The sequence below is a fragment of the Terrimicrobium sacchariphilum genome, assembly GCF_001613545.1.
GTDB lineage: Bacteria > Verrucomicrobiota > Verrucomicrobiia > Chthoniobacterales > Terrimicrobiaceae > Terrimicrobium > Terrimicrobium sacchariphilum.
In genome coordinates this window covers 169,660-281,405 of the sequence record NZ_BDCO01000003.1, presented here as the reverse complement: position 1 = coordinate 281,405, position 111,746 = coordinate 169,660, and the positions used below count along the sequence as shown (strand labels likewise).

At 59.9% G+C, this 111,746-nt stretch carries 112 protein-coding genes, 3 tRNA genes and 1 pseudogene (2 of these 116 only partly in view); 54 read left to right on the top strand and 62 right to left on the bottom strand.

The genetic code is table 11. From position 1 onward, the window contains the following. Together TSACC_RS19020 and TSACC_RS19015 are read left to right on the top strand one after the other, a co-directional pair. Positions 1 to 341, top strand: partial view of an SGNH/GDSL hydrolase family protein gene (locus tag TSACC_RS19020; RefSeq protein WP_075081043.1) — the 3' end only. 343 nt of this gene lie to the left of the window's left edge; 341 of the gene's 684 nt are visible here — the last part of the coding sequence; the start codon falls outside the window, past its left edge; it ends in the stop codon at positions 339 to 341. A 9-nt stretch (positions 342 to 350) separates the two neighbouring features. Next, on the top strand, positions 351 to 1,235 hold the full coding sequence (locus TSACC_RS19015) for an alpha/beta hydrolase (RefSeq protein ID WP_084400671.1): 885 nt from the start codon (positions 351 to 353) through the stop codon (positions 1,233 to 1,235). 100 nt (positions 1,236 to 1,335) lie between these two features. Here TSACC_RS19015 and ald read toward each other — a convergent pair whose 3' ends face one another. Together ald and TSACC_RS19005 are read right to left on the bottom strand one after the other, a co-directional pair. After that, complete coding sequence (ald, locus tag TSACC_RS19010; protein ID WP_075081042.1) at positions 1,336 to 2,454, bottom strand: alanine dehydrogenase; 1,119 nt, start codon at positions 2,452 to 2,454, stop codon at positions 1,336 to 1,338. After that, the gene (locus tag TSACC_RS19005) at positions 2,451 to 3,293 is read right to left on the bottom strand and encodes a M55 family metallopeptidase (protein ID WP_075081041.1); all 843 of its coding nucleotides are present in this window, start codon (positions 3,291 to 3,293) and stop codon (positions 2,451 to 2,453) included. Before TSACC_RS19005 ends, ald begins: the two co-directional genes overlap by 4 nt. A gap of 143 nt (positions 3,294 to 3,436) precedes the next feature. On the opposite strand from TSACC_RS19005, the gene TSACC_RS19000 reads away from it, so the two are divergent. The 9 genes from TSACC_RS19000 to TSACC_RS18960 are packed head-to-tail and all read left to right on the top strand — an operon-like array spanning position 3,437 to position 10,644. Next, positions 3,437 to 4,261 carry an SDR family NAD(P)-dependent oxidoreductase gene (locus tag TSACC_RS19000; RefSeq protein WP_075081040.1) on the top strand — a complete coding sequence of 275 codons (825 nt, stop codon included), beginning with the start codon at positions 3,437 to 3,439 and terminating at the stop codon, positions 4,259 to 4,261. Next, positions 4,258 to 5,274 (top strand): Gfo/Idh/MocA family protein, encoded by a 1,017-nt coding sequence (locus tag TSACC_RS18995; protein ID WP_075081039.1) that lies wholly within the window; start codon positions 4,258 to 4,260, stop codon positions 5,272 to 5,274. Before TSACC_RS19000 ends, TSACC_RS18995 begins: the two co-directional genes overlap by 4 nt. Beyond that, positions 5,271 to 6,242, top strand: coding sequence for a dihydrodipicolinate synthase family protein (locus TSACC_RS18990; protein WP_075081038.1), 972 nt, complete (start codon positions 5,271 to 5,273; stop codon positions 6,240 to 6,242). Before TSACC_RS18995 ends, TSACC_RS18990 begins: the two co-directional genes overlap by 4 nt. A gap of 12 nt (positions 6,243 to 6,254) precedes the next feature. Next, positions 6,255 to 6,653 carry a RidA family protein gene (locus TSACC_RS18985; RefSeq protein ID WP_075081037.1) on the top strand — a complete coding sequence of 133 codons (399 nt, stop codon included), beginning with the start codon at positions 6,255 to 6,257 and terminating at the stop codon, positions 6,651 to 6,653. After that, the gene (locus tag TSACC_RS18980; RefSeq protein WP_075081036.1) at positions 6,650 to 7,432 is read left to right on the top strand and encodes a creatininase family protein; all 783 of its coding nucleotides are present in this window, start codon (positions 6,650 to 6,652) and stop codon (positions 7,430 to 7,432) included. The genes TSACC_RS18985 and TSACC_RS18980 overlap by 4 nt, the downstream gene beginning before the upstream one ends. Beyond that, on the top strand, positions 7,429 to 8,181 hold the full coding sequence (locus tag TSACC_RS18975; RefSeq protein WP_075081035.1) for an SDR family NAD(P)-dependent oxidoreductase: 753 nt from the start codon (positions 7,429 to 7,431) through the stop codon (positions 8,179 to 8,181). Before TSACC_RS18980 ends, TSACC_RS18975 begins: the two co-directional genes overlap by 4 nt. Before the next feature lie 4 nt (positions 8,182 to 8,185). Then, on the top strand, positions 8,186 to 8,926 hold the full coding sequence (locus TSACC_RS18970) for a glucosamine-6-phosphate deaminase (protein WP_075081034.1): 741 nt from the start codon (positions 8,186 to 8,188) through the stop codon (positions 8,924 to 8,926). A 3-nt stretch (positions 8,927 to 8,929) separates the two neighbouring features. After that, positions 8,930 to 9,841, top strand: coding sequence for an N-acetylglucosamine-6-phosphate deacetylase (locus TSACC_RS18965; RefSeq protein WP_075081033.1), 912 nt, complete (start codon positions 8,930 to 8,932; stop codon positions 9,839 to 9,841). After that, positions 9,838 to 10,644: a fumarylacetoacetate hydrolase family protein gene (locus TSACC_RS18960; RefSeq protein ID WP_075081032.1), complete on the top strand. Its 807-nt coding sequence runs from the start codon at positions 9,838 to 9,840 to the stop codon at positions 10,642 to 10,644. The genes TSACC_RS18965 and TSACC_RS18960 overlap by 4 nt, the downstream gene beginning before the upstream one ends. Positions 10,645 to 10,697: 53 nt before the next feature. Here TSACC_RS18960 and TSACC_RS18955 read toward each other — a convergent pair whose 3' ends face one another. From TSACC_RS18955 to TSACC_RS18930, 7 genes and pseudogenes are all read right to left on the bottom strand, one after another. Then, on the bottom strand, positions 10,698 to 11,204 hold the full coding sequence (locus TSACC_RS18955; RefSeq protein WP_075081031.1) for a hypothetical protein: 507 nt from the start codon (positions 11,202 to 11,204) through the stop codon (positions 10,698 to 10,700). A gap of 5 nt (positions 11,205 to 11,209) precedes the next feature. Beyond that, positions 11,210 to 14,530 (bottom strand): hypothetical protein, encoded by a 3,321-nt coding sequence (locus tag TSACC_RS18950; protein ID WP_075081030.1) that lies wholly within the window; start codon positions 14,528 to 14,530, stop codon positions 11,210 to 11,212. Beyond that, positions 14,530 to 15,444 carry a prepilin-type N-terminal cleavage/methylation domain-containing protein gene (locus TSACC_RS18945; protein ID WP_169809708.1) on the bottom strand — a complete coding sequence of 305 codons (915 nt, stop codon included), beginning with the start codon at positions 15,442 to 15,444 and terminating at the stop codon, positions 14,530 to 14,532. The genes TSACC_RS18950 and TSACC_RS18945 overlap by 1 nt, the downstream gene beginning before the upstream one ends. Beyond that, positions 15,444 to 15,800: a hypothetical protein gene (locus TSACC_RS18940; RefSeq protein WP_237764029.1), complete on the bottom strand. Its 357-nt coding sequence runs from the start codon at positions 15,798 to 15,800 to the stop codon at positions 15,444 to 15,446. The genes TSACC_RS18945 and TSACC_RS18940 overlap by 1 nt, the downstream gene beginning before the upstream one ends. A 3-nt stretch (positions 15,801 to 15,803) precedes the next feature. Continuing rightward, a pseudogene (locus tag TSACC_RS22800) lies at positions 15,804 to 15,941 on the bottom strand (prepilin-type N-terminal cleavage/methylation domain-containing protein); the annotation flags it as partial. Then, entirely contained in the window at positions 15,883 to 16,521 is a 639-nt protein-coding gene (locus TSACC_RS21965; protein WP_153811531.1) for a GspH/FimT family pseudopilin, read from the bottom strand. The pseudogene TSACC_RS22800 and the gene TSACC_RS21965, both read right to left, overlap by 59 nt. A 204-nt stretch (positions 16,522 to 16,725) precedes the next feature. Then, positions 16,726 to 17,844, bottom strand: a complete 1,119-nt coding sequence (locus TSACC_RS18930) for an ABC transporter ATP-binding protein (protein WP_075081026.1) — start codon at positions 17,842 to 17,844, stop codon at positions 16,726 to 16,728. A 540-nt stretch (positions 17,845 to 18,384) separates the two neighbouring features. Here TSACC_RS18930 and TSACC_RS18925 point away from each other — a divergent pair. Next, entirely contained in the window at positions 18,385 to 18,717 is a 333-nt protein-coding gene (locus TSACC_RS18925) for a hypothetical protein (protein WP_075081025.1), read from the top strand. A gap of 180 nt (positions 18,718 to 18,897) precedes the next feature. Here the strand turns inward: TSACC_RS18925 and TSACC_RS18920 are convergent, their stop codons facing one another. From TSACC_RS18920 to TSACC_RS18885, 8 genes are all read right to left on the bottom strand, one after another. Then, positions 18,898 to 20,517 (bottom strand): right-handed parallel beta-helix repeat-containing protein, encoded by a 1,620-nt coding sequence (locus tag TSACC_RS18920; protein WP_153811529.1) that lies wholly within the window; start codon positions 20,515 to 20,517, stop codon positions 18,898 to 18,900. A 224-nt stretch (positions 20,518 to 20,741) separates the two neighbouring features. Further along, on the bottom strand, positions 20,742 to 21,440 hold the full coding sequence (locus tag TSACC_RS18915; protein ID WP_075081023.1) for a type II secretion system protein: 699 nt from the start codon (positions 21,438 to 21,440) through the stop codon (positions 20,742 to 20,744). A 53-nt stretch (positions 21,441 to 21,493) separates the two neighbouring features. Continuing rightward, on the bottom strand, positions 21,494 to 22,021 hold the full coding sequence (locus TSACC_RS18910; RefSeq protein ID WP_075081022.1) for a hypothetical protein: 528 nt from the start codon (positions 22,019 to 22,021) through the stop codon (positions 21,494 to 21,496). A gap of 31 nt (positions 22,022 to 22,052) precedes the next feature. Continuing rightward, positions 22,053 to 22,796, bottom strand: a complete 744-nt coding sequence (locus TSACC_RS18905) for a PEP-CTERM sorting domain-containing protein (RefSeq protein WP_169809706.1) — start codon at positions 22,794 to 22,796, stop codon at positions 22,053 to 22,055. Between the two features lie 147 nt (positions 22,797 to 22,943). Beyond that, positions 22,944 to 25,475, bottom strand: a complete 2,532-nt coding sequence (locus tag TSACC_RS18900; protein ID WP_075081020.1) for an alpha-amylase family protein — start codon at positions 25,473 to 25,475, stop codon at positions 22,944 to 22,946. A gap of 13 nt (positions 25,476 to 25,488) precedes the next feature. After that, positions 25,489 to 26,271: an SDR family NAD(P)-dependent oxidoreductase gene (locus tag TSACC_RS18895; RefSeq protein WP_075081019.1), complete on the bottom strand. Its 783-nt coding sequence runs from the start codon at positions 26,269 to 26,271 to the stop codon at positions 25,489 to 25,491. Continuing rightward, a complete protein-coding gene (locus tag TSACC_RS18890) occupies positions 26,268 to 27,116 on the bottom strand; it encodes an MBL fold metallo-hydrolase (RefSeq protein WP_075081018.1) in 849 nt (282 codons plus the stop codon). The genes TSACC_RS18895 and TSACC_RS18890 overlap by 4 nt, the downstream gene beginning before the upstream one ends. Positions 27,117 to 27,119: 3 nt before the next feature. Then, positions 27,120 to 29,465: a pyruvate dehydrogenase complex E1 component subunit beta gene (locus TSACC_RS18885; protein WP_202816011.1), complete on the bottom strand. Its 2,346-nt coding sequence runs from the start codon at positions 29,463 to 29,465 to the stop codon at positions 27,120 to 27,122. Positions 29,466 to 29,668: 203 nt separating this feature from the next. Here TSACC_RS18885 and TSACC_RS18880 point away from each other — a divergent pair, with 203 nt between their 5' ends. The 5 genes from TSACC_RS18880 to TSACC_RS18860 all read left to right on the top strand — a co-directional run bounded on the left by TSACC_RS18880 (position 29,669) and on the right by TSACC_RS18860 (position 35,348). After that, positions 29,669 to 30,604, top strand: a complete 936-nt coding sequence (locus TSACC_RS18880) for an AraC family transcriptional regulator (RefSeq protein ID WP_075081016.1) — start codon at positions 29,669 to 29,671, stop codon at positions 30,602 to 30,604. A gap of 120 nt (positions 30,605 to 30,724) precedes the next feature. Beyond that, the gene (locus tag TSACC_RS18875) at positions 30,725 to 31,510 is read left to right on the top strand and encodes an SDR family NAD(P)-dependent oxidoreductase (RefSeq protein WP_075081015.1); all 786 of its coding nucleotides are present in this window, start codon (positions 30,725 to 30,727) and stop codon (positions 31,508 to 31,510) included. Beyond that, positions 31,470 to 32,483, top strand: a complete 1,014-nt coding sequence (locus TSACC_RS22795; RefSeq protein ID WP_084400669.1) for a C-terminal binding protein — start codon at positions 31,470 to 31,472, stop codon at positions 32,481 to 32,483. The genes TSACC_RS18875 and TSACC_RS22795 overlap by 41 nt, the downstream gene beginning before the upstream one ends. 25 nt (positions 32,484 to 32,508) lie before the next feature. Beyond that, entirely contained in the window at positions 32,509 to 33,327 is an 819-nt protein-coding gene (locus TSACC_RS18865) for a fumarylacetoacetate hydrolase family protein (protein ID WP_075081013.1), read from the top strand. Between the two features lie 65 nt (positions 33,328 to 33,392). Continuing rightward, positions 33,393 to 35,348, top strand: coding sequence for a sodium:solute symporter family protein (locus TSACC_RS18860; RefSeq protein ID WP_075081012.1), 1,956 nt, complete (start codon positions 33,393 to 33,395; stop codon positions 35,346 to 35,348). An 82-nt stretch (positions 35,349 to 35,430) separates the two neighbouring features. Here TSACC_RS18860 and TSACC_RS18855 read toward each other — a convergent pair whose 3' ends face one another. From TSACC_RS18855 to TSACC_RS18840, 4 genes are all read right to left on the bottom strand, one after another. Then, positions 35,431 to 36,180 carry an HpcH/HpaI aldolase family protein gene (locus TSACC_RS18855; RefSeq protein ID WP_075081011.1) on the bottom strand — a complete coding sequence of 250 codons (750 nt, stop codon included), beginning with the start codon at positions 36,178 to 36,180 and terminating at the stop codon, positions 35,431 to 35,433. After that, the gene (locus TSACC_RS18850; RefSeq protein WP_075081010.1) at positions 36,177 to 37,268 is read right to left on the bottom strand and encodes an aminoglycoside phosphotransferase family protein; all 1,092 of its coding nucleotides are present in this window, start codon (positions 37,266 to 37,268) and stop codon (positions 36,177 to 36,179) included. The genes TSACC_RS18855 and TSACC_RS18850 overlap by 4 nt, the downstream gene beginning before the upstream one ends. Before the next feature lie 299 nt (positions 37,269 to 37,567). Next, positions 37,568 to 38,365, bottom strand: coding sequence for a helix-turn-helix transcriptional regulator (locus tag TSACC_RS18845; protein ID WP_084400668.1), 798 nt, complete (start codon positions 38,363 to 38,365; stop codon positions 37,568 to 37,570). A 194-nt stretch (positions 38,366 to 38,559) separates the two neighbouring features. Beyond that, the gene (locus TSACC_RS18840) at positions 38,560 to 38,793 is read right to left on the bottom strand and encodes a hypothetical protein (RefSeq protein ID WP_075081008.1); all 234 of its coding nucleotides are present in this window, start codon (positions 38,791 to 38,793) and stop codon (positions 38,560 to 38,562) included. 269 nt (positions 38,794 to 39,062) lie between these two features. Here TSACC_RS18840 and TSACC_RS18835 point away from each other — a divergent pair, with 269 nt between their 5' ends. After that, positions 39,063 to 39,389, top strand: coding sequence for a hypothetical protein (locus tag TSACC_RS18835; protein ID WP_075081007.1), 327 nt, complete (start codon positions 39,063 to 39,065; stop codon positions 39,387 to 39,389). Here the strand turns inward: TSACC_RS18835 and TSACC_RS18830 are convergent. The 5 genes from TSACC_RS18830 to TSACC_RS18810 form a co-directional block, all read right to left on the bottom strand. Beyond that, entirely contained in the window at positions 39,386 to 40,309 is a 924-nt protein-coding gene (locus TSACC_RS18830) for a ChuX/HutX family heme-like substrate-binding protein (RefSeq protein ID WP_084400667.1), read from the bottom strand. The genes TSACC_RS18835 and TSACC_RS18830 overlap by 4 nt on opposite strands. An 84-nt stretch (positions 40,310 to 40,393) precedes the next feature. Further along, positions 40,394 to 40,906, bottom strand: coding sequence for a ferritin (locus TSACC_RS18825; protein WP_084400666.1), 513 nt, complete (start codon positions 40,904 to 40,906; stop codon positions 40,394 to 40,396). Positions 40,907 to 40,920: 14 nt separating this feature from the next. Next, positions 40,921 to 41,364: a hypothetical protein gene (locus TSACC_RS18820; RefSeq protein WP_075081005.1), complete on the bottom strand. Its 444-nt coding sequence runs from the start codon at positions 41,362 to 41,364 to the stop codon at positions 40,921 to 40,923. After that, on the bottom strand, positions 41,361 to 41,813 hold the full coding sequence (locus TSACC_RS18815; protein WP_075081004.1) for a flavodoxin domain-containing protein: 453 nt from the start codon (positions 41,811 to 41,813) through the stop codon (positions 41,361 to 41,363). Before TSACC_RS18815 ends, TSACC_RS18820 begins: the two co-directional genes overlap by 4 nt. A gap of 223 nt (positions 41,814 to 42,036) precedes the next feature. Further along, on the bottom strand, positions 42,037 to 43,218 hold the full coding sequence (locus TSACC_RS18810) for a KamA family radical SAM protein (RefSeq protein WP_075081003.1): 1,182 nt from the start codon (positions 43,216 to 43,218) through the stop codon (positions 42,037 to 42,039). A 134-nt stretch (positions 43,219 to 43,352) separates the two neighbouring features. On the opposite strand from TSACC_RS18810, the gene TSACC_RS18805 reads away from it, so the two are divergent. The 4 genes from TSACC_RS18805 to TSACC_RS18790 all read left to right on the top strand — a co-directional run bounded on the left by TSACC_RS18805 (position 43,353) and on the right by TSACC_RS18790 (position 47,821). Next, positions 43,353 to 45,314 carry a phospho-sugar mutase gene (locus tag TSACC_RS18805; protein WP_075081002.1) on the top strand — a complete coding sequence of 654 codons (1,962 nt, stop codon included), beginning with the start codon at positions 43,353 to 43,355 and terminating at the stop codon, positions 45,312 to 45,314. 163 nt (positions 45,315 to 45,477) lie between these two features. Further along, positions 45,478 to 46,482: a DNA-directed RNA polymerase subunit alpha gene (locus TSACC_RS18800; RefSeq protein WP_075081001.1), complete on the top strand. Its 1,005-nt coding sequence runs from the start codon at positions 45,478 to 45,480 to the stop codon at positions 46,480 to 46,482. 6 nt (positions 46,483 to 46,488) lie between these two features. Then, positions 46,489 to 46,992 (top strand): 50S ribosomal protein L17, encoded by a 504-nt coding sequence (gene rplQ / locus TSACC_RS18795; protein ID WP_075081000.1) that lies wholly within the window; start codon positions 46,489 to 46,491, stop codon positions 46,990 to 46,992. 121 nt (positions 46,993 to 47,113) lie between these two features. Continuing rightward, positions 47,114 to 47,821: a TVP38/TMEM64 family protein gene (locus TSACC_RS18790; RefSeq protein ID WP_075080999.1), complete on the top strand. Its 708-nt coding sequence runs from the start codon at positions 47,114 to 47,116 to the stop codon at positions 47,819 to 47,821. Here TSACC_RS18790 and TSACC_RS18785 read toward each other — a convergent pair. Beyond that, positions 47,754 to 48,389 carry a YqgE/AlgH family protein gene (locus TSACC_RS18785; RefSeq protein ID WP_237764027.1) on the bottom strand — a complete coding sequence of 212 codons (636 nt, stop codon included), beginning with the start codon at positions 48,387 to 48,389 and terminating at the stop codon, positions 47,754 to 47,756. The two genes, TSACC_RS18790 and TSACC_RS18785, sit on opposite strands and share 68 nt — an antisense overlap. Positions 48,390 to 48,396: 7 nt before the next feature. On the opposite strand from TSACC_RS18785, the gene TSACC_RS18780 reads away from it, so the two are divergent. Next, entirely contained in the window at positions 48,397 to 48,816 is a 420-nt protein-coding gene (locus tag TSACC_RS18780; RefSeq protein ID WP_075080998.1) for a VOC family protein, read from the top strand. A gap of 51 nt (positions 48,817 to 48,867) precedes the next feature. Here the strand turns inward: TSACC_RS18780 and TSACC_RS18775 are convergent, their stop codons facing one another. The 4 genes from TSACC_RS18775 to TSACC_RS18760 form a co-directional block, all read right to left on the bottom strand. Next, positions 48,868 to 50,139 (bottom strand): Gfo/Idh/MocA family protein, encoded by a 1,272-nt coding sequence (locus TSACC_RS18775; RefSeq protein WP_153811528.1) that lies wholly within the window; start codon positions 50,137 to 50,139, stop codon positions 48,868 to 48,870. A gap of 110 nt (positions 50,140 to 50,249) precedes the next feature. After that, complete coding sequence (locus tag TSACC_RS18770) at positions 50,250 to 50,960, bottom strand: type II secretion system protein (protein WP_075080996.1); 711 nt, start codon at positions 50,958 to 50,960, stop codon at positions 50,250 to 50,252. Between the two features lie 20 nt (positions 50,961 to 50,980). Next, positions 50,981 to 52,876 carry a hypothetical protein gene (locus tag TSACC_RS18765; RefSeq protein WP_153811527.1) on the bottom strand — a complete coding sequence of 632 codons (1,896 nt, stop codon included), beginning with the start codon at positions 52,874 to 52,876 and terminating at the stop codon, positions 50,981 to 50,983. A gap of 38 nt (positions 52,877 to 52,914) precedes the next feature. Continuing rightward, positions 52,915 to 53,787 carry a hypothetical protein gene (locus TSACC_RS18760; RefSeq protein ID WP_153811526.1) on the bottom strand — a complete coding sequence of 291 codons (873 nt, stop codon included), beginning with the start codon at positions 53,785 to 53,787 and terminating at the stop codon, positions 52,915 to 52,917. Between the two features lie 81 nt (positions 53,788 to 53,868). Between TSACC_RS18760 and TSACC_RS18755 the strand changes: the two genes are divergently transcribed. Then, entirely contained in the window at positions 53,869 to 54,918 is a 1,050-nt protein-coding gene (locus TSACC_RS18755; RefSeq protein WP_075080993.1) for a GntR family transcriptional regulator, read from the top strand. 48 nt (positions 54,919 to 54,966) lie between these two features. Here the strand turns inward: TSACC_RS18755 and TSACC_RS18750 are convergent, their stop codons facing one another. The 5 genes from TSACC_RS18750 to TSACC_RS18730 form a co-directional block, all read right to left on the bottom strand. After that, positions 54,967 to 55,203, bottom strand: coding sequence for a hypothetical protein (locus tag TSACC_RS18750; protein ID WP_075080992.1), 237 nt, complete (start codon positions 55,201 to 55,203; stop codon positions 54,967 to 54,969). 82 nt (positions 55,204 to 55,285) lie between these two features. Further along, positions 55,286 to 56,059, bottom strand: a complete 774-nt coding sequence (gene lpxA / locus TSACC_RS18745) for an acyl-ACP--UDP-N-acetylglucosamine O-acyltransferase (protein WP_075080991.1) — start codon at positions 56,057 to 56,059, stop codon at positions 55,286 to 55,288. 7 nt (positions 56,060 to 56,066) lie between these two features. Continuing rightward, on the bottom strand, positions 56,067 to 57,371 hold the full coding sequence (locus TSACC_RS18740; protein WP_075080990.1) for a bifunctional UDP-3-O-[3-hydroxymyristoyl] N-acetylglucosamine deacetylase/3-hydroxyacyl-ACP dehydratase: 1,305 nt from the start codon (positions 57,369 to 57,371) through the stop codon (positions 56,067 to 56,069). A gap of 21 nt (positions 57,372 to 57,392) precedes the next feature. After that, complete coding sequence (locus tag TSACC_RS18735) at positions 57,393 to 57,878, bottom strand: cyclic nucleotide-binding domain-containing protein (protein WP_075080989.1); 486 nt, start codon at positions 57,876 to 57,878, stop codon at positions 57,393 to 57,395. Beyond that, positions 57,862 to 58,524 (bottom strand): ABC transporter ATP-binding protein, encoded by a 663-nt coding sequence (locus TSACC_RS18730; protein WP_075080988.1) that lies wholly within the window; start codon positions 58,522 to 58,524, stop codon positions 57,862 to 57,864. The genes TSACC_RS18735 and TSACC_RS18730 overlap by 17 nt, the downstream gene beginning before the upstream one ends. 28 nt (positions 58,525 to 58,552) lie before the next feature. Between TSACC_RS18730 and TSACC_RS18725 the strand changes: the two genes are divergently transcribed. Then, positions 58,553 to 59,281, top strand: a complete 729-nt coding sequence (locus TSACC_RS18725; RefSeq protein WP_075081445.1) for an RluA family pseudouridine synthase — start codon at positions 58,553 to 58,555, stop codon at positions 59,279 to 59,281. On the opposite strand, the gene TSACC_RS18720 is transcribed toward TSACC_RS18725, so the two are convergent. Then, positions 59,271 to 59,876, bottom strand: coding sequence for an N-acetylmuramoyl-L-alanine amidase family protein (locus TSACC_RS18720; protein WP_075081444.1), 606 nt, complete (start codon positions 59,874 to 59,876; stop codon positions 59,271 to 59,273). The genes TSACC_RS18725 and TSACC_RS18720 overlap by 11 nt on opposite strands. 172 nt (positions 59,877 to 60,048) lie before the next feature. On the opposite strand from TSACC_RS18720, the gene hisF reads away from it, so the two are divergent. Further along, the gene (gene hisF, locus TSACC_RS18715; RefSeq protein WP_075081443.1) at positions 60,049 to 60,807 is read left to right on the top strand and encodes an imidazole glycerol phosphate synthase subunit HisF; all 759 of its coding nucleotides are present in this window, start codon (positions 60,049 to 60,051) and stop codon (positions 60,805 to 60,807) included. A 39-nt stretch (positions 60,808 to 60,846) separates the two neighbouring features. Further along, entirely contained in the window at positions 60,847 to 61,332 is a 486-nt protein-coding gene (locus tag TSACC_RS18710; protein ID WP_075080987.1) for a Fur family transcriptional regulator, read from the top strand. Here TSACC_RS18710 and TSACC_RS18705 read toward each other — a convergent pair. Together TSACC_RS18705 and folP are read right to left on the bottom strand one after the other, a co-directional pair. Continuing rightward, positions 61,286 to 61,759, bottom strand: a complete 474-nt coding sequence (locus TSACC_RS18705) for a MauE/DoxX family redox-associated membrane protein (RefSeq protein ID WP_075080986.1) — start codon at positions 61,757 to 61,759, stop codon at positions 61,286 to 61,288. The genes TSACC_RS18710 and TSACC_RS18705 overlap by 47 nt on opposite strands. Then, positions 61,756 to 62,628, bottom strand: coding sequence for a dihydropteroate synthase (gene folP, locus TSACC_RS18700; RefSeq protein ID WP_075080985.1), 873 nt, complete (start codon positions 62,626 to 62,628; stop codon positions 61,756 to 61,758). Before folP ends, TSACC_RS18705 begins: the two co-directional genes overlap by 4 nt. A gap of 44 nt (positions 62,629 to 62,672) precedes the next feature. Here folP and TSACC_RS18695 point away from each other — a divergent pair, with 44 nt between their 5' ends. From TSACC_RS18695 to shc, 4 genes are read left to right on the top strand one after another with little or no spacing between them, the layout of a single operon-like run. Then, the gene (locus TSACC_RS18695; RefSeq protein ID WP_075080984.1) at positions 62,673 to 63,713 is read left to right on the top strand and encodes a phosphate acyltransferase; all 1,041 of its coding nucleotides are present in this window, start codon (positions 62,673 to 62,675) and stop codon (positions 63,711 to 63,713) included. Then, positions 63,714 to 64,856 (top strand): phosphotransacetylase family protein, encoded by a 1,143-nt coding sequence (locus TSACC_RS18690; protein ID WP_202816009.1) that lies wholly within the window; start codon positions 63,714 to 63,716, stop codon positions 64,854 to 64,856. A gap of 34 nt (positions 64,857 to 64,890) precedes the next feature. Further along, positions 64,891 to 66,180, top strand: coding sequence for an adenosyl-hopene transferase HpnH (gene hpnH, locus TSACC_RS18685; RefSeq protein WP_075080983.1), 1,290 nt, complete (start codon positions 64,891 to 64,893; stop codon positions 66,178 to 66,180). Continuing rightward, entirely contained in the window at positions 66,177 to 68,129 is a 1,953-nt protein-coding gene (shc, locus tag TSACC_RS18680) for a squalene--hopene cyclase (protein ID WP_084400663.1), read from the top strand. The genes hpnH and shc overlap by 4 nt, the downstream gene beginning before the upstream one ends. An 8-nt stretch (positions 68,130 to 68,137) precedes the next feature. On the opposite strand, the gene cls is transcribed toward shc, so the two are convergent. Together cls and TSACC_RS18670 are read right to left on the bottom strand one after the other, a co-directional pair. Continuing rightward, a complete protein-coding gene (cls, locus tag TSACC_RS18675; protein ID WP_169809703.1) occupies positions 68,138 to 69,571 on the bottom strand; it encodes a cardiolipin synthase in 1,434 nt (477 codons plus the stop codon). Continuing rightward, positions 69,559 to 69,921: a YkgJ family cysteine cluster protein gene (locus tag TSACC_RS18670; RefSeq protein ID WP_075080982.1), complete on the bottom strand. Its 363-nt coding sequence runs from the start codon at positions 69,919 to 69,921 to the stop codon at positions 69,559 to 69,561. Before TSACC_RS18670 ends, cls begins: the two co-directional genes overlap by 13 nt. 93 nt (positions 69,922 to 70,014) lie before the next feature. Between TSACC_RS18670 and TSACC_RS18665 the strand changes: the two genes are divergently transcribed. Beyond that, a complete protein-coding gene (locus tag TSACC_RS18665) occupies positions 70,015 to 70,431 on the top strand; it encodes a hypothetical protein (RefSeq protein ID WP_075080981.1) in 417 nt (138 codons plus the stop codon). Positions 70,432 to 70,502: 71 nt separating this feature from the next. Here the strand turns inward: TSACC_RS18665 and fumC are convergent, their stop codons facing one another. Genes fumC through TSACC_RS18635 form a run of 6 tightly spaced genes read right to left on the bottom strand, consistent with a single transcriptional unit; the run spans position 70,503 to position 76,496 of the window. After that, positions 70,503 to 71,918 (bottom strand): class II fumarate hydratase, encoded by a 1,416-nt coding sequence (gene fumC, locus TSACC_RS18660; RefSeq protein ID WP_075080980.1) that lies wholly within the window; start codon positions 71,916 to 71,918, stop codon positions 70,503 to 70,505. 53 nt (positions 71,919 to 71,971) lie between these two features. Beyond that, a complete protein-coding gene (locus tag TSACC_RS18655; protein ID WP_075080979.1) occupies positions 71,972 to 72,625 on the bottom strand; it encodes an HAD family acid phosphatase in 654 nt (217 codons plus the stop codon). 14 nt (positions 72,626 to 72,639) lie between these two features. Then, on the bottom strand, positions 72,640 to 74,040 hold the full coding sequence (locus TSACC_RS18650; protein WP_075080978.1) for a tetratricopeptide repeat protein: 1,401 nt from the start codon (positions 74,038 to 74,040) through the stop codon (positions 72,640 to 72,642). Positions 74,041 to 74,066: 26 nt separating this feature from the next. After that, on the bottom strand, positions 74,067 to 74,267 hold the full coding sequence (locus tag TSACC_RS18645) for a hypothetical protein (protein WP_075080977.1): 201 nt from the start codon (positions 74,265 to 74,267) through the stop codon (positions 74,067 to 74,069). Further along, on the bottom strand, positions 74,264 to 75,184 hold the full coding sequence (locus tag TSACC_RS18640) for an aldose epimerase family protein (RefSeq protein ID WP_075080976.1): 921 nt from the start codon (positions 75,182 to 75,184) through the stop codon (positions 74,264 to 74,266). The genes TSACC_RS18645 and TSACC_RS18640 overlap by 4 nt, the downstream gene beginning before the upstream one ends. A gap of 49 nt (positions 75,185 to 75,233) precedes the next feature. After that, positions 75,234 to 76,496, bottom strand: coding sequence for a valine--pyruvate transaminase (locus TSACC_RS18635; protein ID WP_202816008.1), 1,263 nt, complete (start codon positions 76,494 to 76,496; stop codon positions 75,234 to 75,236). 90 nt (positions 76,497 to 76,586) lie between these two features. Here TSACC_RS18635 and thiH point away from each other — a divergent pair, with 90 nt between their 5' ends. Both thiH and thiS read left to right on the top strand, forming a co-directional pair. Then, complete coding sequence (thiH, locus tag TSACC_RS18630) at positions 76,587 to 77,702, top strand: 2-iminoacetate synthase ThiH (protein ID WP_075081437.1); 1,116 nt, start codon at positions 76,587 to 76,589, stop codon at positions 77,700 to 77,702. After that, on the top strand, positions 77,699 to 77,899 hold the full coding sequence (thiS, locus tag TSACC_RS22175; RefSeq protein ID WP_169809702.1) for a sulfur carrier protein ThiS: 201 nt from the start codon (positions 77,699 to 77,701) through the stop codon (positions 77,897 to 77,899). Before thiH ends, thiS begins: the two co-directional genes overlap by 4 nt. A gap of 7 nt (positions 77,900 to 77,906) precedes the next feature. Here the strand turns inward: thiS and TSACC_RS18620 are convergent, their stop codons facing one another. Together TSACC_RS18620 and TSACC_RS18615 are read right to left on the bottom strand one after the other, a co-directional pair. Next, a complete protein-coding gene (locus tag TSACC_RS18620) occupies positions 77,907 to 80,408 on the bottom strand; it encodes a tetratricopeptide repeat protein (RefSeq protein ID WP_153811523.1) in 2,502 nt (833 codons plus the stop codon). Positions 80,409 to 80,542: 134 nt separating this feature from the next. Continuing rightward, positions 80,543 to 81,727 (bottom strand): 5-(carboxyamino)imidazole ribonucleotide synthase, encoded by a 1,185-nt coding sequence (locus TSACC_RS18615; protein ID WP_075080974.1) that lies wholly within the window; start codon positions 81,725 to 81,727, stop codon positions 80,543 to 80,545. Between TSACC_RS18615 and waaF the strand changes: the two genes are divergently transcribed. Further along, the gene (gene waaF / locus TSACC_RS21370) at positions 81,726 to 83,630 is read left to right on the top strand and encodes a lipopolysaccharide heptosyltransferase II (RefSeq protein ID WP_169809701.1); all 1,905 of its coding nucleotides are present in this window, start codon (positions 81,726 to 81,728) and stop codon (positions 83,628 to 83,630) included. The genes TSACC_RS18615 and waaF overlap by 2 nt on opposite strands. Here waaF and TSACC_RS18600 read toward each other — a convergent pair. The 8 genes from TSACC_RS18600 to TSACC_RS18565 form a co-directional block, all read right to left on the bottom strand. Further along, positions 83,618 to 83,692 (bottom strand) — tRNA-Val (locus TSACC_RS18600). The two genes, waaF and TSACC_RS18600, sit on opposite strands and share 13 nt — an antisense overlap. 128 nt (positions 83,693 to 83,820) lie before the next feature. Continuing rightward, on the bottom strand, positions 83,821 to 84,561 hold the full coding sequence (locus tag TSACC_RS18595) for a hypothetical protein (protein WP_153811522.1): 741 nt from the start codon (positions 84,559 to 84,561) through the stop codon (positions 83,821 to 83,823). A gap of 57 nt (positions 84,562 to 84,618) precedes the next feature. Further along, positions 84,619 to 84,915, bottom strand: coding sequence for a hypothetical protein (locus tag TSACC_RS18590; protein WP_075080972.1), 297 nt, complete (start codon positions 84,913 to 84,915; stop codon positions 84,619 to 84,621). A gap of 219 nt (positions 84,916 to 85,134) precedes the next feature. Further along, positions 85,135 to 85,698, bottom strand: a complete 564-nt coding sequence (gene nusG, locus TSACC_RS18585) for a transcription termination/antitermination protein NusG (protein WP_075080971.1) — start codon at positions 85,696 to 85,698, stop codon at positions 85,135 to 85,137. Between the two features lie 6 nt (positions 85,699 to 85,704). Continuing rightward, the gene (locus TSACC_RS18580) at positions 85,705 to 85,920 is read right to left on the bottom strand and encodes a preprotein translocase subunit SecE (RefSeq protein WP_075080970.1); all 216 of its coding nucleotides are present in this window, start codon (positions 85,918 to 85,920) and stop codon (positions 85,705 to 85,707) included. A 43-nt stretch (positions 85,921 to 85,963) separates the two neighbouring features. After that, positions 85,964 to 86,036 (bottom strand) — tRNA-Trp (locus tag TSACC_RS18575). 21 nt (positions 86,037 to 86,057) lie between these two features. Then, positions 86,058 to 87,242, bottom strand: coding sequence for an elongation factor Tu (gene tuf / locus TSACC_RS18570; RefSeq protein ID WP_075080969.1), 1,185 nt, complete (start codon positions 87,240 to 87,242; stop codon positions 86,058 to 86,060). A 45-nt stretch (positions 87,243 to 87,287) separates the two neighbouring features. Continuing rightward, positions 87,288 to 87,363, bottom strand: a tRNA-Thr gene (locus TSACC_RS18565). A 267-nt stretch (positions 87,364 to 87,630) separates the two neighbouring features. Between TSACC_RS18565 and TSACC_RS18560 the strand changes: the two genes are divergently transcribed. After that, positions 87,631 to 88,956 (top strand): DUF6600 domain-containing protein, encoded by a 1,326-nt coding sequence (locus TSACC_RS18560; RefSeq protein WP_075080968.1) that lies wholly within the window; start codon positions 87,631 to 87,633, stop codon positions 88,954 to 88,956. A gap of 37 nt (positions 88,957 to 88,993) precedes the next feature. Here TSACC_RS18560 and TSACC_RS18555 read toward each other — a convergent pair whose 3' ends face one another. After that, positions 88,994 to 89,719, bottom strand: a complete 726-nt coding sequence (locus TSACC_RS18555; RefSeq protein WP_237764026.1) for a hypothetical protein — start codon at positions 89,717 to 89,719, stop codon at positions 88,994 to 88,996. Positions 89,720 to 90,009: 290 nt separating this feature from the next. Here TSACC_RS18555 and kdpA point away from each other — a divergent pair, with 290 nt between their 5' ends. From kdpA to TSACC_RS18510, 9 genes are all read left to right on the top strand, one after another. Continuing rightward, a complete protein-coding gene (gene kdpA, locus TSACC_RS18550) occupies positions 90,010 to 91,689 on the top strand; it encodes a potassium-transporting ATPase subunit KdpA (RefSeq protein ID WP_075080966.1) in 1,680 nt (559 codons plus the stop codon). A 16-nt stretch (positions 91,690 to 91,705) separates the two neighbouring features. After that, positions 91,706 to 93,787, top strand: coding sequence for a potassium-transporting ATPase subunit KdpB (gene kdpB / locus TSACC_RS18545; protein ID WP_075080965.1), 2,082 nt, complete (start codon positions 91,706 to 91,708; stop codon positions 93,785 to 93,787). A 4-nt stretch (positions 93,788 to 93,791) separates the two neighbouring features. Then, a complete protein-coding gene (kdpC, locus tag TSACC_RS18540) occupies positions 93,792 to 94,343 on the top strand; it encodes a potassium-transporting ATPase subunit KdpC (protein WP_075080964.1) in 552 nt (183 codons plus the stop codon). A gap of 4 nt (positions 94,344 to 94,347) precedes the next feature. Next, a complete protein-coding gene (locus TSACC_RS18535; RefSeq protein ID WP_075080963.1) occupies positions 94,348 to 96,984 on the top strand; it encodes a DUF4118 domain-containing protein in 2,637 nt (878 codons plus the stop codon). Then, a complete protein-coding gene (locus TSACC_RS18530; RefSeq protein ID WP_075080962.1) occupies positions 96,981 to 97,670 on the top strand; it encodes a response regulator in 690 nt (229 codons plus the stop codon). The genes TSACC_RS18535 and TSACC_RS18530 overlap by 4 nt, the downstream gene beginning before the upstream one ends. A 126-nt stretch (positions 97,671 to 97,796) precedes the next feature. After that, the gene (nrdR, locus tag TSACC_RS18525) at positions 97,797 to 98,288 is read left to right on the top strand and encodes a transcriptional regulator NrdR (RefSeq protein WP_075080961.1); all 492 of its coding nucleotides are present in this window, start codon (positions 97,797 to 97,799) and stop codon (positions 98,286 to 98,288) included. Next, entirely contained in the window at positions 98,285 to 98,842 is a 558-nt protein-coding gene (locus TSACC_RS18520) for a hypothetical protein (RefSeq protein ID WP_075080960.1), read from the top strand. Before nrdR ends, TSACC_RS18520 begins: the two co-directional genes overlap by 4 nt. Further along, positions 98,839 to 99,174, top strand: coding sequence for a histidine triad nucleotide-binding protein (locus tag TSACC_RS18515; protein ID WP_075080959.1), 336 nt, complete (start codon positions 98,839 to 98,841; stop codon positions 99,172 to 99,174). Before TSACC_RS18520 ends, TSACC_RS18515 begins: the two co-directional genes overlap by 4 nt. A gap of 45 nt (positions 99,175 to 99,219) precedes the next feature. Next, on the top strand, positions 99,220 to 99,564 hold the full coding sequence (locus tag TSACC_RS18510) for a DMT family protein (protein WP_075080958.1): 345 nt from the start codon (positions 99,220 to 99,222) through the stop codon (positions 99,562 to 99,564). 104 nt (positions 99,565 to 99,668) lie between these two features. Here TSACC_RS18510 and nuoD read toward each other — a convergent pair whose 3' ends face one another. Then, the gene (gene nuoD / locus TSACC_RS18505; protein WP_075080957.1) at positions 99,669 to 100,916 is read right to left on the bottom strand and encodes an NADH dehydrogenase (quinone) subunit D; all 1,248 of its coding nucleotides are present in this window, start codon (positions 100,914 to 100,916) and stop codon (positions 99,669 to 99,671) included. 83 nt (positions 100,917 to 100,999) lie between these two features. Here nuoD and TSACC_RS18500 point away from each other — a divergent pair, with 83 nt between their 5' ends. The 5 genes from TSACC_RS18500 to TSACC_RS18480 all read left to right on the top strand — a co-directional run bounded on the left by TSACC_RS18500 (position 101,000) and on the right by TSACC_RS18480 (position 105,376). Then, positions 101,000 to 102,304 (top strand): NAD(P)/FAD-dependent oxidoreductase, encoded by a 1,305-nt coding sequence (locus TSACC_RS18500; protein WP_075080956.1) that lies wholly within the window; start codon positions 101,000 to 101,002, stop codon positions 102,302 to 102,304. Beyond that, complete coding sequence (locus tag TSACC_RS18495; RefSeq protein ID WP_075080955.1) at positions 102,301 to 103,227, top strand: 2-dehydropantoate 2-reductase; 927 nt, start codon at positions 102,301 to 102,303, stop codon at positions 103,225 to 103,227. The genes TSACC_RS18500 and TSACC_RS18495 overlap by 4 nt, the downstream gene beginning before the upstream one ends. Before the next feature lie 88 nt (positions 103,228 to 103,315). After that, positions 103,316 to 103,918: an RNA polymerase sigma factor gene (locus TSACC_RS18490; protein ID WP_237764025.1), complete on the top strand. Its 603-nt coding sequence runs from the start codon at positions 103,316 to 103,318 to the stop codon at positions 103,916 to 103,918. A gap of 44 nt (positions 103,919 to 103,962) precedes the next feature. Continuing rightward, entirely contained in the window at positions 103,963 to 104,361 is a 399-nt protein-coding gene (locus tag TSACC_RS18485) for a hypothetical protein (RefSeq protein WP_075080953.1), read from the top strand. After that, a complete protein-coding gene (locus tag TSACC_RS18480) occupies positions 104,339 to 105,376 on the top strand; it encodes a S1C family serine protease (RefSeq protein ID WP_075080952.1) in 1,038 nt (345 codons plus the stop codon). Before TSACC_RS18485 ends, TSACC_RS18480 begins: the two co-directional genes overlap by 23 nt. A 188-nt stretch (positions 105,377 to 105,564) precedes the next feature. Here TSACC_RS18480 and dusB read toward each other — a convergent pair whose 3' ends face one another. From dusB to TSACC_RS18465, 3 genes are read right to left on the bottom strand one after another with little or no spacing between them, the layout of a single operon-like run. Then, positions 105,565 to 106,536 carry a tRNA dihydrouridine synthase DusB gene (gene dusB, locus TSACC_RS18475; RefSeq protein WP_075080951.1) on the bottom strand — a complete coding sequence of 324 codons (972 nt, stop codon included), beginning with the start codon at positions 106,534 to 106,536 and terminating at the stop codon, positions 105,565 to 105,567. An 8-nt stretch (positions 106,537 to 106,544) separates the two neighbouring features. Continuing rightward, entirely contained in the window at positions 106,545 to 107,030 is a 486-nt protein-coding gene (locus TSACC_RS18470; protein ID WP_075080950.1) for a hypothetical protein, read from the bottom strand. Continuing rightward, the gene (locus TSACC_RS18465; RefSeq protein WP_075080949.1) at positions 107,031 to 108,161 is read right to left on the bottom strand and encodes an LptF/LptG family permease; all 1,131 of its coding nucleotides are present in this window, start codon (positions 108,159 to 108,161) and stop codon (positions 107,031 to 107,033) included. Positions 108,162 to 108,233: 72 nt separating this feature from the next. Here TSACC_RS18465 and TSACC_RS18460 point away from each other — a divergent pair, with 72 nt between their 5' ends. The 4 genes from TSACC_RS18460 to TSACC_RS18445 all read left to right on the top strand — a co-directional run. Beyond that, positions 108,234 to 110,231 (top strand): ATP-dependent DNA helicase, encoded by a 1,998-nt coding sequence (locus TSACC_RS18460; RefSeq protein WP_084400658.1) that lies wholly within the window; start codon positions 108,234 to 108,236, stop codon positions 110,229 to 110,231. Continuing rightward, complete coding sequence (locus tag TSACC_RS18455) at positions 110,210 to 110,905, top strand: DUF4230 domain-containing protein (protein ID WP_075080948.1); 696 nt, start codon at positions 110,210 to 110,212, stop codon at positions 110,903 to 110,905. Before TSACC_RS18460 ends, TSACC_RS18455 begins: the two co-directional genes overlap by 22 nt. A gap of 123 nt (positions 110,906 to 111,028) precedes the next feature. Beyond that, on the top strand, positions 111,029 to 111,379 hold the full coding sequence (gene rbfA, locus TSACC_RS18450; RefSeq protein WP_075080947.1) for a 30S ribosome-binding factor RbfA: 351 nt from the start codon (positions 111,029 to 111,031) through the stop codon (positions 111,377 to 111,379). Continuing rightward, on the top strand, positions 111,376 to 111,746 hold the start of the coding sequence (locus TSACC_RS18445) for a DHH family phosphoesterase (RefSeq protein WP_075080946.1). It continues 607 nt past the right edge of the window; only the first 371 of its 978 coding nucleotides appear in the window; its start codon is at positions 111,376 to 111,378; its stop codon lies beyond the right edge, outside the window. Before rbfA ends, TSACC_RS18445 begins: the two co-directional genes overlap by 4 nt.

The window sequence follows — 111,746 nt, the reverse complement described above, 5'->3', positions numbered from 1 at the left end:
TTAAGGAAATCCTCTCGTCCGGCTGCGAGGCTCTCATCATCCACACGCCTCCATTGGTCGATACGCAATCGCAGCGCCCCATGGCTCAGAAACGCCTCAACGTGCCTGAGTTTTGCGAGGCCATCCGGCGTCAGGCAACATCCCATGGTGCCATCCTCGTCGACCACCAGGCGTTTTGGAATGAGCGTATGGCGGCCAACGAGAGAGTCGTCCTCTTTTCGCAAAGCGACACCATTCATCCCAACACCTACGGGCATCGAATGATGCTGGAGTGCCTGTGCCGCGAGCTCGGCATCTGGAATCCCAACAGCCCGCTTGGTCGCCTCTTCCAATTTCTCTAGTCCTCCCCCATGCTTCACCGCTACGTGAAATCGTTGCTTCCCGCCTGCCGAACTGCCTGCGCCGCCGTCGTGGCACTACTGGCCCACGGCAGTTCGCTCATCGCCACCGATATCCTTGCTCCAAACTACAAGATGGAATCCTCGATCGTCTACGCTCCCGAGCTGAAGGACACTCCCGGAGGCGAGCGGTGCTCGCTGGATTTCTACCACCCCACGGACGTAAAGGACTTTCCGATCATCGTATATTTCCATGGCGGGGGATTGACCGGCGGCAACCGGTCCATCCCGAAGGAACTGACTAATATGGGCTGGGGCGTGGTAGCCGCCAGCTATCGCCTCAGCCCGACCGTGCAGCACCCTGCCTATATCGAGGATGCTGCTTCCGCCATAGCGTGGACCATTAAGAATGCGAAATCCTATGGCGGCGACCCATCAAAGGTCTTTGTCCTGGGCATCTCCGCCGGCGCCTATCTCGCCGCCATGGCGATCCTCGATAAAAGCTATCTCGCCCGTCACGACATCGACGCCGACAAGGTGGCAGGGTTGATCCTCGTATCGGGCCAGGTCATCACCCACCAGACAGTCCGCAAGGAACAGGGTATCGAACCGAGCAATTTTCGCCCCACCATCGACCGCTTCGCCCCGCTCTATCATATCCGCAAGGACGCGCCACCCACTCTGTGCGCCACAGGGGATTGGGAGACCGACACCCTCATGCGCGCCGAAGAAAACCTCTACTTTGTCTCCATGATGAAGCTGGTCGGCCACACCGACATCCGGCAGACTGTGCTGAAAGGGGCCAATCACACCCGCGCCTGCAAGGAGTCCTGGCCCGAGGTCATCAAGTTCATCAACGAAAAGCTCCAGCCGCCAGCCAGCCCTGCCGGAGCATAGACCGAGAACGGGTTCCGTTCGCCAGTCAGAGTCAATCCCATCGCCAGGAGGCGACGCCCGGGTTTTCCACGGGTCGCCGCCGCCTTTCTGGCAATATCAATTACGCTGCGGCCAGTTCGCCCAGAGCGGGTTGGGCGTACGGCATGTCATGAGCCTCGGCCACGGCCGCCACGGTGACCTGACCGTCCAGGACATTGATTCCGCCATGGAGCGAGGGGTTGAGCCGGCAGGCTTTCTCAAGTCCGTTGTCCGCGATCAGTTCCAGATAGCGGAAGGTCGCGTTGTTCAAAGCCTGTGCCGCCGTCCTTGCGTAAGCCCCGGGCATATTGGCCACGCAATAGTGAATCACGCCTCCTTCTTCATAGACCGGCGCCTTGTGCGTAGTCGGCCGGGAGGTTTCCGCGCATCCCCCCTGGTCGATCGCGATATCCACCAGGACGCTGCCCGGCTTCATCAGCGAAAGCATCTCCCGACTGATCAGCCTGGGCGCACGCGCCCCGGGCACGAGCACCGCCCCGACCAGCAAGTCCGTCTCGGGAAGCAGTTCCAGCAGATTGGCCTCGGTGGAGTACAGCGTGTTCGTGGTCTGCATCGTGATGTCGAGAAAACGCATCCTCTCCAGATCGACTTCCAGGATGGTCACATCGGCGCCGAGCCCCGCCGCCATGCGGGCGGCATTGACTCCCGACGTGCCGCCGCCCAGGACCACCACCTTGCCCGGCAGCACCCCGGGTACTCCGCCCAGCAGCACACCCTTTCCGCCATTGTGCTTCGCCAGATAATAACCACCGACGACCACAGACATCCGGCCCGCGATCTCGCTCATCGGCTCCAGCAGCGGGAGACGCCGGTTTACCTCGATCGTTTCATAGGCGACCGCCGTGCAGCCCGAGCGCTGCAGCGCCTCGGTGAGCCCGCGGCTCGCAGCGAGATGCAGATAGGTGAAAAGGATCTGCCCCCGGCGGAGCAGGCCATACTCCGCAGGCAGCGGCTCCTTGACCTTGACGATCAGGTCGGCCCGCTCGAAGACCGCCTCGTGACTGCCGACAATCTCGGCCCCGGCCGCCGAGTATTCCACGTCGGAATACCCACACCCGGCACCGGCCCCGGTTTCGACCAGCACATGATGCCCGCCACGCCTCAGCTTTTGCACTCCGGCTGGCAACAGCCCGACTCGATGCTCCTGTTCCTTGATTTCTTTTGGGACACCAATGATCATATTTTTACTTGGGATAGAGGTTTCACTCCGGGCATCTCCGGGCGGTGCAGACGCCTCAGAGCATCCAGGAGACTGGGGGACCGATAGCATGTTGTCTTCCCATCGATACGCTCACATCCCGACACCGACTCCGCCTCGTCGGCAGCCTGCGTGGAAAACCAGCGGATGCGTAGCTCATACGGTCCCTCCAGGCCGATCGGCTGGACGGGGTCGCGGCGGTGGCTTTCCAGCGCCTCGCGGACCTTTGTGCGAATGAGTCCCTGCGCAGCCTGGCTGGAGAGACAGATCTCGCTGTTCGCTCCCTGCCCCCATTTGACCGTTGCCGTCACGATGCCGGGGATGTCGGTCTCGGCCTCCTCGCATGCCGCCGCATCTCCGCTCAGGAAAACGACGGGGATGCCCTTCAATCCCGCCCAGGCCGCGAGGTAGTACGTCTCACCGATCTCCCGGCCATTCAATGTCATGCGATCAATCGCCCGGCTGTCGAAAGTGTGATTCTGGTTGCCTTCGGCGACGCCGCTCCGGGCATGCTGGCCGACGACCGCTACCACGTCACAGTCCCAGATCGGCTCCAGCAGCTGTTCTCGCGTGATCGGTCGTCCGTGCAGGAGCAGCGCCTTTTCATGCAGGTGGTCAAAGCTGATCCCGCCCGGCCCGTGGCCATCGGCGACGAGCACCTCCGACGCCCCACCCGCCAGCAGTCCATCCACGGCGGCATTGACTTCTCCGGTCAGACGGCGCTTGGCCTCCTCATGATACTTTCCCTCCGGGTAGGAGTGCAGGGCATGCGACGAAACACCAGCGACACCCTCGATGTCAGTCATGAGAAAAACCTTCATGCCGCGACGTTACGCCCCGCCTTTCCAACGGAGCCATTTCATTCGCGCAGTAAGGAAACCCGACAACCAGGACCTTGTAAACACTACTAACAAGTGCTTTCAGATCGCTCCCATGATGCCTGCTCATCAGAAATGGTGACCGCATGCATGTCACCAACCTCTTCTCCCTGCGGGGCCGCGTGGCGCTAATCACCGGAGCCACGGAACGCCTTGGCTATTACTCGGCCGAAGCCCTCTCCGAAGCAGGAGCCAAAGTCATCATCACCTCCCGGGACAAAACCCGTGCGGAACGCGCCGCCGCCGATCTCTCTGCGGCAACCGGCCAGCCCGTCGAGGGAATCTCCCTGGATGTTGCCAGCGAGGAATCAGTCTCCTCCGCTTTTCGCTCGCTGGCCGAGCGCCATGGACAACTGGACATCCTCATCAACAATGCCAGCGGCCGCGGCACGACCCCTGAGGAATCGGGCTACGCATATCACCATCCCGAGGACCAGCCTCTTGCACATTGGGACTGCACGATCCGCCAGAATCTCACGAGCACTTTTCTCTGTTGCCGCTCAGCCTTGCCGCTAATGAAGCGCCAGCATTCCGGCTCCATCATCAACATGAGCTCGATCTCCTCATTGATCGGTCGCGACCGCTCGGTGTACGCCGACTCTCCCGACCTTGTTCCCAACACAGCAGACTACACCGCGGCCAAGGCTGGCGTGATCGGGCTCACCGTCGACCTTGCCGCACAGGTGGGAAACCACCAGATCCGGGTCAACGCCCTCCTGCCCGGCGGATTCCAGCGCCCGAGCCATCCGCAGGAATTTGTCCGCCGGTACTCGAGCCACACCATGCTCGGCCGCATGGGCGACTTTTCCGCCGACCTGAAGGGCGCGGTGCTTTTCCTCGCCTCCGACGCCTCCCGCTACGTCACCGGCCAGACGCTCGCCGTCGATGGCGGATTCCTTACCTATCGATGAAATCCAAGCGCTTGATCATTGCCGGCATGGGTTCGATCGGCTTGCGCCACGCCCGGCTGTACTCCGCCCTCCCCGGTCTCAATGTTGAGATCTGCGACTCCCGCGAGGCAGGTCTTCACGAAGCCCGGGCACTCCTTCCAAATGCACCGCAGTGGCGCGACTACTCCGCAGCGATCGCCTCACGCCCCGACTACGTCCTTATCGCAACGCCTCATCAGGCGCACGCGGAGATGGCCTGTCTCGCTCTGGAAAACGGGTGCCGAGTGCTCTGCGAAAAACCCATGAGCCATCATCTCGATGAAGCTTCGCAGATGACCTCCTGTGCGCAAGAGACCGGGTCTCCACTGGCCATCGGTTTTCACCTACGATTTCATCCCTCCGTGGTGCGCCTTCGGGCCATGCTCCAAAGCGGTGAGGCGGGCGACCTCATTTTCATCCGCTACCGGGTGGATTCGCTCGTGACGCTGGAAAACTCCCGCTCGCGATACCAGACGCATCTCCCTGGTGCTCTGCTTATGGATTACAGCCACGGACTCGACCTCCTTCATCACCTGCTAGGCAAGCCTCCAGAGAGAATTTTTGCCCAGGGAGTGGCGGGTGAGATCGCGGGCTACTCAGCCAACCCGCTCGTTTTCGATGCTCTCTTTTCCTACCCTTCGCTCCAGGCCGAGTTGCACCTTAGTTATACCGGCAAGCCGGAGGTCCACTGCGTGGAGGTGACCACTAGTAAATTCAACATCCGTCTTGAACTGAACAGCGGAACCTTTGTTCGGCATCAGGTTGCCGACGGAACCTGTGAGGATCTTTCGTTCCCCTTTGAACGTGACGCCCTCTACCTCGCGCAGTGGCAGGCCTTTCAGGACTTCTGCGACGGCCTTCCCAGCCAGATCTGCTCGGCAGAGCAGGCTCTTGAGACCAACCGGATCATGGCCCGGCTGATCGATCTCCTTGAGCGCGATCCTGAACCCGCTTCCTCCTCGATCTTCCCCGCCATCCAACTCTCCTGCTCATGACCGCCATCTCCTGCCCTCCTGCCACCAAGCCCCCCTGCGTCGATCGCCCGCGATTGATTGCGGCCCCCTTCACCCCGCTCCTTCCGGATGGTTCGGTCCATTACGATTCACTCGCAGAGTACGCGGCGAACCTATCCTCCTCCGGCGTCACCGGGGTCTTCATCGGAGGCACCTCAGGTGAAGGCATGTCCCTTACCCGGGAGGAACGCATGCGACTGGCGGAGACCTGGCTGGCTGCCGCAGGCCAGAGACTCAGTGTCATTGTGCACGTCGGCCACACTTGTCTCGAGGAGGCCAAGGGGCTTGCGGCTCATGCCTCCTCAATCGGCGCGCATGGCATCGCCTCCATCGGGTCTGTCTTCTTCGATCCCTCCTCCCCGGAAGCCTGGGTGGAGTGCTGCCAGATAATGGCCGCTGCCGCGCCCTCGACCCCATTCTATTACTATCATATGCCCTCGATGAGCCGCATCCGGGAAAAGGCCAGCCGCCTTCTTCCGCAGATGATCAAGGCGATCCCGTCCTTCGCTGGCATCAAGTTCACCCACGAGGATCTCGGGGACTATTCCGAGTGCCTCCGCCTCGCCGACGGTAGATACGAGATTTTCTTCGGCCGCGATGAACTCCTGCTCACCGGCCTTTCGCTGGGCGCGAAGAGCGCAGTCGGCAGCACCTACAACTTCGCCGCGCCGCTCTATCACAAGACGGCGCGTCTCCATGCCCTCGGTCGCTCCTCCGAGGCCGAAGAGTGGCAGTCCCTCTGCACGAACGCGATATCGATCATGATTCGCCTCGGTGGGCTGAACGTCATTCGCTCCACAATGAAGCTCTGCGGCTTCGATTGCGGCCCGATGCGTCTCCCCCTTCGAGCGCCCGACGAGTGTGTGACCGACGCCCTCCGTGACGAGCTTCAGGGCATCGCGTTTTTCGAACGACTCGAACAGGCCCGAGCCGAACTTTTGCAACCCTAAGCCCCGAATCCCGTGCCTTCGTCTCTCGAAATACTTTCCGAAGTCCCCGGTCTCCCCAAGCCCAGGGGACCATTTTCCGCAGGCATCATTTCCGAGGGTCGGCTGCTCCATGTCTCGGGGCAGGGACCATACTGTCCGGAGACTGGCGGCTTCGTTCGCGGAACGATCGCGGAGCAGACACGGTTGACGCTGGAGTGCCTCCGGCGAGTGATCGTGCATTGCGGCGCAGGCGTCTCCGATATCGTTAGCTGCCGGGTTTACCTCCAGCCCCTGGACAAGCAGACATTCGCCGCCATGAACGCGATCTATGCCGAGTTCTTTGGCGCTCACCGTCCGGCCCGCACCACCATCGGCACTCAGTTGCTGGAGATCGACGTGGAGATCGACTGCATCGTGCGCATCCCGCTATGAAGTACGCTGACCTCACCTCGCCCGAGATCGGCCGGATCGCACCGGATCGCATCGCCGTCCTCCCCATCGCCGCGCTGGAGCAACATGGCAACCATCTGCCCGTCATCACGGATGCAGCCATCGCCGATGAACTCGGCCGGAGGGTCGAGGTGCTCCTTCCCGACAGGATCGTCCTGCTCCCCACGCTCTGGTGCGGGTCCTCGCACCATCACCTGGGCTTTCCCGGCACAATCAGCATCAGTAGCGAAACCTACACGCGGGTCCTGGTCGATATGGCCGACTCATTGATCGCCTCCGGGTTTCGGCGGATCTTTTTCCTAAACTGCCATGGCGGCAATCAGACGCCCTTTGCGGAGGCTCTTTACCGGCTGAACCTGAAGCACAAGGGAGCCAACGAACCCTGGATCGCGGCAGCCAGCTATTGGAATCTCGCCGCTCGGGAGCTGGCCGCACAGACCTTCATGGCGACCCCCCGCCTCTCTCATGCCTGCGAATATGAGACCTCCCTCATGCTCGCGCTCCGCCCCGACTGGGTGCAAAAGGACGCCCTCGGAGAGACCTCAGGCATCGGGTCGCAGTATTACGATCCCCTCGGCTACACGCCATCTCGCGTCGTCGTCTCCCAGTCCTTTGACCAGCTTTCCCAGACGGGTGCGCTGGGATCTCCGGAACTGGCCACCGAGGAAAAGGGCAGACAACTTTTCACTCTTCTTGCATCGGCTGTCGCCAGGTTCCTTGAGGAATTCGCCACCTGGAAACGCCGGGATTTTTCATCATGACTCGATTCACCTCATCAAGCTACCAGACGGCCATCATCACTGGAGGCGCCGACGGCTTGGGCAAGGCCCTCGCCCGCAAACTTGTCCAGCAGGGAGTGTTTGTCACTCTCTTCGATCTCAACGAAGCCAAACTCCAGGAAACTGCGGCCAATCTCGGCGAACTCGCCGACTGGCACGTCGTGGATGTAACTCAGAGCGAACAAATCCGTACTGCGGTGGACGCCGTGCAACAAAAACGAGGGACCATCGAGATCCTCGTCAACTCCGCAGGGATCACCGGCAAGACCAACCTGAAGTCTCACGAGGTTCCCGTGGAAGATTTTGACCGGGTCCTCAGCCTGAATGCCCGCGGCACCTTTCTCTGCTGCCAGACCGTGCTTCCCGTGATGCTCTCCGGGAGCTACGGGCGCATCCTGAACATCGCCTCGATCGCAGGCAAGGAGGGCAATGCCGGCATGGTGGCCTACTCCACCTCCAAGGCCGCCGTCATCGGTATGACCAAGGCTATGGGCAAGGAATACGCCGAGACCGGGATCACTGTGAACGCGCTGGCCCCCGCCGTAATCCAGACCGCGCTGGTCGACGCCATGCCTCCAGCCCAGGTATCCTACATGACGGACAAGATCCCCATGAAGAGGTGCGGCACTCTGGAAGAATTTGCCGAAATCGCCGCATTCATCGTTTCTCCCGCCAACAGCTTCACCACCGGGTTTACCTTCGATCTCAGCGGCGGACGGGCCGTTTACTAAAGTCATGTCCATTCGTACCATCATCAGCTCGAACAAGAAAATCTCCGGCGCTTCCGCCGCCCGCCATGGGGCGCTCCTGATCCGCGAGGCCATCGCAGAACACGGACGAGCCAATATCATCATTGCCACCGGCGCGTCCCAGTTTGAGATGCTTCAGACCCTCGTGGGAGAAGAGCTTCCGTGGCATAAGGTCACCGTTTTCCACCTCGACGAGTATGTGGGTCTGCCGATAACGCATCCCGCCTCCTTCCGGCAGTACCTTTGGGAACGCTTTCATCGCCTCCTGCCCAATCCCCTGAACCAGTTTCATTACATCAATGGCGAAATCGATCCTGAGGCGGAATGCGAGCGCCTCGCAGCTTTGATCTCCGAGCACCCCATTGACGTATGTTTTGCAGGCATCGGGGAGAACGGCCATCTCGCCTTTAATGACCCACCGGCGAATTTTGAAACAACACGCCCCTATCTTGTCGTAAACCTCGACGACGCCTGCCGCCGCCAGCAACTCGGCGAAGGATGGTTCCCCTCGCTGGAAGCCGTCCCGCAGCAGGCCATCTCGATGTCGATCCGCCAGATCCTCAAATCCCGCTCGATCATTCTCACCGTGCCCGACGCCCGCAAAGCAGAGGCGGTGCGCAATACGCTGGAGCACACGATCGATCCCGGCATCCCGGCATCCATCCTGCAGACACATCTCGGCACCACCCTGTACCTGGACCCGCCTGCCGCCTCGCTGCTCAAGTAAGGCATGAATTTCTTCGACATTCAGGTCAACGGGTACGCCGGGATTGATTTCAACCAGGACAACCTGTCCCGCGTCGACCTCCTTCATGCCTGCGGGCGACTCCGGCGTGATGGCACCGCGAAGGTCCTCGCCACGATCATCACAGACCATGCCGACTCCATGGCCCGGAGGATCGAGACCCTCGCCCGGTTGAAGACAGATAACTCCCTGACCGACGAGGTCATTGCGGGCATCCACATCGAGGGGCCATTCATCTCGGACCGGGAAGGCTTCCGGGGAGCTCATCCTGCGGATGCCATCCGCCCAGCAGACGTCGGCCTGATGCGCGAACTGCTCACGGCAGGACGCGGGCATATCCGCCTCGTGACGCTGGCTCCTGAGCAAGACCCTTCCGGAGCCACCATCCGGTTTCTCCGCGACCAGGGCGTCGCCGTATCCGCAGGTCATACCGATGCGAGTCTGGAGGAACTTCGCGGCGCTATCCGGCACGGGCTGAGCCTTTTCACCCATTTGGGCAATGCCTGCCCGGCATCCCTCCCCCGGCATGACAATATCATCCAGCGGGCTCTCTTTCTCAGAGATCAGCTCATTCTCTGCTTCATCGCCGACGGCGTTCACATCCCAACTTTCGTCCTGAAGAACTACCTCGATCTCGCCGGGCTGGAGAGATCCATCGTCACTACCGATGCCATGGCCGCCGCAGGCCTCGGGCCGGGTCGCTACAAGCTCGGCCGATGGGACATCGAGGTCGGCCCCGACCGTGCCGCCCGGGCGCCCGGCGGCAGCCACCTCGTCGGCTCCGCCGCCAGTCTCCCCTACGTCTCGCAGAAACTCACCGAGGAACTCGGACTCTCGGAATCCCAAGTGCAGGCTCTCTGCCGGGACAATCCGCAACGCGCCCTTTTAATCCCATGAAAATCATCCGCTACCAAACTCCCGACGACCAGACCCACTTCGGCAGGCTCCTGGAGTCCGGCCAGGCCGAGCGCCTCTCGGGCGATCTGTTCTCCGGTCTGTCTCCGACAGGCACACATGACACGATCAAAAAACTCCTGGCTCCCCTGGAACCCACGGCGATCCTTTGCATCGGGCTGAACTATCGTCACCACGCAGCGGAAAGCGGCGCCAAGACGCCCCAGATGCCGATCCTCTTCGTGAAGGGAACCAATACCCTCCAGCATCCGGGCGACCCGATCGAGATCCCGACAAAGATGGCGAGCCATGAGGTGGATTACGAGTGCGAGCTTGCCGTCGTCATCGGCCGTCCCTGCAAGAACGTACGCAAGGAAGATGCCCTCGACTACGTCCTCGGCTACACCTGCGCCAATGACGTGAGCGCCCGCGACTGGCAGCTCAAGATGGGCGGCGGCCAGTGGTGCCGCGGCAAATTCTTCGACACGTTCTGCCCGCTCGGCCCGGTGCTCGTCACGACCGATGACATCCCCGACCCCAACCAACTCGGTATCCGCACCATCCTGAATGGCGAGACCGTTCAGGATTGGAATACCGATGACATGATCTTCAACGTACCCACCCTCATCGAGTTCCTCAGCGGCAGCACCACACTCCTGCCAGGCACCGTGATCCTCACCGGGACTCCCCATGGTGTCGGGATGGCCGCCAAGCCCCCGCGCTGGCTGAAGCCCGGCGACGAAATCACCATCGAGATCGACAACATCGGTCGCCTGACCAATCCGGTCGCCACCGAGAAAGCCTGACCCTCATCTCCCATGAGAGACCCGGGCAGGCGCTGGCAGCAGCCTGCCTGGGTTCATGGCGAGTTCAAAAACTCAGCCGGCACGGGAATACGAAACGTGACCGGAGGGAGTCCGCCCGGCAGATGGAGTTCCAACTGATAGTCCTGCCTTTTGCCGTTCACGACGGGCGGCAGCGGCGGCGCGGGAAAAGCAGCCGTAAACTCCCGGGAATCCCCCGGCGCAATCGTCTCCGCGCTTTTGATCCATCCGAAGTTCGGCTTGTTGGGAAAGCGTCGACTGGCGGAAATCTTGCTGCCAGTGGCTATATCTATCAGCCAGCTTTCCTTGGTGGTGAACAACATAACCGTCTGTTCTGAAGTCTTTGCCGCTCTTCCCAATTCCAGATGCCTCGACTTCGCTGCCGTGATCCTCACGCCGAGCACAAGCTGGTGATCCTCGCTCCATCCCGAGCCAACGACCTCCACTTTGGGCGATTCGTCCTTCTCTTCTGCAGACTGTGCTGCGATGGCCTGCATTGCCCAGACGCAGACAATGATGAATACTCGTAGTGAGATTTGCATGATTCCTAACGCTGGATTTCCTCCATGCTGACGATCCGCCAGAGATAAGGAAATGGCGGTTTCATGGCCGGGTGGTATTTGGGATCGACGGGATCATCCTCCGTCCCAACGACGCCATCCGTCCCCGGGTTGTTGGCATTTCCTGGCACGCCATCAGCCCCGAGATCGATAAACCGCTCCACCACATACCGGCGTCGCACCTCGGCTGTCACCATATCACCAGCCTCGAATTCTCCGAACCTGGTATTGGCAGCCTTCTTCTTGACCGATCTCGCCACGACCCAGATCGAGAAGACATTGCTTTGCGTGGTCGCCGCTCCGATCACCTGCTTTAGCAAGTCGTTGCGCGACTGCGCCTCCTCCGCAACGCCTTTGTAAGTATAGGTATCGACCTCGCTCACATCGGCCATCTGCCCGGGCAGCACGAAAGGACCACCCGCCATGACCCGATTTTGTATCGCTGAGACGAGGGTACTCACCTCCGAGTCGCCCAGTGTGGCATACACGGGGACATCCGCTGCGTCGTAGCCCTGGTTAACCCTCACCTTGTAAAAAAGCGCCTCCATCGGAGCCGTGCGTTTGGGAAATTGATCACGCTCAACCTGGCTCATGGTCTGCGAAAACGGATATGGCACCGCCGGGTTGTTGATATTGATCTTGCCCTCGGTTGCCCCGCCAGAGGTAAGGCGCCTCTTTGGGGGCGCTGCTTCACCCACCCGAAACGGGAGCTGCGGCAGAAATGGCACCGTGAATAAATCCAGCATCGCCCAGTCGGGATACCTCCCCTTCAGGGTGGCCTGCCCCGGAGCTGAGGCCGGTGTCAGGCTCAGGCTGCGCCAAGGCGTGCCCTTTTGTTGCGGAAGCGGGACGGTCACATCATCAGGTGCGACGCCGGTGCGAACATAGTTCAGCGCGCCAATCGAGGGAAAGCGCGATTGTTTCGGGTAGTTCACGTCCAGTCGCGGCATCCAGACGGACAGCGGATCGCCTCCCTGGGAGGCCAGAAAGCCTGGATTGGCACCATCCTGGTAGGAATAGGCCGTGGCACCGCTCGTTTTCAGGGTCGCATCCGCATCAGTATCCGACACGATCCAGTCGCCAGGGAATTTGTTAACCAAGGGGTCCTTAACGTAACCATGCCAGACATGCTCGATCGCCGGAAGAGGAATGCTAAATCCCGCAGGCACCGGGATGACAGCCTCCTTCAGTTCCGTCCGGATGCTCATCGGGGGTTCGCTGGTATAGATGTAACTGGGCTCTCCGCTGGTCGTTCGGTAGTCCCCGCGCAGGCTGTCGAGAGGTGCCACATCCCAGTTTCCATTGATCGCTCCTGCGCCGCCAGCCTGCGTCCAGAGCACGATGCCACCTGAGACGGGAAAGGCCGTCATCGCCGGGTCATTCGGACCATATAAGCTCACGCTCCCGCGATCGGTCGCAGGCACGCCATGGTATTCACCCGGTCGCCATACTGTTCCCGAAGTACTGGCCGTCGCAAAGGCAAAAGGCGGCCGCCTGTTCCCGGAGGGCTGCGAATTGCTCGAACCTCCCCGTCCATTGCGATAGGGATGATAAATCGCATGTCTCGGGTCGGGATCTGTCGAGGTGAAGCTGAGTCCTCCCAGATCGATCCCGGTAATCTGAAATAGATTATCCATCCAGCTTCCACCCAATGCCGAAGCGCCGGAGAAGACCTGCTCCACCGGATTGAGCATGTAGTTGTTCCCGTTCTGGCCAAGACGCCAGTATCCGCCGAATCTCTCATCCCAGGGCATCCCCTCAAACTGAGAGGGAAACCAAAACTCAACCTTCGGATCGATTTGGAGGGCCGGAATGTTTGCAACACGGGGCGGAGGTCCGGAACCTGTCGGAAGAGTCGCTGTGCGCACCGCGTCGAAGGAAACAGTGAATTCCGTAAACTTCGGCGTACGCCCGAGCCCGATCGCATTCTTCCCGCTCAACATTCCCGTCGTGACGAGCGACGGCAGGTTGCCCCCTCGCGCCTCGTCTCCCATTGCCGCCCGGGTCCCGATGTCGAGGATCTGCAATGCGAGCGAATCGATCTGCCGGTCATTGTATTTATCCGCAAATCCCCCGGCGGCGCTGCCGCTAAAGACCGGCCATGTAAACGCTCCCTGGAGCGAATTCATCCCCTTGATCGCCTCGGCGATTCTCTTGGCAAAAATATAGTTCTCGGGATTCGTTCCCGTCGGGCTCGTCGCCAGCAACTGCGCACTATCCAGGTAGTAGTGCCGACCAAACTGATAAAAAGGCGCCTTCCCGGGCAGGGCGGCTTCGATCTGCCGCGATGTGGGATAGACGAAATTGATCGGGTCCGTGATCGCGATGCGCTTCGCATCCGTACTGCCGGATGATGAGAGATAATTCGTCAGCCCGGAGTCGAGTGCCACCCCATACGCATTGGTCAACCACGATCGCACAAGGCCGCCGGCAGAGGCTCCGTTGGAAGAAAGCCGCACGGCAGGAAAGAGATAAATTTTCGGGTCCCCGGTGAAACTGATCTCCGGGGCCTTGCTGTAATGGGTCAGGACAAACTTGTTCTTTTCGAAAAACTCCTCGGTAACCTCGCCGTTCAGCCCGGCCCTCGTGACTTCCGCTGCCGAGTTGAAGCCGCTACTCCATGCATACTCACTGATCTTTGCCGCCTGCGCATTGCTGAGGTGAGAACCATCGGGTTTTCTGAGCGCCTCCAGAGTTACCTCCGAGGGCGTGCCAAAGCCATAACTCTGCGCCGTATCCTTCTTGCTACCATCCGCAACGTTGATGTTTATTTTGCAGCTCTCATCATCAACCCAATAGGCCACACGACCGATGAGAGGATTGCTTCGAGAGGCAGGGCTGCCTGGATCTGCCAGCAGGTCAATCCATCCGACCTTCATAGGCACCTCCCCACCTGAAGACACTGGCTCAACGATCGGATGCCTCCCCTGATAGGATGGCTTGTTAAGGTCGACGCTGTTAATATCCGCCGCACCCGGCACATCCGGCCCCGGCAACGCAGAGAAAAGCTGGACATCCTCATAGGCGGAAAGGTTATCAGCCGGAAAGATACGAATCCTGCCTGGCTCCGATGCCCAAAGTTTGCCTTTCTGCATGCCTGTCTCGGTCGCGTACTTGAGCTTGGCGAGTGCCGCATCAGCTCCCACGCTGGCGAGAGAACCCGCGATGGTAGAGTTTAGCGCAAGCCGCGAGGAGCGCCTCTCTATGCCGGCAAAGTTTAGGAATGCCACACAGAGAATGGTCACCATCACGACGGCAACGAGGATGATGATAAGCGCCGAGGCGCGGTTGGAGCGTTGGAACTTCATCAGGGATCTGCCGTCAGAATGGGAATGATACGCGAGGAAACCATAATCGATTTCGCCGCAGGATTGTCGTTTTGCAGGTTGGCCGCGAAGGCATTCAGATCCTGATAGAAGGTATCCGGATTGCCACTGGCGCCGGACGCGGGAAGCTTCGTAATCCTCCGTGTGTCGCTGGGAGAACACGTGACCATTCCGACCTCAACGAATGCGGGGAGTGCAGAAAAACCTGTGGAGGGATAACGATTGCGATCGGATTGAAAGGCCTGCCGCGAGTCAAAAGATGCCTGCAGATCAGTCCCGGCCGCGGTCAGCTTGATCGGTTTGCCCCTTGCATCCAGACATCGCACCCACAACCCCAGCACACCGTCTGCCACCCACCCCTTGAAACCCTGCGCGCTTTGGGGAGACTCGGTCGTCGGGGCAAACTCCGGGACCAGCGCTCGATACCACGCGTTGCCTCCACTCGTGGAAAGGAGATCAAACCGGTTCGTGTCCGATTGCTCCACATAGAGTCGGCGAAGCTGGAAGCGGTTCTGCTTCGGATCGGAGGTCACCACATCCCGTTGGACAAAATATCCCGCCATTGCCAGGTTGCCGTTCTCGGCAGACGAGGCCAGCGGTGCCTGCCAGAAGATGGAGTGCGGATTGGCATAGGATGGCTCAAGATCCTTGGGATTGACGAGGAACTGCAGCGAATTCGTGGCCGACCGGTTGTAAGGCAACTGTGCTCCAGACAGATCCCGCCCGATCAAGTCAAAACACTCCCGGGCGATGCGTGCGGCCTCCATCCGCGACATGCTGCCGGAGGAAAGCGCACCCGTCCGCTCGATCACGTTGAAGATAAGCAGCAGCAGTATGGAAAGGATCGCCATGCCCACAAGCAACTCGATGAGAGTGAAAGCACTGCGCTTTTTCATCACCATGCTCGCCTGCCGACCAAAAATCGCAGCGACTTGCTGTATTGCGGGGCTGGATACTCGATCGCCACCACCCAGGTCCGAAGATTGACCCCGCCTGGCAAATCAAAGAGCGAATCCATCGTCGCAGTGTCTACCTCGGACCATTTGGCCCGAAAATAAGTGGAAACTCCGTTCGTCGCCACCAAGGGCATGCCTGCAAGATCAAAATACTGGCTCGTTCCATCGACGCGGGACAACTCAGTCGCGTCGATCGTCTTGAGATTGGCGGAGAGGTTGCCAATCACACTGGCGAGAGAGGAATCCACCTGGGACTCTCGCACGGAAGTCAATGCCACCTGCAACAACCCGATCAACGCAACAATACAGAAAGAGAAAATCCCTATCGCCACCACCACCTCAACCAGAGTGAACCCGTTCCCAATGGAACGCTCCGGATCAATTCCCAACGATCTTGATGCGACCGGTGTTCTCCTGGGCAACAACGACGTAGTCATTCACGGATTCCTTGTTCTGTTTGCGGATGGCTACACTCGGCGCTGTCTGGGGGGCGTCAATTGAACCATTGGGACGATAAATCAGGTAAAAGTAGTTAGTGACCTTCTCCCCTTGCAGCGGAATCTCCAAGGACGAACTCAGTTCCTTGGAATTCGACAAATACAGCGATTCCACCTGATCTCTCGCGAATGGAATCACGCTGATTTCATTGCCAAATGTCTGCCAACGGGACGAGGGACTCCATTGCATCGCCCCATCTTTCCAAGCTCCTTCCAGCAGCATCATTGCCTGAGGTTTCTCCGGCCGGATGCGGGACGAAAAAACCACCGCTACCGGCTGCCCGGAGCTAACAGCCTGCTGGCGCGCTGACAAAAGAACGTCAGCGACAAGGCTGGCCCCATTCGCAGAAGCCCGAGAGGAAGAAACCCCCGACAGCGCAGTGACCGTCAGTCCTCCAAGAGTCGAGATGATCGCTATCACGGTCAAAAGCTCTACGAGCGAAAAAGCTCTCGCCCGGAAAGTAGGGAGCCGCCTGGCCCTTTGCTCCCATGAATAACAACAGTCCCTCGATGTATCCATGAATCGTCACCCTATTCCCAAATCATAAATTATCAAGGACCAGCAACTTGTCGGTTTCCTTGACAGGCAAAACCCGCAAGCCGTCCCATCTCCATTGTCTTACTCCGGCTCCTTTTCTGGCAGGATTTGCCGCGGGCATATTCACCAGAGTGCCCAGGCGCCCGGCACAAGCAATCCAGGCTGCTGAAGCTGACGTTTCCGTGATTAAACGATCCGATTCGTCGTCACCGGATCGAACAAGTGCACCTTGTTCACCTTGATCGAAAACTCCTGGCGATGCCCCGTCTCGCGGTGAATCATCATTGAGGAACTGCGACTGATCATCGTGTGCGCTCCGGTCTGGATGTAGAAATAGGTCTCGGCGCCCATCGGCTCGACCAGATCAACCACCGCCAGGAACGAATGCTCCACAGCCTTTTCACCGGGTAGCACCATGTCACAATCCTCCGGACGCACGCCCAGGATCACCTCTTTGCCGAGATAGGCAGAAGCCGCCTTGCGGTCTCCCAGCTTTAACTCCACAGCTCCGCCCTGCGTCTCCTGAAAAACAATGCCCCCATCCATTCCGGTTAGCGTGCCTTTCACAAAATTCATCGGAGGAGTCCCCAGAAAGCCAGCCACGAAGAGATTCACGGGTTCGCTGTAGATCTTGAGCGGAGCATCCACCTGCTGAATGAAGCCATCCTTCATCACCACGATGCGCGTACCCATCGTCATCGCCTCGACCTGATCGTGGGTCACATAAATCATCGTGGCCTGCAAGCGCTGGTGGAGTTTCGTGATCTCCGTACGCATCTGCACGCGCATCTTGGCATCGAGGTTGGACAGCGGTTCGTCAAAGAGGAACACCTTTGGCTGCCGGACGATGGCACGCCCCACGGCTACGCGCTGGCGTTGCCCGCCCGAGAGCGCCTTGGGCCTGCGTTCCAAATACTGCTCAATGCCCAGGATCGCTGCTGCATCCATCACACGCTTGTGGATTTCCGCCTTGGGGTACTTTCGCAGCTTAAGGCCAAAGGCCATATTGTCGTACACGCTCATATGCGGATAGAGCGCATAATTCTGAAAGACCATCGCGATATCGCGATCCTTAGGCGGCACATCATTCATCCGCTTGCCGCCGATGGACACATCACCCTTTGAGATTTCCTCGAGACCCGCGATCATACGCAGAGTCGTAGACTTTCCGCAGCCGGATGGTCCAACGAATACGACGAACTCGCGGTCCTCGATCTCGAGATTGAAGTCTGTCACCGCCGTGACATCGGCGCCACTCTCTCCCGGATAGATCTTGTAAACGTTTTTAAGGCTGACTTGTGCCATTGTAATATGGGTACGAAAACACTGCTGCGCCCTGGATGTTTAAGCCCGCCGATGGGCAGTCGAGGAGCTGTCAAACAAGAGGCCGACGCTAGAACTCGCCCCCGCTGTGGTCAATGCCTTCGTGGAAGGCACGCCTGCTCATCAAGCTTCCGAAACTTCTGGAAGATCCCCCTGAACCCAGGGTGGACAATCGCTAAAATCGCCCGCCAGCCCAGTCGCGCAGGACACGCAGGCCGCGGCAAAAAGAGGAATCCAGCAGCAGGGGGAACTGCCGCCATGATCCCCAAGATGCAATATAATATGACAAGTCCCCATGCCCACCGCGATCGCCACCGAAACGAACATCCTTGAGATCCAGCATCATCTGACTGTAACCAGCTTCATCTCCCCCGGAACGAGCGCTGGCATGGAGTGAAGTTAGCTCAATCGACCTATTGCGAACCCGAATCCCAAGACCACAACGCAGGCCGCAACGTCACACCGAACAGCGGGTACAGATATTCTCTGCGGCATATCGCGTTTCAAACTCCACCGACGCCGATGCGCAGCACTCGCCTCGGAGCCTGCCCCATGCACAGTATGCGCATATTCGACATCACGAACTGGGACGACACGGGCATCCCGGACTGGGGAACGTGCCGCCCCGGATGCCAGCGATCATGCAGTTCGGCCAGCGCCACCTGTGTCCTGCTGCTGGAAAAGCTCGCAGTTCCTCTGCTCTCGGAGCTCAATGAACTGATCGATGCCGATCGCGATTGCCGGGTGATGGTGGGCTTTCAGCATGTCTATTCGGCGCTCACTGCGGAGGCGCTGGCAAGCATCCGACGGGGCGAGATGGGACGAGTGATATCCATATCTGCCTGGGGAGTGTGACCACGCTCGACATCCTATTACACCATCGCGCCGACTGGGCCGGACAGTTCAAGTGGCTCGGACGCGCGCTGCTCGACGGACCCTGCACCAATGCCTTTTCCCATTATATAAATCTTGCCCTCCACCTGTGCGGTGCTGACGTGAAGTAAAGGATTGCCCTTGAGTGGCCGAGGCGAGTTCCTACAAGCCTGCCTGCGGGATCTCGAGCGAACCGGTGACCTCTTCGACAGATGTCGAAACGGAAAGACCTGATCGCGCGTAGGGACCTGGTTTGATCACTTGGTTGCCGGACAGAGTGATCCTCTCGCTATCATCGATCCAGATGATGGCTTGCCCATCGATGCCGAATGGCTTGCCAATGTCCCCGGTCGAACTGGTGCGGTGGAGCGGATTAATGAATTTATTGTCGCTGATAATGACATCCCGGGCGTGCCTGATGATGATGTTAGTGAGATCGATATTCTCAAACGTATTATTACGAATCCGGATCTCCGCATGTCCATGGCCTTCCATGCCAGTCGAGGTAACGACGAGGCCGCCAGCTTGTTCTCCCAAGGCGGCGACGTTGAGAAATCCACAGCTCCGCAGAGTGTTGCCTTCGATCGTCACCTTGCGACTGTATCCAGCCTCAGCCCAGTTCAACTCGGTCGAGAGCACAATGCCAGCTCCCGGAGTTCGCTCCACGATGTTGTTTGTCAATGACCCGTCATCAGCCTTGAGCAAAAATCCTCGCGACCAATTATTTCGGATGGTGCAGCCATTGATGCGGTAGCCGGCTCCGCACCGGGAAGGAAACCAAGCGACGGAGTCATAGGGCACATCGACCTCCTCATCCAGAGTCAGGTCGACGAAGCGCATAGGATAGTTGGCGAATCGTGAATGCCGCGACTGCCGGCTCGAGACAAAATTCGTCTCATTGATGGCGACGATCTTCCGAGCAAGAAGCGTATGTTTACGCACATCATAAATGTAGATCGCGTCGTCTGGGTGATATTCCCGCGGCGCATCCAAAAAGTCCGAAGGAAAGCCCATCGTGACTATGGAACCTCTGGATCTTGCAATCTGGTAAAAGCTGCCGTGAATATTCACCCCATCATCCATCTGGCCTTCAAATAGACACCCCTCCACCGTCGGACCGACGATGGAACCTCCACAGTGAAGACCATCGGCACTCTGGGAGACAAGCGCTCGCATCCTGGCTCCTGGCGGAATCGGCCCATAGGTAATGGTGTTGCGGATGTATCGATTCGCACTCGCACTATGGGATTCATAAAAGCCAAACTGCCCGCCCCAGTAGATGGTGATGTCTTCAAAGGTGCAGGATTGAGAGCCCTTGGCATAGCACATCATCCCACCAGGGCCTCGGCATACGAGATAATCTCCCGGTGCAGGCCAGATGGAGGTGTCGGGGAATTTTTTCCAGCTCGGGTCGCCCTTCCAGTAGAGGCGAAACTGATCGGGACCCGCGAGAGATTGAAGAAAACGAGCGGAACCGCCATCGGTTTTCGGAAGCAGGGTCAAGCCATCAACCACCGCAGCGATGGCAAAGGTCGCGTCTTTGGGAAATCCCGGCTCAAGCTCAATATCACAATACTCCCCCTCATCATCAGATCCGACCGCGAGGATTCGAGCCTGCCCGGTATGAGGCTTCGCATACCGAAGGATGGCCCCCTTGAACTGCACATTGTGACAGTTCTCCAGCATAAGCGCCCCGCTGGTTGGGTGATCGACGGCGAGTTCCACCCCGTAGGCAGCGATCTCCACATCCCTGATCTCCCGCAGGGTCAACGGGGCCTTCACCACATAAATCCCGGGCGTTATTGTGATTTTTCGTTCCCCCCTATTGTAGGCATCCATTATCTGCCCTTGGAGAGCTTCCGGGACCGAAGGACTCCCTACACTCGCGACAGGCTCGGCCAGTGCAGAGGAAACGAGAAGAATAAAGGATAAAAGGTAACGCATAATTCTTGGCAAGGACTGGGCGATAGGTCCATGGAAGCCTCGACCCTTCGGAAGAGATCCCGCTATTGCTGGCCCGTTCCGTTGCGGCTTAACGCCTCAAAATTCCACCCCGGCAGATTGAGAGTATCTTTCTTGGAGATCCATCCCGCACTCCCATCCAGCCGGATGCAGTTCAGGCCCTTCCCCTTGTGGTTTTCGTCCAGTCCGGACGCGGCGCTCCACCAAAGGCAGAAATCCACAATGGTGATGGTGCGCCCCGGAAAGGCCAGGAGGCTCGTTTTTTTGAGAGGGTTAGTCGATACATCCGTATTCATGAAGTAGCGGGTATATTGCAGTCCGCCTGGGCCCACCGGGGCGCGATACGCGGCGAGCATCTTTCTCTCTGTCGACGGACAGAGAAAAACCTCGGGAGTTTGCGATACGGAGGCGAGGTATTTATCCGGGTCGGGGATCAGGTAGGGAAGCAACTGGCCAAAGAGAATCAAGGATTGGCCGGCTCTCAATATTGCCGGACTATCGATGCCTGCCTCTCTGCCATCATAGGGGCCGAAGTTGTTGTTATCAGCCGCATACTGGGTAAGGGCTCCACCGAGCTGCTTGATATTTCCCAGGCATTTTGTCCGATTGGCCGATTCCTGAGCGGTCGAAGACGCGGAAAGAAGAACCGACGCAAGGATGGCGATGACGCCAAGAGAGACAAGAAGCTCAACGAGAGTAAATCCCGACTGTCGACGTGCTGGAGATGGAAAGACCCTGTGCATGCGGAGGGGAGTTGGCTGGAGGGGAAAATCTTCGCCCGCTTGCTCAAACGTTCCTATTTGGCAGGAGAAATTGCGAACAACCAGGCGGTCGAATCATTTCGAATGCCAACACCATCTTTCCCGACGATCATGAAGTCCAAGGTGTCACCTTTTGCGACCGTTGCCTGAATCGAAAACTGCTCGCTCTGGTTGGCATCCAGTTCCTTCGTCCACAATGGATGATCCATGTCGTAATTCCTGACGATGATCAGTGTGACGCCCGCCGCATCGAGGAAAAGCTCCCCCTTGCCCTCGATCTGCACCGACCCGCTTTCCGGGCAGGTCCATTCCCTGACGATATAAGCTTTCGTAGAAATGGGATGCATGCCGCCGATCCAGATACCGCCATCTCCGAGCGCCCATTTACGAGTTTCTTGCTGCCACTCGAGTTCCTGGGTCTTGTTCACGCCATCCCAGTAAAGATAGCGCCAACCATTCGCTCCCTGCTCCTGGGAAAAATCCGTTTGCGAGTCGGAATACAACTCGCTCGCCCCAGCAAGAGCGCTCGAAAGGACCACAAAAGCAAGGAACAGCGATTTCATAAGCATGGGGGAGTTTCTTCGATGCTGAAAACTAGGCCGGAAACTGCATACGCGCATGTCGATTCCGCAGAGAAATGCGACCAATGATCACCATCGCACCCAGACCGAGGAGCGCCCAGGTGGAAGGCTCGGGTACCGCCTCAAGCTGGATTCCATTCAGCACCCGGTACTGCACCGAGGTTGCCGTCTCCGCGATATTAATGTTGCCATTGATATCAGCAACGACGCTGAACAAAAGTGTATCCACTCCCAGCGTAAAATTGGCTCCAGCGGCGCCATTGAGCGTCTGCGTGGCACTGCCATTCACGGAGAATATCCCGCCCACCCCCTGGTGATCGGAGGAGGCGATGATGTAGAGGTTATAGGATCCGCCCGGGGTGAGTCCCGCGATCGTGAGGGTGGACGGAGTCGATTCTGCAATACTCGGGGAGGCGCCCATGTAGCTGCTCAAAATGCCGTTACCTGTGACAGATGGAATGATCGCGCCACTGAGGTCCCAGTTGGCAAGATTGGTAATCGAAACACCTGTCGCCGCGGAACCGTCCGAATAAACGAAACCTGTAGTGGGTGTAAGCGCGCTGCGATCATAGAGCGTCAAGTGATTCCAGACATCGCCCACCTGCCCGATTGCTGCCGCACCACTGTACGATTGATCACCATTGGGGGAACTATATATGCCGCCATTGAGCTGAAAATTGAGCAAAACCTGGGCATGCGAGCTAATGACCATCGAAAATACGAATGCCGCACACAATTTCGGAAGGGATAGTTTCATGTGGAGAGTGGGGGTAATGTTTCTGGGGAAGCTGTTGCCAACTTCATGGGAGATCATCTCATTTTCCGAAAAACGGACTACCTGAATTCCTACGAAAAGCCTCCATTTTTCCGGTGATGGAAAAGTCGCCCAGACAGATGAGGACGCCTAGTCCCAACCTTCGAGCGACGCTGCGGAGCCCACCACTTTCCTTGCTGGATAGCTCATCAACAATCTGCGGAGGAGCGCATAATGGCCCCGCTTTACAGCTTCCGAAATACGAGAGGAAATCGAAGAAAGCCCGGCCAAACACCTCCCTCCAGTTTGAAACTCCCGGATTCTCTCCAGCACAACAGTTGCTTCATTTCTCAGCGACTCGAGAATGTCCTGTGGAGGCTCGGCGGAAAAGCCTGTTATGTCCTGTGAAGGGCTGGTCGATAGTGATCTCAACTCATAGCCGCCCAGATCAATGACCAGTGTTTCCGAAGAAGAAACCTCCAACCCGCTGGCAAGATCGAAGACTGGCGCGCGTTCTCCACGCAGCGCGAGAGTGACCCGGACAGGATACCACTCACGATTAATGAGGTAAAAATACCTGCGCCCCCGATGAATGGTCGTACGGACGGCGACCGGATCAGTCGATTGCCCCACGGTGGCAAAGCGTACGCGCGGCAATGCGCGGTAGGCACGAGCAAAGTCCCTCACCTCATCGGAATGCGCCTTGTCGAGGAAGAGGCCTCCGCGGGTGATGCGGGTCGCATCATACTCCGCCACGGCATGAGCATACTGCTCGAGGAAATGTGGTGCAGGCGGAAACGCCGGAGAGATGCGCAATTCCGAGTCCCACCAGAAGCCGTCCTTTTCGTAGACAGAATTGATGCGAAAGGACTTCCCGCTTCGCTGATCGTAAGTCTCCGCGACTGCCGGAAGATTCGGATCTTCCACTTCATTAGCAAACCAAAGGTGCTTTCCCCAGGCCTCATGCCAGGCATTGAAAATAAAAACGCCCGGCTGGCGCTGGCTGCGCATCACAGCATTGGTCTCCTCGTCGAGAAAATCATGATCCCGGAACATGAAGAACTGCTCCAGCCTCGCTCCCGGTTGATTGGAGGGAGAGCGATCCCTGCCACCGCCTTCCGTCTGAAGGTCAAAATCGATGTTTGCCTCACCTTCAAAAAGCCGGATATCCAATCCGGCCTCTCTGTACAGTTGATGGGTGCAGGGCCGGGCGTAGAGCTGATGCTCGGCGCGACCAGCGCCCAGGACGGCGGGAACGTAGGGTTCACTCCAGAGATTCAAGGTGAGCCGCAGATCGGACCGCACGGAAGCAAACGTATCACGAAGTTCACAGATGAAGTCCCGGATCTTGCGGCAACGCCAGTCGATCCAGGCCTGACGGCATTGAAAAGTGAGGTACTGGTAGCGCTTCGAAAAGCGATGGCGATCCTGCGGCTCCACCGGCACAGCGATGCCGGTTTCCTTTTCAAACAGGCCCACGGTGAAATCATCGTATCCCGAGTGCAGAGAGCCGAACCATAGCATGGTCGGTGCCCACATCGTCACGGCAACACCCTTAAACGAGGAAAAGCTGCCATAGCGCTCGGCGATCTCGCGAAAGAACTCCCGGATGGATTTTTGAACTTCCGGATGCAGAGGGTTGAAGATCGGACCCGGGCGATACGGAGCACTCTCCTGGTAGGTATGCTCGGTGCTTTCCCCATAGGCCCAGGCAAAATCCGGTTTGAGGGAAATCGGGTCCGGACGTTTGAGAATGTCGGGAAAGTTGAGCGTATTGTAAACCGTCGTCCAATCCATTGTCCCTGCCTGCACGTGATCGTTCCAAAGCATGTTGTGCAGCGTGTCGCCGCCAGAGATGATTCGTTCGAGATCAGGGTCATACTTCCTCATCAAGGAGCTAAGTCTCAGCAATGTGAGCACACCTTGAAAATCGAGCCCCTCCCGTTCAAATCGCTCCAGCAGGGTTGCGGGCCAGTCAGGCGGGTCATCGGTCCACGCGATATACTGTCTGCGGTCCTCTGCCACAACGATGGAAAAAACGTCGCCACGTTCTACGTCCGAAGGATAGATCGGCCCGTGATACCATGCGATGGGATATGAGAGGAGATTCTGTCCGGTATGCTTTGCATAGGTCACGATGTGATCGAGCCATTCGGAAAATGTCCGGGCACCCTCGCTCGCTCCAGTGCCACAGCAATCCTCATATTGTATTCCCAACTCCCGATTATCCATCAGGTGTGAGATGGCAAGTGGCTGAAGCTCCCCCACCTCGTAAATCTCGATGCTCGCGACTGCGGCTGGTTCTCCATACCCCCAGGTGGTAAAACTCAGCGTACAATCCTTCCATCTGGGCCAGAATACCTGCTGCACCTCCTGCATTTTTCCGCTTAACGGAAAGGCGTGCCCGGTGATAACCCCGGTCGAAAGATCATACGACGTCCCGTCTCCGATCAGCATGAACCGGCGTTTGTCGTCGGGATACCGGATCACGGCGAGATGCGGCTGACCGACACCCTCCACCGCGAATCGATAGACAAATCTCGCAAGGGGTTCAGCGGTGGCTTCGCGGTAGGAACCAATGGGCGATTGCACAACGGAGGTCGACCCGTTCGCACAATAGGAGTCGGCTTCCCGGTCGACGCTACAGTCGATCCGGGCGATCAGTTTCTTCTTGGAGTACATGGAAGAGCGAAAATCAGATGTCGCGACGCACCAGGGATGCGCCACCGTCCACAAGGAAAGTGGTGCCGGTGATATAACGGGCATCGTCACTGGCCAGAAAAGCGAACGCTCCCGCCAGTTCCTCGGCGGAGCTCATGCGGCCGGCGGGAACAACCTGATCGCAGGCCTGCCGAAAGGCTGGGTCGCGATCATAAATCTCCCGGGTGAGACCAGCGTAGACCATGCCCGGAGCAACGACATTGCAGGAGATACCCTCCGAGGCTGCTTCCTGCGCTATGACTTTCATCAGCATTTCCTGTCCCGCCTTGCTTACGCAGTAACTTGCGGCATGGGGCCACGGCATTTGCTGGACCCAACTGCCGGTAAAGAGAATCACGCCTCGAAGGCCATGCCCGATTCTCGCATTCTTTCTCAATATACGGAGCCCGGCCTGGGCGATCAAAAAGCTTCCGGTAAGATTGACATCCAGGGTCCGCTGCCATTTTTCCGTCGTGATTTCGGCGAACGGCTGATTACTCACCGTCCCGGCATTGGAAATGATGACATCCAGCCCGCCAAACCACTCCACGGCAGCGGCAAATGCCTCGTCTACCGAGGCCGGGCTGGTTACATCGCAGGAAACGAAGTGCACCCGCCCCGGTATGAACTGATCCTCAAGGCTTTGGCATACTCCTCCATCGCGTAGGTCGGCCAGGACGATGGATGCACCCTCCTCGAGAAAACGTTGCGCAACAGCACGGCCGATGTCACCGCATCCACCGGAAATGAAAATCCGTTTGCCATTCAATCCTCTCATGATCGTTCTCCCTTGAGCGCCAGACCTCTCGGCCCGTTCTGTCGTTGGTAAAGCTGGATCTCACCGCGCGGCGGCTCGCAAAAAGCGTTAGGCATACCCGCTTGGACAAGGTTCGTCCGCAACAAGCGGGCGGGCAGCGAATTGTCCGGAAAGAGATCGTGATGGCACGGTATGACAGTGCGCGGACCGATTGCCCGGGCCAGCCTTGCCGCGTCAGCGGGCGAGAGATTACGAAAGGCGGGATTGATCACTGTAACCATGATATCCGGCCGGTAGGGCGCGACGCTCAAGGAAAGGATCTCATTATAGTCCGTGTCTCCAGTGAAGTAAATGCGGGGGCCATTTTGCACCTCGATGAGATAGCCCACATGGGTAAGATCATCTCCTCCAAGCGGGATGGCAAATGTCGCTTTCACAGCAAAGTCTCCGATCTCGACACAGTGATTTGGCCAGATCAGGCAAATATCCTTCGCCCCCAGGGCGCGGAGCCGGTCAGCTGCTTCATGAGGGGCGATGAATGGTCCGCGTCCGCCAGCGCGAAGGTAAGGCTGGATCGTCTCGGGATCAACGTGATCCTGATGGCTATGGGTGAACATCAAAGCGTCGCAGCCCGATAGCTCCTCTGGATTCAAAAGAGAGGGAAATCGACGTTCCATGTCGACACCGATGGAGCGCCCGATGGCCGCGCAGGAGTTGCTAAGATAGGGGTCCAGCGCGAGCACGACGCCGCCAGGGCTTTTGAGGAGAAACCCGGCCTGGCCGAGCCAGGCCAGCGCGATCTGGCCTCGCTTCACCTGGCAGGAATTCAGGGCGCAAGCGAGTTTCGAGGGGGATTTTTTCTTCATGGTCTATGCCACTACTCCGAGGGTCTCCCCCATCTTTACCACGGTTCCGACGGGAGCAAGAACCTGAATCAAGCGACCATTTCCCGGCGCTTCGATTTCCATCACGGCCTTGTCGGTTTCCACTTCGAGAAGACCCTCCCCAGCAACGACCACGTCACCCTGAGACTTGATCCATTTGACAACCCTGGCTTCGCTCACGGTGAGATCGCCATGCGGCATGAGAACAGGCATCCCCGGAAGTACTTTGTCAGTCGCAGGGATCCCGACGGACACCGACACGCTTTCCATGTTTGTGGCAACAGCTGATGAGAGGTTCTCTTTCCTGGTGAAGACACCCGACGTTTGAGGCCTGCGGATCAAAGGCGTTCTTCCTGCCATGAGATCCCGTACGGCCTCCACGATTTTCTCCGTGGAGGGAAGCACGGCATTCTCCAGTTTCGGGCTGAATGGATGAGAAACCGGCTCCAGATGGAGGCGGCCCACCGGGGCGTCGAGTTCGTCGAAAGCGGTCTCCCCGAGAGCCGCAGCGATTTCCGCACCGACCCCGCACATCGCATACCCTTCATCGACCACCAGTACCCGATGCGTTTTCTTCAGGCTGGCCGAGATTGCTTCAAGGTCGAGAGGCACGATTGTCCGCAGATCGATGACGTCGCAATGGACGCCGATAGCCTCCAGGCGGTTCGCCGCCTCCAGGGCCAGCTCGACCATACGCCCCGCAGCGACGATCGTCGCGTCGCAGCCAGAACGTCTGATGCTGGCTACGCCAAATGGCACGAGGTGCTCGCCGACAGGGACGTCTCCCTTGCTTGAAAAAAGAGCTTTCGGCTCGAGAAACAGCACAGGGTCCTCACTGCGCAGGGCGGTCTTCATCAGCCCCTTTGCATCAGCGGGGTTTGACGGCATGGCTACGATGAGCCCTGGAAAATGCGACCATGGTGCATGATAGGTTCCGCTGTGATGGGGGCCTGCGCTTTTGATCGCTCCGCAAGGAGCCCGTATCACCATGGGACAGGACATCTGCCCGTTACTCATGTAGCGAAGCTTGCTGGCCTGAAGCGGGATCTGTCCGCCGGTTTCGAAAAGAAAATCAACAAACATCAGGTCTGCGATCGTACGGCACCCGGTGGCGGATGCGCCCACTGCAGCCCCAGTGAAACCCAATTCGCAAATCGGAGTATCAACTACCCGATGACCTCCGAACTCCTGCCATAATCCTTTCGTATGCGCAAAGCTGCCCGCCCTTTCGCCGATACCCTCACCAAAATAGAGGATATGCGGATCGCGCCGCATTTCCTCCGCGATACCGTCCCTCACGGCATCGAGCCAGCCTTGGGTGACCCGCGATTCCGAGGAACGTTCCATCGATGGAGCCTGGAATGTCCGGGCCGACCAGACGTGATCAGAGAAAGTCTCCGGCAGAGGCTCGGGAGAAACTCTCGCAAATTCCAGTCCAGACTCCACCTGTTCCTGAACGGCGAGGTCGATAGCATCAAGCTCGGCCAGGGTGGCGATTTGCATCTCCTCGGATAAGCGATGGCGGAAGCGAAGGATCGGGCACCGCATCTTCCAGCCATCCAGCTCCTCCTGTGTACGGTAGGTGCCAACAAGGGGATCCCCCTCGTGGTGTCCGACGAACCGATATGTCCTGGCTTCGATCAGCGTCGGGCCTCCGCCATTACGCGCCCTCAGCACGGCGTCCCGCCCCATTTCCCATACGGCCAGCACATCGTTTCCATCCACGCTCACGCCGGTTATTCCATAGGCGGCGGCTTTGCTGGCGATGTCCGTGTTGCGCGTCGCCATATGAAGTGGCGTCGCCGTCGCATACAGGTTGTTTTCACAGACAAAAACCACCCCCGCCCCCTGAGCCCCGGCAAAATTCAGGCTCTCGTGAAACGCTCCATGATTGACTGCTCCGTCCCCGAAAAACGCTACTCCCACGCCATCTGTGCCGCGGATGCGCGCGCTCAGAGCCGCGCCAACAGCATGAGGAATTCCCGCCCCGACAATTCCATTCGTCCCAAAAACCCCGTGGTCTGGATCGTAAAGATGCATGCTGCCACCCCGGCCACCACAGCACCCTGTCGACCTTGCAAATAACTCAGCGAACAACGACTTGACCGGCATCCCCTTGGCCAGGGCATGGCCATGGCCGCGATGCGTACTGGTGATCCAATCATCGTTTCTAAGGTGGGCACACAATCCCACGGCGACAGCCTCCTGCCCCACATACAGATGGATGAAGCCTGGCATCTCACCCTTTTTGTAGGCGGCCTGAGCAGCCAGCTCGGATTGTCGCAGCAGGACCATCCGCTCGTAGAGACGCAGGAGATCCTCCCGATTCATTCCGGCTGGAATACCGATATCTCCCGGAGTGGAGTGACCGCTTGGATGTTTGCCTGGGGTGCGGACTGCCATAGAAAGAGCGAACGCTAAGACATCCCAGCGGATTTAACCTTCTGTTTTCACCCGGTTTTCCTTCACTTTCCCCACGAGGAGTAAAATCCAGTTGACCATCCCCGGTGGTCGGGGCGTCAATATGGCACCCCATGCGTCGCTCCCAAAAAGAAGATCGCTCGCTCGATGATCTGGCGTGGCTCGGCGAGGTGCGTGATGTCCACCATCCGATCAACCCCTCCCAACCTCTTATCGTCCGGTCAAAAATCGTTCACTCTGGAGCCTCCCGCTTCCAGCCGACCGTCCCACACCCGGAGCAGCATCCGTATTGCGAGCTAGGCATCGTTCTCGAGGGCAAGATCATCCAGTTTGTGGGATCGGAAAAGCTCGAGCGTTTACCGGGAAGCATCCTGCTCATGGGGCCGGGTGTCCCCCACTACGCCTTGCACTTCAACTACCCCCACCGTTCGATTACTGTTCATTTCCTGCCCATCCTTTTGCTCGAAATGGGGCCGCGAGGCGACGGCGCCCGCATGCTTTCACGTTTCACTTCCAGCCAAAGCATCAACGAGGCAGTCCTGCGTCTTCCTCCCGCTTTCCGCAAGGAGATCATCGAAATGTTTGAGACGATGGCTCGGGAGTACGACGAAAAGCAGATCGGATCGGAACTGAGATTGCGCGCCCTGCTCATGGAAATTCTCGTCCGCATCCTTCGCTGGGAGGATTCGGATCGAAATAGCCCGCGCTCCTTGCCCGATCAGCCAAACTGGATCCAGATTGAAAAAGCTCTCAGGTTTATTCAGGAAAACTACTCAGAGCCGCTTTATGTGGAACAGATCGCCAAGGCCTCAGGGCTGAGTGTGAACCGACTGCAATCGATTTTTCGCGATACGGTCGGCATGAGCTGCGTACATTATCTGCGCGCCTACCGCATTTCGCAGGCAAAGGCACTCCTTTGCGTGCCGGAAATGCGCGTCACTGAAGTGGCCCTGGCCGTCGGCTTTGACACGCTGAGTCATTTCAATACATCGTTTCGAAATCTCATTGGCATGTCGCCGACGGAATTCGCCCAATCCCAGCGAAAATAGAAGGATTTCCATCGAAAACAGGTAGAGGGGAAAAGGGCTTCCGGGGGACAAGTAACACATGTCCCCTAACCCTGCCCAGCCTCCCTCTTCCGGGACGATCCATCAGGTCCGTTTCCTCTGATGAATGTCGACCTGAAAGAGAAAGTCGCGCTGGTCACAGGAGGAGCACGCGGCATCGGCCTTGCCACGGCGCGCCTGCTCGCGGCCAATGGAGCGAGCGTCGTGTTGTCCGACCTGGACGAGGATGAGGCGATACAGGCAGTGATGCAGATACCGAACGCACGACCGCTGCGGATGGATGTCTCCAACCAGCAGGAAGTCGAGTCTGGGATCGATTGGATCAGCTCTCACTACGGGCATATCGACATCCTGGTAAATAACGCAGGACTCAACACTCTCAATCATCGGGTCACGATCGACCGTTTCCCCTCCGAAGAGTGGGACAACATTATGAACGTGGATTTGCGAGGACTCTTTCTCGTCAGCCGATGCGCCACCGCACTGATGCTGCAAAATGGAGGAGGGCGTGTGATCAATATCGCCTCGGTCCTCGGCGTCGTGCCGGCAAGATTGCAGTGCGCCTTCACCGCTGCCAAGGCAGGCGTGATCAACCTGACCCGAGCCATGGCCATCGAGCTCGCGCCGCGAGGAATCCTGGTGAACTGCGTGGCACCCGGCTCGACATTGACGAAGGCGACGGAAGCGCTCTTCTATGGAGAAAATGGTGTGATGCGGGAGAATGCCCAACGCATGCTCTCCCACGTGCCCGTAGGCCGGGTCGGAACGCCCGACGAAATCGCCAACGTCATCGTCTTTCTCGCAGCTCCCGAGAGCAGCTACATCACAGGCCAGACGCTTTGCGTCGATGGCGGCTGGTCCGCGGGCGGCTTCATGCGGGACTTCTAGGACCTCATTTCGTCCATCAATGAACGTCTTCATCACCGATCACGGATTCCCCCATGTCGACCGCGAGCGTGAAATCATCACGCAGACCGGAGCAAAGCTTCATGTCGCGCAATGCAAAACCGCGGAGGATGTCATAGCAGAGTGTGGGGAAGCCGACGCTCTGCTGGTTCAATGGGCGCCAGTCACCAGCGAAGTCGTCGCCCACCTCAATCAATGCCGGATCATCGTTCGCTACGGCATCGGGGTCGACAACATTGATCTCCAGGCGGCCACTGCAAGAAACATCCCGGTTTGCAATGTTCCCGACTACTGCATTGATGAGGTCTCGGACCATTCGCTCGCACTCGCCCTCTCCTTGACCCGGCGACTTCCGCAGACCGATGCCCTCGTCCGGCAAGGGACCTGGAAAATCACCCCACCCACCTCCTTTCCCGCTTTCCGGGATACCGTATTTGCCACCGCTGGCTTTGGCCGTATCGCCAGGGCAGTGCTCGAAAGGGCGAGAGGATTCGGCTTTCAACTCGCTGCTTATGATCCTCTGGTTCCAACGGAGAAGTTCGCCGCGCTGGGAGTGAAGCAGCTTCAATTGGAGGAGCTTTTTCAAGAAGCTGGGATTCTCTCCCTTCATCTTCCCCTTACGACCCAAACAAGGCACTTCATCGATCGAACCAGGCTGAGCCGGATGCGAAACGATGCTGTATTGGTCAATACAGCACGCGGCGGATTGATAGATACCGAGGCTCTGACCGAAGCACTTGCTCAGGGAGGTATCGCAGGGGCCGGTCTGGACGTATTCGAGACAGAACCATTGCTGGGAGATCATCCTCTTCGAGATGTTCCAAATACGATCCTGACTTCCCATACTGCCTGGTACAGCGGAGGCAGCGTACCGGAGCTCCAGCGTAAAGCAGCTGAGGAGATCGTGCGGGGTCTTGCCGGCCTGGCGCTTTCGCACCCCGTCAACCGCGTCTAGCTGGAGCCCGATCGGCAGAAGATCTATGAAAATCATCCGATACGAAGATCGCAACGGCGGAATCTCTCATGGAGCGCTGGAACGCGACGGCAGAGTGCGTCAAATCCATGGCAATCTTTTCGGATCATTCCAACTCTCTGAAACGCTCTCGATACCAGGAAAATTCCTTGCCCCACTCATTCCCACCGAAATCCTTTGCATCGGATTGAACTACAAGCGTCACGCTGCGGAGAGCGGGATGGCGATTCCGGATTATCCAGTGCTTTTCGTCAAAGGCGTCAACTCCCTTCAAAATCCAGGCGACCCCATCGAGATTCCAGCAACCCTTCCCAGCGATGAAGTGGATTATGAATGCGAGTTGGCAATCGTTATGGGAAAGCGCTGCAAAAATGTCCCGCGCGACTGTGCCATGGATTATGTCCTGGGATATACCTGCGCCAATGATGTCAGCGCGCGGGACTGGCAGATCAGAAAGGGCGGAGGCCAGTGGTGTCGCGGCAAAACCTTTGACACCTTCTGCCCATTGGGTCCGGCGATCGTCACTCGTGACGAGATCAGGGATCCGAATGCACTACGCATTTGCACACTTCTGAATGGGGAAACCGTGCAGGATTGGAATACCGCAGACATGATCTTCGATGTCCCGGCGCTGATCGAGTTCTTGAGCGGCAGCACAACCTTGCTGCCAGGGACTGTGATATTGACAGGCACACCTCATGGAGTCGGTATGGCGGCAAAGCCGCCGCGCTGGCTCAAGCCTGGCGATGTGGTGACTGTCGACATCGAGGGCATAGGCGCTTTGACGAACCCGGTGGTACCGGAGAGTCGTCCGTTTCAGGGATAATATTTGCCAAGGTTCCGCTCGAGCAATATCGTCCGGCTCGCTGGTATATATCCCATTTCGCCCCCATGCATCTTATTGATTGGCTGTTGATTTCCTTGCCCCTTCTCGGCCTTCTCGCGGTAGCGCTCTACACCCGGACTTATCTCAAGGGAGTAGCGGACTTTCTCTCCGGTGGACGCATGGCGGGAAGGTATCTCCTCGCAGTGGCCAAAGGGGAGCAGGGCGTCGGGGCGGTGGTATTTGTCGCGATGTTCGAGATGATATCCAAGTCAGGCTTCGTCCTCACCTGGTGGGGATGGCTGAGCGTGCCTGTGACGCTCATCGTGGCGATCAGCGGCTGGGTGATCTATCGCTTTCGTGAGACCAGAGCGCTGACACTGGCTCAGTTCTTTGAGATTCGCTACAGCAAGCGCTTCCGCCTCTTTACTGGCTTCCTGGGATTCGCCGCAGGCATTGCCAATTTTGGCATCATCCCGGTCGTGGGAGCGCGGTTCATGACGTATTTTCTTGGTCTTCCGCCCACTGTACATCTCTTTGGCTGGGAGGTGGCGACCTATATTCCGCTGATGGCACTGCTGCTGAGCATTAGCCTTGCGCTCACGCTTTCCGGCGGCCTCATCACACTAATGGTGACAAACTGTCTGGAGGGCATGGTGTCGATGGTGCTCTTTCTCATCATCATCGCGTTTCTCTTCACGATGTTCAGCTGGTCGGAAATCTCGACGGTGCTGGAAAATCGTCCTGCTGGCGAGTCGCTGCTCAACCCCTTCGATTCCATGGGGTTGAAGGATTTCAACATCTGGTATGTGTTGATGGGTTTGTTCGGAGCAGTATACCGCACCATGGCCTGGCAAAACCAGGGTGCCTATACGACGGCGGCAGTGACTCCGCATGAGTCCCGCATGGGCGGGGTGATGGCCAACTGGAAGGGCCTGGGCAACTCCGCCATCATTACGCTGCTCGCCGTCTGCGCGATGACGTATCTGGCGCATCCCGACTTCACGGCGCAGGCCGCCGCAGTAAAACAGCAGGTGGCCGAGATCGGCCAGCCCCAGCTTCAGGAGCAGATGACGATTCCCATCGCAGTCGTGCACATGCTACCCGAGGGTATCAAAGGGCTGCTATGCATCATCCTGCTCATGGGCATCTTCGGCGGAGATGGAACGCACCTGCTCTCCTGGGGCAGTCTGTTCATTCAAGACGTCATCCTTCCCCTGCGCAAGAAGCCGTTCACGCCAAAGCAGCATATTCGCCTCCTGCGCTGCGCGATGATCGGCGTCGCTGTCTTTGCCTTCTGTTTCGGCTGTCTCTTCAAGCAAACCGAGTATGTAATGATGTGGTGGGCGGTTACCGAGGCTCTCTACGTCGGCGGAGCCGGCGTCGCGATCATCGGCGGCCTATATTGGAAAAAAGGCACGACGGCTGGAGCTTGGGCGGGACTATTGACGGGCTCTGGCCTCGTCACCAGTGGCATCCTGGCCCGCCAGATCTGGGGCGACGCCTTTCCGATCAACGGCGCACAGATCGGCTTCTTTGGCGCGATCTCGGCTTGCATCGTTTATGCCGTCGTTTCGCTGCTCACCTGCAGGAAGGATTTTGACATGGACCGCATGCTGCATCGCGGGAAGTATGCCGTGAAATCCGAGCAAGCCTACGAGACAGTATCCACCAGGCGCGTCACATGGGGAAGGCTCATCGGATTCGATGAGCATTTCACTCTTGGTGACAAGTTCCTTGCCGGAGGCCTTTTCGGCTGGAGCATGCTGTGGTTTGGGGTGCTCGTCATCGGGTCGATCTGGAACCTCATCGCTCCGTGGCCCATCGCGGTATGGTCGCACTTCTGGTTCGTCGTCGGTATCGGCATCCCGGTCTTCTTTGCCTTCGTCACGGCGATCTGGTTCACCTGGGGCGGCATCCGCGACATGCGGCTCTTTTTCTCCCGGCTACGGCAGGAGCGTCCCAATGCGGAGGACAACGGCATGGTGGTCAATCACCACAATCTCGATGATCCAGCCAACTAGCCCTCTCGTCGCAGCCGCCCTTCGATTCCAATCGACGGTTTCTCTGAAATCCTTTTAACGCACGAGAAACAAGCCGGAGTCCTTAGAGCAGATTTCGCGCCTCGACGGTGCATTCGTAGCCTTTGCGCAAGAGTCCGATATCGGAATCCAACGCAAAAACACGATAGCCGATCGCTTTCAAGTGGGGAATGTCCTTGAGGTTGCGAGCGAGAATTCCGGCGGCCTTGCCGTGCTCCCGGGCAGCGCATGCGACACGGAGCAGGCTTGCCTCATAACGATCAGCCGCCCCCCGAACGGCAAGGTCGTGCGTGAGATCCGCCGGACCGACAAAGAGCACATCGACCCCATCGACCGCGGCGATCTCCTCCACATGGTTCACCCCGGCCAGGTTCTCGATCTGAGCCATGACAACGCATCGGTAGGAAGCAGCATCCTCCGGGATGCGCCGACCGTACCCGTACGCCCGGACCGTACGGGAGTACCCGCGCTCTCCATGAGGTGTATACCTAGTCGCGCTCACGAGTGCACGCGCCTCGTCCGGTGAGGAAATATGCGGGACCATCACTCCATGCGCCCCCCGGTCGAGCATGCGGGCGATGAGCGCTGGATCAAGCTTCGGAACGCGAACGATGGGCGACGTCGCGGGATGCCGGACAGCCTGGAGATTCCCCAATACCGCTGCCTCCGTAAAACCTCCATGCTCAAGGTCTATAAGCAGCCAGTCGAAACCGAACTCCGATGCCATTTCGGTGACAACAGGATCGCCCAGAGAAATCCACGTTCCAAGCGCGGAAGGGCCGGCTTCCAGGAGTGATGCGAGCGGTGTTTTCATAGATGGCCAGGGTCGATATCGTTGCGCAGTCCGTTCACCGCCTCTTGAATGCGCTGGAGGGTGAACGACCGGAGATCCTGCCCGTTGGCTCCCGGCCCGATCAGGAAGAAGTCAGCCTTACGGTCGAAGTAACCCGCGCCGACGCGAATTACCGCCTTCACGAGCATGTTGCGCAGCAGGTGCAGCCAGAATCGCCGCCGGTATTCTGTAGGAAGTGGCCTCACGGCCGAGTAACCATCCAAGGCGCCTCGTATTACAGATCCGCCATAAAAACAGGCCAGTAGCGAGATGTCATCGAGCGGGTCCCCGGAGATCGCGTCATCCCAATCGATCACGGCAAGAATCTCCGTGGTCGTACCCAGAATGTTCCAAAGGGCGAGATCCTTGTGAACGAGACATCCTTCCTCGAGGTAAAGGAGTTTCTCATGCTCCTGGACCTCGGCCAGTATCTCACGCACGCAGCCTGATGTCAGGAACTCCTTGTCTGCCAGAAAGGAAAGATGACGTTCCAGGTTGAGGTAAAAGTACGCGGGATAGTCTGAATGCAAGCCCTGCAATGCACAGGTCCGGCGAGCCTCCGATGCATCCAAGGGACCGAAACCCGTCGGAGCGATTCCTTGCCAGCATGCAACGAGCTCACCGATCTTCCCGGCAAGCTGTTCCAGGGGAAGCCTGCCCGCCTTGAGGAGCTGATTGAGGTCGGGAGCCTGAATGCGCTCCAGGACCTGCCAGGCAAAGGACGTTTGTTCGCGGCTCGTGTCGGACCCGAGGTGAAGCGGAGCAGGTATCTGCCGGGCGCGAATTTCATCGAGAATGACTGCCTCAACATCGAAGTAATCATCGTGTTCCGGCCCATCCTCGACACGAATAAAGGCCGGGGTCGCCCCCATCTCCGCAAGATAGGTACGATGATTCCCCTGTCCTCCGGCAGACCTCACGCAGATACCGTCGTCACCAAACCGATTCCGCAGAGATCGCTCCAACTGAGCAGCCATGGTGAGTTCTCCTCCGGCTGCAGCTCCATCCGTGCCATGAAATGCGGCGGGCCGATCGCATTTCCAATAATAGATACCAGTTCGTGTGCTCATGAGTGTATCAGGGCACGAAGCTACTCCCGGATTTCAATTTCGACGGGTGCCTCCGACAAGAAGTCCAGACAGGCCCCCGATCCCGGCAGGCCTACAGGCGTGGGCGCGATAATCCAAACAGGATATAGGTAGGCAAACGTGTCTCCGGTCGTGTTCATTCAAAGAGAACCCGCAACTGACACTCAGTGCGAGTTCTCATCCAATATTGATGCGCAAGCAAAAGGGCACAACTCACAATGCCCCCTCTTGGTCTCATTGCGCCTAGCCGGACAAGCGATTGCTCGTTTTAGGATACTTTATTAGTGGAACTTTCCAGGCGTCACGCCATGATAAGCACGAAAGTCCCGAACAAAATGCGACGCATTCCGATATCCGACCTGCCGGGCCACTGCTGATACCGACCTGGCGCAACCCGCGATCAACTCGGCAGCCCTCTCCATACGGATCTGACGGAGCCATGCATACGGAGCTTTCCCGAACTGCGCACGGAATAGACGGGTCAGGTGGCTCGGACTGACAAAACAAATGTTTTCCGCCATCCACTTGACATCGATGCTGCTTGCATAGTGCGTGGAAAGAAACGAGGCCGCCCGATCGACGGCGGTTCCCTCAATCGGGAGCGCATCCTGAGCCATCGCGACGCGATACCACCCCGCCTCGAGATGGTGGTGAGTCGCGCCTGCTGCCGCGTCGTCATCGTCGGAGTTCCAGGCGTCAACGAGGTACTCATGCTCCCGATAAAGAGCCATAAGGCTCGGCCAGTTGGTAAACTTTACCTGAAGGATCCATGCGTCGAGCTCCTCGGAAACCAGATTCCAGGAACGCACGAGAGCTGCCAGCCCAGGGGTCTCGATCACGATGCGATGGAGAGCCATGTCTTCGAGATGAAACCGCTCATAGTCACCACGCATCGCCGCAGATCTCAATTGTCGCATTTGCACCTCCAAAGCCTGAAAGATCCGAACCCGATCGGGACTTCGCCGCAATCGGACAACGGCGAACGCCTCGAGATCCGAGCGCAGCCGGCAAAGCTCGCGAAGATCAGCCGTCGCCGACACGGAACTACGCGCTTTCGTCACTTGCCGACTATCTCCCATGACATCACTGGAAACAAAGATAATCGCTTAACCAAAAAATCCTCCCACAAACATTAGCAACCTTCAGAGACCCGCGATGGCTCTCGTGCGAGTTCCGGGAACTGCTCGAGGTATTGCGGCAAGAACTCCGATCAACCCGTCATGGCCACGCCCTCAATCACCCGAAACTCCTCGAAGTCACAAAACTCTCGCAGCTAGGCCTTGACCGCGTACTGGAAAAAGGCCGCCACGAGTGCAAGGCCCAACAGCACAAAGACCCAGAGGAAGCTCGCGAGAAAAAAGTTCTTCTTGCTCGGCTTCGTATGGGAAGACAGCGCCCAATAGACAGCCATTATCAGATTGAGGACGGGAATGGAGAGAATCAGCAGTGTCCAAAACCAATCCGAGGTACTCACCTCGTCCTGACTACGATTCGGGGGGGTGCTCATAGCGATGGCCCATATCCTAGCAAAATCTGGGGACGAGTATTAGCGGAAAATGCAACCGATTGACCTGCGTCGAGAAAGAATGCCTCCGATCACCGCTCTCGTCGTTGATTATGAGGATCTTGCCTCCAAGAAGAATCTTTCGTGGTTTCGCTGTTTACCTGCTCGGCACGAGGATGCACAAGGATCGATGAGGCATAAAGATCCACCATGGCGATGGTCCGTTCTCGACGAACAGCCGGAGCACCGATAAAGGGTCTTTCTTTCGACTCATGAACCCCGGAAAACGCCCCTTTCGCTGGAATCTCACACTCACCGTGGCCTATGCCTGTGTGTTTCTGGTTTGCGCGATTTCCATGCACATCGCCAACCTTACCGCGCTGCCATTCGGCTTTTATGCGGTCGTCGCCTCCATGCCCTGGAGCTTCATCGCCGCGCTGGCGACGCAGTCCTACGCACCAGGCGCCTTGGATTCAGATCTCGTCGGGAATACGATCATCTATGGCTCCGGGTTGCTGAACACCATTCTGATCTACAGCATTTCCACCTTCGTGCAGAATCGGCTTCGCCGGAACCGCCTTAAGCGCGAGGAAAGCTAACGCGGGCAGACCGCCGCGTTGAGGAGCGAACCCCACTCTGCGAGGAGGTCGGGCTCTGGTGGAGCGACCGCAAGGCAGAGTTCACCGCGATCGTCGAAGCATTTCAGCACCGATACCGGCGGATGATCCTGCAACTCGGAGAGATGGTGGACCACCAGACTCCCGAAGGTCTCGGGGTCATAGTGCAACCCTGTCGTATCATCGCTGCAAAACATCCAGCCATTGGATGGCACCAGCCGTTGCGGGATCATGGTTGCAGCCTGGACCACGCCTTCATTTCCCGTCATGAGGCGGATGGGAAACCTTCTTTTCCGCGCCTCCAGTAGAAGCAGCGAAAGGGAGTTTTCCTGCACTTCTTCGGCCTCCTCGATTCCGAACCAGTGACGCTGCTGGACCCTCCGCCAGCGATGAGCGAGCGCGGCCATGGGGGATTCATCCGGCCTCGATAATCCCTGATGAAATTCGGTCCATATGAGCACCTGCTCCATGTCGGAGGCATTCGTCGTGCAGACCTTGTGCAGCACATCGCCACGTCCATCGAGGAACTCTACATAGTATGCAAAATGTTCGCCACGCTCCTCGACCACCAGTCGAGCCGAATGGAATGGGGGAAAGTCCATATCGAAGGCATCCTCCGGGCTTCGCGCGTGAATGAAATCGTGGGAAAATCGCAGTTCCGGATATTCCCGGGTCTGGCCGAGGACAGCGCTGCCGTTCCGGGTTATTACCAGCACCTCACCCCAGGCTTTCAAACCGTAAAGCATTTGGGGCCACTGATCATGTAGAGAAACCTCCATGCGCGCCCCTCGCACGCGGATGTGCGTCGGCGAGACCGCCTTCATTAACTGGCGGTTGATTTCACAACACCCCTCAAGACGCGAGGCGGCAGGACGGTGAAGCGGGAAGCGGTCCGATGACATAGGCTTAAAGTTCGAGCATTTCCGGGGAGGTATCCATGGCGGCAGCCCTGTATGTTCCCTCTGCCGCCATGGATGGTGGTGAGATTACTTGGTGTCGGGAGAAGCGGCGACGGCAGGGATCGCCTTCTCATCGAGCTCCAGCAGCGCGACCGGGTGGCCGGCGGCCAGTTCGACATAGCCGAGAAAATCCTGCGCCGTCTTTTCCTCCTCGACCTGCTCGTCGAGGAACCACTTCAGGAACGAGAGCGTTTCAAAGTCCTCATCCTTCTGTGCCTGAGAGTAGATCTTGCGGATCTGCGAGCTGACCAGACGCTCCTGCTCAAGAGCCGCCTTGGCCGCGCTCACGACAGACTCGTATTCGAAGGGAGGCTCCGGCACGGCGAGCACTTTGATGCGAGCGTCACGGTCCGCCAGATACGTATAGAACCGCATGGCGTGTCCATGTTCTTCGAGAGCGGCGGCATGGTACTTGGCGGCGAAGCCCTTGAAAGGCGTCGTTTCGTACCATCCCGACATCGCGAGGTAAATGGCGTGGGAATAGAGTTCGTTTCGAATCTGCTCATTGAGCAGGTCGACCAGGGTTTGGCTGCTGATCATAAGTTAAGTAGGGGTTACGCTGCCCGTCGTAGCCCAAGCCCGACAGAGGCGCAAATCGTTTCCTCCCAGGTTTCGATGAGCGCGGAATCCGAAGTCGCCGCCACCACGTGGCGCGCGAGACGATTCGCTCCATTTTGCGCCAGGGATGAGTCAATATCACAACCAGCCTCTCCCTGCCCAAGAGACAAGACCGAGAACCGGAGGCGCGATAGACTGCTTCGGTCCAGAGAGCCTGCGAAGTCGACAAAGTCGAGCACCTCATCCATTACGCGGGGCTGCGTCTCGTCCACACAAACCAGCAGCGTGCGCTCGGTCAATACATGACTCGCGAGATAGCGGGAAAAACCCGCCACGGTCACGTCGTACCCGTTGCTGAACAACCCCGCCGCGAGGTCAAAAGCTACGCTCATTGCGGCATCACCCTCTTCCGTGTAGAGAACCACGATGCTGCGATTCATACCGCCCCGGCTTTCTCCGCCAGCAGCGGAATGAGCTGATCCGCCCAGGGCGGGAGCTTCACATCCTGATCGAGGTCGCATTCCTCCGTCGCGAGAATCCGCTCGGCTCCCAGCCTTCCGAGCTGAGCGTCGATGTCCCGGCCAAACTTGCAGAACTCATCGTAGCATTTATCGCCGAGAGCGAAGACGGCGTATTTCAGACCTGGCAGCGAGCCCTCGGCCAGAGTTTGCAGCCCCGCATAAAAAGGAATTGCGTCGTCTGGAGGCTCTCCATCGCCAAAGGTGCTTACGACAAAGAGAGCAACCTGCTCCTCCGCCAGCTTTCCGGCCTGGTAATCGTAGAGGGTCTTGGTGCGAGCGGTGAGACCGCCCTCAGTCAGATGCTTGAGGAGGTTCTCGGCGCTCTCCTCGGCATTTCCCGTCTGGGTTGCGAAGAATATCGTGATCATAAAATCTCAGTCATGGAGTTCCTTCGTGTCCATGCAGAGATGCACCACTCCCGCCTGTGCCAGAAATGACAGCGAGCGAGGATCGGCCCGGATGATCGCGGGTGTTGCGGCGGCTTCGGTGCTCATGGATGACGAATGTGCACAATCCATGCCCTAAACCGCCCAACTCCGCTGCCGGAGGCTTGCGTTAGTTTAGCCCCACCTTGCGATAGGGTTCACTTTGTTAGCGAAACAGCTCGACCTCGCGATGACTGACGACCGGAAGCCCGGCCTCGGGGTACTCAAAGATCTTCCCCTCGTAGTTGCGGATCACGACCTTTTCCTGGTCGTGGTAGAGCACGTAGGAGGGATTGATCGGCACCTTGCCGCCGCCGCCGGGAGCGTCGATGACAAACTGCGGCACCGCATACCCCGTGGTAAACCCGCGCAGCGCCTCGATGATCTCGACGCCCTTCGCCACCGACGAGCGCAGATGCGAGGAACCCTGGATAAGATCGCACTGGTAAAGGTAATACGGTCGCACGCGGCAGAGCAGGAGCTTGTGCACCAGCTCGCGCATGGTCTCCACATCATCATTCACCCCGGCGAGGAAGACGCTCTGATTGCCCAGCGGGATGCCATGATCAACGAGACGCCCCAGCGCCTCGCGCACCTCGGTGGTCAACTCGCGCGGGTGATTCACATGCACGCTCATCCAGAGCGGATGGTATTTCTGGAGCATCTTGCAAAGCTCCGGCGTGATGCGCTGCGGGAGAAAGATCGGCACACGCGTGCCGATGCGGACAAACTCGATATGCGGGATGGCACGTACCCGGCTGAGCAGGCGTTCCAGCTTTTCATCCGAGAGCAAAAGCGCGTCGCCGCCGGAGAAGAGCACGTCACGCACCTCGGTGTGTTTCTCGAGATAGGCAAAGGCTTCGTCAAAGTCGGTGTGCAATTCCTGATCCCCCGCCCCACTGACCACCCGGCTGCGCGTGCAGTAGCGGCAATACGAGGCGCAGCGGTCGGTCACGAGGAAGAGGACGCGATCCGGGTAGCGGTGGACGAGTCCAGGCACCGGCATGTGGCTGTCCTCGCCGCAGGGATCAGCCATTTCCCATGGAGCGGTATACCCTTCCTCCATGCGCGGGATGACCTGGCGGCGGATCGGGCAATCCGGATTATCCGGCTCGATCAGGTTGAAAAAGTGAGGCGTGATGGCGAGCGAGAGCTTGTTGCCCGCGAGCAGAACCCCTGCGCGTTCCTCGGTCGTGAGCGGGATCAGCTCTTCCAGACGGGCCAGAGTCGTTACGCGGTTTTTTAACTGCCATTTCCAGTCATTCCACTGTTCAGGCGCCACATCAGGCCAGTGACCGGGCGCATGGGAGACAAACCGCGCGTCCGAGGGTCGGATTGGGTGAGACATTTTCTGTGCGGTAAAGGCTAGGCGGCTCGTGTTCATTGTCAACAGGGCCGTGACCTCATCCTGCCCTCAGGGAGCGAAAGATATTCGACGCCTCGACAATTGGGAGCCATGCTGGTAGGCAAGACCTCCCTGCAATGAGCGAGCTTACCACCACGATTGCTGCCGCGGCTGCGGCCGGAAAAATTCTCGAGTCTTCAGCCCAGAACATCCAGGCCCTGCTCAGCAAGAGCACGTCGCCTCTCGACCAGGCTGTCATCCAGGAGCTGGTCGACACGGAAAACTGGAAGGAGCTGGATAACAGGTTCTTCCGTACGCTCGCCTTCGGCACCGGCGGCCTCCGAGGCAAGACCATCGGCGCAACCCTGACCAAGGCCGAGGCAGGTTCGCCCCAGCCGCTCGACCGCCCGGAGTTCCCCTGTGTGGGAACCAACGCGATGAACTACTACAACATCAGTCGCGCCACCCAGGGTCTGGTCGCCTATGTGAAGGAGCATTTCGCCCGCAGCGGTCGTGAGGGCAAGCCCTCCATCTGTATCAGCCACGACACCCGCTATTTCTCCCGCGAATTCGCCGAACTCGCCGCCAAGGTGATGGTGGAAAACGGCGTGGACGCCTATCTCTTCGAGGGGCCCCGCTCAACTCCCGAGCTATCTTTCGCCGTTCGCTACACGAATTCCCAGGCCGGCATCAACATCACGGCAAGCCACAACCCGCCACAGTACAACGGCTACAAGGTGTACTTTGAGGACGGCTGCCAGGTTACCGAGCCGCATGCCTCCGCGATCATCGACAAGGTCAACGCCGTCGAGAGCGACAACTACGCTCCCGTCCCGGCCGCCGAGCAGGGCAAGGTCATTCCGATGGGCGAGGAAGTCGATGAGGCCTACATGGCCCGCCTCGAGAAACTCCCGCTCAATCCCGAGCTCATCCGCAAGGAGAATTCCCTCAAGGTGGTCTACACCCCGCTGCACGGCGTGGGCGGCGTCATCATCAAGCCGATGCTCCAGCGCCTCGGCTTCCAGTTTCTCACCGTCGAGTCGCAGGAGGTGCCGGATGGCCGCTTCCCGACCGTCAAGTCGCCCAACCCCGAGAACGCCGAAGCCCTCAGCCTCGCGGTGAAGCTCGCCGAGGAAACCGGCTCCGATCTCGTCATCGCGACCGATCCCGACGACGACCGCATGGGCATCGCAGTCCGCAATGACGAAGGCAAGATGGTCCTCCTCACCGGCAACCAGATCGGCTCGCTCATGGCGTGGTATCGCGCCTCGCAGCACTTTGCCCTCGGCATCCTGACCAAGGAAAACGCCTCGCGCGGCGTCATCATCAAGACCTTCGTCACCACGGACTTGCAAAAGGCGATCGCCGAGAAATTCGGCCTCCGTACCGTCGAGACGCTCACCGGGTTCAAGTACATCGGCGAGAAGCTCGGCAAGTACGAGGAACAGATTCCCGCCGAGCTCCGCCAGGAATACCGCCAGCTCTCCGAGGACGCCACCCGAGACCTCCGCATCAAATACTCCTCGCTCTACGTTTTCGGCGGCGAGGAAAGCTACGGCTACAGCGGGTCCGACTTCGTCCGCGACAAGGACGGCAACTCCGCCGCCGTGATGATCGCCGAGGTCGCCGCCTATGCGAAGTCGCAGGGTCTCACCCTCGTCGGCCTCCTCGACAATATCTACCGCGAGTACGGCTATTACCTCGAGCGTGGCGAATCCCTCACGATGGAAGGTGCGGAAGGCGCCGCCCAGATCAAGAAGCTCGTCGACTCCTACGCCGCCAACCCGCCGACCACCCTCGACGGAGCCGCAGTGGTTTCCGTGCAGAACTTCGCCACGGAGGAAATCTACGACAGCGAGGGCGTCCGCATCCCCGCCGAGGCCATGCTCATGATCACGCTCGCCGACAACCGCCGCATCGCGGTGCGTCCGTCCGGCACCGAGCCCAAGATCAAGTACTACATGTTCGCCGCGCAGAAGCCTGCCGAAGGTCAAACCTTTACCGCCGAGGAGCTTGCCGCGATCAAGACCAAGGTCGCCGCGTCCATCCAGAGCCTGTGGGAGACCCTCAAGGCCGACGCCGACGCCCGCTTGAAGTAACCTCGGTCGCCACAATTCCCGGTATTTTCTCCTTGCTTTCGCGCAGGGTGCGACTAGCGTGTCCACCCTTGCGCTGAAATAACGCGCCGTTGGTCCTGCGGCAGGCATCTTCGATGATCTGCCACTAGCGCACAGGGAAACCCGGCGAAATCATTAAGTACCCATGCCAATTCGTCTCGGACGATTCGAAATGCCCAAGAGCCTCACCAAAGATGAGGCAACGGCGACAGACACGTACGCGAAGTTCATCGCGGAACCCTTCGAAGCCGGTTACGGCCACACGCTCGGCAACTCGCTCCGCCGCGTGCTCCTCTCCTCGCTGGAAGGCGCCGCCATCACCTCGGTCCGCATCGAGGGAGCTTCGCACGAATTCACCAGCCTCCCGGGCGTGGTGGAAGACGTCGTCGACATCATTCTCAACCTCAAGAAGGTCAAGTTCAAGGCCCCCGACCATGAGACCCGCACCGTGACCCTTTCGGTCACCAAGGAAGGCGCCATCACAGCCGCCGACCTCCAGCTCGTGCAGGGCATCGAGGTCGTCAATCCCGACCAGCACATCGCCACCCTCGACAAGAAGCAGAAGTTCGAGGCGGAATTCGAAGTCAAGGTCGGTCGCGGCTTCGCCACCGGCGACGAGAACAAGTCCTCGGACCAGCCGATCGGCGTCATCGCCATCGACTCGATCTTCTCGCCTGTCACCCGCGTCAAGTACGCCGTGGAAAACACCCGTGTGGGTCAGCGTACGGACTACGACAAGCTCATCCTCGACATCTGGACGGACGGCCGCATCACGCCTGACGAAGCGCTCCTCCAGGCCTCGGCCATTCTTCGCCATCACCTCGACGTGTTCGTCGGTTACGACGACACCAAGGTCGAGTTTGACGAAACCCCGGAGGAAGTCAGCCAGGAGAACACCCGACTCAAGAAGCTGCTCAACATGAGCGTCAACGAGATCGAGCTCTCCGTTCGCGCTGCGAACTGCCTCAACAACGCCAATATCACCACCGTCGGCCAGTTGGCCATGAAGACGGAGGCCGAAATGCTGAAGTACCGCAACTTCGGCAAAAAGTCGCTCAACGAGATCAAGGACAAGCTCCAGCAACTCGGTTTGGGCCTCGGCATGAAATTCGAATCCGGCCTCGTCGACCCCGTCGGCGAGATCAAGTAACCAGCCATGCGCCACCAAAAGAAAACTGTCAAACTCGGCCGCACCGCCGAGCACCGCAACGCGCTGCTCGCCAACCAGGCCTGCAGCCTCATCGAGCACGGTCGCATCAAGACGACCCTGGCCAAGGCCAAGGCCGTCAAGCCGCTCGCGGAGAAGATGATCACGCTCGCCAAGCGTAACAATCTGCACGCCCGCCGCCGCGCCCTCGCCCTGCTCCACAACAACAGCACCCGCACCGTCAAGGCGGTCAGCAAGCTGTTCACCGAGCTCGGGCCCCGCAGCGCCACCCGCAACGGCGGCTACACCCGCATCATCAAGCTTGGGCCCCGCCCGAGCGACTCCGCTCCGATGGCTTACATCGAGTGGGTAGACCTTGCAGTTGCCGCGGAGGAAGCTCCCGTAACTGCGACACCCGAGACGAAGCCAGCGAAGGCGAAAGCCACGAAAAAGCCCGCTTCCAAGGCCAAGGCCACGGAGAAGGCTGAGGATTCGTCCGAGAAGACGGAATAAGGTCGTCTTCCGATACCTCCCGTTGAAAAGGCGGACAGTTCACGCTGTCCGCCTTTTTCTTTGCCCTGATCTCCCGTTTCCGAGATACATAGACGCTCGCCCTTAAACCCAACGACACTGAATGGAAGGTAGTTACGCCGATTTTCTGGCGCATTCGCTGGAGTGGATCCGCCATAGCGGATGGGTCGGCGCAGTCTGGTTTGTCGTGCTCTTCAGCGGCACCTCGTTTCTTTTTCTCCCCGCCTCCTTCCTGACTGTCGGCGCGGGTGCAATCTATGGCTTCTGGATAGCCGTTCCCCTTGTCACCGCGGCCTCCACCCTTGGCGCGGCCGCCAGCTTTCTCACCAGCCGCTATCTGGCCCGCAATTGGATCACGCGCAAGATGGGGCAGGACGCCCGCATGCAGGCTCTGGAAAAGGCCGTCGGCAGCGAAGGATGGAAGTTCATCCTCATCAGCCGTATCTCACCCATCGTCCCACATACCTTTGTGAGCTATGCTGCGGGACTGACCCAAATCGGGTTCTGGCGGTTCCTTTTCGCTTCGTTTCTCGGGTTCATCCCGATGAGCGCTGCGTACTCCTACGTCGGAGCACTACTCGGCTCCGCCGTCCGCTCCAGCGCCAGCCTTACTCCGCACGATCCGGTGACCTGGACACTGTACATTCTTGGCTTGGTCGCAACCGTCGTCGTCATTGCGTGGTCAGGCATTGCCGCCTCCCGCGTCTGGAAAGCGTGGGTGACCACCCGCGAAGAGCGCAAGGCTAGTTCCACTCCGGATGATCCGGAGCTTCCGAGAGAAGCTTCAGCGAGGGACTCGACGCCCGCATAATGGTACGCCAGGCGTCGTCCGGCGTCGCCATCTCGATGAGGTCACGCGTCGGTTTCATAACGATCCAGGCCTTCTGCTCGATCTCGCCTTCCAACTGACCGGCCGTCCAGCCAGCATAACCGAGGAATACCCGCAAGCTGGGCAGCCAACCGTTCCCGATCTCAATTTCCTCGAGCCCCGTATAGCTGTGAAAGACCACGGACGAGGGATCGTCCTGCCACTGCAGATTGGCGACCGTCACCTGGTCCATCGCTACAGGGCCTCCGTAGAATGTCTCCGCCTGCTGGAGGGCAAAAGGCACCTTGGACGCAGCGATCTCGCCAAGTGTCTTGCGCAGAGGACGGTTCAATACCAGACCAACAGCCCCGTCCTCGACCGTGTGATGGGAAAGGAACAGGATGGTGCGCCGGAAATTCGGATCCGTCAGGCTCGGATGCGCAATCAGCAACGAGCCAGTAAGATTGGACGGGGCGAAACCATCATGCGCCATGGAACCACTATTGCCCCAGCCCGGCCCACGCTCAAGCGCACTCTTTGCATTCGCCTGACAGTACATCCTGGCTATCATCTTTTCCGTGCCTCCGTTCTCTCCATCCATAGGGCTCCTGGAAACCTGCCTGGAAGTCGATGACCTGCCCCGTTCTCTGGATTTCTATACCCGTTTCTTTGGCTTCCCGGTCATGGTCAATGAAGGCCACTTTTGCGCGCTCGATGTCGCAGGCCGCAGCGTACTTTTGATCTTTTGCCGAGGCCACCAGCATGGAGGCCAGATGGCTTGCGGACGCATCCCTCCCCATGGAGGCACGGGAACCTCCCATATTGGCTTCTCCACCACGGAAGCCGATCTCCCGGCTTGGGAAACCAGGCTCGCGGAATGGAGCATCCCGGTGGAGAGCAAGTTCACCTGGCCCACGGGCGGCACCAGTGTCTTCTTCCGCGATCCGGATGGCCATCTGCTGGAATTTCTCACTCCACGCGTCTGGCCGACTTATTAGCGGGCAAGCGCAACCCGCAGGGTCTCTCACTTCCGCAGTAGAGGGCGGGTGTTAACGATCCTCTCCGATCGACGTCGAGAGCATGACATCCCTCTTGGTATGCGACTTTAATGCTGTTTCGCCCCGACGCTGTCGGCCGAAACCAGATGTCAGATCAACACTCCCCGCAGGACTGGTCCATGGAACCCCGAATTCCGAGGGAAGGCGCTCCACTTCAAATGCATCCTGAAATGTTTCGACCAGTCCCGGAAGGTACACCAGTACGTCATCGTCAGAATGAAGCGGACGACGAGCCAAGTCGTTTGCTGGAAAACGATGCACAGGCATACGCTGAATGCCCTCGACACATGCCGTCAGAGAGGCGGCGGCCTCCGGGCCACAGAAGGCGGGTTGCTGTTGAGAACATCGGCATCGCTCCAGGCACAAGCGGAGCTTCCCCATGGGATCAGCCTCAGGATCACCGTAGTTCACATGCCGCCCCGTCTCGAGGATAGCCTCGATGGAGCCGCCGACCGGATAGCGAATCGTACCCCGCTCGAATCTCAACTCAAAAATCGGGCCAAAATTTCGCTCCACGCAATGCGAGGTTAAAAACAAGATCTCAGGAACTTCGTCCGTAGTGATCCGGCAGCATGCTGTATCAAAGTTTTCGATCTCATTACCACGGTAGCACTCAGCCTCAATGAAAATAGGATGCGCAGCGCTCTCCATACTGCGACCACCAAGGAACAGCATATTGTGGAGATAATGGGCCGTGGCGTTATTTACCGGGCTGTCGTAGACTGGCCTGCCCTCATCATTCGTTATCCGACCACTCCAGTCATTGCGCCCATAGTACGCGCTGCCCCGCGGCCAGGCGACCAGAGTCTTGAAGAGCAATGAGTCGCCAAATATTCCGGCCAGGATGTCCTCCTTGAGTTGCCGGATGGCTCGACTGAAGGACCACTGGTAGCCAATCTCGAGAAAACGTCCGGCAGCGTCCCTCGCCTCGATCATGCGTAGAGCCTCCTCCATCGTGGCACTGATCGGCTTTTCGCAAAGCACATTCATTCCCGCCCGCAAGGCGAGACAGGACTGCTCCTGATGAAAGCCAATCGGCGACGAGATCACAGCCAGGTCGGCCCGCCCTCCGGCGGCAAGAAAATCGCCAAGGCTCCTGTATTGCCTAACTCCTCTTTCCTGGATTGTGTTCCAGTGCTCGGTGGATTCCGCCATTGGGTCGACGACCGCTACAAGCCTGGCTTCGGGCAAATCATCCAGCGCCCTGACATATCTGGCGCCATAACCCCCGATACCTACCAAAACCACATCTACCAATTTCATTTTATGTGAAATGCCTGCGTCCCGGGGGAGAACATCGTGCAGTTGAAAATTCAGAAGAAAGAAAGCTCTCAGGTTTTCATGGGTTCGGTTGTTGAATGCAGCCCGGATGTCTATTGGATGGCGCCCCAAAAGGGATTCAGCCTCTGTTCGGTAGGGGTTCCCTTCGGCAGATTGGTCCGGGAAATGAGTCCCAGATGGCCGTCGAGGAAGACCACATTGGCCCCATTGCCTGTATGCTGATCGTAAAAGCCGGTTTTTTGCTGTTTATCCCACACGTTCTCCACGCTGGCGGGACCAACCTTACGCTCCGGGGCTCCGCCAGCCAGGAAGTTGCCGTCCATGAAAAACGCCATCTTTGCCGGACTGGCGACCTGCTGGATGCGGGCGACACCCCGGTCGAATGGACTGTAACGCTGACCGTTCTCGGTGCCGCAGGCGTAGATGTTGATGGAATAGCTCCGGTTCCAATCTGCATTCGGACCGACCGCGCGAAGGGAAGCGGGACAACTCAGCGCAGTGGGTCCTTTCTGGTTTAGCATCGTGTCCCTATAGCCCAGGTAGGGCAGGATGGAGCCATCGTGATTCTCACTAGGGAATCGCCAATACATCGCATCCGGCATCGCCCCGCCATGATCATTGATCCAGCTGAGGCTGGCCGAGGCGAGATTTCTCAAACGGGAGGCGCACTGTGCTTGATCGGCATTGGCCCGAACGCCGCTCCAGGCAGGCAGGGCAAGCGAGGCCAGTATGCCGATGATACCAATGGCGACGAGGAGCTCGACGAGACTCCAGGCTGCCGAATGAACGCGACGATATTTCATGGGGGAATGATGTGCTGAGGTTACTCGCGAGGTCCCGTGTCCGGCATCTTCCACGGCCGGCCATTCAATCCGGCACCCACCGTGCGGATCTCCGGTGCGCCCGCAAAGGCTGCGGCAGCGGAGGGCACCCCCGCACCCGGCAGATCCTTCCAGGGCGCGCCCTCCAGGATCTCGTCCAAACTCTTCGACATGTCGGCTATCCATGCATCGCTGGATTCCGGAAAGACGGTGCCCTCGACGCCTGCAAAGACCTGCCCCCGGTCGCTTCCTGCCGGGGCATAAGCCCAGGCATTATGAGAAAAGGTAATACCGCTGCCGATATCCTCCTGCTGGCGCGAAAATCCCGCCGCGACGCTCACGTTGTTGACGAATCGAAAATTCTCAAACTTCCGCTCCGGCGGCTGCACCCGGGTCAGAAACTCCCCGCCCGGGAAGAAAACCGTGTTGTTAAAGACGACCACTCCATCACCGGGCGCCCGCACGACATCCCGGGGAACGTCTTTCATATGGGTGTTCCAGGAAGCCTCCCAATTCTGGCTGCTCGCCCCGGCCTTGAACCATCCGGGAGTCCAGTCGCTGACTACGGTGATGAGTTGATTGAGAGCAAGGTCGCTCTGAACCACATTGTCATAGATATAGACCGATCCCGGCCAGGGTTCGCCACCTAGCGGCTGCCAGGAAAAGGGCTCGACGACATTACGGATGAAGTTCCCGTAAATCTTCATGCCAAAGGTATGATCCTCGCTCTCGACCGCATTGTCCACCAACCTCTCCAACCGGTTGTGCGCCACCACCAGCCCCTTGCTCCACCGAAGGGCCCAGGTGGAAAGGCCTTCAAACGCATCATGGATGTCGTTATTACGAACGATCCAGTCGGACCCTACCAGATTGCATATCCCGGTCTCGTAGGTCTTGTTGTTGCCTGCACCGTTGCCCTTGCGCGACCACCAGAAAAGAGGAAACTTGCTCGGAGCCACGGAAAGACGCCCTGCCTTCCGAAGTTCCAGCAGTTCGATCATGTCATCAAAGGCCGGGTATTGACTATAGTCACAGAACTCCACAGTGACGCGATTGGAGGTCACAGAGGGATCGGCAGACTCGCGCCGGCCGGAAACACCCGCGCGGCAGCCGAGGAACCACGAGTTGCGCACGACCACATCGCTGCCATCAACATACACTCCGGCGTATCCCGGCGTCTCAAAGGTGAATCCGTCGACGATGACATGCAGCGGTTTGTTACCGCGCAGGCCGAGATTGAAAAAAAGCGGGCCGTCGTAGTTGTTCCCCGCCGAGCCTCCGCCCGTCCTCGGCCCCGCAGAGATCAGGTGATCTGCAGGATTCGGCGAACCATATTTGCCCGAGGCATGCAGCCGGACATAGAGCATTTGCGCCTTCTCGTCGTAGTAGTAGCCATGCCGCGGACCGGGATTCCCATCCAGACCGACAAAAGTCTTGAGCGCATCCAGGGAAGCGTACGGCTGAATATCCACGCCGGAATAGAGAATACGACAGGTGGGACGCGCCAGCGGAGCGCGATAGAGCCCCAGACTCTCATCGACCAGCGTCCAGGGCGTAGCGCCCTTTCGGAGGGTCGGCTCCGCGTTGGTGATGACCACGGCGTTCTTCTTGCGGCTTGCCGCCTGGATCGTGATCGGGCGGCCGGGCTCCCCGGCAATATGGAGGTCGATGGGGCCCTCATAAATCCCCTCAGCCACCGTGATGACATCCCCTGGGCTGGCGCGGCGGGCGGCCTCCTGGATCGTGGCCAGGGCGTGCTCCCCATCCGGAGCACGGCCATCAGCGGAATCCCTCCCCGTTTTCCCATCTACGTAATAGACATCTGCATGCGCCGCCAAAGGCAGGCAGCATCCACAGAACCACACCAGCAGTCCTGTGATCGGAGGGGGAATTTTCACGATGGTCTTCCTCGGTACGCTTCGTCTTTCGATAATATTCAGTGGCTGCGCGACCAGCGAAGAAACATGGCAAGCGAAGCGCCTCCCATCATCAGCATGCTGATGCTGCGAGGTTCTGGCACTGCGGAAAGAGTCCGAATCTGGTCATCGGAAAGATAGCTGTTCCATACCGCAGCGGACTCGATCAACGTGCCATTGGGAACGAGATAGGAACTGCCTGCGCCACCATTGTTGATCGATCCGACCTGGAAATAACCCGATCCGATGCTATTGGAGGCGCTGATGGAAGCCGGAACATTCGCGGTTGTTTCCATCGAATCCAGCAGGGTCCCCGTCATGGGATCGTAAAGATCGATGCGCAGAACGTTCGAGGGATCGAATCGCATGGAGATATCGTACCATGATGACGCTTGCAGCGCGTACGACGAAGCATTCGTCAGTTGAGTGTTGTAGGTCGTCCCGTCTGCAGACAAATACCCCTGCAGACGCCCGTTCGTCATTTGCAGGGAGATCCCGCGCTGGGTGTTAACCGGCCGACTCCGCGTCATAAATGCCACCGTCCCGGCCGGAATGCTCCCAAGATTCACCCGCAGCCAGAGCGTTTGAGCTCCACTGATTCTCAGGCTGGCAGCGTTGGACTTCAGGACATTGGTTCCGTCAAATGCCACCGCCTGGGTTCCGGCATTCACCGCCTTGATCCCGGATACCGGATTAAACGTGGGAACGATGGTCGGAGTCATCGCGGTCGTGGTTCCGGAAACATCCGCGAGATTGATAGCGTGAGTCCCGTCCAGGTTTCCTTCGAAATTCCAGTAGGCCACCGCGTCATCAAGTAAAGTCGCCCCCTGCAGTGAACCGAAACCGATCAAAACGAGAGGGAGAACAATGAAAGAAGAAATCGCTCTTTTCATGAACGGGAACCTAAGAACGCCAATCAGTGTAATCAATATTGAATTGCGTTTTTCAATACAAAGTGTATCGATATTCTCAGAATGAGCGCTTCTTCCCGAGTCACCGATTTACTCCGTCATAAAGCCCTTTCTCAGGCACCAGGAGAAAAGTTGCCCTCAGTGAGAGCGTTGATGAACCGATACGACACCAGCCTGCATTCCATCAATCAGGCCCTGCGTCAACTCGAGGCAGAGGGTTTGATCACGACCAAAAAAGGCAGCGGCATCTTTATCAATCCCCAGAAGGGCGTGCGCTACATCGAGCTTCATCGCCCGCAATACCCCTCGCCCACGATGGACGTGAAGGAGATTTCGCTCGATCGGGCCGTCTCCCAGGCGGGATGGAAGTTGGTCATCAAGAGACAACCGGTGAACGGCGACGATCCGGATATCCGCCCTCATGTCAGGACCTGCGCCCATGTGGTCATGCCGACGATCATTGAGTCCAATCCCGGCTTCTTCAAAGAGATCACCTCCCAATCCTCCCCGATCCTGGCTTATGGCCGCTCCGCCGGACCGTTCCAACTCGACTATGTCACCGGGGACGATCACCGGTACATGAGTCTGCTGGTGAAGCACCTTTTAAGCCTGGGTCATCGCCACCTGGCCCTGCTGGAGAACGAACCTCCGTTTTTCTCGATCCTGCAAAGGAGTGAGATTTTCCTGAACCTCGTGGACCTCTTCGATCTTCCAAAACCCGTCATCATCCCCTGCCACACCGAGCGAGGAGAGAGCAGCCTCCATCGAGCCTATGCGGGCTTGAAAGAGTACCTTTCTGCGAATAAGGGAAAACCAGGTTTCACCGCCCTGATCAGCGCCAGTTCTGCAGGGGTAATCGGGGCGCTAAGGGCATTTCACGAGTCTGACATTCGCGTGCCCAAGGATTGCAGCCTGGCCTCGTTCGGGTTGGAGGCCAGCAACGCGCTAATTGTCCCGTCCGTTACCGAGGTCGGCGTAGCCGACGACCACTGGGGAGAGGGAGCTGTACAAGTGCTGGCACAACGCTTCGCAGATCCCGAGGCAGCGCCGATCGGGCTCAAGCTGACTCCCGAGCTTTTCGTTCGCGAATCGACCGCTCCTCCGCCACGCTGATCCGTCACGGCGAAGAGTGATTCGGACCGCTTTAGCCGAGGAAATCCGCTACGCAGCGTGCTTCCTCAGGGGAATGATATTCGGCAGAGCGGAACCCAAGGACTCCTTGGTCTCAACTCCCGCCAGTTCCACCTGCCGCCGGGTGCGAATCTCGAACTGTTCGAGATCCTCCTCCCATTGACTGATCTCCCGCTGCGATTCCCGCACGAACTGCGCGAGCTTCCGACGTTCTTCGTTAAGATGCCTTTGATACATCCAGGCCAGAAAGCGATGCCACGATTTCATAGGTATTTACCTCCGTCGTGAAAGAATCGATCCCCTCGCGAATATCGGATTGCCTGAGTCCGCTATCGGGGCCTGCGGAGTTTTAGCGAACGATACCGCGCTTGCTCGCTTCGATGAAGCTCAGCAGGTGCTCGAGATGGGAGTTCGTCGGAAGCTGCTCGCGAATGGACTCGCAGGCCTGCTTCACGTTGAGATTCGAGCGGCACAACAGACGGAAAGCCTCGCGCAGGGTGCGAATCTCCTCCGCCGCGAACTCGCGTCGCTCCATCCCGACCTGATTGATCCCACGAAGTTCCGCCGGGTTGCCATCGGCAATCATGTACGGGGCGACATCTTGCACGATCTTCGTGCATCCTCCGACGATGGCGTGACGACCAATGCGGCAAAACTGATGCACTCCGCTGAGGCCGCCGATAACGACATGATCCTCGACGATGACATGCCCGGCGAGGGTGCCGTTGTTTGAGAAAATCACGTGATCCCCCACCGTGCAGTCGTGTGCGACATGCGCGTAGGCGAGGAAGTTATTGTGACTGCCCACGACCGTCTTGCTGCCGGGCGCAGTGCCGCGGTTGACGGTGCAAAATTCGCGAAACGAATTGTCGTTGCCGATCTCGAGATAGGTTGGCTCGCCCGCGTACTTCAGATCCTGGCTGCGCTGACCGATCGACGTGTAGGGGTAAAAGCGATTGCGCGCCCCAATGGTCGTCGGCCCCGCGATGGTGACATGATTTGCCAGCACACATTCATCACCTAGCGTCACGTCTGCGCCAATGACACAATACGGCCCGATCTCCACCCCGGCGCCGATCTGGGCCGAGGCGTCAATGATTGCGGTCGGATGAATGCCGGCCATCTCGTGATTATTTATCGACCAGACCGAAGAGCAGTTCGCCCTCGGAGACCACCTCACCGTTGACCTCGCAGCGGCAGGCCGCCTTGCCGAGGCGCTTCTTCGCGCTCAGCATCTCGCAGTGAATGAACAGCGTGTCGCCCGGGAAGACTGGCTTGCGGAACTTCACGGAGTCGGCGCTCATGAAATAGCCGATCTTTCCGATGTTCTCCGTGCGGCGCATCATCACGACGCTCGCGACCTGGGCCATGGCCTCGACCTGAAGCACGCCCGGCATGACCGGATGGCCCGGGAAGTGGCCTTGAAAATACGGTTCGTTGATCGTCACCGCCTTCACGCCCACGGCGCGGGTATCCTCGACCAGCTCAATGATGCGGTCGACCATGAGGAAGGGATAGCGATGCGGTAGGGTGCGCATGATCTCGTTGACGTCGAGCACGCCGCCCTCGGCGGCAATCGGCGTGGGAGCCATCGCGACGTAATCGGAGTGACGCTTCACGAGCGCACGGGCCAGCTCGGTATTCGGGCCGTGGCCCGGCTTTACCGCGACGATATGGCCGCGAAGCCTGCGTCCGGAGAGCGCGAGGTCGCCCACGATGTCGAGTATCTTGTGACGGACGAATTCATCCGGGAAACGCAGCGGCTCCTTGCTGAGTACGCTGTCTCCACGGGCGACGATGGCGTTCTCCAGGCTTCCGCCGCGGATGAGCCCCTTGTCCATGAGCGGCTTCACGTCCTCGTAGAAAACAAAGGTGCGAGCCGGGGCGATCTCGGTTTCGTAGAAATCCGGGGTGATCTCGGCGCTGAGATACTGCGTAAAGCGTCCCTCGGGTCCAACTTGCGTACAGGAGACGCGGAATTTCGTGTCCGGCAGGATGGTGAGGATGGAATCGCCTACCTGCACCGAGATGGGCTCGCGCGGCGTGAAGTAGCTACGCGGCGCGTCCTGCTCGACGATGCCGGCTTCCTTGATCAGCGCGACATAAGCGGCAGCGCTGCCGTCGCCGATAGGCGGCTCGTTGGCGTCCATCTCGATGAGCGCATTGTCGACACCGAGACCCGCCAGGGCGGAAATCACATGCTCGACCGTGTGAATCTTGACGCTGCCCTCGACGAGGGTCGTCGCACGCTCGACCGTTTTGACGCTCTCCACCTTGGCGTCGACCACGGGTTCGTCAGGGAGGTCGATGCGCTTGAACTTGAAGCCATGTCCGACCGGAGCGGGACGGACCGTCAGGGTGACGTTCTCGCCGGTGTGCAGGGCCGTGCCCTTCAGACTGGCAGACGATGCGAGCGTACGTTGTTTATCCACGATAACTAAAAAAAGCGGGGTGGCTCAGGCCGGATGGCTGAGCAGGTCCATGTACTTCCGGTGGCCGACCCGCAGGCGGGATACCAGAGCCCGGCCGATCGAGGCCAGGAGATGAATGGCGGCTCCGGGCTGGAGACCGGCCAGCACGCCAAGGGTCATGCGGGTGATACAGAGCAGCTCGCAATCCTCCAGAGCCGTGACATCCGCAGTGCGCGGACCATCGTCGACGAGAGCGATTTCCCCAAAGAAATCTCCCGCCTGGAGGACAGCCAACTCCACCTCGCCCTCGGCGGAGGGCACGGTCACGCGAGCCGAGCCACGCAGGATGACATACATGCAATACCCCTCGTCGCCAAAGCTGATGATCTTCGTGCCAGCGGCAAAGTGCTCGCGGGAGCTCTGGTGCAAAAGCGTCTGGAGCTCGTCGCGGTTGAGTTCCGCGAAAAGCGTAAGCTTCGCCCAAAGCGCGTCGTCGCAACTCGGGCAATGACTGTCAGAGGATTTTTCCATCGAGCATCCGGATGTGGAGCGGAGCCAGAGCGGCCAGCTCACTGCTGTGGGTGACAATAATCATCGTAACGATTTTTTGGGAAGCAATCTTTAGGAGGGTGTCCGTCACGCGGGCGGCGTTCTCGCTGTCGAGATTGCCCGTCGGTTCGTCCGCCAGAAGCAACCGGGGCCGCCCCGCGAGCGCCCGGGCGATGGCCACACGCTGCATCTCCCCACCGCTCAATTGATGCGGAAAATGTCCCAGCCGCTTCGTGAGACCGACCAGATCAAGCATTTCCTCGGCGCGAGGACGCGCCTTTTTGGACGGCTCGCCACGCAGCAGGAGGGGCAGTTCCACGTTTTCCTCCACGGTCATCGACGGAAGCAAGTTGAAGAACTGGAACACGATACCAAGATCGTTGCGCCGATAGGCGGTCAGTTGCGCATCCGTCGCGGAGTGCAACGGCAGGTCGCCGACCCAGAGTTCGCCGGAATCCGGCTTGTCCAGACCGCCCAGAACGTTGAGGAGCGTACTCTTCCCGCAGCCGCTCGGCCCGGTCACGGAGGCAAACTCTCCGGTGGGCACCTCCAGGTTGACGGCATCCAGCGCTTTCACGGCGGCTCCTTCGCGGGAATAGATTCGGGTGACGTCCTGGAGTCGGATCATGGTAGGGTGACTACCTTGCCGCGTGGCCATGCAGAATCAAGCCGACTTCCACATCCTGGGTGAAACCGCCGATTACCTGGCGGTCGACAAACCCGCCGGCCTGCTGGTTCATCCCTCGAAGCCGGGCGGCCCACGCACCCTCTGGGACGGACTGCGCGACCTCCTCGGCTACGAACTCGCCACCGGCGGGCAGATTTCCATAATCAACCGCCTCGACCGCGAGACCAGCGGCGTCGTGATCGTGGCGAAGAGCGCCGAAGCCGCCCGCACCGCCGGGATCGCCATGCAGCGACGCGAGATGAAGAAACGCTACCTCGCGCTCGTCTTTGGCTGGCCGGATTGGGAGGAAATCACCATCGACACCCCGATCTGCCGCCGGGGGGAGGTGGAGGACTCCATCGTCTGGCTGGAGCGGATGGTGCATCCGTCTGGGCAACCCGCCGTCACCCGCTTTCGGGTCCTCGATCGCCATTCGCGCAACGACGAGCCCTTCGCGCTGCTGGAGGCCGAACCCCTGACCGGCCGCACCCATCAAATCCGCGTTCATGCCGCCTCGCTGGGTTTTCCCATCGTCGGGGACAAACTTTACGCGCGAGGCCGCGACAAATACCTGCGTTTCATCGACGAGGGCTGGACGGAGGCTCTAGCCGCCGATCTATGGCTGCCCCGGCATGCCCTGCACTGCACGCGCATGATCTTCGGGGACAATGTCTGGGATGCCCCGCTGCCCGGCGATCTCGCCGTGCTTACCAGATGATGCGCCCCTGGCGCTCCTTCGTGATGCCCCAGGCGATTTCCTCGGCGAGCTTCTGCCGCACTGCAGCGGTTTGCACGTAACGGTTGTCGGAGGCATTGGAAAGGAACCCGAGTTCGCAAAGCACGGCGGGACGGCGGTTGTTGCGCAGCACGTAGTAGTTGTTGCGCTTCACTCCGCGGTTAACCGTGGGATAAACGGATTTGATCTCCTGGAGAATGTTCGCCGCCAGTCGGCCCGACCGCGAAGAGAAGTAGTAAACCTCCATGCCCTGCGGCTTGCGCTTCGGAGCCCAGTTGTAATGGATGCTCACAAAAATGGAGTCGTTTTTACGGTTGGAGATCGCCGTACGACCACCGAGCGGGACGAAGTAATCCGCGTTGCGCGTCTCGATGACATTGAAGCCCTGCTTGCGCAACTCGATCGCCAAGCGCCGCGCCGTGTCGAGCGCCAGCACCTTCTCCGGCTGCCCGGCGACCGACTTGGCTCCCATGTCGTGGCCGCCATGGCCCGCGTCGACGATGACGGTATGGAAATTTCCCGCACCCGTCAGGTAGGAGGGACCGGCGCAGCCTCCGAAGAGGAGAAGAATCGACAATCCGACGGTGAGACAAAACCAGGTTCTGATGGTAGTGAGTCGGTTGCGCGTTGAATCCATTTTACATCGCCCGTGTTCCGGTTCTCCAGAACGTGCGCAACGTAAAGGACTCACCGAGCAAAGCAACAATTTAGTCTCGCGTAGAACCTCGTCCCGGGCGATGGGTAAAGCCATGCTGGCCAAACGAATCATCCCCTGCCTCGACGTCACCGATGGACGCGTGGTGAAGGGCACGAAATTCCTCGAACTGCGGGACGCCGGAGATCCGGTCGAGTGCGCCCGCGCCTATGATTCGCAGGGTGCCGACGAACTCGTCTTTCTCGACATCACCGCCTCCAGCGACGGCCGTGCGACCATGGTCGACGTCGTGTCGCGCACGGCGGAGCAGTGCTTCATGCCCCTCACCGTGGGCGGCGGTATCCGTACCGTCGAAGACGTACGCACTATGCTCATGGCGGGCGCGGACAAGGTCAGCATGAACACCGCCGCCATTCACAATCCACAGCTTGTAGCCGACGCGGCGAATTATTTCGGTTCCCAAGCAATCGTCGTCGCCATCGATGCGAAACAGGACGGCCCCGGCAAGTGGCGGGTCTACACCCATGGCGGACGCCGCCCCACCGAGCTCGACGCGGTCGAGTGGGCCGCCGAGGTGGCGCGTCTCGGCGCAGGAGAAATCCTCCTCACCAGCATGGATGCCGACGGCACCTGCGACGGCTATGATATCGGCCTGAACCGGGCCGTGAGCGAGCGCGTAAGCATTCCGGTCATTGCCAGCGGAGGCGCGGGCACGCTCGACCACCTCACCGAGGTGCTCGACAAGGGCCGGGCCGACGCAGTGCTCGCCGCCAGCATCTTTCACTTCGGGAAGTACACCATTCATCAAGCCAAGGAACACCTTGCCTCCCATGGCGTACCGGTGCGCCTTTGAGGGTTTGAGAAATCCGCCAGGGTGGATTAAAGGTTACCGATGAGCGATTGCGCACATACCTTTACCGTCGACTCGATCCTCGACCGCCTGCGCGGGGAAGGAATGCGTGTGACGGGCAGCCGCCGTGGCATCCTCGAGGTGCTTTTTGAGGCAGGGCGTCCTCTCTCGCTTCAGGAGATTCAGGACGAGGCTGCCGCGCGAGGAGAGGGGCCGGATTACGCCACGGTCTTCCGCATGATCACTCTGCTGGAGCGCCTGCACATCGTTCACAAAGTGAATCTCCAGCGTTCGTGCAGCTATTACGAACTGCACGATCCGACCAAGCACTACGATCACATCGTTTGCACGGAATGCGGCAAGGTCGTCCTCCTCGACGTCCCCTGCCCGCTGGCCGAAGCGGAGCGCTTCATCGCAGAGCGGTACGGGTTCCAAGACCTGACGCACTCGCTCGAGTTTTTCGGCAAGTGCCCGGAGTGCCTCAACGGCTCGGCGAAGCCGGAAGAGCAACCAGCGGCCGCAGAATAGCCCGCCAGCTTCCCCGAAAGATCAGCACCACCAGGCTGCCTGCTGCAAGCAGTACGTCACGCCACATGGCCCATGCCATTTTTGCCGCCGAGGGAGCCGTATCCTCCGTGCCGAAGCATCCGCACGAAACGATGATCTGATTTGAGATGGCCCAGCCGATGACGTAGCAGAACATCACGCTCAGCCCGAGAATCATGGCCGCCCCGATGCGCGGCAGGCCAAAGATGATGAACAACGCCGCCAGAATCTCCGTGTACGGCAGGAGCAGCGCGATCCAGTCGTACGCCTCCGGCGGGATGAAGGTAAACGGCATGAGAGTGAGGGCAAAGGACTCGGTGGCCATCGCCTTGATCCCGCCCGCGTAGAGAAAGACGCTCCCGAGGGCGATGCGGAGGATGACGAGAAGGATATTCGCAGAATACTTCACGCCGCGCCCTCGCAGATCTGGTGCACCGTCGTGATTACGCGGTAAGCCATGTCGACATTGTGGACGCGGAACAGTCCCGCGCCACGTCGCATCCCGGCCACGATGCAGGCTGCCGTGCCCGCGTCGCGATCGGGCGGATTCGTGATCCCCAGCACCTTCCCAATCACGCTTTTCCGGGAGACTGGCAGCAACACCGGTCGCCCAAAGCGCTCCAGAGACGCCGCCTCGCGATATACCCGCAAGTTGTCCTGCACCTGCTTGGCAAAGTCGATTCCCGGATCGAGGATGATAGCGGCGCGCGACACCCCGGCCTGTAACGCCCGCTCGATGCGATCTTCAAAAAACTCGCCCATTTCGACGATCACGTCCCGATATTGGATGTGTTTATGCGACACCTTGGGCTCCCCCATGGTGTGCATGATGAGCAGCGCCGCACCGGATCGGGCGCAGAGGGCCGCGTTCCGCTCGTCCGGCAGGCCGCTCATGTCATTGAGAATGTCGCCGCCAAGTTCCAGCGCCGGGCCTGCCACCTCAGGCCGCCAGGTATTTAATGAGAGCAGAGGCGGAAAAACCTGTTCCTCGTCCCGCGGCGCCATGTCCCGCGAGACCTCACGGAAGTCTTTGATAAATGGCGCGATACGCTCGAGTTCCTCCTCCGGCGAGATGGCCTCGCGATTTGTCCGGGCGCTCTCGCCGCCGACATCGATAATGTCCGCCCCCAGCCGCACCAGTTCGCGGGCTTTTTGCACCGCCCAGTCCTGATCGACCCGCCCGTCGCCGGAAAACGAGTCGTGGTTGATATTGAGGATGCCCATAATGAGGGGCCGCCGGGGAAAACGAATGCGGCGATCGCGGGCTGTCAGTTCCATCTTGTTTGCATTCTCTCCCAGCGTGGGGTGTACTGGCAACAGCCATGAGTTTTATTGATTCGGTTTTCGCCAAACTGAAAAGGCATCCGAAACGCATCGTTTTCCCGGATGGCGACGATCCCCGGGTCGTGCGCGCCTGCCATGCTTTCTACGAAAAAGACGCCGGTATCCCGATCCTGATCGGCAAGCGCGATGTCATCGAGCGCATCGCCCTCACAGAAAAGGTGAGCCTCGACCACGTCGCCATCATCAATCCCGAGACGGCCAGCGAAATGCCAGTCTTCTGCGAGCGCCTCGAGAAGCTCGAGCGTTACAAGAAGATGGGTATCAATGACGCCCGCGCCCTGCTTTCCAATCCGAACTACTTCGCCGCGATGATGCTCCAGCACGGCCAGGCCGATGCTCTCGTCGGCGGCGTGCACAGTTATTCCGGCTCGCTCCTGCGTCCGCTCATTCAGCTGGTGAAGCCCCTCCCCCACGCCCCGCTCATCTCGGGATGTATGATCGCCGAGGTGGACGAGCGCTTTGGCGACGGTGGTGTCCTTTTCCTCGCCGACTGCGGCGTGGTGCCCGATCCCAACATGGAGCAACTCGCCTCCATCGCCGTGCAGACCGGCCTCGTCGCGCGCCAGGTCTTTGGCCAGCGACCGCGCGTGGCTCTGCTGAGCTTCTCGACCAAGGGGAGCGCCCGCACGCCCTCGACGGAGAAAGTCGCCGGGGCCGTCGTGATCGCCCGCAAGCTCGCCGATGAACTCGGTGTGGAAATCGCCGTCGATGGAGAAATGCAGGCCGATGCCGCCCTCATTCCCGAAGTCGCCTCAAAGAAAATGGAAGCCAGCCTCGTCGGCGGACAAGCCAACGTGCTCATCTTCCCCGATCTGAACAGCGGCAACATCGCTGCCAAGCTCATCCAGCATCTCGGCGGAGCCCGGGTGTATGGACAGATCCTGCTCGGTCTTTCTCGCCCGGCGGCGGATCTTTCCCGTGGCGCGACCGTGGAGGAAATCGTCTCGGTTGCCGCCGTGGTCGGCCTTCAGGCCATCGAATACCGCAAGCTGTATCCGGCGGAAGAACCTGCCGCGTAAATGTCGCAGTTGATCAACGCCGTCACACCCCGGCTGTTCATCGCGGCCACGGAACAGAACACCGGCAAGACCACCACCGCCGTGGGTCTCTACGCCGAGCTGCGCAAGACCTTTGAACGCATCGGCTTCATCAAGCCGGTGGGCCAGCGGTTTGTCGATGTCGAGGGCAAGCAGATCGACGAGGACAGCGTGCTCATCCGCGATACCTTCGGCACCCAGGTGCCGATCGAGGACATGAGCCCGATCGCCGTCGAGCCGATGTTCACCCGGCGGTACATCAATCACGCCAACAACGAAGCCCTGACGCGCCGTATCCAGCACTCCTTCGACCGCGCGGCGTGGGAGAAAGATTTTGCCATCATCGAGGGCACCGGCCATGCCGGGGTGGGCAGCGTCTTTGACCTGTCCAATGCCCGCGTGGCCCGCATCCTCAAGAGCAAAGTGCTCCTCATCACTCCGGGAGGAATTGGCCGCCCTATCGACGAAGGAGCGCTGAATGCCGCGCTCTTCGAAAAAGAAGGCGTCGAAGTCATCGGCGTCGTCATGAACAAGATCCTTCCAGATCGCCTTGAGTCGATCGAAGAAATCGCCCGTCGAGGCTTTGGCCGCCTGGGATTGGAACTCCTTGGCGTCCTGCCCGAGGAGGAAATCCTCATGCAACCCACGCTCCAGCAGGTCTGCGAACACATTGGTGGTGAGACGTACCACGGGCCGGAATACGCCCGAAACCGTGTCGCCTATACCATGATCGGCGCGATGAGCTCGGCAAATCTGTTCCGCAATGTCATTCCGGGAACCCTTCTCGTGGTTCCCGGCGATCGCGAAGATGTCGTCCTGGCGGCGGTTTCGCGATCGCTGGAGAGCGATGGAGGCCCCTTCTGCGGCATCGTCCTCTCCGACAACCTGAAGCCAAGCGACCGCCTCATGGAGATCATGAAGGACGCCCCTCTCCCGGTAATTGGCTCCAAGCGAAACAGTTACAGCATCGCCAGCCGCATTCACTCCATGACGGTGAAGACGCTCCCCGGCGATACCGAGAAGATTTCCCGCATCCAGAATCTCGTCAGCGAGTACGTAGACGTCCCCCGCATCCTGGAGAAACTGGGAATCACCGGGACCTCGGCTTCTTCCGCAATCCATTGACAGCGGCACGAGGGTTGCTTGTAATGCCACCCCTATGAGGTTTCCGCTGCCACTGACGGCGAAGATTGCAGGGTATATCATCGGGAAAAAGCTGCGGGGAGTGGACAAGTTCGCGACTGTTTTACAGTTGGAACCCCTCCACACGTGCAACCTGACGTGCACCGGCTGCGGTCGCATTCGCGAATATTCGACGTCGCTCAAGGACGTGATGAGCCTGGAAGACTGCCTCGGCGCCGCCGAGGAGTGCGGGGCGCCGATGATCTCCATCTGCGGCGGTGAACCGCTCATCTATCCCCATATCGAGAAGCTCGTCGAGGGTCTCTTTGAGCAGGGGCGCATTGTCTACATCTGCACAAACGGCATCTTCATGCGCAAAAAGATGCGCGAGTGGCTCGCCTACGAGTACACGCAGAACAAGGATGCCGTGGAGGTCTTCCTCCAAAAGCTCACGAGCGAGGATCTCATCACCCCGGCGCATGCCGAGGAGGTGCGCAATCCGAAGAACCCGCCGAGCAGCCATGTCATCCGCCCCAGCGGCTGGATGTACTGGAACGTCCACCTCGACGGCCTCGAGCGCACGCATGATCTCATCGTGGAACGCGAGGGCGTCTTCAAGGAGTGCATCGCCGCCATCCGCATGGCCAAGATCCTTGGCTACCAGGTCGCGACGAACACGACGATCTACAAGGAAACCGACATGGCCGAGATCGAGCAGATGTACGAGTACCTCTCCTGGCTCGAGGTCGACGGTCATACCATCTCGCCCGGCTACGATTACGACTCGGCCAAGGAGGACATGCGCAAGCGCCTCAACCTGGAGCCTGAGAATTTCTTCCTCACCCGCGCGGCTACGAAGGAGAAGTTCAAGGACATCCGCTCCTGGGGAGAAAAGTATACGCTCTTCGGCACGCCGATCTATTTCGACTTCCTCGCTGGCACTCGCGACCTTACCTGCTCGGCCTGGGCGATTCCCACGCGCAACATCCGCGGATGGAAGGCTCCCTGCTACCTGATGACCGACGGGCACTACTCCAGTTACAAGGAGTTGCTCACCAAGACCGATTGGGAAAAATACGGCGTCGTCGACGGGGTGGCCCGCGACAAGCGGTGCGAGAACTGCATGGTGCATTGCGGCTACGAGCCCAGCGCCACCCTCGGCAAGTGCGCCCAGCCCGGCGACACGTGGAAGAACATCAAGTTTAACTTCGGCCCGAAGCCGCCCCGCCGCCTGGAGGGGGCAACGGTCCAGGCCTTCACCGGCGTGACCGCAGGCAACGGACACAAGACCGGCCGACCGCAGAAAGAAGCCCAGACCGCAGCATGACCCCACTCGCCCGCCCCGTGTTCCCCTTCGAATCTCCTGAACTCACACTGCTCGCCGAGCCCAAGTCGGTCGAGGAGTCCATCACGAAGGCTCAAGGGAACCTGCTGCGCCAGCAGCGGGCGGACGGACACTGGGAGGCCGAGCTCCTCGTCGACAGCACGCTGTGCTCGGACTACGTGCTCTACATGCACTGGGCCGACCGGGTCGACGAAGACCTCCAGCGCAAGTGCATCGCCCACATCCGCCGCCGCCAGTTGAGCGATGGCGGGTGGAATATCTTCATTAACGGCCCGAGCGAGATCAACGCCTCGGTGAAGGCGTACTTCGCCCTCAAGCTCGCCGGCCACTCGCCCAACGCGCCCTGGATGCGCGAGGCCCGCGCGAACATTCTGCGCCTCGGCGGCATTCCCGCCACCAACACGTACGCGAAGCTTTATCTCGCCCTCCTCGGCCAGTTCCCGTGGAAGTACGTGCCGACGATCCCGCCGGAGATTTTCCTCTTCCCGCAGTGGTTCTTCTTCAACCTCTCGGAGATGTCGTCATGGACGCGCCCGATCCTCGCGCCGCTCACGATCCTGAATCACTTCAAGCCCACGCGCACGCTTCCGGCGGAGTTCCAGCTCCACGAGCTTTATCCGGCAGGCTTGGAGAATACCGATCTGTCGCTGAAGAAAGACCCTCGCTTCTGGGCCTGGCGCAACTTCTTCCTGCGCTGTGACCAGCTCCTAAAGATTTACAACGACCTCCCCTTCCATCCCCTCCGCCAGCACGCTCTGAAGGTGGCGGAAAAGTGGATGACCGAGCGCATGGGCGAAGGCAGCGAGGGACTCGCCGCCATCTTCCCGTCGATGCTCAACGCCATGATGGCGCTCAAGGTGCTCGGCTACAAAGACGACCACCCGCTCGTGCAAAAGGCAGACCGCGATTTTGCCGGACTCTTCGTCGATGACCCGGAGGATTTCCGCATCCAGCCGTGCCTGTCTCCCGTGTGGGATACCGCCATCACCACCATTGCGCTGGCTGAGTCCGGAGTTCCCGGCACCGATGAGGCGATGCAGCACGCGGCACAGTGGCTCGAGGATCGCGAGGTCCGTTTCGTCGGCGACTGGGCGCAGCGGGTGCATGGCATCGAGCCGAGCGGCTGGGCTTTCGAGCACGACAACAAGTATTACCCCGACACCGACGACACCATGATGGTGCTCATGGCGCTGCGTCATGTCCCGGCAAAGGACAAGGCAAAACGCGACGCGCAGTTCCAGCGCGCGTTGAAGTGGCTCCTCGCCTTCCAATGCGAAGACGGCGGCTGGGCGGCTTTTGACAAGGACGTAACCGCCCGCTGGCTGGAGCATGTGCCCTTCGCGGATCACAATGCTATTCTCGACCCGACCTGCAGTGACCTGACCGCCCGCGTACTGGAGTTGCTCGGGTACATCGGTTACGACCGCGAGAGCACGGTGGTGAAGCGCGCTGTCGCCATGCTGCGCCGCACCCAGGAGTCCGACGGCTCCTGGTATGGACGCTGGGGCGTGAACTATCTCTACGGCACCTGGCAGGTGCTGCGCGGCCTCGCCGCCATCGGGGAAAACATGGACCAGGAGTGGATTCGCCGCGGTCGTGACTGGCTGGAAAGCTGCCAGAACGAAGACGGCGGCTGGGGCGAGACCTGCGAGTCATACAATTTCCCGGCGCTCAAGGGCCGTGGACCGAGCACGGCCAGCCAGACGGCCTGGGCGCTCATGGGCCTTTGCGCCTGTGGCGACGCCTCGCGCGAGTCCATCGAGCGCGGCGTGGCCTACCTCACTCGAACGCAGGAGGCTGATGGTTCCTGGACGGAGGATTACACGACCGGCACCGGGTTCCCGTGCGTCTTTTATCTCAAGTACGAGATGTACCGGCAGCACTTCCCCCTGCTCGCCCTGGCCACGTACCAGCAGATGGTGCAGCGATAACGCTCTCTCTACTGCTCAGGACTCATCAGAGCCGAGAGGCGGCAGCGCAGGCGGAAGAAAAAGCTGTTTTCCTCGAACTTCGCTTTCAAATCTTCCTCGATGCTGCGAGCAAAGTCCGCCTCGAACATCTTTTCCACATCCTTCGCAAATCGCGAATCTTCGACGGCTGCAGCCAGTTCGAAGTTCAGCATGAAGGAACGGTAGTCGAAATTTACCGAACCAACGATCGCCACCTCGCTATCCGCGAGCATGACCTTCTGGTGCATGAAACCAGGCTGATAGCGCCATATCCGGACTCCCGCCTCGCGCATCATGGGATAGAAGGTGAAGGACGACAGCCAGGGCAGCGTATGGTCGATGCCCTGCGGCAGAATGATACGCACGTCCACGCCTCGCAACGCGGCATGAGCCAGGGCGGAACGCAACGCGGGATCTGGGACAAAATACGGACTGGCGATCCACAGTCGTTCGCGCACGTCGTGAATGATCTCACAGATAACGGCGGATGAGACATTCCAGACCTCGGCCGGACCCGAGGCAAAAGGCAATACACGCTCATCTCCCACCACTCGCGGGCGGATGGGAATTTGAGGCACCTGCCCGCCAGATGCGTAGCGCCAGTCTTCGGCAAAAGAAACCTGAAGAGCCTGCACCGCCGGCCCCTCGACCTGCATGTGCGTATCACGCCAGGCTCCGAGCGGGCCAAGGCCCATGTATTCGTCGCCTGCGTTCAAGCCGCCGATGAAGGCCGTGTGGCCATCAACGACAACGAGCTTGCGATGGTTGCGGAAATTCACCTGAAACCGGCGGCCCATCTGGCGGTTGGTGACAAAGGACTTCACTGGCACGCCACCGTCCATGAGTTCCTGCACGAACGACTCGGGCAGGCCCTTCGCGCCGACCGAATCATAGAGCAGCCAGCACTTGACGCCCCGTGCTGAAGCGGCAAGGAGGCGATCCTTCAAGCCCCGCCCCACCCCATCATCGTGCACGATGTAAAACTGGACGATGACGTAATCCTTGGCTCCCTCGATCGCCGCATAAATCGCGTCGAACGTCTCCTTGCCATCGACAAGGAGCTTGGTTCGGTTGCCATGCGTGACGGGGAAATGTCGGAGATCCTCCCCCAGTCGCTCCGCGTCACGGTACTTCGCAGAAAAGTGCGCCCGGAAGGGAATCATCGCCTCGCGCGTTGCCGCCATGAAGTCATCCAGCTCCTTGCATTTCCCCGTGCCCGCCCGCACGTAGCCGGAGAAGCGGGATTCACCGAAGACGAGAAACAGGGGCACTGCGATATACGGCAGGACCAGCAACGACAGTCCCCAGGCGATGGAGGCCTGCGGGGTGCGGGAAATCATCACCGCCTGGATGGCGAAATAGATGCCCGCCGCCTGAAAGGCGAACGTCACAATGGAAACGATGATGGCGATCAGTTCGAACATACCGGCGCAGGTACCTCTATCGCTTCGCAGACATCCCGCCAACCCGGGAAATTCCATACGTTGGGGAAGCCTTTGCACTGGTAAGGCTTGGCCGCCTGGATGCGGCAGTCGCGGCCCTCGAGGAAAATGCACTCGCCGGTCGGTTTATCGATGAGGGCGAGTCCGTCTCGGGCGGGCCGGAGGCGGGTGTACTGCTGGACAAACTCATACTCGCTCAGCCCAAGGTACACCGCGATGTCGCGAATATCGGCATCGCCCAATTTCACAAAACCCGGCCAGCGACAACAGTTTGTGCAGCGCTGGCAGGCGTAGTACACTTTGGAAGCTGAAGGATCGGGTGTTTCGGACATCGTCGCCGCACACCATAAATTCTTTTTCTTTTCTGGCCAGCGTGCATCTCCTCTTGCGAATAGGTCTCAAGTGCATAAAATAGATGCACGACCATGTTTTCCAGCTTCCAACTCGCAGGGTATCCCGCCAAGACGTGGCGCCATGACGCCGCCGGGATCGTGGAGGAACTTTTCCGTACCACCTCGCCGGCATACTGGGACATGCTGATCGACCTCCGACAGGAGCTCCTGCATGGCCGGAACTGGAACACCACGTTTGACCTGTTCCTGAAGTGCCGCCTCGCGCTGGAAACCCAGCACTACCTGCCCTTTTACCGCCTGAGGAATCTCCTCGCGGGCAGCTTGCGCCTGGAGGCCCACGGCGAGGACATCGGGCTGGCCCGCATCCTCCGCCGGAAGCATCGCTCGCTGGCGGACATCCGCCGGCACATCACGCGTGATCTCTTCGAACACGAATTAGTCGAGTCTCTCGACCACCCGCTGAAGCTCGAGGTTGTCGAGCGGGTCTAGTCGCTTGATTTTCCAAACAAAAAAGGCCGGTGTTTCCACCGGCCTTTTTCATTTTGGGAGTCTCGATCCGCTTACGGATGAGTCATTTCCTCGGCCTTCACCCATTCGGCGAACTGCTCGGGAGTGACGTGTCCCAGGGCCACGGCGGCCTCCAGGAGACTGGAGCCGTCCTTGTGCGCCTTCTTGGCGATCTGGGCGGACTTGTCGTAGCCGATGTGCGGGTTGAGCGCGGTGACGAGCATCAACGAGTTCTTCACGTACTCGGCGATGCGCTCGCGGTTCGGCTCGATCCCAATGGCGCAATGCTCATCGAAGGAGATGAAGCCATCGGCAAGGAGACGGACGGAGTTGAGGAAGTTGAAGACGATGACGGGCTTGAACACGTTCAACTCGAAGTTGCCCTGCGAACTGGCGACGCCGATGGCGGTGTCGTTGCCGATGACCTGCACGGCGATCATGGTGATCGCTTCGCACTGGGTCGGGTTCACCTTGCCCGGCATGATCGAGGAACCCGGCTCGTTCTCCGGGATGGTGAGCTCGCCGAGGCCGCAACGCGGACCGGAAGCCAGCCAGCGAACGTCGTTGGCGATCTTCATGGCGGAACACGCGAGCGATTTGACCGCTCCGCTGGCGAAGACGAATTCGTTGTGCGACGAGAGGGCGGCGAACTTGTTCGCGGCCGAGACGAACGGCAGGCCGGTCAACTGGGCGATATACTTGGCTGCGACCTCACCGAAGCGCGGGTGGCTGTTCAGGCCAGTTCCGACGGCGGTGCCGCCGACGGCGAGTTTGTAGAGACCCGCCTGGGCGTCCTCGACGCGCTTGATGTCGTCATCGAGCAGGGTGACGTAGCCGGAGAATTCCTGGCCGAGCGTGAGCGGCGTGGCGTCCTGAAGATGCGTGCGACCGATCTTGACGATGCTGTCGAATTCCTTCGCCTTCTTGTCGAGCGTGTCACGCAGACGGCGGGCGGCGGGAAGGAGCTTCTCATGCACCTGCACGGCGGCAGCGATGCTCATCGCAGTTGGGAAGGTGTCGTTCGACGACTGCGACATGTTCACGTCGTCGTTCGGGTGAACGGGCTTCTTGGAACCGAGGACGCCGCCGGCGATTTCGATCGCGCGGTTCGAGATGACCTCGTTGGCGTTCATGTTGCTCTGGGTGCCGCTGCCGGTCTGCCAGATACGCAGCGGGAAGTGGGAGTCCAGCTTGCCCGCGATAACCTCATCGGCGGCCTGCACGATGAGCTTGGTCTTTTCATCGGACAGCTTGCCGAGCTCATTGTTGGCCAGGGCGCAGGCTTTTTTCAGGATGCCGAGCGCGCGGATCAATTCCGGCGGTTTGACGTCGTTGCCGATATTGAAATGGATGAGGGAACGGGCGGTCTGCGCGCCCCAGTAGCGATCGTGCGGTACGGAGATTTGGCCCATGGTGTCGGTCTCGACACGGTGGGTCTCACTCGGAGAGAGAGGTACGTTTGTGCTCACGGGCCATGACGATACCCGGTGCTCTGCAAGGACGCAAGAAACCCCGCCAAATATTAGCGAATGTAATAGTACGGGTTGGGCAATTTGACTGCCGTGCGGGCGTATCCACCCTCCAGGTCGCTCAATTGATCGCCCATGTTCAGGACGATGACGTGGCCTGCCTCCTCCAGTTTGCGACGCACGCCGGACTTGAATGGAACGATCGATGGCTGGCTGTAGTTGTCGGGCTTGAGAAAGAGCCCGCTCCAGCCGGTGAGGCCGGCAGCCTTGAGCTGACGCACGGTATCCGCACGGACAGACTCCACACGACCGGTAATGAGGTAGATGGGTATCCCGGCCGCGCGAGCCTTTTCATAGATGGCCTTGGTCGGCGCGAGCACCGGGTCGTCATGCGTTTTTACCCAGGCAAAGAAGGTGCTGAGCTTCACATCGAAACCCTTGTCGGTGAGATACGCCCAGTTGCTCAGCAGCGTTTCGTCGATGTCAAAGACCACCGCCATCTGCTGGCGGGGCTGTTTGCTGGCGATCGCCCTGTCCAAAGCGGCATGACCGCGCTGAGCCGCCTGCGAGAAGCACTTTTCGTAATCCCCCGCATCGTGCCACCCGATGAGTTGCTGCTTATACAGCCCGAGGTTGGGGCGCGGCTCGCACGGGGCGCACCCCGCGACGATCACGACCAGACCGGCTGCGGCCAGCAGACGTCTCATGGGAAATCTGCTGGCTAGGAGTTGTAAGAACCCTCTACGCGCTCGGCCACATCTCGGAAGCTGTAGTCGACCTCGTAGATTTCCTTCATGCACTCGATGCATTTGTCGGCCTGCCCCATCTTTTCAAAGACCATCCCGAGCTTGTAGGTGATCTCCTTCTTCGTGGCGTCCATCTGATAGAGTTCGCTCTTGGCCTTCTCGAGGATCTTCGAGGCGAGGTCATACATCCCTCGGCCGGTGTAGCACTCGCCGAGCAGGCTCATGGCGCGCAGGCGTACGCTGGGATTCTGCTGCGCACGCTGAAGCTCCGGGATGGCGTCCTTGTAATTTCCCGCGGCTACGAGGATTTCACCGAGTTCGAAGCGCAGCGCGAGATCGGTGGGATTGCGCTCCACACGCTTCTGGGCTTCCTCAAACAGGAGCGCGGCGCGCTGGCGTTTGATGTCTTCCAACTGCGTCGCGTACTCTGCGGCCTCGGGAGCGCTGCCATTGGCGGCGAGATACTCCTCGTACCCGGCGATGGCGACGTCGTACTGCTTGAGGCGCAGGTCGCTGAGTTTGCGTACGAGTGAGGAATCGGAACCGGATGTCAGTTGGACAGCGTAGTTATACCAGTTCACTGCGGACTCGAGGTCTTCCTTCTGCTCGTACATCTCTGCGATGCGGCGGGAGACATCGACATTCGACGGGTCCTGCTCGACACGGGCATGGAGATCGGCGAGGAGGTTGTCGATCATCTCCTCACTACGCACGACGCGATTCTGCTGCTCGAGAGCGACCGCCTCGTCCTTGTTGCGAATGAGATCGCGGTAGGTGGTTTCCTCTTTTTCCCAACCCCCACGCTGCATGGAAGCGGCAGCAGCGGCATCCTTGCCTCCCTTCACTGCGGCGAGGTCATTGGGTGTTACCTGGACGATCTTTCCATAAATATCGACCGCTTTCTGCGGCTGGCCGGTGGAGAGCAGGAGCTTGGCCAGCTCGTGCATCGTCTTGGTATCCTTGGGATTCCCCTCAATGATGGTCTGCAGGGCAAATTCCGCGACTTCCGGCATATTTGCGGCGAGCGCAGCCTCCTTGAGGAGCTGGTTTGCGGCCGGATTGTGCGGTTCGTTTTCCAGCGACTTCTCGATCGTATCGAGAGCAGCGACGGGGTCCTTCTTGATCAGGCTTTGCACCTTGATCGTGTTGAACGATGCCCCGGAAAGTCCTCCAAGGAGGCTCTTTTTGCCGGAGTTTTTTGCAATGGCTGCCTTGCGGACAAGCTGGCGGCCAACGAGGAAATTCGGACAAGCCTTGAGAACTCCCTGCAATAATTGGATCGCATACCCGTAGTTTCGCAATTCCATGGCGCTCATAGCCTTGAGCCACGGGGCGCGTTGAGCTTCGGGCAGTTCTTTTTCAGTGATTACGGGCATAGGTCGGGGTGAACGAACAGGTGCAGTTACGGGGTAGGAGCCTGCGAGGACGGCGCAGCCGGAGCCTTCGCACTTCCTTGACTACTAACAAACTCCGTCAGCGATTTCCACTCTGTTGCAGCGCCTTGGACAAAATCGCTCGTTCCGTGCTCGTAAAGAACGACGAAACCGAAGGTGAAAACGGCCAGCAGGGAAACACGTAGCAGCAGGGCAAGCAGGGACATCATGACAGGATGGATGGAAGGATGGTGAAGGATCGGCTCAATTTTGCCCCGGGAGCGATCACCTGGATACCGGGCTTGTTTTCAAACGCCGTGGGCGGATTGGAATCCGGCAGCCCCCAGCAAGGCTCGACACATAGGAATGGGTGCATATCGCTCCAGAGGGTGACATAGGGAGCCTCGGAGAAATCGAGCGACACGCGGCGCCCGCTGGCGGGGTCGTCGATAATAAACGTCCGTTCCGGCACGCCGTCCAAACCGAGGATGTAGGAGCCCTCCAGCTCGGCGGAGGGAAAGGGTGATTCCCCGCCCGCGTGCGTTATCGTCTCGATTTCTCCGCTGAGAAAATTCCCCGGCGCCATGTGACGGGCGTAGGTTCCTGACGGCAAGAGGAGTTTCGCCGTGAGCGGCGAACTGACGGCAAAACCCGGGTGGAGTCCGAAACTCACGTGGGCATCGAGCGTCGGCTCCTCGTTGAGGAAGGTGAACTCCACGGTCACACCACGCTCGGAAAGCGAGTAGGTCAGGTCGAGCGAGACGCGAAGCGGGTAGAAATCCTGCGGCACGCGATCTGCCGGGACGTGATAGGTGAGCGAGTTTTCCCCGACCTTCGGCGCGTCAAAATCGAACGAGCGGAGAAATCCATGGTTACCGCCCTTGATGAGTTGGCCGCGGTAGTGGGATTGCTCCTTCCAGAGTCGGTGCAGGTAGTACCCCATCACGGTGGCGTGATTGGCCCAGCCGCTCTCGGGTTTCCCGGTCTCCCCATCGCGATAGAGAAAGCCCTTCCACTCGCCCGAGAAAGCCTTGGCGGCGAGGCTGATCATCTCGGCACCCTTGCGATTGACCGCGATCTTGAACCGCTCGCCAGTCAGGGTATCCAGAGTCACGCCATCGGAGACGCTTTCGGAGTAGTCAGCCATGCAGGCGATGCAAGCATGTTGCGCCCCGGAGATCAAACACTGCCATTCCCTACTCTCCGCGATAAGCCTCGGCGACGGTGCGGGCGAGGATTTCGATGCCCTCGCGCACGACCTGATCCTCCATGGCAAAGCTGAGGCGGATGCACTCGTGGGCGTGCCGCCAGTCAGCGGGCATTCCCACCGCAAAGTAATGACCGGGAACGATCAACACCCCCCGCTCCTTCAAGCGAACGTACAGTTCCTCCGCCGAGATCGGCAGTCCACGAAACCACAGCCAGAGGAACAATGCCCCCTCGCTGACATGCACATGGTAGTCGAGCGAGTCGTCGAAATATTCGTCGATCCAGCCAAGCGCCTGCCGGGATTTGGCCTCGTAGTATGGGCGGATCACCTCGCGGCTCAGGCGGAGAATATCGCCACTTTCCACGATAGGGCGTACGAGCGTCTGCCCGATGTTGCCATTGGCGAGGCCGACGACAGCATTGAGCGAGCTCACCGCCCGGATGATCTCGGGCCGGGCCACGATCACCGCCGTGCGGGTGCCCGGGAGACCGAGCTTCGACAGGCTGAGGGTGAGAATGATGTTTTCATTCCAGATCGGGCGCACCTCCCGAAAGATGATGCCGGGAAAGGGAGCGCCGTAGGCATTGTCGATGATGAGCGGAATTCCCGCCTCGCGGGCAACGCTGTCGAGGCGCAGGATTTCCTCATCAGTGAGGACATTGCCAGAGGGATTCGTGGGACGGGACAGGCAGATCGCCCCCGTACGATCACTCAAGGGCAGGCGCGCGAAATCGATGCGGTATTTGAAGCGATGATTGGGCAGGAACTCGATGTCGGGCTCCGCGGATTCAAACAACCCGGGCGCGATTCCCTGATTCGCATACCCGATGTACTCGGGCGCGAGGGGAAGCAGTATGGTCCGCTTTTCCTCTGCGAACTGCCCCGCCAGGAGGTTGAAAAGATAAAAAAACGCCGTCTGCCCGCCCGCCGTCACGACGACGTTTTCGCGGGTCACGGGCCACCCGTACTCACGCTCCAGCAAACCTGCCACGGCATCGCGAAAGGCGGTATTGCCCGCCGGTGGGTCGTAATTGGCCAGCATCCGGTCGTAGGCGCCGCCATCGGCGAGGAGGTCGGACATGCGATGTCTCCACACCTCCTGCACGGCGGGAATGTGCGCGGGATTGCCCCCGCCCAGCATCCGCATGGTTCCATGGGCATCCGCGAGGGCATGCCCGAGATCGTCCATCAGTTCTTCAATACCGCTGCCGGAGGCTAGCGCGCGGCCGAATTCCGATTTTTGCAACACCCGATGGATGCTGCCAGCGACACGCTCTGGGAGAAACAGAAAAAAGTTTCCGTTTTAGCGCGGGCCGATTTGCCGTATTTTGGACATTCCATGACGTTCTCAGAAACATACGCCGCGGGTGAGTGCTTGAAGTCCCCGCTGGTGCAGCGTTTTGCCCGGCTTATCGAGCCCTGCAGCGACGCCACCATCCAAAGGATGGCCCGGGAGTCCTCCGCCCTCACCCGCCGTCACTTTGGAAAGACGATGCGTTTGTTCGCACCGATCTACCTCTCGAACGAGTGTATCAACTCCTGCTCGTACTGCGGATTTTCGCGCGAAAACGCCATTCTGCGCGTCACGCTGGAAATCGAGGAAACCGCCCGCGAGGCCGATCACCTCGTCAAGGAGGGCTACCGCAACATTCTCCTCGTCGCGGGCGAGCATCCGAAATTTGTCTCCGGCGATTATCTCATGCGTACGATGGAGCGCCTGCGGCCCATGGTGCCGAGCCTTTCCCTCGAGGTCGCCCCGATGGAGACCGAGGAATATGCCCCGCTCGTGAAAGCCGGAGCGGACGGCCTGGTGGTTTACCAGGAGACCTATCACGCCGAGACCTACCGCGAGATGCACCTTACCGGGCCGAAGAAAGACTACGCATGGCGGCTGGATTGCCCGGAGCGCGCCTACGCCGCGGGATTCCGCCGCATCGGCATCGGCGCTCTTTTCGGCCTCTGGAAGTGGCAGGAGGAGGCCCTTGCACTCGCCGCCCACCTCGAGCATCTGCAAAAGAACTGCTGGAAATCGCAGCTCACCGTCAGCATGCCGCGCCTGCGCCCGGCGGCGGGGGAATTCCAGCCCCGCTACATCCTGCCGGACCGCGAGTTCATCCAGGTGATGTGCGCCCTGCGCATCTGTTTCCCACATGTCGGCATCGTCCTGAGCACCCGCGAAATGCCCGAGTTGCGCGATGCCGTCGCGCCCCTCGGCGTGACCATGATGAGCGCGGGCAGCCACACCGAGCCCGGCGGCTACACCGGCCAGGGCAAGGACAAGCTGCACCAGACCGTGCGCGGCAAGGCCCAGGAGCCCACCGGCGGCGAAAGAGCCGAGGAGCAATTTGCCATCTCCGATGCCCGGACCACCGCCGAAGTCGCCGCGCGCCTGCGCGAGCTCGGCCTCGAACCGGTCTGGAAGGACTGGGACCCAGCCATCCTCAACGCTGCGTGAAAACGGTAACCATCAACGGCCAGCCACGCGAGGTCGCAGCCTCGACGGCGGTAGCATTGGTCGACGAACTCGGCCTCCCCGCCCCAACCGTGCTGGTGGAACTCAACGGCAAGGCGCTCCACCGCTCCGAGTGGCCCACAGAGGCCATCACCGAGGGCGACGTGATTGAAATCCTGCGCGTCAGCGCGGGAGGGTAGCCGGATTTTACTGGGTACTGGCGATGTAGTCGCCCATATCGACGCCGAAGCGGCGATCGTCCACGGACGGCGTCAGTTCGGAGTATTTCTGCCCATCCCAGACGACCAGCTTCATGAGGGGTTCAGTCGTCATCGCGCGCACCATGAGATATTGATCGAAGGTATCCGTACGATAGCCATCGAGGGCGACGATAATCATGCCGCTCTTGAGGCCATTACGCTCCAAGAAGCTGTTGGTCTCGCGAATGGAGACTCCCTTTTGGGGCGGAACAGAGAAGGAGGCCAGGGTAACCTCCTGGATGCCTGCGGGGAAGATGCTGCCGATGAGCCTGTCATACTGCTCCCGGTCCACATACTGCGGAGCAGCCTTCATAGCGCGGATCAGGTGGGCGGACTCCTCCACCGGCTTGCCTTTGCTATACCTTTCGTCGCACTTTCGGGCGGTATCTAGGGCGCCGCTCCACCGGCCGGTCGCCTCCTGCAGCCAGATGTAGGATTGCAGACCAGTATAAGAATACACCTCCGCAGCATCGGCTCCCACCTTTTCCGCCATCTCGGCGTCGCCTTTGCCATGGAGGTATTTCACCAGCCAAAGAGAATTGTTGGCAGTCCTGACCCGGTCGCGAGCCTTCTCAAAACCGAGCAGGTAATACCGGGCCGCTTTACCAGCATCGTCCCGCTCGCGAAAATAGAAACCCAGATCGAGATATTCATCAGGATCGATCTCGGCGACCCGCGAGGAGTATTTTTCGTACTCAGCGGGTTGATCGTAGTATGAGTTGGCCAATGTGCGCATGGCTCTGCGGTGGAATCCCAGCATGTCCGCCATGTATTTCTCGAACATCGCGGGCTTGATGTGGTCGTGGCTCGATCCGTTGTCGATGTAAGCCAGATTGTAGGCCAGCCGATAAGAGTATGGCGCCCGATCAAGCAGCTCGGTCATCCAGACCTTGTCCGTCTCGTCTCCCACGCCGATGTCATACAGCCGGGTCTCCTCTTCAAAGGCGGTGCCTGACGGGATTTCCGGATGAAACCACCTATGCCAGTCGGGAACCTGAGCCGGCACATCATCCCCATCCTTGTTGCGACGCAAAGACGCCCACAGGCAGGGCGTCACCATCTCGGGCTGCTCTTGAATGATCTTTCGCAAGGGATCATTCATCATCTCATACCGTCGGGCGTCGCGCTCCATGGAGCGCTCGAGGAATGGCTTGTATCTTAGCGAGGGAAGCTGATTCACGATGAATGCCTTCACTTCGGACGCCTCGTCCTTCACTCCCCACTTGTCATTGAGAAAAGCATAGAGCGAATCGAGCCCCTGCATGAGACTGCGCTGCTGCATCCCCGAGAGCAGATTACGGCCCGCGACCTGGAGCCTCAAACTCCCGTCCCTGCCCGCAGTGACTGGAGATCCCTCCGGAGTGTCGAGATATTCCTTCAGCCACGACCACGATTTATCCGAGGGCTCAAAGCCTTCGGCCTTGGCTGCATAAGCGATCTCCTGCAGTTCCGGGATCAGAATGGGCTTGCTAAAGATATGCCCACCTCTGACGGAGAGGTACCGCTCGTTGGCTATGCGACAGTAGCCGAGATCGATCTTCTCCAGCTTGATCTCCTCCAGAAAGTCAATGCCTGACATTTCATTGATCGCCATCGTGAGCGCCCGAAAATACTCATGCTGCAGCGCTGGGCTTCCCATGCCCGCGGCCGGGCGGCCCGACCGCCAATCCATGGAATTGCGAAGGCGAATGATCTCCTTCCAATCGGCCAGTTTTCCCTGCGCAGGGAGATTCATAGCCAATGCATCCCTCTGCTGCCCGCACAGAGTCAGTCGCAACGCCTCGGCGACTTTCCTTCCCGGGGACTCCTTCGAAACTCCCAGCGCATCCGCCGCAGCCAGAAATGCTGTCATGCGATCAAGAGCCGGGCGAATATCGCGAAACATTCCCGAATGGTCGTTAAAGGCCATCACTCCGCAAAGAATGGCCGCCTGCAGCCAGCCCTCGCCCGATCCCGGATGCGCCTGCAGGAACTCGGAGATACGGCGGTTTTCCTCGGAGTAAACCACGATGCCTGGAGACAACAGCCGGGTCAGCAACCCCTCCGCCGTCTGGTTGGACAAGGCGTCGTCCGGGGCAGGCAGCATGAGTCGCGCCCACTCACGATAGGTCTCGGGATTCCATACTCCTGTCTTCCCGACAGCCAGGGGCGTATTTACTCCGCGAGCAGCGACCTCGTAGAGTCCCGCCGAGGGATAGGCCAATACCACTTCTTCAATCTCCCCCTTTTTTGCGAGAGCGCCGAGGTCCGCGAGATATTGGGAGATCAACCGTACGGTCCAGCCTTCCTCCGTGCGCATCAGTCTCGCCTCATCCCTCGCCACCGGAACACCGGTGCTCACTACGACCGTCGATGCGCTTTGCTCGGAGTAGTAATAATATCCCAGGGCAACCACGAGTCCGAAGACTCCCGAAATCACGACACAGGCCGTTACAGGTGAAACTTTCACAGGAGCACGCTTAGTGGCGCACACTCTGTCCGCCCGCCCCCGCAGCGTAAAGGCAAATCCCCCTTTACAGACTAAGACTAAAGCAATGCAACAGGTCGCTTATCTTAGCGTCGCCTTGCATAAGCCGTGCGTTTTTAGCGTTCGTCGCCGAGCGCGGACTTGAGCCGCGCGATCGTGGCAAGGGCCTCGTCGACCGGACCGAGCACGCAGACGTGGCCCATCTTGCGGCCAGGCCGCGCCTCGGCCTTGCCGTAGAGATGCAGCTTGGCTTTCGGCTCGGAGAGGACGACATCCCAGCGAGGCTCGCCGTCTTTCCAAAGGTGGCCGAGGATGTTCCACATCACGACGGGTGTGAGGAGCTCCGGCGAACCCAACGGCAGGCCGCAGACGGCGCGGAGTTGCTGTTCGAACTGACTCGTGGCGCAGGCGTCGAAGGTGTAGTGGCCGGAATTATGCGGACGCGGGGCGAGTTCGTTGACAACGAGTTTGCCATCGCGGGTCAGGAAAAACTCCACCGCCAGCAGGCCGACCACGTCGAGCGCGACAGCGATTTCCCGAGCGAGCTTTTCCGCTGCCTCGGCGACCTCGGGCGAAAAACGCCCAGGGACAATCGAAAGATCGAGGATGTGGTGGGTGTGGATATTCTCCGAGGGCGGGAAGGAAACCGCCACGCCATCCACCCCTCGAGCCACGACGACGGAAAGCTCCAGCTCAAAAGGCACCCAGGCCTCCAGCACGCCGCGCGGCGCGCCGAAGTTCTCCCAGAGTTGAGCCGCATCGACGGAGCCGTTGAGTTTCACCTGCCCCTTGCCGTCGTAGCCGAAATCCGCCGTCTTCAGCACAGATGGGGTGCCGATCTCGCCTATGGCTTTCGCGAGGGATTCCGCAGAATCCACCACGCGGAACTCCGCATGTGGGAAGCCATTCTGGCGCAGGAAGGTCTTTTCGCGCTCGCGGTTCTGGCAGATGTGCAACACCTCGCCGCGCGGGCGCACCGGGCAGATCGACTCGACCGCCTGCACGGCGCTGAGCGGGATATTCTCAAACTCAAAGGAAATCGCATCCACCCCAGAGGCGAACCGGGCCAGCGCCTCGGTATCCGTGAACGAGGCTGTCACCTCGACATCGCTGATCTGGCCAGCCGGGCTGTCCGGGTTGGGCTCAAAAGCGTGCACCCTGTACCCCATCCGCCGGGCGGCGATGCCAAACATGCGCCCGAGTTGGCCTCCGCCGAGGATGCCGACGGTGCTGCCGGGGTTGATGGAATTCCTTTTCGCCGGAGCATCGGCTCGGCTAGGGTGCTCGTTCTCGTTCTGCATGGTTGACCGTATTACGTACTTTCTGGCGCTGGGCATCATCTCGGTAATCCGATGTCTGCCACTCGGCGCGGCCTTTGTTCTTGGCCAGTCGCTCGGGGCGCTGCTGTGGGCCATCCTGCCCAGCTATCGGCGGCTCGCAAGGGAAAATCTCACCCGCGTCTTTGGCGAGGAGAAAACCCCGGCGGAAATCCGCGCGCTGACCTTCAAGCACTTCACCACGCTCGGAGCCAATAGCGTGTGCGCCCTGAACATCGCCGGAGCTTCACAGAAGGTCATCGCCAAGGCCGCGTGGATCGCCCATCCCGAGCGCCTGCAAAAGCACCTCGCCGCCGGTCGCCCCGCCGTCATCGCCATCAACCACATCGGCAACTGGGAGCTTTACGCCCAGATGGTTTTCATGATGCCGGAGATCAAGTTTGGCACAGTCTATCAGGCGCTGCGCAACAAGCCGCTCGACGACCTGATCAACCAGGACCGCCGCCGCCTCGGGGTGGCCACCTTTGACCGCAAGAGGGGCTTTAACGAAGCCATCGCCCTCCTGCGCCAGCCCGGCGTGGTCGGCGTACTGGTCGACCAGAATGCCGGGGATGGCGGCATTTTCATGCCGTTCTTCAACCGCCTGAGCTCCACCTCGCCGCTGGCAGCCACGCTGGCCATCCGCACGGAAGCCGCCGTGGTGCCGATCGCGATCTTCACCGAGGGCTTCGCCAAATGGCGCGTCGAGATCAGCGAGGAGGTGCCCTACGACCCCGCGCAGCCCGAACAGCTCACCCTCGACATCAACAAGGCGCTCGAGCGGCAGATCCGCGAGTCGCCCGCCGACTGGTTCTGGGTGCACAACCGCTGGAAAACCCCTCTCCCGCACTTCCTCACCGTCACGCAGAAGCGCGGCGTATACCTCCCCGAGGGCGAAAAGGAGACGCTGAAGCCCTTCCGTATCGTCGTGCGCTCGCCGAACTGGCTGGGCGACGCCGTAATGAGCTTCCGCGCCGCCCGCGCCTTCAAGCTCGGCCGTCCCGACACACACCTCGCCATCCTCACCCCCGCCAAGCTGGCCGGGCTGTGGAAACTCGTGCCCGAGGTGGACGAGATCATCCCCTTTGAGCCAAAAGAGTCGATTTTCTCCGTGGCGAAAAAGCTCCGCGGTCGCTTCGACGTGGCGGTGCTTTTTCCGAATTCGCTACGCAGCGCGCTTGAGGCGTGGCTGGCAGGCATCCCGCGGCGATTCGGCTACCGCGGGCACAATCGCGAGTATTTCCTCAACCAGATTCCCTCGGAGAAAAAGAAGAAGAAAAAGAAGGTGGCTCCCAAGCCTGAACACCACGCGGACCGGTACTTCACGTTGGCCGAGAAGTGCGGCGGAGTCGAACCTCCGCCCCTCCCCCGCCGCAGCCGCCCGGCTCCCGGCAAGCCTGTGATCGGCGTCTGCCCCGGCGCGGAATATGGCCCTGCCAAGCGCTGGCCCGCCGAGAGCTTCCGCAAGACGATGGACCTGGTCTCGGCGAAACTGGACTGCAAATGGGTAATCCTGGGCGTTTCGGCCGACCAGCCCATCGCCGCCGAAATTATTGAGGGATTCCCCGGCGAGGTGGAAGACCTGACCGGCAAGACCTCCCTCGACGGCCTCGTGGAGACACTGGAAACGCTCACCGCACTCGTCACCAACGATACCGGCACGATGCACCTCGCGGATTTCCTCGGCGTACCGCTCGTCTCGATCTTTGGCTCCACCGAGCCCGACCTCACTGGCCCGCGCAAGGACAAGAGCGTCGTGATCCGGCATCGCGTCGAGTGCAGTCCATGCTTCCTGCGGGATTGCCCGGTGGATTTCCGCTGTATGGCCGCCGTGACCCCGGAAGAAGTCTCCAGCCGTGTGCTGGAGCTGGTAAATGGTGGGCAGTGAGGGGATCGAACCCCCGACCAATAGTGTGTAAGACTACCGCTCTACCGCTGAGCTAACTGCCCTGAGAAAAGGGAGGCGAGTCTCCTTGGGAAACCTGCCTGCGGCAAGAATAATGCACTGGAGGCCGCGCGAGGCAAGCAGATCACGTCGGTGAGATGCGAAATTTCGCCTCTGCCGGGCAAGCCTTTTCCTATCGGGAACCGTTCCAGTCGCCCTCGAAGCGGTCTTTGCGCCACGAATTGCCTTCATCAATACGGGTAAGGGTCATGCCGCGGCCCGTGGCGATGTAGGTGTAACTGCCCGGAGCGCTTTCAAAGCGCGTAGCTTCGTTAGCTGAAGTGTCGGTGAAGGTGATCCGATTGCCCTCCAGCGTGTAACGCCCGCGAAAAGCTGGGACCGCCATATCCTCACCGAGGTAGATGGCGTAGGTATTACCTGGAAGAATGCGCAACTCGATGGAGCCCTCGCCCTTCAAGCCGCTACGCCGCCAGGTGCCAACGATCGCAGGCCACTCGGACACAGCGATACGGGCGATTTTCCACGACCCATCCTCCCAGATCCAATCAACCGTCACGCGTTCCTGGATATTGAAGCGCCCCGGAGAGTTTGCCGTCATCGTGCTGCGAGTAGCAGCACGGGTGGGCAGGGAATACACCATCTCGGGCTTGGTAAACGAGATCGTATAGGGATCGAGAGCCAGCGCATTCAGGTACGTCGACACGGTGGCACCGCGCGGTGAGGCTGGCAACTGGATGGTCGCATTCTTCGCGAACTGATCTGCGAACTGCTCGTGGCGCGCCGAGTTGTGAGTCCTTGCCACAGTGGAGAGACGATCGCCGAGCGAGGTGGGATCGACCACGGGAACCTCAGGTTCGCGGTGGGCACAGGACGCAAGGAGCACTGCTCCCACGAGTACGAAAAACGCGCGCATGGCGATCTGATAACCGCTCCGAAGCTCGGAGCAAAGCGAATCCCTCAAAATCTTCCTCTATTCGAGGACGGAGACCTTCACTACCTTGGCCGGACGGAAGGGCGTACCGGAGGTCTTCGGCGGCTGAATGAGGCTCAATGCAATGAACTCCGGGTTGATCGGAGAAATGATGCTATATCCGCCTTTCCCATTGGGGAGCATCGGGGTACCCCACCGACTACGGCAGACAACTTCATTAGCCAGAATGCGCTCGCCGCGCAGAGTGTGATTATACATATCGACCTCGGTCGTCGTGGACTGCGTCGTGGTAATGGGCGCGATGTAAGCGCCTCCGGCGAGGAGAAGAGGAAGCATTTTGGGTTAAGGAACTGGCGATCATAGATACCGACTCAACCTGGCAAGGGCAAGTGCAATCACCTCCCCGATGCGATGCTCGGGACCAGGCCGGCACCATGTATCGCCGAAACAAGGCGCTGGCGACTCCAGGGAAACTATGGAGGGGGGCGACTCCGGAAAATTGAAAAGGCCGGTCGTAATGACCGGCCTTTTCGGAAAACGTGTTGGGTAAATATATCAGGCCTTTTCGACCTGCCAGTATTCAAGGTCCACCGGGGTCTCGCGACCGAAGATGGTAACCGATACGCGCAGCTTGCCGCGCTCGGGATCGATTTCCTCGACGATACCATTCTGGTTCTGGAACGGACCATCGGCCACCTTGACCTTGTCTCCGACTTCGAAGCTGATCTTTGGCTTTACGGTGTCCTCACGTTCGCGGACCTGGGCCAGCAGACCCTCGACTTCCTTGGTACGCATGGGAGTCGGGCGGTCTTTCGAACCGGCGAATCCGATCACGCCGTCCGTTTCGCGGACGAAGTACCAGGTCTTGTCGACGAGCTGGTTGTTGTCATCCAGCAGGTGCATGTTGACGATCAGATAGCCGGGGAAGAACTTGCGAGTGGTCTCGGTCTTCTTGCCGCGCTTGATCTCCTGCACGCGTTCCGTAGGAATGAGAACCTCGTACACATAATCGCTCATCTCCTCGAGCTTGATACGGCGGACGAGATTGTCCTGCACTTTCTGCTCCTGTCCGGAGAGAACGTGCACGACATACCACTGGTCTCGGGGTGCGATTGGCATGTGTCTTTACTGTCTGGTCAGGAAACCGACGATGTTGATGAGGAAGAAATCAAAAAGTGCGATGTATGCGCCCAGGATGACCATCGCGATCAAAACCACCATGGTCGAATCCGCCAGCTCTTTGTAGCGCTTGAAACCTTTTTCGTTGGGGTCCCAAGGCCACTGGGCTTTGCCGAGCTCCACACGGACCTCGGTGACAAACTTGCGGATCTTACCGATCATGAATGGGTACGAATTTAGAAATGTAGGAATAATGCCTTTTGCTCAGGACAGGAGGGACTCGAACCCCCAACCGACGGTTTTGGAGACCGTTGCTCTACCAATTGAGCTACTGTCCTTTGGCAAAAGAGGCGACTAACTTATTCCAGAATATCCGCCACGCGTCCAGCACCGACGGTGCGGCCGCCTTCGCGGATAGCGAAACGGATCGTCTTTTCCATGGCGATCGGAGTGATCAGCTCGACCTCGATGGAGACGTTGTCACCAGGCATAACCATTTCAACGCCCTCGGGGAGCTTGATGGTGCCGGTCACGTCCGTGGTACGGAAATAGAACTGCGGGCGATAGTTCGAGAAGAACGGCGTGTGACGGCCGCCTTCGTCCTTGCTCAGCACGTAGATCTCAGCCTTGAACTTGCGGTGGGGCTTGATCGAACCGGGCTTGGCGATGACCTGACCGCGCTCGATGTCTTCCTTCTTAACACCGCGGAGAAGCACACCGACGTTGTCGCCGGCTTCGGCGGAGTCGAGAAGCTTGCGGAACATTTCGATGTCGGTGACGGTCGTCTTGACGGTCGGCTTGATGCCAACGATCTCGACTTCTTCCATCTTCTTGAGGATACCGCGCTCGACACGACCGGTGGCGACAGTGCCGCGACCTTCAATGTTGAACACGTCTTCCACCGGCATGAGGAAGGGAAGATCCTTCGGACGCTCCGGCGTCGGGATGTATTCGTCAACGGCGGACATGAGGTCGAGGATCAGCTTCTCGTACTCGGCGTCTCCTTCGAGAGCCTTGAGAGCGCTGCCCTTGACGATCGGAATGTCGTCGCCAGGAAATTCGTATTTGCTCAGGAGTTCGCGGACTTCCATCTCGACGAGGTCGAGGAGGTCCTTGTCGTCCACCATGTCCACCTTGTTCATGAACACGACGATCGACGGAACGCCGACCTGACGGGCGAGGAGGATGTGCTCGCGGGTCTGGGGCATCGGGCCGTCTGCGGAGCTGACGACGAGGATAGCACCGTCCATCTGGGCCGCGCCGGTGATCATGTTCTTCACATAGTCGGCGTGTCCGGGACAGTCGACGTGCGCGTAGTGGCGGTTGTCGGTCTCGTACTCAACGTGAGCGGTGTTGATCGTGATACCGCGCTCTTTTTCTTCGGGAGCAGCGTCGATATCAGCGTAGTTCATCGCCTTGGCTTTGCCAGCCTTGGCGAGCACGGTCGTGATAGCGGCCGTGAGCGTAGTCTTGCCGTGGTCAACGTGGCCGATCGTGCCGATGTTGACGTGCGGTTTTGTTCTCTGGAACTGTTCTTTTGCCATCTTAAGGGTTGCGTTTGGTTTGACAGGCGCGTCGTTCTTCAGGGGTGGAGCCCATGACCGGGATTGAACCGGTGACCTCGTCCTTACCAAGGACGTGCTCTACCAACTGAGCTACATGGGCATATAGGGCCTGAGCCATAAAGAACTAGGACGCTTCTGCGTATTTTGTCCACCTGCAAAAGGGCGTAAAACCCTAACCGTTATCCCGTATTCCGCGAAACGGCTAGAGTCTTCATTCCCTTATTGAAGAGGGACGCAAAACGTACCAAACGCGAATTGCCTGTCAAAATGAAAAACACCCCCTGAGTGAGATTGCTGCGCGATGATTTCCAAAGAGACCGCTGGAAGTCCCAAAAAATCGCGCTAAATTCCGCTCTGAGGCCACCTTATGAAATTTCCCCTCCTCCTGGCGGCAATCGTTGCCCTGCTGGGAATTTTTCCTTCCGGAGCATCCGCCCAGACCCAATCTCCGGTCACTTTTGACACATTTTTTCATGAACTTTCCCCCTACGGCGAGTGGATCGACGTGGATGGCTACGGCACGAGCTGGCGCCCCAAGGTGGACTCCGACTGGCGTCCCTACACGGATGGCCGTTGGGCGCAAACGGACGCGGGATGGACTTGGATGTCCAACGAACCATGGGGATGGATCACCTACCACTATGGTCGATGGACCACGCTGGAAGACGGTGCCTGGATCTGGGTGCCTGGATACGAATGGGCTCCCGCCTGGGTATCCTGGCGCACAAATGATGACTATATCGGCTGGGCTCCCCTGCCCCCTGAGGCCGTATGGGAACCCTCGGCCGGATTCAACACGAGCGTTGATGCTTCCTACGGGATCGGAATTCAGGTCTATACCTTCTGCCCGGTACAATATCTCGGCTGGCCGGCACTGCGTCCCGTATTGATGCCGGTGAGGCAGAACGGAGTGATCCTGCCCACGACGACCAATGTCACGAAGATCGCGGTGCGCAATAACGCGATCTACTGCAATGGGCCCGACTACGCTCGGATCAACCAGCAGGGGCAGTACTCCGTCCCGCAATACCAGATCCAGAAGTACCAGGATGCCGTCGGGTGGCCGGCTTCGGCGGAACAACAGGCTCTCTTGAAGCAAGGCGTGCTGCCCGTGCGAGCTCCCAGGGTTTATCCGATATTTTCCGCGACGAGCCAGCGCAGCGTGACCGTCCGGATTCCGCGCCACCAAAATGGGCCACCTCCCCAACAATCCGCCGTTCAACCCGCTCAAGCAGCGCAGACCGTCACAGTGCAACCACAACCTCGCATAGTCGGCTACCCGGCCCCCCAGCAGTCGAACCCTTCCAATTCGCCAACTGTGCAAACCGTTGTCCCTCCGGTTCAGTACCAGCAGCAACAGCAGGCACAACAATACCAGATCAACGCCAACCGCCAGCGTCGCCAGGAAATCCAGCAGCAGGCGCCCTCATCCGACACCGCTGTACGCATCCAGCAACAACAGGAGCAGATGCAGGAACGCAACCGCCAGATCCAGGATACCCAGCAGCGAATGATGCGGCAGAGCCAACAACAAAGCCAGGCAGACGCAATGCAACAGCAGCGCGAAGCCATGCAGATACAACTCCAGCAGCAACAGAATCGCCAGCAGCAGCAGGTCCGCCCACAGAATCAGCCAAGGTCCCAGCAAACACCACCGCCTGGAAGCGGATGGAAGACCCTAAACAACTACTAGCCGTCACCGGGAGGAAAGAACCCCCGGGAACGATCACCTAGCGGCGGGCGCCGTAGGCGTTATTGCGGTCGACGAGGAAGAGGTTTGCTCCGCGTCGCTGAAGGACAAAGGTATTGTTATCGCCATACTTCGTCCATGGACCAGCGGGCACATCGCGAGCCTCGACGAACTTCCAATCAGTTACGTCTTTGTTTCCCATGCCGAGATAGTCGCGCACTGCGGGGGAAATATCGAGACCAGCGCCCTGGTTGAGGTTCGGGCGGGGACGTTCGTTGCCAAAGACGTACTGAAAATGATCGGTGCGAAACGGGCCGCAGTCCTCCCACTGGGCGTAGCAGATACGGCTGCCGAAACGGATGGCGATCCACCGTCCCTTGCAAACCGACTTACCGGGGCGCTCGAAGGCCTGCTTGAACCATGGAATGACCTTGCGAGACTCCGGCTTGGTCGTGCCTCGCGTCACGTCATTGTAGGGCAGCGCAACGTAAAAGGGATTTTGGCGGGGAACGAAATTGGCAGGGAGAAAATTGCGGCGGCGGGAGGAATCCGGGTCGTCATACCCGCCGTAGTTGCGAGCCCACTGCGGATCCCATGAGCTCTTGTAGTTCGGCACCGGATTATTGACCGTCGGGCGTTCTCCGACCCAGAAAACCGTGGTCATGATGTTACGCTTCCACGGATACCGATTGAAGCCCGCTCCCGGACTCGACGGCGTAACCACTTGGGGCGCAACCTGCAACAGGGCGTTTTCGCGAAGTTTCATCGCGAATTTCTGGAAATCGAGACTCGAGGCAATTGGCGACTGAGCCTCAGCCGCAAAAACCGACGAGATCATTGCCAGTGCCAATACTGTTGGTGCAAGCAGCTTCATGCCCTGGGAAAAGAACGGGTAGTATCGTAGCCGCGATTGCCTCCCGCAACCGAAAAAGTTTCCATGCACCTGGTTGCCTGTGGTGATTAAAAATCTCGGAATGGGGCCATTTACGTTTTTTTAATGCGGGAGGATGGGCCTTTAACTCACGGTACGGGCCGACATTGCCGGAGAATGACGGCATGTTCGCATTGGACATTCTTCAGGCCGCGCTCTTCGCGGCAGCACTCATTCTATTGACTCCCCCGCTGGGCCTGTACATGGCCCGGGTATTGGAAGGACGATGGCGGTTCCTCGCCCCCGTCGAGACGGCCATCTACCGGCTCTGCGGCATCCGTGAGCTGCGCGAGATGAGCTGGAGGCAATACGCGGGAGCGCTCATCGCCTTCAATATCATCGGGCTGGCGGTGCTCCTCGCCATCCTGATGGGGCAGGGTTTCCTCCCGCTGAATCCGCAGAGCCTGCCGGGGATGAAGTTCCTTCTCGCGCTGAATACGGCAATCAGCTTCGTGACCAATACGAACTGGCAGGCGTATTCGGGTGAGTCGGCGTTGAGCTACTTCAGCCAGATGGCCGGGCTGACGGTGCAGAACTTCGTGAGTCCCGCCGTGGGCGTCGCGGTGATGCTCGGGCTCATCCGCGGATTCGTCCGGCGCACCGGCACGACGGTGGGCAATTTTTGGGCCGACCTCGTACGAACGGTTCTCTATATCCTGCTCCCGCTCTCGATTCTTTTTACCATCGTGCTGGCTGGCCAGGGCGTGGTGCAAAACCTCTCGGGTTACGTCACGGCCACGACCGTGGAGGGAGCGCAGCAGTCCATTCCCATGGGCCCGGCGGCTTCCCAGGTCGCAATCAAGCAGCTCGGCACGAATGGCGGAGGGTTCTTCGGCGTGAACAGCGCCCATCCGTTTGAGAACCCGACCCCGCTGACAAACTTCCTCGAACTCCTCGCCATCTTTCTCATCCCGGCGGCGCTGACGTACACCTTCGGCGTCCTGACCGGCGACCGTCGCCAGGGCTGGGCGCTCTTTGGCGCGATGTTCATCCTGTTCCTCGCGGGCTTCGCGGCGAGCTGGTGGGCGGAGAGCCGGCCAAATCCCATCACGCATGTCCCGATCAACATGGAGGGCAAGGAGCAGAGGTTCGGCGTGATGAACAGCGTGCTCTGGTCGACCGCCACGACGGACGCCTCGAACGGGTCAGTCAATTCCATGCACGACAGTCTCTCGCCCATCGCCGGGATGGTGGCGATGCTCAACATGAAGCTCGGCGAGGTGATCTACGGCGGCGTGGGCGCGGGCATGTACGGCATGCTCATGTATGTGCTGCTGACGGTCTTCATCGCCGGGCTGATGGTGGGCCGCACGCCGGAGTACCTCGGAAAGAAGATCGAGGCGCGTGAGGTGCGGCTTGCCGTCATCGCGCTCTTCGTCCCGAGCGGGCTGATCCTCGTCGGCGCGGCCATCGCGGCATCGGTTCCGGCCGGGCTCTCCAGCCTCGCCAACGCAGGACCACATGGATTGAGCGAGATTCTGTATGCCTTCGCCTCGGCGCTGGGCAACAACGGCAGCGCCTTTGCCGGGCTCACGGTCGACACGCCGTTTTACAACCTCATGCTCGGCGCAGGCATGTTGATCGGGCGCTTCATCGTCATCATTCCGGCGCTGATGATCGCGGGCAGCATGGTGCGCAAGACCGCCGCGCCGCCCTCGCCCGGCACCTTCCCGACGAACACGCCGCTCTTCGCCGCGCTCCTTGTGAGCGTGATCCTGATCGTGAGCGCGCTGTTCTTCTTGCCCGCCCTCACCCTCGGCCCGATCTCGGAGCACATGGTGATGCTCCAAGGTCGCACGTTCTAACCCATCGACTCGATATATGAGTGCTTCCAAGACTGACTATTCCCAACTGATTCCCGCGGCCATCCGCGACTCCTTTCTCAAGCTCGACCCGCGCGAGCAGGTGAAAAATCCCGTCATGCTCGTGGTGTTCCTCGGGGCCATCTGGACGACGGTGACGCTGTTCACGAGCTTCTCGGGCTTCAACCTGCAAATCGCGATCTGGCTGTGGTTCACCGTGCTCTTTGCAAACTTCGCCGAGGCGATGGCGGAGGGTCGAGGCAAGGCCCAGGCCAATGCCTTGCGCCAGGCGCGCACGCAGACCATGGCCCGCCGCCTGCGCAATGGCGTGGAGGAGCGCGTCGCCTCGACGGAACTCCGCAAGGGCGACCTCGTGGCGTGCGAGGCCAATGACCCGATCCCCGCCGATGGCGAGGTGGTCGAGGGCGTGGCCTCGGTCGACGAGGCGGCCATCACCGGAGAATCCGCCCCCGTCATTCGCGAAAGCGGCGGCGACCATAGCGCTGTCACGGGCGGAACCCGCGTGCTCAGCGACCGCATCGTCATCCGTATCAGCGCCGATCCGGGAGCGGGATTCCTTGATCGCATGATCTCGATGGTGGAAGGCGCACGCCGCCAGAAGACGCCGAATGAAATCGCTCTCGGCATCCTGCTCGTCAGCATCACGGTGCTGTTTCTCTTCGCGGTCTTCACCCTGCCCGCCTTCTGCGCCTACAGCGAGCAGGCGGCGGGACAGAAGGACGTCGTCAATACCAGCGCGCCGGTTCTGGTTTCGCTGCTGGTCTGCCTGATTCCCACCACCATCGGCGCGCTGCTCAGCGCCATCGGCATCAGCGGCATCGACCGCATGATCCGGCGCAACGTCATCGCCACCAGCGGTCGCGCAGTTGAGGCGGCCGGGGATATCGATGTGCTGCTGCTCGACAAGACGGGCACCATCACGCTCGGCAACCGCATGGCGACGGCCTTTCACCCCGCTCCAGGCGTGGAGGAGCGCCAACTCGCCGAGGCGGCGCAGCTTTCGTCGCTGGCGGATGAAACCCCGGAGGGTCGCTCCATCGTCGTGCTGGCCAAGGATCTCCATGGCCTGCGCGCGCGGGACTTCCTGCCGTCGCATGTCGACTTCGTGCCCTTCACCGCGCAGACCCGCATGAGCGGCATCGATATCAAGGTCGATGACGATGGCGCTCCCATGACGACACGCAGCATTCGCAAGGGCGCAGCCGAGGCGATTCGCCAGGAGGTCGAGCGCCAGGGGGGAAAATTCCCCGCGCAGGTGCGCAACGCCGTGGAGGTCATTTCCAAGGCGGGCGGCACGCCGCTCGTGGTCGCGGAGGGCGTGACGGTGCTCGGCGTCGTTCAACTGAAAGACGTGGTCAAAGGCGGCATCAAGGAGCGCTTCAGCCAGCTCCGCAAGATGGGCATCCGTACCGTGATGATCACGGGCGACAACCCGACCACGGCAGCCGCGATCGCCGCCGAGGCGGGCGTGGATGAGTTCATGGCCGAGGCGACGCCGGAGATGAAGCTCCAGCGCATCCGCGCCGAGCAGGCCGAAGGCCACCTCGTGGCCATGACCGGCGACGGCACCAACGACGCCCCGGCGTTGGCCCAGGCCGACGTGGGCGTGGCGATGAACACCGGCACGCAGGCCGCGCGCGAGGCGGGAAACATGGTCGACCTCGACAGCAATCCCACGAAACTCATCGAGGTTGTCGAGATCGGCAAGCAGCTCCTCATGACGCGCGGCGCGCTGACCACCTTCAGCATCGCGAACGATGTGGCGAAGTATTTCGCCATCCTGCCTGCGATGTTTGCGACTCTGTATGCCTTGAAACCCGGCGCGCCCGGTCCGCTCGCTGCCCTGAACATCATGGGCCTGCATTCGCCTGAGAGCGCGATCCTGAGTGCGGTGATCTTCAACGCTCTCATCATCATCGCGCTCATTCCGCTGGCCCTGCGCGGCGTGGCCTACCGAGCCACGGGAGCGTCGCAGGTGCTCCTGCGCAACATCATCATCTACGGCCTCGGCGGCGTCATCGCCCCGTTTATCGGCATCAAGCTAATCGACATGCTGCTCGTGACCCTTCACCTCGCCTGATCCCATGAAAACCATCCTCACTGATTATCTCGTCTCGCTCCGGGCCATCGTGGTCTTCACTGTGCTCACCGGCCTCGCCTACCCGCTGGCCATGACCGGCGTTGCCCAGGCGCTCTTTCCGCACGCAGCGAATGGCAGCCTCGTCGGCCCCGCCACGCAGCCAGCCGGGTCGGCGCTGCTCGCGCAGAAATTCACCGCGCCGAAATACTTCTGGCCGCGTCCGTCGGCCTCCGATTACGGAACCGTGCCCTCCGGGGCCAGCAACCAGGGGTTCACCAGCGCGAAGCTGGCGGCAGGCGTGGAGGAGCGCCGCGCCGCCATCGGGCCCAACGCGCCGTCAGACCTTCTCTACGCCTCGGGCAGCGGGCTGGACCCGCACATTTCCCCCGAGGCGGCAGAGTATCAGGTTGCGCGTGTGGCTGCCGCCCGCCAGCTCCCGCCGGAGGCCATCCGGCGCGTCGTCGCGACGGCCACCGAAGGCCCGCAGTTCGGCTTCCTCGGTCAGTCGCGGGTGAATGTTTTGGTGCTGAATCGCGCGCTGGATGCGCTAAGATAGCGGCGTGAACGACGAACGGCGGCCCGATCCCGACGCCCTGCTGGCGGGCATCGCCCGGGCGGAAAGCACGCGCGGACGGCTCAAGGTCTTCCTCGGCATGTGCCCTGGCGTGGGCAAGACCTACGCCATGCTGCTGGCCGTCCAGCAGCGGCAGGAGGAGGGCGTGCGGGTGATGATCGGCTATGTGGAAACCCATGGCCGCATCGAGACGATCGCACTGACCACCGGGCTTCCGCATATCCCGCGCCGGACGATCGCGCATCGCGGCGTGCAAATCGAGGAGTTCGACCTCGACGCCCTGCTTGCCGCGCGCCCGCAGCTCGCCGTCATCGACGAACTCGCCCACACCAACGCCCCCGGTTCCCGCCACCCGAAGCGCTGGCAGGATGTGGAGGAAATCCTCGCCGCCGGGATCGACGTCTACACCACGCTCAACGTCCAGCATGTCGAGAGCTACCGCGATGTGGTGGCGCAGATCACTGGCGCGCCCGCGCGGGAGGCCGTGCCGGATTCTCTCCTCGACCAGGCGACGGAGCTCGAGCTGATCGACATCTCGCCCGCCGAACTGCGCAAACGGCTCAACGAAGGAAAAGTCTATCTCGGCGAACGCGCCATCACCGCCTCCGACAATTTTTTCCGCGAGGGAAACCTGAAGGCTCTGCGCGAAATCGCCCTGCGCATTTCCGCCGAACGGGCGGATCGCGACGTGCGCGATTACCTGCGGACGCAAAGCATCAGCGGGCCATGGAAATCCCACGAGCGCTATCTCGTCGCCGTGGGGCCAAGCCCGTTCTCCGGTCACCTCATCCGGTGGACACGGCGGATTTGCAGCCTCACGCATGGGACCTGGATGGCGGCCTTCATCGACAGCGGTCGCACGCTCTCCGATGAGGAACGCACGCGCCTGGAGCGCAATCTCGCGCTGGCACGTTCGCTCGGCGCGGAGGTCGTCACCTATGGCGGCGAGGACGTCACCGAGACTCTTCTGCGCGTCGCCCGCGAGCACAATGTCACCCAGATCGTCGTGGGCAAACCGCTCAATCATCCGCTCCTCGATCTCCTGCACGGCGGTTCGCTCGTGGATAAGCTCATACGCCGCAGCGGAGACATCGACATCTATGTCGTTCGTGCGGAGAAAAGCGCGGGCGGCTGGCGGTTTGATCTTTCCGATTTCCGGCGTCCGAAATTTGCCCGGGAGCTTGGCATCGGCGCACTGATCGTTCTGGCCACGACCGTGCTCGGGCTGATCATCCGGGATTCCGTCGGCTACATCACGGTCGGTCTCATTTATCTGCTTTCTGTCATCATCGGGTCGACCGTGCTCTCGCGCGTTCCGACCATCGCGATGGCAGCACTCACGGCGCTGGCATGGAATTACCTCTTCATCAAGCCGTACTACACCTTCTACATCCGTGCTCCGCACGACGTGATCCTCTTTGCGACGTATTTCATCGTCGCGCTGGTCATGGGGCACCTGAATGCCCGCCTGCGCCAACGGGAGAATGCCGAGCGCCGACGCGAACAGCAGGCCGTCGCGCTGTATGAATTCAGCCGCGACATCGCAGCGGCGGAAAGCTCCATCGCCGCAGCCCAGCACCTCGCCGCGCATTGCTCCAGCCTCCTCAACACCTCCGCCACCGTAACGCTTGAAAACGATGGCACGCTCGCGGAGGCCGCCGGGCCGAAACTGGAAGCCAACGAAGTCGCCGTGTCCGATTGGTGTCTCCGCCATGGCGAAGCCGCGGGCAAATTCACCAACACCCTGCCGCAGGCCACACATTTCCATCTCCCGCTGAAGAACGGCGACCGCGTCTCCGGCGTGCTTTCGCTGCCGCTGACTCGTCCGCTCACCCTGGCCGAGCGCCAGCTGGTTGAGACCTTCTCCACCCAGTTCGCCTTGGTATGCGAACGGGACCAGCTCTTGCGCCAGGCGCAGTCCGCCGCAGTGGAGGCGCGGTCACGGGAATTGCAAAAGACACTCCTCGACAGCGTGTCGCACGAGTTTCGCACTCCCCTCGCCGCCATCTCGACGGCGGCGGATGGGCTTTCGAACGACATCGGCGACCGCCATGCGCTGGTGGGAGAGATTCAGATCGCATCCAACCGACTCAACCGCATCGTAAGCAATCTCCTCGACATCACCCGCATCGAGACCGGCGGAGTGCAACCCCGGCTGGAATGGTGCGACCTTTCCGAGATCGTGGACGAGTCGATACTACGCGGCAGCGACGATGTGCGCGGTTGCGAGATCACGGTCGGCATCGCGCCCGGGGCAGCCCTCGCGCGCGTCGACGCTGCACTGATGGAGGAGATCTTGACCAATCTCATTCGCAACGCCGCGCAGCACGGCAACGGCGCACCCATCACGCTCACCGCGGACCGGGAAGGCGATGGTTTGCGGCTGACGGTGAGCGATTCCGGCCCGGGACTCGGCGACAACCCGGAAGCGGTGTTTGAGAAATTCCGACGCGGCTCCTCGACCGCCTCCAAAGGGTTGGGGCTTGGCCTGTCGATCGTGCGCGGATTTGCCGCCGCGCTGGGAGGAACGGTGACGGCGGAAAATCGCGCGGAGGGCGGAGCGCGCTTCATCCTGCGCTTGCCCGTCGAGACGCGATCTGCGGAGAATCTCATCACGCCATGAGCAACATCCTCGTCATCGACGACGAACCGCAGATCCGGCGACTCGTTCGCCTCGTGCTGGAAGGCGTCGGCCACAAGGTCCGGGAAGCAACGACCGGGCAGGATGGTCTGGTGGAGGCTGCATCGCGGCAGCCCGATGCGATCATTCTCGATCTTGGCCTGCCCGACCTTGATGGCGTCACCGTGTTGCGCCGCCTGCGCGAGTGGACTCTGCTGCCCGTATTGATTCTCTCCGTGCGCGATGCGGAAGAGGACAAGGTGCAGGCGCTCGACGCCGGGGCGGATGATTATGTGACGAAGCCCTTCAGCAGTGCGGAACTGCTCGCCCGTCTGCGCGTGGTCTTGCGCCGAGCGACACCCGCCAATGATCCCGTGCTGGAATGCGGTCCGCTGCGCATCGACGCAGCCGCCCGCCTCGCGTGGGTGCATGGCGAGGAGCTTTCCCTCTCCGCCACGGAATACTCGCTGCTCCGCGAACTCGCGCGACACGCGGGAAAAATCGTCACGCATAAGCATCTGCTCGCCACGGTATGGGGACCCAACGCAACCTCGCAGAGCCAGTACCTGCGCGTCTACGTGAGCCACCTGCGCAAGAAGCTCACGGAGCGCGGCTTCCCGGCGGAAGGTTTGCGCACGGAAACCGGCATCGGATATCGCCTGCAAGTGCCGATGGAAGAAGGTCGCTGAAAATTTGTTCCACACGTTTCTCCATCGTGGAACTTTTTTGCGCCGATGAGGGGTTCGGAAGGGTAGTCTGCGATTGACATCCCTAGATGTTGTGGTGAATTCAGATTTAATTCTCCACGGACCACAATGCGTTGTCCCAAATGCGGCTCACTCGAAGATAAAGTGATCGATTCCCGGCTGTCGAAAGACGGTGCGAGCATTCGACGCCGTCGCGAGTGCCTTGATTGCGAGACACGCTACACGACGTACGAGGAAATCGAGCGCATTGAATTGCGCGCCATCAAGCGCGATGGCCGCCACGAGCCTTTCGACCGTCACAAGCTGAAAACCAGCTTGGTCAAAGCGTGCGAAAAGCGGCCCATCGGACTCGATCTCATCGAAAAGGCCGTGGAGGACATCATGCAGGAGCTGGAGGCCGAGCAGAAACGAGAAATCCCCACTCGCGAGATTGGCGCGAAGGTGATGGAGCGTCTGCACCTCCTCGATCCCATCGCCTATGTGCGATACGCATCCGTTTACCGGCAGTTTCAGGAGATCGGGGATTTCATCGAGGAAATCCAGAGCTTCGAAAAACGCGCCGTTCGCACCCAGGCACAGCCCGAACTTTTCAAGGCATGATCGCACTTCGCAACAACCTCCCGCTCGTTTGCTTCCCTGATGGCCGCATCATGAATTTCGAACGCACCTGGCTCGCCACCTCGCTGGCCAAGGCGGCCGAGCGGGCCGGGTACAAGAAGTGGTGGCTCGCCTCGCATGTGACGGAGAGCGTCACCAGCTACTTCGAGCAGGATTTCGGCGAAAATACCGTGACGATCACCGGCCTGGAAAAGGCGGTGCAGTCCGTGCTCCAGGTCATCGGCTACAGCGATGTGGCCGGGGAATTCGCCGCCAGCCCGCCACCTGCGCGCATTTCGCTCGAGGAACTCGCCCGCAATGCCGGCCACGGGTATGAACTCGCCTTCTTTGACCTGCTCCGCGTCCGCGTCCGCGAGGCGCTCGACGCCAAGGCCCAGCGTCTGGAGATCTGCGACGCCCACAGCGGCGTGAAGCTGCTCCGCTCGGCCAAGGTGTGGCGACGCGACTGCTCGGGACTGCTCGAGGAGATCGTAAATTTCGTCCGCGAGGAAGTCGTCTCCGCCCGTAAGGAGGAGATGGAGTTGCAGCTGTCATGACGCTCTTCGAAAAGATCATCGCCCGGGAGATTCCCGCGCAGATCGTTTACGAGGACGACCTGAGCATCGCGATTCGCGACATCAATCCGCAGGCGCCTGTCCACGTGCTGGTCATTCCCAAGAAGCCCATTGCACGCGTGGGTGAGGCCCAGCCGGAAGATCAGGCTCTCCTTGGTCATTTGCTGCTCACCGCCGCCAAGGTGGCAAAGCAGGAAGGGCTGGAAAATGGTTTCCGCATCACGATTAACCAGGGTGTGGATGGCGGCGAGACCGTGCCGCACATGCACGTGCATGTGCTCGGCGGTCATTCGCTCAGCTGGCCTCCAGGCTAGGCGAAATCCTCTTGCCTGTTCCTCCCGGCGCGTCTCTCTTTCCTTATGCCGCCGATTGTTACGACCACCCTGCTGCTGATTCTGTCGAATCTCTTCATGACCTTCGCGTGGTACGGCCACCTGAAGACGATGAAGACGCAGCCGCTCATCTACGCCATCCTGGTGAGTTGGGGCATCGCGTTCTTTGAGTACATGCTCCAGGTCCCGGCCAATCGCATCGGGTCCAGCATGCTCACCCTGCCGCAGTTGAAGATCATGCAGGAGGTGATCACGCTTTCGGTCTTTGTGCCATTTGCGGTCTTCTACATGGGCCAGCCGATCAAGCTCGACTATCTCTGGGCGGGCCTCTGCATGGTCGGAGCGGTGTTTTTCATCTTCCGCTCCGCCTAGGCGAAAAGCGGACTTTCCGCCCTGCTCGTTAAAAAGAGCAGGGGCGGTGAACTCGTCGTCCACCGCCCCTCACACACCAATGTTGTAACAGGTGTCGCGCGCCGCTAGCGGTCGCACTCGCCCATCACAAAGTCAAACGATCCCAGAATGGTCACGACGTCGCTGACGAGGTGGCCGGGCAGGATCTTGGGAAGGATGCTGAGATTCACGAAGCTTGGGCTGCGAATCTTGAGGCGGTACGGAACGCCGCCGCCCTTGGAGTGAATAAAGAAGCCGAGCTCGCCCTTCGGGTTTTCCGCGCCGAAGTACACCTCGCCCGCCGGGGCATCGACGCCCTCGGTGACGCGGATGAAGTGGTGGATGAGCTCTTCCATCTTCGTCAGCACGTCCGTCTTGACCGGGAGCATCTGCTTCGGGTCGATGACGTTGATCGGGCCGGTCGGGAGCTTGTCGATGACCTGCTCGAGGATGCGAATGCTCTGGCGCATCTCCTCCATGCGGACGAGATAGCGGTCGTAGCTGTCGCCCACGGTTCCCACGGGAACTTCAAAGTCGTATTTCTCGTAGTCGAGGTAGGGATTCTTGCGGCGCAGGTCGTGATCGATGCCGGAACCACGAAGGTTCGGGCCGGAGAGCGCGTAGGCGATGGCGTCTTCCTTCGAGATCACACCGACGTCCTTGCATCGGTCGACGAAGATGCGGTTGCGGGTGAGCAGACCGTCGGTTTCCTCGAGGGCGGGTTTGAAGGTGCGGATGAACTCCTTGAGCTGCGGAAGGAAAGTCTCAGGCAGGTCGTGCGTCTGGCCGCCGACGCGGGTGTAGCTCGTGGTGAAGCGCGCGCCGCTGAGGAGCTCGACGAGGTTGTAGATCTTTTCGCGCTCGGTGAAGGTGTAGAGGAAGACGGTGATGGCGCCGATATCCATCGCCATGCAGCCCACGCCGAGAAGGTGGGAGGAAATGCGGGCCAGCTCGCAACAGATCACGCGGATGGCCTTGCCACGGGGCGGGAGTTCCCAGCCCATGAGTTTTTCCACCGCGAGCGCGTAGGCGACGTTGTTGGCGATGGGAGCGAGATAGTCCAGACGGTCCGTGTAGGGAACGAACTGGTTGTACTGCATGTTCTCGGCGATTTTTTCGTCGCCGCGATGCAGGTAACCGACGTCGGGCATGCCGCGGGTGATCACCTCGCCGTCGAGGTCGAGAACGATACGGAGCACGCCATGAGTCGAGGGGTGCGACGGCCCCATGTTCAGTGTCAGCGTCTCGCCGAGCAGTTCTCCGACTTCCTGTGCGTCACGCACACTCTGAAGGCCCCTGGAAAGAGCATCGGGATGTTCAATTGTCGTCGCCATTTTTTAAAAAGTCCTTATCCGTGTCGGAGTATCGTTTTGTGTGAGAGATTCAAAGAAACTCTTACCAGAGAAATACCGCAATAATGAATATCACTTCGACTGAAAAAGCATGCCCCCCCGTGCTCGTCGTCGTAGGAGGAGGTTTTGGGGGGCTGTCGGCCGTCAAGGAACTGGACGGCAAGCCGGTCAAAATCATCCTCATCGACCGGAGCAATCACCATCTCTTTCAACCCCTCCTCTACCAGGTGGCCACTGCCGGGCTGTCCCCGGCGGACATTGCCCAGCCGATCCGGGCCATCCTGCGGAATCAGGAGAATGTCACCGTCGTGCTCGACGAAGTGAAGGAAATCCACCCTGAGACCCGCGAGGTGGTCACAGGTGACCTGACTTTTCACTACGATTATCTCATCGTCGCCGCCGGAGCACGGCATCACTATTTTGGCAACAATGACTGGGAACCCCTGGCCCCGGGCTTGAAGAGCCTTGAGGACGCGGTGGAACTCCGCCGGCGCGTGCTCCTCGCCTTTGAGGTGGCGGAGAAGGCACCGACCCCCGCGCTGCGCGAAGCCGCCATGACCTTCGTCGTGGTGGGAGCAGGACCTACTGGCGTGGAAATGGCCGGGGCGATCTCCGAACTTGCGCGATTCACTCTTCGCAAGGACTTTCGCCGCATCAACCCGGCGGAGGCCAAGGTGATTCTCATCGAAGCCGGGCCGCGCGTGCTCCCGACCTTTGATCCGACCCTCTCCGAGAGCGCCATGAACCAGCTGAAAAACCTGCACGTCGACGTGCGTGTGAACAGCGCGGTGAAGCGCATCTCAGAGGGCGAGGTGCAGGTGAACGAGACCGTGATCCCGACGCGCACCGTCATCTGGGCGGCGGGCAACAAGGCATCGCCGCTGGCCGCCATGCTGGGTACCGAAGTCGACCGCCAGGGGCGCGTGAAGGTCAATGCCGACCTGAGCATTCCCGGCCATCCGCACGTCTTTGCCATCGGGGACATGATCACCGCGACGTACGACGGCGGCAAGCCGGTCCCGGGAGTCAGCCCGGCCGCGATGCAGGCCGGACGACACGCGGCAAAGAACATCCTGCACCTCATCCAGCGGGAGCCGACGGAACCTTGGAACTACTTTGACAAGGGCAGCATGGCGACCATCGGACGCAACGCGGCCGTGGCGCAGATCGGATCATTCAAGTTCGGCGGCTTGCTGGCATGGGCGGCGTGGGTTTTCGTCCACCTGCTCTTTCTCATCGGCTTTCGCAACCGCTCGGCGGTCTTCCTCCAATGGATCTGGGCGTATTTCACCTACGGCAAGGGCGCTCGTCTCATCTCTGGTCCGACGGGACGCTGGGGTATCCTCACCCTCACGAAGCACGATTCATGATTCCCGGGCGTATCGGTATCGTCGGCTCGGGTTCCATCGGGCTGTATTACGGCGCAAAGCTGGCGGCGACAGGCCACGATGTCGCCTTTCTCATGCGGGGCGGACTCGAGGAGGCTCGCCGCGATGGAATCCGGGTATATTCAGAGACGACGGGGGACGTCCACCTCGCAGAACCCACCGTGTTCGCTTCGGCGGAGGAAATCGGCCCCTGCAGCCTTGTGATCAACTCGCTCAAGGCGACGTCCAATGATGTCCTCGCACACGCAATTCCGCCCCTGCTTGGCCCCGACACGGCGTTGCTGACGCTGCAAAACGGCCTGGGCGGCGATGAACTGCTTGCCAGCCAGTTTGGCGCGGAGCGCGTGCTCGGAGGACTGTGTTTCATCTGTCTCACCCGCAGGACCCCGGCGAGCGTCAATCATGTCGGCAAGGGGAAGCTCTCCATCGGGGAGTTTGGCCGCCCGGTATCCAGCCGCCTCCGTAAAATAGCCGAGGCCTTCAATACCGCCCGCGTTCACACCGACGTGGTGGAAAATCTCGCCGAGGAACGCTGGCGCAAGCTGGTCTGGAACATCCCGTTCAACGGCCTTTCCGTCGCCGCTGGCGGCGTCACGGTCGATACCATCCTGGCCGATCCGGTTCTGCACCAGCGTTGCCGCGGGTTGATGGAGGAGACCATCGCCACCGCCAATGCTCTCGGGTTTCCCATCGAGGAAAAATACGCCGACTTCCAGATCGATCGCACCTACCCGATGGGGCCATACGCGCCCTCGACACTCATCGATTGGCGGGCGGGGCAAAAGCTCGAGGTCGAGCCGATCTGGGGCGAGCCGCTCCGTCGGGCTCGTACCGCCGGGGTGACCACCCCGCTCCTCGAGGCGCTTTACGCCCAGTTGGTTGCCCTCAACGCTGCATTGCCGTAACAAATACCCGCGTTATTCCCTCGCGGAGTGCGATTTGTGAGGGGCAGACGCAATTTCCGGTGCGCTTCGCGAAAAAAATCTGTTAAGCGTGCGGGCTCGCTTCATGCCAGACGAACCCGAGATTCCTGATGAAGAGCTTGTCGCCCGCACGCGTGCGGGGGACCCCGACGCATTCTCGGATCTGGTCGTGCGCTACAGTCCGCGCCTTTACGGCCTCGTGTATAACATGACCTCCAATCACGAGGACACAAACGATCTGCTGCAGGAAATTTTCGCCAAAGCCTACCGTTCGATCACCGGATTCCGGGGAAATTCCTCCTTCTACACGTGGATGCATTCGATCGCCGTGAACATGACGATCAACTTCCTCAAGAAACGGGGCCGCCGCCAGGGAATGAGCCTCGATGACATTGACTCGAATATTCAGAATGACCGGGAATTCATCGAAGTCACCTCAGGGAACGACCCGCGCCACGAGGCAAACCTGAGCGAACTTCAACAAAGATTGAACGAGGCCATGCAGAAGCTGTCTCATGAACATAGAGCGGTCGTTACGATGTTCGATATTCAGGGGATGCCGCACGCGGAAATCGCCAAGGTGCTCGGGATATCGGAAGGGACCGTACGATCGCGGCTGTTTTACGCACACCGCCAGTTGCAAAATTACCTGGAAGAGTTTATCAAACGCTGACCACTGCCATGGGAGAGAATCCTGACATTTCGAAGTTACTGCGAATGAAGCGGTACGAGCAACCTCCTCCGGGATATTTCGAGGACTTTGTTCAGGAATTTCACCGCCGCCAGAGGGCGGAGCTTCTGCGTCGCCCGACGTGGAAAATCATCTGGGATCGGATCTCGGCCATCGCTCCGGGGTTCCACGTTCCGCAATACGCCTACGCGACGATTGCCGCGCTGGCTGTTTGCGCGTCCGTCGTCATCATGTCTCCCAGATCCGTCACGCCGGCCACCACGTTGGCCAAGGCGGAGTCGGGCGCTCCTGCGATTTCCCTCACCTCGCGGCCTGTAACCATCGGCGACACCCTACCGGTCTCGGCACGAGCTGATGGGTCGCTCCCTCCGCATTACGTGCTTCAGGCCCGCCCCGTGAGTAATGAGCAACCGCTCAGTTTCTAAACTCACGCTCCCCGGCACCCCGCTTTGGGCCGCTGCGGCAGTCGTCCTGCTGTCCAGCCTCGGCGCCTACTGTCAGGACGACCTCGGCAACAAGATCACCTGCGAGGTCAACCGTGTCTTTCAGGAGCGCCGCAATGCCGTCGTTCGCGTCGAGGCTCTCGATCATCATGGTCGCCTGACCGGTACCGGATTCTTCACCGACCCCTCGGGTACGATTTACACCCTTTCCTACATCGTGGCCAATGCCCAGGAGGTGACGGTCATGTATGGAGACGAAAAGATTCCCGCCAAGGTGCTGGTGGCTGATCCCCGCAGCGGCATCGCCCTGCTGAAAGCAGATATATCCTCGCCGTTCATCCCTCAGGGCAACTCGCACAAGCTCGCTCTGTCCACGCCGGTCCTCACAATCGGCTATACCCCTGGATTTTCCGATACCCCGAGCTTCGGCATCGTCGGCGGGTTTGATCGCAAATTTCTCGGGAAATATTTCACCACCACCCACATTCGCGCCAATCTGCCCGTTCAGGCAGGTTTTGGTGGCGCGCCTCTCTTGAATCTCAACGGCGAAGTGGTTGGGATCATCATTGCCGGAGTCGGCGGTGGAGCTTCCTGCTATGCGGTACCGATCGAAGCAGCGGAAAAGATCCGCATGGACTACGCCCGCTTTGGTGAGCCTCGCCATGGCTGGCTGGGCGTGAAGGCCGAGGAGCAGGATGAAAAAATCGACGGCTCCAATGTGCGCGTCTCCGAAGTGGGTTCCGATACTCCAGCCGCCCAGGCGGGATTGAAACCCGGCGACATTCTTCTTCAGATCGGTTCCGTAAAAATCACTGAGCCGGAAGACATCATCGACGCCAGCTACTTCCTCACCGCTGGAGACAAGGTCGCGGTGGAAATCGTTCGCGATGGACAAAAGAAGACCATCGAGGTCGAGTCCGCGCGCCACCCGGCCACCGGCGTTCCGTCGTCCCCGAATGAACTCGTCGGACAGGTGCCGATGTTTATCTTCCAGTAGGCCTTTCGAGAAAAGGCGGCGACGGCAGGAGGAACATTCCTCCAGCCGAGGCTAATGGGCGGCCCCCATATCGCATCATCGGGTATTCTCCACTCGCAAACCCATTATTGCGACTTCACGAAGATCATCTCGTCACGATGTAGCCCGGGCTGTTTCACAGATCCGGCGCCACAAATGCCTTTACCTGCTCAGGCCTCGATTTGCGCGATATGCAAGAGGTGGGTGGCAGCGATATCGTCCAATTGAGCAAGGCTCTCGACGTGGGAAAGGCGTTCGCGCAAGCGAGCACCCTCAGGTACTCCCTTGGTGTAGGCCATCAGCCGGGCGCGCATCGCTTTCATCGCGATCTTCTCGTCGCGACGCCAGACGATCTCGCCTGCGCAGTGCTCGCGAATCATCTTCCAGCGCTCCTCCATGGTCGGAGGCACGGGAGATTCCACGCTGGCAAGAGCAGCCCGGATTTCTTCAAATATCCACGGGGACGCCATGGCTGCCCGGCCGATCATCACCCCGGACACACCGGTTTCCCGTCTGCGGCGCAAAACATCCGCCGCGCAGGTGATATCCCCATTGCCGATCACCGGCACCTTCACGGCCGCCACCACCTCAGCGATGACATTCCAGTCAGCTTCACCGGAATATCCCTGTTCCTTGGTACGTCCATGCACCGCGATGCGCTGAATGCCGCACTGCTCAAGCACCGCAGCGGTCTGCGTCGCGTTGACGGAATTCCTATCCCACCCGATACGGATTTTCGCCGTCACAGGAACCGGAGCCGAGGCCTTCACCACCGCCTCGGCCACGCGAGAAAGAAGCGGACAGTCGCGCAAAAGAGCTGATCCACCATTTTTGCAAACAACCTTGTTCACCGGACACCCGAAATTCAGATCGAGAAAGTCCGGCTGCACCCAGTCGATGACGGCCCGCGCCGCCTCGGCGAGACGCTCGGGTTCCGCACCGAAGAGCTGGACGCCAAGCGGACGCTCCTCCTCGACGAACTCGAGATAATACTTCGTGCGATCATTGCGATGCAGGATGCCCTCGGCGGAGACGAACTCCGTCGTCAACACGTCGGCTCCCTTGGCCCGGCAGATGCGCCGGAACACGGTGTTGGTCACGCCCGCCATGGGCGCGAGGAAAATGGGAAAATCCGCCGACATGCGGCAGTTTAGCCCGCCATCAGCAACTCGCCAACCTCTTGCTGGATCGCGGGAATCTGCTCGATGGAAAGATGCGGATTGCGCAGGACGAAGGTTTCCCCTGTCCCCGCGCGCTCATAGACAAGCATATCCTCGTCGGACGACTCCACGGGACGCAGCACGCGCTTGCGCTCCAGCATGAGGGCGAGGATGTAGCAGACATTGGCCCGCTCGGGATTTTGCTCGGCCAGCATGCGTCGCAGCAAGCTCTCGGCATCGTCCTTGGGAATGGGCTCCGGCGGCGGCGGGGTGGGCGGCTCGTAGCGAGAACGCCAGAAGGAAAACGGCTGGATATTGTCGTTGCGTGACTGCCACGCTTCCTCCGAAAGGTCTTCTCGACGGAAGCCGTCACCATCGCGGTACAGCAGAGTATAGAAGAAATCACCTTCGGCAAATTCCTTGCCAGTCTGCGCGCACGTATGGGCGCGTGATTTGATATCCCAGTCAGCTTGCATTTACGACATCCAGGGCATTTTAAGCTTTGGCAGGTCACGGTTCGTCGACCGGAGCCAGAGCAGATAGAGACCGATCGCTCCGAAGATGGCAAGGGGTCCCCAGGTGGCAAAATACGGGTTCATGCGATCGCCCTTGCCGAGCGCCACAAAGAGGCTGCTGACGAAGACCAGACCGAAAAACAAGCCTATAGCCAGGGCTACTCCCCCGAGGATGCCTCGACGGGAATAAACAATGCCCATCGGCGCCGCAATCAGCACCACCACAAGACAGACCCACGGCAACGCCCAGCGATACTGCAGGTGTGTCGTAAATGGGGCGAGACGACGCTCGGGGAAGTCGCTGTTGAAAAAGAGATACTCTTTAAGCTCCGGAACGGACAGATACTCGGGCTTCATCACCGAACTGGCAATACGCGGGGGCGTTTCACTCCAGCCGGAGAGTATGATCTCGTCCTTGAACTCCGACTTGATGATATCACCTGAGGGCGTCATCTCGACGTGGCGGGCACGGTTGAGAATCCAGTTTTTCGTAATGGGATCGAATGTCCCCTTGTTCGCATACCAGACCTGAACGATCTTCCCGTCCGCGTTCTGCTGAACGATCTCGAGATCGTCGAGACGGTTGTCATTCACGTAAACGCGGCGGATGAACCATGTCCGGTTATCGTCGCGATTGCGGAACAGATGGGCATTGATGCCGCCGATGAGCTTCTTGCCTCGCTTGATCTCGCGCAGCATCTGCTTTTTGATCTGCTCGGCATGCGGCGCGGACTCGTAGTTGAAATAGGCGGTGATGGCAGTGAGCACGAGCCCCACGGCGAAAAGCGGAATCAGGATGCGCACCACACTCAAACCCGCTCCGAGCATCGAGATAATCTCATTCGTGCGGGACATCGAGGTGAGCGAATACAGAAGCGCAAGCAACAAACCGATCGGCAGACAGATCACGACGATCTGCGGGATCTGAGACATGTAGTAGGCCAGGAGGATGTCAAAGCCGGCCTTGCCCTGCATGAAATCCTGGAGATTGTCGCTGAGGTCAAAAATAAACCAGATGGCGATGAAGCCGAAAAAGCAGTAGATGAACGGCAGCAAAAATTTCTGCAGCACGTATCGGTCGAGTATTTTCATCAAGTACGAACTCCCACCTTTAATGTCCGCCGTTAGCCCCGTCAACTTCCCGCACCCCATGCCTTTCATCCCATGATCTCCCTGCACACCGACGAAGGACGCGCCGGCGAGGGAGTTTTCGAACGGGAAGTCCGCGAAATTTTCTCCCCGAGCGGCCTCTTGGCCGCCGCCTCCAACTACGAATATCGCGCCGAGCAGCAGCAAATGGCCACGGAAGTCGCCCGCGTGCTGGAACAAGGGGGCCATCTCGTCGTTGAGGCGGGCACGGGTGTCGGAAAATCACTCGCCTACCTCATTCCCGCCGCCCTCCATGCGGCGGCGACCAAGCGAAAAGCGGTCATCTCGACCCACACCATTGCCTTGCAGGAACAGCTCATCTACAAAGATATCCCACTGGTCCAGAAGCTGTTACCTATCGAATTCGAGGCTGCGCTCCTGAAAGGCCGGCACAATTACGTCTGCGGAACCCGGCTCGACCGGGCCATGACGCAATCCGGCGACCTGTTCTCCCCCGAGCAGCGCAAGGAACTGGAGCGCATCCACGAGTGGAGCCTGACGACGAAGGATGGCTCGCTGAGCGACTTCATCGAGCAGCCCGACCCGGCGATCTGGGAGGAAATCCGCAGCGAGCAGCACCTGTGCTCGGCCAAGATCTGCGGGCGCAACCCCCGGTGCTTCTACCAGGCCCTGCGCCGCCGCATTCTCTCCGCCGACATGGTGGTGCTCAACCACGCGCTGCTTTTCACCCTGCTGGGAGGAGTCGACGAGGGTGAGGACCGGGCGAGTGGCATCCTTTTTTCCAATGATTTCGTGATCTTCGACGAGGCGCACACCCTGGAGGACGTGGCCTCGCGGCACATCGGCATCGAGATTTCGCAGCTCGGTCTGAAGCGCTCGCTGCAGAGGCTCTACAACCCGCGCACCCGCAAGGGGCTCTTCCAAGCCATGAAAGATGGCTCCGCGTGCAGCGTCGTGGCAGAGTTGCTGCCAAAATCGGACGCCTTCTTTGAGTCGGTCTCGGAGCATTGCGAGTTTCGCAAAGGGCGCGAGTTTCGCGTGCGCGAACCCGGCCTCGCCGATGCCTCGGAGCTCAGCGACGGGCTCGTGCGCATGAGCGAGTACCTGAAAGTCCAGGCCGGCAAGACCGAGGATGACGTGCGGAAATCCGAACTGCAGGACGCCGCGCGCAAGATTCGCGAAGCCCGCCAGGGCATCGTGGATTTCCTCGAGGTGGGCCACGAGGATTACGTCTACTGGGTCGAGCAATCCGGCCGCCGGGAGACCTATTGCAACCTGCGAGCCGCGCCGGTCGACCTGGCCGATACCCTGCGGCGGCTGCTTTTCCGGGACAACGCCTGCACCATCATGACCAGCGCCACGCTCTCCGTCGGCGCAGGGAATCTCGGGTATTTCCGCAATCGCGTCGGAGCGCAGGATGCTCACGCCGTCCAGATCGGCAGCCCCTTCGATTACCAGAAGCAGATGTCGCTGCATCTCGTGAAGCAGATGCCGGAACCGAAAGATCCGGGCTACCACAAGGCGCTGGAGAAATGGATCGCGCACTTCGCCGACCAGAGCAAAGCGCGCGCCTTTGTCCTTTTCACCAGCTACCAGACGATGCGCCACGCCGCCGAGGCGCTGGAAGGGCACTTCGCCGACAAGGGCTGGACGCTCCTCGTCCAGGGTACGGGAATGCCTGCCGTGCGCATGGTGAAGGAATTCCGCGAAAACCCGCACAGCGTGCTCTTCGGTGTGGACAGCTTCTGGGCCGGAGTCGACGTGCCGGGCGAAGCATTGTCCAATGTCATCATCACCCGCCTCCCGTTTGCCACCCCGGACCATCCACTCACGGAGGCCCGGCTGGAGGTCATCGAGTCGCAGGGCGGACGGGCCTTTGAGCAGTACTCGCTCCCCGAGGCCATCCTGAAGCTCCGCCAGGGCGTTGGCCGACTGATCCGGACCAAGTCGGATACCGGGATGATCGTCATTCTCGACAGCCGCATCCTCAGCAAGCCCTACGGGCGCTCCTTCCTCCGCGCCCTGCCCGAATGCCCGACGCACATCCACTAGAAGCACCGCGTCCACCGCGAAAAGTCTGGCGCACCACGCTGGCGATCATCAGCGCCGCGCTCGCGCTGGTCGTGCTCATCGCGGCGGCGACGACCTGGTGGATGACGTATCGGGTGACCACCGAGGCGCGCAGCGTCGCCCGGGCCATCGCGGAGGAATTCCGCCAAGCGTTTCAGCTGACTCCCGAGGTGCGCATCAACTCCCTCGTCGTGGTGGCCGCCAATACGCCGGTCGCCGAACTGGTGACGATGCAGAAACAGGCCCGCGTGCGCCACGCCTGGAGCCAGACGTGGATGCACAGCACGAAGGCCATCGAGGTCGAGGCCACCTTCACGGCCCGCGCGGGATTTGACCTGCACGAGCCCTTTCGCATCACCATCGATCCCGCGACCGGCTCGGTCATTACGCAACTGCCCCCGGCCCGCATCCTCTCCCTTGGCATGACCGACGTGAGCATTCCTCGCGACGAGGATGGATACTGGAACAAGCTCACCCAGCAGGACCGGGAGCAGGCATTTCGAGAGCTGGAGGAAGCCGCACGGAAACAATTCGCAGAGTCCGATCTGGTCGCCGATGCCACCCGCGAGGGGGAAATCCGTATTCGTGATCTCATCCACAAGGCTACCGAATCAGGCACCCCAATCGTCACAACTCCTGCTCCCACGCCGCGTTAGGGTAACGTCCTAGCATACGATAAGGCGATTTTCCCTGACCCCGAGCTTGCAACAGGGGGCCCTCCGGGGCGAAAATGACTCGACTCGGCATAGAAGCCCGCTAGGGTCGCCGACCCATTTTCCATGAAACATCGTCTCCAAAGAGTGTGCGAAGTGATCAAGCGTGAGCTGGGCCTTATCATGGTCCGGGAACTCACGTTTTCCTCGCCATTGGTCACCATCAGTGCCGTCGACATCACGCCGGACCTGAAACAGGCACACATCTTTGTGAGCGCAATGGGCACGGCATCCGACCGGAAGAACGCCCTGAGCGTCCTGGAGAGCAACCGTGTGCTGATGCAGAACGAGCTCTCGAAGCGCGTGATCCTGAAAAACACGCCGCATTTGTACTTCAAGTTCGACGAATCCATCGAGCGTGGTTCGCGGGTCCTGAATATCCTTGAGGAACTGGACCTGAACGAACCGGAGAAATGAACGCCACGTTCGCGGAAATCTCCGCAGCCCTCTCCGACAAGCAGCGCATCCTCGTCGTCAGCCACCTGCGCCCCGACGGCGACGCCCTCGGCTGCACCATCGCCTTTGCCCTCTGGCTCAAGAGCCTCGGCAAGGAGGTCGTCACCTGGAATGAGGACGGCATGCTCGACAAGTTTCGCTATCTCCCCGGCCACGAAATGGTAACGACTCCTCCCGAGGAGCCGCAGGCCTTCGACGCCGTGGTGGCGCTGGATAATTCAGTCAAGAAACGCCTCGGCACGGTCATTCCCGCCATCAAGGACGGCGCATTGTGGATCAACATCGACCACCATGTGAGCAACGACCGGTACGGCGATCTGAACTATAT

What these genes read in the sequence shown, in the direction of transcription:
- TSACC_RS18500 (WP_075080956.1), top strand. Translation starts at nt 101,000, where the DNA reads ATGAATATCACTTCGACTGAAAAAGCATGCCCCCCCGTGCTCGTCGTC.
- shc (WP_084400663.1), top strand. Translation starts at nt 66,177, where the DNA reads ATGACCCCACTCGCCCGCCCCGTGTTCCCCTTCGAATCTCCTGAACTC.
- TSACC_RS18835 (WP_075081007.1), top strand. Translation starts at nt 39,063, where the DNA reads ATGAACCCCGGAAAACGCCCCTTTCGCTGGAATCTCACACTCACCGTG.
- TSACC_RS18590 (WP_075080972.1), bottom strand. Translation starts at nt 84,915, where the DNA reads ATGCTTCCTCTTCTCCTCGCCGGAGGCGCTTACATCGCGCCCATTACC.
- kdpA (WP_075080966.1), top strand. Translation starts at nt 90,010, where the DNA reads ATGTTCGCATTGGACATTCTTCAGGCCGCGCTCTTCGCGGCAGCACTC.
- TSACC_RS18665 (WP_075080981.1), top strand. Translation starts at nt 70,015, where the DNA reads ATGTTTTCCAGCTTCCAACTCGCAGGGTATCCCGCCAAGACGTGGCGC.
- TSACC_RS18670 (WP_075080982.1), bottom strand. Translation starts at nt 69,921, where the DNA reads ATGTCCGAAACACCCGATCCTTCAGCTTCCAAAGTGTACTACGCCTGC.
- TSACC_RS18950 (WP_075081030.1), bottom strand. Translation starts at nt 14,530, where the DNA reads ATGAAGTTCCAACGCTCCAACCGCGCCTCGGCGCTTATCATCATCCTC.
- TSACC_RS19015 (WP_084400671.1), top strand. Translation starts at nt 351, where the DNA reads ATGCTTCACCGCTACGTGAAATCGTTGCTTCCCGCCTGCCGAACTGCC.
- TSACC_RS18805 (WP_075081002.1), top strand. Translation starts at nt 43,353, where the DNA reads ATGAGCGAGCTTACCACCACGATTGCTGCCGCGGCTGCGGCCGGAAAA.
- TSACC_RS22795 (WP_084400669.1), top strand. Translation starts at nt 31,470, where the DNA reads ATGGCGGCTGGTCCGCGGGCGGCTTCATGCGGGACTTCTAGGACCTCA.
- TSACC_RS18690 (WP_202816009.1), top strand. Translation starts at nt 63,714, where the DNA reads ATGTCGCAGTTGATCAACGCCGTCACACCCCGGCTGTTCATCGCGGCC.
- TSACC_RS18925 (WP_075081025.1), top strand. Translation starts at nt 18,385, where the DNA reads ATGCGCAGCACTCGCCTCGGAGCCTGCCCCATGCACAGTATGCGCATA.
- TSACC_RS18905 (WP_169809706.1), bottom strand. Translation starts at nt 22,796, where the DNA reads ATGAAACTATCCCTTCCGAAATTGTGTGCGGCATTCGTATTTTCGATG.
- TSACC_RS18645 (WP_075080977.1), bottom strand. Translation starts at nt 74,267, where the DNA reads ATGATGTCCCTGCTTGCCCTGCTGCTACGTGTTTCCCTGCTGGCCGTT.
- TSACC_RS18800 (WP_075081001.1), top strand. Translation starts at nt 45,478, where the DNA reads ATGCCAATTCGTCTCGGACGATTCGAAATGCCCAAGAGCCTCACCAAA.
- TSACC_RS18930 (WP_075081026.1), bottom strand. Translation starts at nt 17,844, where the DNA reads ATGGCACAAGTCAGCCTTAAAAACGTTTACAAGATCTATCCGGGAGAG.
- TSACC_RS18515 (WP_075080959.1), top strand. Translation starts at nt 98,839, where the DNA reads ATGACGCTCTTCGAAAAGATCATCGCCCGGGAGATTCCCGCGCAGATC.
- TSACC_RS18615 (WP_075080974.1), bottom strand. Translation starts at nt 81,727, where the DNA reads ATGCAGAACGAGAACGAGCACCCTAGCCGAGCCGATGCTCCGGCGAAA.
- TSACC_RS18655 (WP_075080979.1), bottom strand. Translation starts at nt 72,625, where the DNA reads ATGAGACGTCTGCTGGCCGCAGCCGGTCTGGTCGTGATCGTCGCGGGG.
- TSACC_RS18730 (WP_075080988.1), bottom strand. Translation starts at nt 58,524, where the DNA reads ATGATCCGACTCCAGGACGTCACCCGAATCTATTCCCGCGAAGGAGCC.
- TSACC_RS18820 (WP_075081005.1), bottom strand. Translation starts at nt 41,364, where the DNA reads ATGAATCGCAGCATCGTGGTTCTCTACACGGAAGAGGGTGATGCCGCA.
- TSACC_RS18640 (WP_075080976.1), bottom strand. Translation starts at nt 75,184, where the DNA reads ATGGCTGACTACTCCGAAAGCGTCTCCGATGGCGTGACTCTGGATACC.
- TSACC_RS18830 (WP_084400667.1), bottom strand. Translation starts at nt 40,309, where the DNA reads ATGTCATCGGACCGCTTCCCGCTTCACCGTCCTGCCGCCTCGCGTCTT.
- TSACC_RS18695 (WP_075080984.1), top strand. Translation starts at nt 62,673, where the DNA reads ATGAGTTTTATTGATTCGGTTTTCGCCAAACTGAAAAGGCATCCGAAA.
- TSACC_RS18865 (WP_075081013.1), top strand. Translation starts at nt 32,509, where the DNA reads ATGAAAATCATCCGATACGAAGATCGCAACGGCGGAATCTCTCATGGA.
- TSACC_RS18875 (WP_075081015.1), top strand. Translation starts at nt 30,725, where the DNA reads ATGAATGTCGACCTGAAAGAGAAAGTCGCGCTGGTCACAGGAGGAGCA.
- TSACC_RS19005 (WP_075081041.1), bottom strand. Translation starts at nt 3,293, where the DNA reads ATGAAGGTTTTTCTCATGACTGACATCGAGGGTGTCGCTGGTGTTTCG.
- TSACC_RS18995 (WP_075081039.1), top strand. Translation starts at nt 4,258, where the DNA reads ATGAAATCCAAGCGCTTGATCATTGCCGGCATGGGTTCGATCGGCTTG.
- TSACC_RS18560 (WP_075080968.1), top strand. Translation starts at nt 87,631, where the DNA reads ATGAAATTTCCCCTCCTCCTGGCGGCAATCGTTGCCCTGCTGGGAATT.
- waaF (WP_169809701.1), top strand. Translation starts at nt 81,726, where the DNA reads ATGGTTGACCGTATTACGTACTTTCTGGCGCTGGGCATCATCTCGGTA.
- TSACC_RS18850 (WP_075081010.1), bottom strand. Translation starts at nt 37,268, where the DNA reads ATGAGCACACGAACTGGTATCTATTATTGGAAATGCGATCGGCCCGCC.
- TSACC_RS18510 (WP_075080958.1), top strand. Translation starts at nt 99,220, where the DNA reads ATGCCGCCGATTGTTACGACCACCCTGCTGCTGATTCTGTCGAATCTC.
- TSACC_RS18880 (WP_075081016.1), top strand. Translation starts at nt 29,669, where the DNA reads ATGCGTCGCTCCCAAAAAGAAGATCGCTCGCTCGATGATCTGGCGTGG.
- TSACC_RS18810 (WP_075081003.1), bottom strand. Translation starts at nt 43,218, where the DNA reads ATGTCTCACCCAATCCGACCCTCGGACGCGCGGTTTGTCTCCCATGCG.
- TSACC_RS18840 (WP_075081008.1), bottom strand. Translation starts at nt 38,793, where the DNA reads ATGAGCACCCCCCCGAATCGTAGTCAGGACGAGGTGAGTACCTCGGAT.
- ald (WP_075081042.1), bottom strand. Translation starts at nt 2,454, where the DNA reads ATGATCATTGGTGTCCCAAAAGAAATCAAGGAACAGGAGCATCGAGTC.
- TSACC_RS18960 (WP_075081032.1), top strand. Translation starts at nt 9,838, where the DNA reads ATGAAAATCATCCGCTACCAAACTCCCGACGACCAGACCCACTTCGGC.
- TSACC_RS18900 (WP_075081020.1), bottom strand. Translation starts at nt 25,475, where the DNA reads ATGTACTCCAAGAAGAAACTGATCGCCCGGATCGACTGTAGCGTCGAC.
- TSACC_RS18775 (WP_153811528.1), bottom strand. Translation starts at nt 50,139, where the DNA reads ATGAAATTGGTAGATGTGGTTTTGGTAGGTATCGGGGGTTATGGCGCC.
- TSACC_RS18915 (WP_075081023.1), bottom strand. Translation starts at nt 21,440, where the DNA reads ATGCACAGGGTCTTTCCATCTCCAGCACGTCGACAGTCGGGATTTACT.
- TSACC_RS18845 (WP_084400668.1), bottom strand. Translation starts at nt 38,365, where the DNA reads ATGGGAGATAGTCGGCAAGTGACGAAAGCGCGTAGTTCCGTGTCGGCG.
- TSACC_RS18980 (WP_075081036.1), top strand. Translation starts at nt 6,650, where the DNA reads ATGAAGTACGCTGACCTCACCTCGCCCGAGATCGGCCGGATCGCACCG.
- TSACC_RS18755 (WP_075080993.1), top strand. Translation starts at nt 53,869, where the DNA reads ATGAGCGCTTCTTCCCGAGTCACCGATTTACTCCGTCATAAAGCCCTT.
- TSACC_RS18760 (WP_153811526.1), bottom strand. Translation starts at nt 53,787, where the DNA reads ATGAAAAGAGCGATTTCTTCTTTCATTGTTCTCCCTCTCGTTTTGATC.
- TSACC_RS18530 (WP_075080962.1), top strand. Translation starts at nt 96,981, where the DNA reads ATGAGCAACATCCTCGTCATCGACGACGAACCGCAGATCCGGCGACTC.
- TSACC_RS18465 (WP_075080949.1), bottom strand. Translation starts at nt 108,161, where the DNA reads ATGAAAATACTCGACCGATACGTGCTGCAGAAATTTTTGCTGCCGTTC.
- TSACC_RS18890 (WP_075081018.1), bottom strand. Translation starts at nt 27,116, where the DNA reads ATGAAGAAAAAATCCCCCTCGAAACTCGCTTGCGCCCTGAATTCCTGC.
- TSACC_RS18750 (WP_075080992.1), bottom strand. Translation starts at nt 55,203, where the DNA reads ATGAAATCGTGGCATCGCTTTCTGGCCTGGATGTATCAAAGGCATCTT.
- TSACC_RS18770 (WP_075080996.1), bottom strand. Translation starts at nt 50,960, where the DNA reads ATGAAATATCGTCGCGTTCATTCGGCAGCCTGGAGTCTCGTCGAGCTC.
- TSACC_RS18650 (WP_075080978.1), bottom strand. Translation starts at nt 74,040, where the DNA reads ATGCCCGTAATCACTGAAAAAGAACTGCCCGAAGCTCAACGCGCCCCG.
- TSACC_RS18895 (WP_075081019.1), bottom strand. Translation starts at nt 26,271, where the DNA reads ATGAGAGGATTGAATGGCAAACGGATTTTCATTTCCGGTGGATGCGGT.
- TSACC_RS18855 (WP_075081011.1), bottom strand. Translation starts at nt 36,180, where the DNA reads ATGAAAACACCGCTCGCATCACTCCTGGAAGCCGGCCCTTCCGCGCTT.
- TSACC_RS18825 (WP_084400666.1), bottom strand. Translation starts at nt 40,906, where the DNA reads ATGATCAGCAGCCAAACCCTGGTCGACCTGCTCAATGAGCAGATTCGA.
- TSACC_RS18470 (WP_075080950.1), bottom strand. Translation starts at nt 107,030, where the DNA reads ATGCAAGCTGACTGGGATATCAAATCACGCGCCCATACGTGCGCGCAG.
- kdpC (WP_075080964.1), top strand. Translation starts at nt 93,792, where the DNA reads ATGAAAACCATCCTCACTGATTATCTCGTCTCGCTCCGGGCCATCGTG.
- nusG (WP_075080971.1), bottom strand. Translation starts at nt 85,698, where the DNA reads ATGCCAATCGCACCCCGAGACCAGTGGTATGTCGTGCACGTTCTCTCC.
- TSACC_RS18790 (WP_075080999.1), top strand. Translation starts at nt 47,114, where the DNA reads ATGGAAGGTAGTTACGCCGATTTTCTGGCGCATTCGCTGGAGTGGATC.
- TSACC_RS18910 (WP_075081022.1), bottom strand. Translation starts at nt 22,021, where the DNA reads ATGAAATCGCTGTTCCTTGCTTTTGTGGTCCTTTCGAGCGCTCTTGCT.
- tuf (WP_075080969.1), bottom strand. Translation starts at nt 87,242, where the DNA reads ATGGCAAAAGAACAGTTCCAGAGAACAAAACCGCACGTCAACATCGGC.
- TSACC_RS18970 (WP_075081034.1), top strand. Translation starts at nt 8,186, where the DNA reads ATGTCCATTCGTACCATCATCAGCTCGAACAAGAAAATCTCCGGCGCT.
- TSACC_RS18815 (WP_075081004.1), bottom strand. Translation starts at nt 41,813, where the DNA reads ATGATCACGATATTCTTCGCAACCCAGACGGGAAATGCCGAGGAGAGC.
- hpnH (WP_075080983.1), top strand. Translation starts at nt 64,891, where the DNA reads ATGAGGTTTCCGCTGCCACTGACGGCGAAGATTGCAGGGTATATCATC.
- dusB (WP_075080951.1), bottom strand. Translation starts at nt 106,536, where the DNA reads ATGTCGGCGGATTTTCCCATTTTCCTCGCGCCCATGGCGGGCGTGACC.
- TSACC_RS19000 (WP_075081040.1), top strand. Translation starts at nt 3,437, where the DNA reads ATGCATGTCACCAACCTCTTCTCCCTGCGGGGCCGCGTGGCGCTAATC.
- TSACC_RS18595 (WP_153811522.1), bottom strand. Translation starts at nt 84,561, where the DNA reads ATGCGCGCGTTTTTCGTACTCGTGGGAGCAGTGCTCCTTGCGTCCTGT.
- TSACC_RS18555 (WP_237764026.1), bottom strand. Translation starts at nt 89,719, where the DNA reads ATGAAACTTCGCGAAAACGCCCTGTTGCAGGTTGCGCCCCAAGTGGTT.
- TSACC_RS18710 (WP_075080987.1), top strand. Translation starts at nt 60,847, where the DNA reads ATGAGCGATTGCGCACATACCTTTACCGTCGACTCGATCCTCGACCGC.
- TSACC_RS18965 (WP_075081033.1), top strand. Translation starts at nt 8,930, where the DNA reads ATGAATTTCTTCGACATTCAGGTCAACGGGTACGCCGGGATTGATTTC.
- TSACC_RS18785 (WP_237764027.1), bottom strand. Translation starts at nt 48,389, where the DNA reads ATGATAGCCAGGATGTACTGTCAGGCGAATGCAAAGAGTGCGCTTGAG.
- TSACC_RS18885 (WP_202816011.1), bottom strand. Translation starts at nt 29,465, where the DNA reads ATGAATCGGGAGGATCTCCTGCGTCTCTACGAGCGGATGGTCCTGCTG.
- TSACC_RS18860 (WP_075081012.1), top strand. Translation starts at nt 33,393, where the DNA reads ATGCATCTTATTGATTGGCTGTTGATTTCCTTGCCCCTTCTCGGCCTT.
- cls (WP_169809703.1), bottom strand. Translation starts at nt 69,571, where the DNA reads ATGTTCGAACTGATCGCCATCATCGTTTCCATTGTGACGTTCGCCTTT.
- folP (WP_075080985.1), bottom strand. Translation starts at nt 62,628, where the DNA reads ATGGAACTGACAGCCCGCGATCGCCGCATTCGTTTTCCCCGGCGGCCC.
- TSACC_RS18735 (WP_075080989.1), bottom strand. Translation starts at nt 57,878, where the DNA reads ATGGAAAAATCCTCTGACAGTCATTGCCCGAGTTGCGACGACGCGCTT.
- rbfA (WP_075080947.1), top strand. Translation starts at nt 111,029, where the DNA reads ATGAAACATCGTCTCCAAAGAGTGTGCGAAGTGATCAAGCGTGAGCTG.
- kdpB (WP_075080965.1), top strand. Translation starts at nt 91,706, where the DNA reads ATGAGTGCTTCCAAGACTGACTATTCCCAACTGATTCCCGCGGCCATC.
- TSACC_RS18485 (WP_075080953.1), top strand. Translation starts at nt 103,963, where the DNA reads ATGAAGCGGTACGAGCAACCTCCTCCGGGATATTTCGAGGACTTTGTT.
- TSACC_RS18580 (WP_075080970.1), bottom strand. Translation starts at nt 85,920, where the DNA reads ATGATCGGTAAGATCCGCAAGTTTGTCACCGAGGTCCGTGTGGAGCTC.
- TSACC_RS21965 (WP_153811531.1), bottom strand. Translation starts at nt 16,521, where the DNA reads ATGGATACATCGAGGGACTGTTGTTATTCATGGGAGCAAAGGGCCAGG.
- nuoD (WP_075080957.1), bottom strand. Translation starts at nt 100,916, where the DNA reads ATGGCGACGACAATTGAACATCCCGATGCTCTTTCCAGGGGCCTTCAG.
- TSACC_RS18495 (WP_075080955.1), top strand. Translation starts at nt 102,301, where the DNA reads ATGATTCCCGGGCGTATCGGTATCGTCGGCTCGGGTTCCATCGGGCTG.
- nrdR (WP_075080961.1), top strand. Translation starts at nt 97,797, where the DNA reads ATGCGTTGTCCCAAATGCGGCTCACTCGAAGATAAAGTGATCGATTCC.
- thiH (WP_075081437.1), top strand. Translation starts at nt 76,587, where the DNA reads ATGACGTTCTCAGAAACATACGCCGCGGGTGAGTGCTTGAAGTCCCCG.
- TSACC_RS18460 (WP_084400658.1), top strand. Translation starts at nt 108,234, where the DNA reads ATGATCTCCCTGCACACCGACGAAGGACGCGCCGGCGAGGGAGTTTTC.
- TSACC_RS18520 (WP_075080960.1), top strand. Translation starts at nt 98,285, where the DNA reads ATGATCGCACTTCGCAACAACCTCCCGCTCGTTTGCTTCCCTGATGGC.
- TSACC_RS18455 (WP_075080948.1), top strand. Translation starts at nt 110,210, where the DNA reads ATGCCCGACGCACATCCACTAGAAGCACCGCGTCCACCGCGAAAAGTC.
- TSACC_RS18725 (WP_075081445.1), top strand. Translation starts at nt 58,553, where the DNA reads ATGCAGAATCAAGCCGACTTCCACATCCTGGGTGAAACCGCCGATTAC.
- rplQ (WP_075081000.1), top strand. Translation starts at nt 46,489, where the DNA reads ATGCGCCACCAAAAGAAAACTGTCAAACTCGGCCGCACCGCCGAGCAC.
- TSACC_RS18955 (WP_075081031.1), bottom strand. Translation starts at nt 11,204, where the DNA reads ATGCAAATCTCACTACGAGTATTCATCATTGTCTGCGTCTGGGCAATG.
- TSACC_RS18480 (WP_075080952.1), top strand. Translation starts at nt 104,339, where the DNA reads ATGAGCAACCGCTCAGTTTCTAAACTCACGCTCCCCGGCACCCCGCTT.
- lpxA (WP_075080991.1), bottom strand. Translation starts at nt 56,059, where the DNA reads ATGGCCGGCATTCATCCGACCGCAATCATTGACGCCTCGGCCCAGATC.
- hisF (WP_075081443.1), top strand. Translation starts at nt 60,049, where the DNA reads ATGCTGGCCAAACGAATCATCCCCTGCCTCGACGTCACCGATGGACGC.
- TSACC_RS18945 (WP_169809708.1), bottom strand. Translation starts at nt 15,444, where the DNA reads ATGAAAAAGCGCAGTGCTTTCACTCTCATCGAGTTGCTTGTGGGCATG.
- TSACC_RS18990 (WP_075081038.1), top strand. Translation starts at nt 5,271, where the DNA reads ATGACCGCCATCTCCTGCCCTCCTGCCACCAAGCCCCCCTGCGTCGAT.
- TSACC_RS18975 (WP_075081035.1), top strand. Translation starts at nt 7,429, where the DNA reads ATGACTCGATTCACCTCATCAAGCTACCAGACGGCCATCATCACTGGA.